The 111,467-nt window shown below is 66.0% G+C and carries 118 protein-coding genes, 1 tRNA gene and 1 pseudogene (2 of these 120 only partly in view); 61 read left to right on the top strand and 59 right to left on the bottom strand.

The genetic code is table 11. From position 1 onward, the window contains the following. Nucleotides 1-214, bottom strand: the 5' portion of a protein-coding gene (locus ACQG07_RS04550; protein ID WP_426737437.1) for a hypothetical protein. It extends 1,553 nt beyond the left edge of the window; 214 of the gene's 1,767 nt are visible here — the first part of the coding sequence; the start codon lies at nt 212-214; the stop codon falls past the left edge of the window. Between the two features lie 269 nt (nt 215-483). On the opposite strand from ACQG07_RS04550, the gene ACQG07_RS04555 reads away from it, so the two are divergent. Beyond that, nucleotides 484-556, top strand: a tRNA-Arg gene (locus tag ACQG07_RS04555). 143 nt (nt 557-699) lie between these two features. On the opposite strand, the gene ACQG07_RS04560 is transcribed toward ACQG07_RS04555, so the two are convergent. Then, the gene (locus ACQG07_RS04560; RefSeq protein WP_426737439.1) at nt 700-975 is read right to left on the bottom strand and encodes an HNH endonuclease family protein; all 276 of its coding nucleotides are present in this window, start codon (nt 973-975) and stop codon (nt 700-702) included. Nucleotides 976-1,035: 60 nt separating this feature from the next. Between ACQG07_RS04560 and ACQG07_RS04565 the strand changes: the two genes are divergently transcribed. Genes ACQG07_RS04565 through ACQG07_RS04575 form a run of 3 tightly spaced genes read left to right on the top strand, consistent with a single transcriptional unit; the run spans nt 1,036 to nt 4,657 of the window. After that, entirely contained in the window at nt 1,036-2,166 is a 1,131-nt protein-coding gene (locus ACQG07_RS04565; RefSeq protein ID WP_426737441.1) for a tyrosine-type recombinase/integrase, read from the top strand. Beyond that, a complete protein-coding gene (locus tag ACQG07_RS04570) occupies nt 2,159-4,276 on the top strand; it encodes a tyrosine-type recombinase/integrase (RefSeq protein WP_426737443.1) in 2,118 nt (705 codons plus the stop codon). Before ACQG07_RS04565 ends, ACQG07_RS04570 begins: the two co-directional genes overlap by 8 nt. Beyond that, a complete protein-coding gene (locus tag ACQG07_RS04575) occupies nt 4,277-4,657 on the top strand; it encodes a DUF6262 family protein (protein WP_426737445.1) in 381 nt (126 codons plus the stop codon). It abuts the gene before it with no gap. Between the two features lie 117 nt (nt 4,658-4,774). On the opposite strand, the gene ACQG07_RS04580 is transcribed toward ACQG07_RS04575, so the two are convergent. Continuing rightward, complete coding sequence (locus ACQG07_RS04580) at nt 4,775-5,059, bottom strand: helix-turn-helix transcriptional regulator (protein ID WP_426737447.1); 285 nt, start codon at nt 5,057-5,059, stop codon at nt 4,775-4,777. Nucleotides 5,060-5,791: 732 nt separating this feature from the next. Continuing rightward, on the bottom strand, nt 5,792-6,037 hold the full coding sequence (locus ACQG07_RS04585; protein WP_426737450.1) for a hypothetical protein: 246 nt from the start codon (nt 6,035-6,037) through the stop codon (nt 5,792-5,794). On the opposite strand from ACQG07_RS04585, the gene ACQG07_RS04590 reads away from it, so the two are divergent. Further along, nucleotides 6,036-6,356: a transcriptional regulator gene (locus tag ACQG07_RS04590; protein WP_426737453.1), complete on the top strand. Its 321-nt coding sequence runs from the start codon at nt 6,036-6,038 to the stop codon at nt 6,354-6,356. The two genes, ACQG07_RS04585 and ACQG07_RS04590, sit on opposite strands and share 2 nt — an antisense overlap. Continuing rightward, a complete protein-coding gene (locus ACQG07_RS04595) occupies nt 6,353-7,177 on the top strand; it encodes a nucleotidyl transferase AbiEii/AbiGii toxin family protein (RefSeq protein WP_426737455.1) in 825 nt (274 codons plus the stop codon). Before ACQG07_RS04590 ends, ACQG07_RS04595 begins: the two co-directional genes overlap by 4 nt. Nucleotides 7,178-7,185: 8 nt before the next feature. Here ACQG07_RS04595 and ACQG07_RS04600 read toward each other — a convergent pair whose 3' ends face one another. Further along, on the bottom strand, nt 7,186-7,383 hold the full coding sequence (locus ACQG07_RS04600; protein ID WP_426737457.1) for a hypothetical protein: 198 nt from the start codon (nt 7,381-7,383) through the stop codon (nt 7,186-7,188). A gap of 152 nt (nt 7,384-7,535) precedes the next feature. Between ACQG07_RS04600 and ACQG07_RS04605 the strand changes: the two genes are divergently transcribed. Next, nucleotides 7,536-7,751 (top strand): histone-like nucleoid-structuring protein Lsr2, encoded by a 216-nt coding sequence (locus tag ACQG07_RS04605; RefSeq protein ID WP_426737459.1) that lies wholly within the window; start codon nt 7,536-7,538, stop codon nt 7,749-7,751. A gap of 166 nt (nt 7,752-7,917) precedes the next feature. Here the strand turns inward: ACQG07_RS04605 and ACQG07_RS04610 are convergent, their stop codons facing one another. Then, complete coding sequence (locus tag ACQG07_RS04610; protein WP_426737461.1) at nt 7,918-8,160, bottom strand: hypothetical protein; 243 nt, start codon at nt 8,158-8,160, stop codon at nt 7,918-7,920. Nucleotides 8,161-8,972: 812 nt separating this feature from the next. Here ACQG07_RS04610 and ACQG07_RS04615 point away from each other — a divergent pair. After that, nucleotides 8,973-9,113: a hypothetical protein gene (locus tag ACQG07_RS04615; protein WP_426737463.1), complete on the top strand. Its 141-nt coding sequence runs from the start codon at nt 8,973-8,975 to the stop codon at nt 9,111-9,113. 89 nt (nt 9,114-9,202) lie between these two features. After that, nucleotides 9,203-9,529: a hypothetical protein gene (locus tag ACQG07_RS04620; RefSeq protein WP_426737465.1), complete on the top strand. Its 327-nt coding sequence runs from the start codon at nt 9,203-9,205 to the stop codon at nt 9,527-9,529. A 222-nt stretch (nt 9,530-9,751) separates the two neighbouring features. Here the strand turns inward: ACQG07_RS04620 and ACQG07_RS04625 are convergent, their stop codons facing one another. After that, nucleotides 9,752-10,168, bottom strand: coding sequence for a thioredoxin family protein (locus ACQG07_RS04625; RefSeq protein ID WP_426737467.1), 417 nt, complete (start codon nt 10,166-10,168; stop codon nt 9,752-9,754). Between the two features lie 160 nt (nt 10,169-10,328). On the opposite strand from ACQG07_RS04625, the gene ACQG07_RS04630 reads away from it, so the two are divergent. The 5 genes from ACQG07_RS04630 to ACQG07_RS04650 all read left to right on the top strand — a co-directional run bounded on the left by ACQG07_RS04630 (nt 10,329) and on the right by ACQG07_RS04650 (nt 15,697). Next, nucleotides 10,329-10,538 (top strand): heavy-metal-associated domain-containing protein, encoded by a 210-nt coding sequence (locus tag ACQG07_RS04630; protein ID WP_426737469.1) that lies wholly within the window; start codon nt 10,329-10,331, stop codon nt 10,536-10,538. A 23-nt stretch (nt 10,539-10,561) separates the two neighbouring features. Beyond that, entirely contained in the window at nt 10,562-12,865 is a 2,304-nt protein-coding gene (locus tag ACQG07_RS04635; protein ID WP_426737471.1) for a heavy metal translocating P-type ATPase, read from the top strand. Continuing rightward, nucleotides 12,862-13,113, top strand: coding sequence for a hypothetical protein (locus ACQG07_RS04640; RefSeq protein WP_426737473.1), 252 nt, complete (start codon nt 12,862-12,864; stop codon nt 13,111-13,113). Before ACQG07_RS04635 ends, ACQG07_RS04640 begins: the two co-directional genes overlap by 4 nt. A gap of 72 nt (nt 13,114-13,185) precedes the next feature. Then, nucleotides 13,186-15,336, top strand: coding sequence for a heavy metal translocating P-type ATPase (locus tag ACQG07_RS04645; protein WP_426737476.1), 2,151 nt, complete (start codon nt 13,186-13,188; stop codon nt 15,334-15,336). 16 nt (nt 15,337-15,352) lie between these two features. Beyond that, entirely contained in the window at nt 15,353-15,697 is a 345-nt protein-coding gene (locus ACQG07_RS04650) for a metal-sensitive transcriptional regulator (RefSeq protein ID WP_426737478.1), read from the top strand. 92 nt (nt 15,698-15,789) lie between these two features. Here ACQG07_RS04650 and ACQG07_RS04655 read toward each other — a convergent pair whose 3' ends face one another. The 11 genes and pseudogenes from ACQG07_RS04655 to ACQG07_RS04705 all read right to left on the bottom strand — a co-directional run. Continuing rightward, complete coding sequence (locus ACQG07_RS04655) at nt 15,790-16,533, bottom strand: cytochrome c biogenesis CcdA family protein (protein ID WP_426737480.1); 744 nt, start codon at nt 16,531-16,533, stop codon at nt 15,790-15,792. 24 nt (nt 16,534-16,557) lie between these two features. Next, nucleotides 16,558-17,160 (bottom strand): TlpA family protein disulfide reductase, encoded by a 603-nt coding sequence (locus tag ACQG07_RS04660; protein ID WP_426737482.1) that lies wholly within the window; start codon nt 17,158-17,160, stop codon nt 16,558-16,560. After that, a complete protein-coding gene (locus tag ACQG07_RS04665) occupies nt 17,157-18,104 on the bottom strand; it encodes a F510_1955 family glycosylhydrolase (protein ID WP_426737485.1) in 948 nt (315 codons plus the stop codon). The genes ACQG07_RS04660 and ACQG07_RS04665 overlap by 4 nt, the downstream gene beginning before the upstream one ends. After that, nucleotides 18,097-19,320 carry a M23 family metallopeptidase gene (locus ACQG07_RS04670; RefSeq protein WP_426737488.1) on the bottom strand — a complete coding sequence of 408 codons (1,224 nt, stop codon included), beginning with the start codon at nt 19,318-19,320 and terminating at the stop codon, nt 18,097-18,099. Before ACQG07_RS04670 ends, ACQG07_RS04665 begins: the two co-directional genes overlap by 8 nt. Beyond that, nucleotides 19,317-19,952 (bottom strand): M23 family metallopeptidase, encoded by a 636-nt coding sequence (locus ACQG07_RS04675; RefSeq protein ID WP_426737490.1) that lies wholly within the window; start codon nt 19,950-19,952, stop codon nt 19,317-19,319. Before ACQG07_RS04675 ends, ACQG07_RS04670 begins: the two co-directional genes overlap by 4 nt. Nucleotides 19,953-20,303: 351 nt before the next feature. Then, nucleotides 20,304-20,897, bottom strand: coding sequence for a DUF305 domain-containing protein (locus ACQG07_RS04680; protein ID WP_426737493.1), 594 nt, complete (start codon nt 20,895-20,897; stop codon nt 20,304-20,306). A gap of 806 nt (nt 20,898-21,703) precedes the next feature. Further along, nucleotides 21,704-22,243 carry a signal peptidase II gene (locus tag ACQG07_RS04685; protein ID WP_426737495.1) on the bottom strand — a complete coding sequence of 180 codons (540 nt, stop codon included), beginning with the start codon at nt 22,241-22,243 and terminating at the stop codon, nt 21,704-21,706. Continuing rightward, nucleotides 22,240-22,848 (bottom strand): cadmium resistance transporter, encoded by a 609-nt coding sequence (locus ACQG07_RS04690; RefSeq protein WP_426737497.1) that lies wholly within the window; start codon nt 22,846-22,848, stop codon nt 22,240-22,242. Before ACQG07_RS04690 ends, ACQG07_RS04685 begins: the two co-directional genes overlap by 4 nt. Next, the gene (locus ACQG07_RS04695; protein ID WP_426737500.1) at nt 22,848-24,764 is read right to left on the bottom strand and encodes a heavy metal translocating P-type ATPase; all 1,917 of its coding nucleotides are present in this window, start codon (nt 24,762-24,764) and stop codon (nt 22,848-22,850) included. The genes ACQG07_RS04690 and ACQG07_RS04695 overlap by 1 nt, the downstream gene beginning before the upstream one ends. Further along, nucleotides 24,761-25,120, bottom strand: coding sequence for a Cd(II)/Pb(II)-sensing metalloregulatory transcriptional regulator CmtR (cmtR, locus tag ACQG07_RS04700; RefSeq protein ID WP_426737502.1), 360 nt, complete (start codon nt 25,118-25,120; stop codon nt 24,761-24,763). The genes ACQG07_RS04695 and cmtR (ACQG07_RS04700) overlap by 4 nt, the downstream gene beginning before the upstream one ends. Nucleotides 25,121-25,330: 210 nt before the next feature. Beyond that, a pseudogene (locus ACQG07_RS04705) lies at nt 25,331-25,618 on the bottom strand (arsenic resistance protein); the annotation flags it as partial. Nucleotides 25,619-25,631: 13 nt separating this feature from the next. Here ACQG07_RS04705 and ACQG07_RS04710 point away from each other — a divergent pair. After that, complete coding sequence (locus ACQG07_RS04710; protein ID WP_426737505.1) at nt 25,632-25,835, top strand: MerR family DNA-binding protein; 204 nt, start codon at nt 25,632-25,634, stop codon at nt 25,833-25,835. Nucleotides 25,836-25,849: 14 nt separating this feature from the next. Here the strand turns inward: ACQG07_RS04710 and ACQG07_RS04715 are convergent, their stop codons facing one another. Next, complete coding sequence (locus tag ACQG07_RS04715; RefSeq protein WP_426737508.1) at nt 25,850-27,274, bottom strand: FAD-dependent oxidoreductase; 1,425 nt, start codon at nt 27,272-27,274, stop codon at nt 25,850-25,852. Between the two features lie 11 nt (nt 27,275-27,285). Beyond that, nucleotides 27,286-28,041, bottom strand: coding sequence for an aquaporin (locus ACQG07_RS04720; RefSeq protein ID WP_426737511.1), 756 nt, complete (start codon nt 28,039-28,041; stop codon nt 27,286-27,288). A 48-nt stretch (nt 28,042-28,089) separates the two neighbouring features. Between ACQG07_RS04720 and ACQG07_RS04725 the strand changes: the two genes are divergently transcribed. Together ACQG07_RS04725 and ACQG07_RS04730 are read left to right on the top strand one after the other, a co-directional pair. Further along, a complete protein-coding gene (locus tag ACQG07_RS04725) occupies nt 28,090-28,764 on the top strand; it encodes a helix-turn-helix domain-containing protein (RefSeq protein WP_426737513.1) in 675 nt (224 codons plus the stop codon). Between the two features lie 21 nt (nt 28,765-28,785). Continuing rightward, nucleotides 28,786-29,184, top strand: a complete 399-nt coding sequence (locus ACQG07_RS04730) for a low molecular weight phosphatase family protein (protein ID WP_426737515.1) — start codon at nt 28,786-28,788, stop codon at nt 29,182-29,184. A 16-nt stretch (nt 29,185-29,200) separates the two neighbouring features. Here ACQG07_RS04730 and ACQG07_RS04735 read toward each other — a convergent pair whose 3' ends face one another. Further along, nucleotides 29,201-30,520 (bottom strand): NAD(P)-binding domain-containing protein, encoded by a 1,320-nt coding sequence (locus tag ACQG07_RS04735; RefSeq protein WP_426737517.1) that lies wholly within the window; start codon nt 30,518-30,520, stop codon nt 29,201-29,203. 84 nt (nt 30,521-30,604) lie between these two features. Between ACQG07_RS04735 and ACQG07_RS04740 the strand changes: the two genes are divergently transcribed. Together ACQG07_RS04740 and ACQG07_RS04745 are read left to right on the top strand one after the other, a co-directional pair. Continuing rightward, entirely contained in the window at nt 30,605-30,952 is a 348-nt protein-coding gene (locus ACQG07_RS04740; RefSeq protein ID WP_426737519.1) for an ArsR/SmtB family transcription factor, read from the top strand. Then, nucleotides 30,949-31,467 (top strand): N-acetyltransferase family protein, encoded by a 519-nt coding sequence (locus ACQG07_RS04745; RefSeq protein ID WP_426737521.1) that lies wholly within the window; start codon nt 30,949-30,951, stop codon nt 31,465-31,467. Before ACQG07_RS04740 ends, ACQG07_RS04745 begins: the two co-directional genes overlap by 4 nt. 6 nt (nt 31,468-31,473) lie before the next feature. Here the strand turns inward: ACQG07_RS04745 and ACQG07_RS04750 are convergent, their stop codons facing one another. Next, nucleotides 31,474-32,472 carry an arsenic resistance protein gene (locus tag ACQG07_RS04750; RefSeq protein WP_426737523.1) on the bottom strand — a complete coding sequence of 333 codons (999 nt, stop codon included), beginning with the start codon at nt 32,470-32,472 and terminating at the stop codon, nt 31,474-31,476. Between the two features lie 67 nt (nt 32,473-32,539). Between ACQG07_RS04750 and ACQG07_RS04755 the strand changes: the two genes are divergently transcribed. Continuing rightward, complete coding sequence (locus ACQG07_RS04755) at nt 32,540-32,962, top strand: MerR family transcriptional regulator (protein ID WP_426737525.1); 423 nt, start codon at nt 32,540-32,542, stop codon at nt 32,960-32,962. Here ACQG07_RS04755 and ACQG07_RS04760 read toward each other — a convergent pair. Then, entirely contained in the window at nt 32,959-33,324 is a 366-nt protein-coding gene (locus ACQG07_RS04760) for a hypothetical protein (protein ID WP_426737527.1), read from the bottom strand. The genes ACQG07_RS04755 and ACQG07_RS04760 overlap by 4 nt on opposite strands. A gap of 73 nt (nt 33,325-33,397) precedes the next feature. Here ACQG07_RS04760 and ACQG07_RS04765 point away from each other — a divergent pair, with 73 nt between their 5' ends. The 10 genes from ACQG07_RS04765 (at nt 33,398) to ACQG07_RS04810 (ending at nt 43,012) form a co-directional block, all read left to right on the top strand. Next, nucleotides 33,398-33,793: a hypothetical protein gene (locus ACQG07_RS04765; protein ID WP_426737529.1), complete on the top strand. Its 396-nt coding sequence runs from the start codon at nt 33,398-33,400 to the stop codon at nt 33,791-33,793. A gap of 303 nt (nt 33,794-34,096) precedes the next feature. After that, a complete protein-coding gene (gene lnt, locus ACQG07_RS04770) occupies nt 34,097-35,614 on the top strand; it encodes an apolipoprotein N-acyltransferase (protein ID WP_426737531.1) in 1,518 nt (505 codons plus the stop codon). A gap of 4 nt (nt 35,615-35,618) precedes the next feature. Then, on the top strand, nt 35,619-37,370 hold the full coding sequence (gene resB / locus ACQG07_RS04775; RefSeq protein ID WP_426737533.1) for a cytochrome c biogenesis protein ResB: 1,752 nt from the start codon (nt 35,619-35,621) through the stop codon (nt 37,368-37,370). Further along, nucleotides 37,367-38,023: a DsbA family protein gene (locus ACQG07_RS04780; protein WP_426737535.1), complete on the top strand. Its 657-nt coding sequence runs from the start codon at nt 37,367-37,369 to the stop codon at nt 38,021-38,023. The genes resB and ACQG07_RS04780 overlap by 4 nt, the downstream gene beginning before the upstream one ends. After that, nucleotides 38,020-38,637: a TlpA family protein disulfide reductase gene (locus ACQG07_RS04785; RefSeq protein ID WP_426737537.1), complete on the top strand. Its 618-nt coding sequence runs from the start codon at nt 38,020-38,022 to the stop codon at nt 38,635-38,637. Before ACQG07_RS04780 ends, ACQG07_RS04785 begins: the two co-directional genes overlap by 4 nt. After that, nucleotides 38,634-39,365 (top strand): cytochrome c biogenesis CcdA family protein, encoded by a 732-nt coding sequence (locus tag ACQG07_RS04790; protein ID WP_426737539.1) that lies wholly within the window; start codon nt 38,634-38,636, stop codon nt 39,363-39,365. Before ACQG07_RS04785 ends, ACQG07_RS04790 begins: the two co-directional genes overlap by 4 nt. Before the next feature lie 34 nt (nt 39,366-39,399). Beyond that, nucleotides 39,400-40,020: a signal peptidase II gene (locus ACQG07_RS04795; protein WP_426737541.1), complete on the top strand. Its 621-nt coding sequence runs from the start codon at nt 39,400-39,402 to the stop codon at nt 40,018-40,020. A gap of 159 nt (nt 40,021-40,179) precedes the next feature. Next, entirely contained in the window at nt 40,180-40,542 is a 363-nt protein-coding gene (gene cmtR, locus ACQG07_RS04800; protein ID WP_426737543.1) for a Cd(II)/Pb(II)-sensing metalloregulatory transcriptional regulator CmtR, read from the top strand. Then, entirely contained in the window at nt 40,539-42,545 is a 2,007-nt protein-coding gene (locus tag ACQG07_RS04805; protein WP_426737545.1) for a heavy metal translocating P-type ATPase, read from the top strand. The genes cmtR (ACQG07_RS04800) and ACQG07_RS04805 overlap by 4 nt, the downstream gene beginning before the upstream one ends. Then, nucleotides 42,542-43,012 carry a hypothetical protein gene (locus ACQG07_RS04810; RefSeq protein ID WP_426737547.1) on the top strand — a complete coding sequence of 157 codons (471 nt, stop codon included), beginning with the start codon at nt 42,542-42,544 and terminating at the stop codon, nt 43,010-43,012. The genes ACQG07_RS04805 and ACQG07_RS04810 overlap by 4 nt, the downstream gene beginning before the upstream one ends. 105 nt (nt 43,013-43,117) lie before the next feature. On the opposite strand, the gene ACQG07_RS04815 is transcribed toward ACQG07_RS04810, so the two are convergent. The 5 genes from ACQG07_RS04815 to ACQG07_RS04835 form a co-directional block, all read right to left on the bottom strand. Then, nucleotides 43,118-44,365 (bottom strand): peptidoglycan DD-metalloendopeptidase family protein, encoded by a 1,248-nt coding sequence (locus ACQG07_RS04815; protein WP_426737549.1) that lies wholly within the window; start codon nt 44,363-44,365, stop codon nt 43,118-43,120. Beyond that, a complete protein-coding gene (locus tag ACQG07_RS04820) occupies nt 44,362-44,871 on the bottom strand; it encodes a copper chaperone PCu(A)C (RefSeq protein WP_426737551.1) in 510 nt (169 codons plus the stop codon). Before ACQG07_RS04820 ends, ACQG07_RS04815 begins: the two co-directional genes overlap by 4 nt. Before the next feature lie 98 nt (nt 44,872-44,969). Further along, entirely contained in the window at nt 44,970-45,515 is a 546-nt protein-coding gene (locus ACQG07_RS04825; protein WP_426737553.1) for a hypothetical protein, read from the bottom strand. A gap of 35 nt (nt 45,516-45,550) precedes the next feature. Beyond that, nucleotides 45,551-45,973 carry an ArsR/SmtB family transcription factor gene (locus tag ACQG07_RS04830; protein WP_426737555.1) on the bottom strand — a complete coding sequence of 141 codons (423 nt, stop codon included), beginning with the start codon at nt 45,971-45,973 and terminating at the stop codon, nt 45,551-45,553. A gap of 52 nt (nt 45,974-46,025) precedes the next feature. Then, entirely contained in the window at nt 46,026-46,928 is a 903-nt protein-coding gene (locus ACQG07_RS04835) for a cation diffusion facilitator family transporter (protein WP_426737557.1), read from the bottom strand. An 898-nt stretch (nt 46,929-47,826) separates the two neighbouring features. On the opposite strand from ACQG07_RS04835, the gene ACQG07_RS04840 reads away from it, so the two are divergent. The 3 genes from ACQG07_RS04840 (at nt 47,827) to ACQG07_RS04850 (ending at nt 51,388) form a co-directional block, all read left to right on the top strand. Continuing rightward, nucleotides 47,827-48,480, top strand: a complete 654-nt coding sequence (locus ACQG07_RS04840) for a M23 family metallopeptidase (protein WP_426737559.1) — start codon at nt 47,827-47,829, stop codon at nt 48,478-48,480. Nucleotides 48,481-48,839: 359 nt separating this feature from the next. Next, nucleotides 48,840-50,399 (top strand): cytochrome c oxidase assembly protein, encoded by a 1,560-nt coding sequence (locus ACQG07_RS04845; RefSeq protein ID WP_426737561.1) that lies wholly within the window; start codon nt 48,840-48,842, stop codon nt 50,397-50,399. A gap of 107 nt (nt 50,400-50,506) precedes the next feature. Continuing rightward, the gene (locus ACQG07_RS04850; protein ID WP_426737563.1) at nt 50,507-51,388 is read left to right on the top strand and encodes a cytochrome c oxidase assembly protein; all 882 of its coding nucleotides are present in this window, start codon (nt 50,507-50,509) and stop codon (nt 51,386-51,388) included. An 11-nt stretch (nt 51,389-51,399) separates the two neighbouring features. Here the strand turns inward: ACQG07_RS04850 and ACQG07_RS04855 are convergent, their stop codons facing one another. The 8 genes from ACQG07_RS04855 to ACQG07_RS04890 all read right to left on the bottom strand — a co-directional run bounded on the left by ACQG07_RS04855 (nt 51,400) and on the right by ACQG07_RS04890 (nt 57,809). Further along, nucleotides 51,400-51,768, bottom strand: a complete 369-nt coding sequence (locus ACQG07_RS04855; protein WP_426737565.1) for a DUF6804 family protein — start codon at nt 51,766-51,768, stop codon at nt 51,400-51,402. Between the two features lie 131 nt (nt 51,769-51,899). After that, the gene (locus tag ACQG07_RS04860; RefSeq protein ID WP_426737567.1) at nt 51,900-53,357 is read right to left on the bottom strand and encodes a PepSY-associated TM helix domain-containing protein; all 1,458 of its coding nucleotides are present in this window, start codon (nt 53,355-53,357) and stop codon (nt 51,900-51,902) included. Between the two features lie 46 nt (nt 53,358-53,403). Beyond that, a complete protein-coding gene (locus ACQG07_RS04865) occupies nt 53,404-54,642 on the bottom strand; it encodes a Dyp-type peroxidase (protein WP_426737569.1) in 1,239 nt (412 codons plus the stop codon). Further along, complete coding sequence (locus tag ACQG07_RS04870) at nt 54,639-55,169, bottom strand: copper chaperone PCu(A)C (RefSeq protein WP_426737571.1); 531 nt, start codon at nt 55,167-55,169, stop codon at nt 54,639-54,641. The genes ACQG07_RS04865 and ACQG07_RS04870 overlap by 4 nt, the downstream gene beginning before the upstream one ends. Before the next feature lie 62 nt (nt 55,170-55,231). Next, nucleotides 55,232-55,840 carry a copper resistance CopC family protein gene (locus ACQG07_RS04875; protein WP_426737573.1) on the bottom strand — a complete coding sequence of 203 codons (609 nt, stop codon included), beginning with the start codon at nt 55,838-55,840 and terminating at the stop codon, nt 55,232-55,234. Nucleotides 55,841-56,277: 437 nt separating this feature from the next. Continuing rightward, nucleotides 56,278-56,895: a hypothetical protein gene (locus tag ACQG07_RS04880; protein WP_426737575.1), complete on the bottom strand. Its 618-nt coding sequence runs from the start codon at nt 56,893-56,895 to the stop codon at nt 56,278-56,280. A gap of 89 nt (nt 56,896-56,984) precedes the next feature. Beyond that, entirely contained in the window at nt 56,985-57,128 is a 144-nt protein-coding gene (locus tag ACQG07_RS04885) for a hypothetical protein (protein ID WP_426737577.1), read from the bottom strand. An 81-nt stretch (nt 57,129-57,209) separates the two neighbouring features. Next, entirely contained in the window at nt 57,210-57,809 is a 600-nt protein-coding gene (locus ACQG07_RS04890; protein WP_426737579.1) for a recombinase family protein, read from the bottom strand. A 339-nt stretch (nt 57,810-58,148) separates the two neighbouring features. Here ACQG07_RS04890 and ACQG07_RS04895 point away from each other — a divergent pair, with 339 nt between their 5' ends. The 5 genes from ACQG07_RS04895 (at nt 58,149) to ACQG07_RS04915 (ending at nt 64,299) form a co-directional block, all read left to right on the top strand. Beyond that, the gene (locus tag ACQG07_RS04895) at nt 58,149-58,610 is read left to right on the top strand and encodes a hypothetical protein (RefSeq protein ID WP_426737581.1); all 462 of its coding nucleotides are present in this window, start codon (nt 58,149-58,151) and stop codon (nt 58,608-58,610) included. Nucleotides 58,611-58,708: 98 nt separating this feature from the next. Beyond that, a complete protein-coding gene (locus ACQG07_RS04900; RefSeq protein ID WP_426737583.1) occupies nt 58,709-59,689 on the top strand; it encodes a hypothetical protein in 981 nt (326 codons plus the stop codon). Between the two features lie 522 nt (nt 59,690-60,211). Beyond that, nucleotides 60,212-61,855, top strand: coding sequence for an ATP-dependent nuclease (locus tag ACQG07_RS04905; protein ID WP_426737584.1), 1,644 nt, complete (start codon nt 60,212-60,214; stop codon nt 61,853-61,855). Continuing rightward, nucleotides 61,852-63,522, top strand: coding sequence for a UvrD-helicase domain-containing protein (locus ACQG07_RS04910; RefSeq protein WP_426737586.1), 1,671 nt, complete (start codon nt 61,852-61,854; stop codon nt 63,520-63,522). The genes ACQG07_RS04905 and ACQG07_RS04910 overlap by 4 nt, the downstream gene beginning before the upstream one ends. A 189-nt stretch (nt 63,523-63,711) precedes the next feature. Continuing rightward, nucleotides 63,712-64,299: a DUF1016 N-terminal domain-containing protein gene (locus ACQG07_RS04915; protein WP_426737588.1), complete on the top strand. Its 588-nt coding sequence runs from the start codon at nt 63,712-63,714 to the stop codon at nt 64,297-64,299. A gap of 348 nt (nt 64,300-64,647) precedes the next feature. Here ACQG07_RS04915 and ACQG07_RS04920 read toward each other — a convergent pair whose 3' ends face one another. Beyond that, entirely contained in the window at nt 64,648-65,163 is a 516-nt protein-coding gene (locus ACQG07_RS04920) for a hypothetical protein (RefSeq protein WP_426737590.1), read from the bottom strand. A gap of 327 nt (nt 65,164-65,490) precedes the next feature. On the opposite strand from ACQG07_RS04920, the gene fdhA reads away from it, so the two are divergent. From fdhA to ACQG07_RS04965, 9 genes are all read left to right on the top strand, one after another. Further along, a complete protein-coding gene (gene fdhA / locus ACQG07_RS04925; protein WP_079706515.1) occupies nt 65,491-66,711 on the top strand; it encodes a formaldehyde dehydrogenase, glutathione-independent in 1,221 nt (406 codons plus the stop codon). A gap of 323 nt (nt 66,712-67,034) precedes the next feature. Continuing rightward, on the top strand, nt 67,035-68,069 hold the full coding sequence (locus ACQG07_RS04930) for a helix-turn-helix transcriptional regulator (protein WP_426737592.1): 1,035 nt from the start codon (nt 67,035-67,037) through the stop codon (nt 68,067-68,069). A gap of 168 nt (nt 68,070-68,237) precedes the next feature. Then, on the top strand, nt 68,238-68,657 hold the full coding sequence (locus ACQG07_RS04935; RefSeq protein WP_079706516.1) for an Asp23/Gls24 family envelope stress response protein: 420 nt from the start codon (nt 68,238-68,240) through the stop codon (nt 68,655-68,657). After that, on the top strand, nt 68,654-68,842 hold the full coding sequence (locus ACQG07_RS04940) for a DUF2273 domain-containing protein (protein ID WP_064296821.1): 189 nt from the start codon (nt 68,654-68,656) through the stop codon (nt 68,840-68,842). Before ACQG07_RS04935 ends, ACQG07_RS04940 begins: the two co-directional genes overlap by 4 nt. Then, the gene (locus tag ACQG07_RS04945) at nt 68,839-69,192 is read left to right on the top strand and encodes a hypothetical protein (RefSeq protein ID WP_426737595.1); all 354 of its coding nucleotides are present in this window, start codon (nt 68,839-68,841) and stop codon (nt 69,190-69,192) included. Before ACQG07_RS04940 ends, ACQG07_RS04945 begins: the two co-directional genes overlap by 4 nt. After that, on the top strand, nt 69,189-69,764 hold the full coding sequence (locus tag ACQG07_RS04950) for a hypothetical protein (RefSeq protein ID WP_426737597.1): 576 nt from the start codon (nt 69,189-69,191) through the stop codon (nt 69,762-69,764). The genes ACQG07_RS04945 and ACQG07_RS04950 overlap by 4 nt, the downstream gene beginning before the upstream one ends. Beyond that, complete coding sequence (locus ACQG07_RS04955; protein ID WP_426737599.1) at nt 69,764-70,366, top strand: hypothetical protein; 603 nt, start codon at nt 69,764-69,766, stop codon at nt 70,364-70,366. The genes ACQG07_RS04950 and ACQG07_RS04955 overlap by 1 nt, the downstream gene beginning before the upstream one ends. Nucleotides 70,367-70,450: 84 nt before the next feature. Continuing rightward, complete coding sequence (locus ACQG07_RS04960; protein WP_426737601.1) at nt 70,451-71,797, top strand: Asp23/Gls24 family envelope stress response protein; 1,347 nt, start codon at nt 70,451-70,453, stop codon at nt 71,795-71,797. Nucleotide 71,798: 1 nt separating this feature from the next. Continuing rightward, entirely contained in the window at nt 71,799-72,212 is a 414-nt protein-coding gene (locus tag ACQG07_RS04965) for a hypothetical protein (protein ID WP_124767521.1), read from the top strand. A 71-nt stretch (nt 72,213-72,283) separates the two neighbouring features. Here the strand turns inward: ACQG07_RS04965 and ACQG07_RS04970 are convergent, their stop codons facing one another. The 3 genes from ACQG07_RS04970 to ACQG07_RS04980 form a co-directional block, all read right to left on the bottom strand. Next, complete coding sequence (locus tag ACQG07_RS04970; protein ID WP_426737603.1) at nt 72,284-72,574, bottom strand: DUF1905 domain-containing protein; 291 nt, start codon at nt 72,572-72,574, stop codon at nt 72,284-72,286. Nucleotides 72,575-72,759: 185 nt separating this feature from the next. After that, nucleotides 72,760-74,295, bottom strand: coding sequence for a CoA-acylating methylmalonate-semialdehyde dehydrogenase (locus ACQG07_RS04975; protein WP_426737605.1), 1,536 nt, complete (start codon nt 74,293-74,295; stop codon nt 72,760-72,762). A gap of 109 nt (nt 74,296-74,404) precedes the next feature. Next, nucleotides 74,405-75,727, bottom strand: coding sequence for an aspartate aminotransferase family protein (locus ACQG07_RS04980; protein WP_426737607.1), 1,323 nt, complete (start codon nt 75,725-75,727; stop codon nt 74,405-74,407). 62 nt (nt 75,728-75,789) lie between these two features. Here ACQG07_RS04980 and ACQG07_RS04985 point away from each other — a divergent pair, with 62 nt between their 5' ends. Then, entirely contained in the window at nt 75,790-77,352 is a 1,563-nt protein-coding gene (locus ACQG07_RS04985; protein ID WP_426737609.1) for a PucR family transcriptional regulator, read from the top strand. A 402-nt stretch (nt 77,353-77,754) separates the two neighbouring features. Here the strand turns inward: ACQG07_RS04985 and ACQG07_RS04990 are convergent, their stop codons facing one another. From ACQG07_RS04990 to ACQG07_RS05000, 3 genes are all read right to left on the bottom strand, one after another. Beyond that, nucleotides 77,755-79,134 carry an NAD-dependent succinate-semialdehyde dehydrogenase gene (locus tag ACQG07_RS04990; RefSeq protein ID WP_426737611.1) on the bottom strand — a complete coding sequence of 460 codons (1,380 nt, stop codon included), beginning with the start codon at nt 79,132-79,134 and terminating at the stop codon, nt 77,755-77,757. 163 nt (nt 79,135-79,297) lie between these two features. Further along, nucleotides 79,298-80,731 (bottom strand): NAD(P)/FAD-dependent oxidoreductase, encoded by a 1,434-nt coding sequence (locus ACQG07_RS04995; protein WP_426737613.1) that lies wholly within the window; start codon nt 80,729-80,731, stop codon nt 79,298-79,300. 48 nt (nt 80,732-80,779) lie between these two features. After that, the gene (locus ACQG07_RS05000) at nt 80,780-82,255 is read right to left on the bottom strand and encodes an APC family permease (RefSeq protein WP_192006134.1); all 1,476 of its coding nucleotides are present in this window, start codon (nt 82,253-82,255) and stop codon (nt 80,780-80,782) included. Nucleotides 82,256-82,498: 243 nt separating this feature from the next. On the opposite strand from ACQG07_RS05000, the gene ACQG07_RS05005 reads away from it, so the two are divergent. The 4 genes from ACQG07_RS05005 to ACQG07_RS05020 all read left to right on the top strand — a co-directional run bounded on the left by ACQG07_RS05005 (nt 82,499) and on the right by ACQG07_RS05020 (nt 86,389). Next, a complete protein-coding gene (locus ACQG07_RS05005) occupies nt 82,499-83,956 on the top strand; it encodes an aldehyde dehydrogenase family protein (RefSeq protein ID WP_426737615.1) in 1,458 nt (485 codons plus the stop codon). A gap of 191 nt (nt 83,957-84,147) precedes the next feature. Next, nucleotides 84,148-84,600 carry an Lrp/AsnC family transcriptional regulator gene (locus tag ACQG07_RS05010; protein ID WP_056013555.1) on the top strand — a complete coding sequence of 151 codons (453 nt, stop codon included), beginning with the start codon at nt 84,148-84,150 and terminating at the stop codon, nt 84,598-84,600. Nucleotides 84,601-84,654: 54 nt separating this feature from the next. Beyond that, complete coding sequence (locus ACQG07_RS05015; RefSeq protein WP_426737617.1) at nt 84,655-85,005, top strand: cupin domain-containing protein; 351 nt, start codon at nt 84,655-84,657, stop codon at nt 85,003-85,005. A gap of 118 nt (nt 85,006-85,123) precedes the next feature. After that, the gene (locus tag ACQG07_RS05020; protein ID WP_426737619.1) at nt 85,124-86,389 is read left to right on the top strand and encodes a GNAT family N-acetyltransferase; all 1,266 of its coding nucleotides are present in this window, start codon (nt 85,124-85,126) and stop codon (nt 86,387-86,389) included. Between the two features lie 37 nt (nt 86,390-86,426). Here the strand turns inward: ACQG07_RS05020 and ACQG07_RS05025 are convergent, their stop codons facing one another. Further along, entirely contained in the window at nt 86,427-86,672 is a 246-nt protein-coding gene (locus tag ACQG07_RS05025; protein WP_426737621.1) for a hypothetical protein, read from the bottom strand. Nucleotides 86,673-86,982: 310 nt separating this feature from the next. Here ACQG07_RS05025 and ACQG07_RS05030 point away from each other — a divergent pair, with 310 nt between their 5' ends. Further along, nucleotides 86,983-87,627, top strand: coding sequence for a hypothetical protein (locus ACQG07_RS05030; RefSeq protein ID WP_426737623.1), 645 nt, complete (start codon nt 86,983-86,985; stop codon nt 87,625-87,627). Between the two features lie 27 nt (nt 87,628-87,654). Next, nucleotides 87,655-88,407: an SDR family oxidoreductase gene (locus tag ACQG07_RS05035; protein ID WP_426737625.1), complete on the top strand. Its 753-nt coding sequence runs from the start codon at nt 87,655-87,657 to the stop codon at nt 88,405-88,407. Nucleotides 88,408-88,410: 3 nt separating this feature from the next. Here the strand turns inward: ACQG07_RS05035 and ACQG07_RS05040 are convergent, their stop codons facing one another. Further along, nucleotides 88,411-88,911: a hypothetical protein gene (locus tag ACQG07_RS05040; protein ID WP_426737627.1), complete on the bottom strand. Its 501-nt coding sequence runs from the start codon at nt 88,909-88,911 to the stop codon at nt 88,411-88,413. Nucleotides 88,912-88,972: 61 nt separating this feature from the next. Then, nucleotides 88,973-89,749 carry a type I methionyl aminopeptidase gene (gene map, locus ACQG07_RS05045; RefSeq protein ID WP_274500254.1) on the bottom strand — a complete coding sequence of 259 codons (777 nt, stop codon included), beginning with the start codon at nt 89,747-89,749 and terminating at the stop codon, nt 88,973-88,975. Between the two features lie 111 nt (nt 89,750-89,860). Between map and ACQG07_RS05050 the strand changes: the two genes are divergently transcribed. Then, the gene (locus ACQG07_RS05050) at nt 89,861-90,154 is read left to right on the top strand and encodes a helix-turn-helix domain-containing protein (RefSeq protein ID WP_426737630.1); all 294 of its coding nucleotides are present in this window, start codon (nt 89,861-89,863) and stop codon (nt 90,152-90,154) included. Nucleotides 90,155-90,346: 192 nt separating this feature from the next. Here the strand turns inward: ACQG07_RS05050 and ACQG07_RS05055 are convergent, their stop codons facing one another. After that, complete coding sequence (locus tag ACQG07_RS05055; protein WP_426737632.1) at nt 90,347-90,829, bottom strand: hypothetical protein; 483 nt, start codon at nt 90,827-90,829, stop codon at nt 90,347-90,349. Between the two features lie 114 nt (nt 90,830-90,943). On the opposite strand from ACQG07_RS05055, the gene ACQG07_RS05060 reads away from it, so the two are divergent. Together ACQG07_RS05060 and ACQG07_RS05065 are read left to right on the top strand one after the other, a co-directional pair. Continuing rightward, a complete protein-coding gene (locus ACQG07_RS05060) occupies nt 90,944-91,912 on the top strand; it encodes an alpha/beta fold hydrolase (RefSeq protein WP_426737634.1) in 969 nt (322 codons plus the stop codon). A 345-nt stretch (nt 91,913-92,257) separates the two neighbouring features. Further along, on the top strand, nt 92,258-92,734 hold the full coding sequence (locus tag ACQG07_RS05065) for an N-acetyltransferase family protein (protein ID WP_426737636.1): 477 nt from the start codon (nt 92,258-92,260) through the stop codon (nt 92,732-92,734). A 75-nt stretch (nt 92,735-92,809) separates the two neighbouring features. Here ACQG07_RS05065 and ACQG07_RS05070 read toward each other — a convergent pair whose 3' ends face one another. The 4 genes from ACQG07_RS05070 to ACQG07_RS05085 form a co-directional block, all read right to left on the bottom strand. After that, nucleotides 92,810-93,457 (bottom strand): NADPH-dependent F420 reductase, encoded by a 648-nt coding sequence (locus ACQG07_RS05070; RefSeq protein ID WP_426737638.1) that lies wholly within the window; start codon nt 93,455-93,457, stop codon nt 92,810-92,812. Between the two features lie 95 nt (nt 93,458-93,552). Further along, nucleotides 93,553-94,140, bottom strand: a complete 588-nt coding sequence (locus tag ACQG07_RS05075; protein ID WP_426737639.1) for a TetR/AcrR family transcriptional regulator — start codon at nt 94,138-94,140, stop codon at nt 93,553-93,555. Between the two features lie 4 nt (nt 94,141-94,144). After that, on the bottom strand, nt 94,145-94,960 hold the full coding sequence (locus tag ACQG07_RS05080; RefSeq protein ID WP_426737640.1) for a CPBP family intramembrane glutamic endopeptidase: 816 nt from the start codon (nt 94,958-94,960) through the stop codon (nt 94,145-94,147). Nucleotides 94,961-95,123: 163 nt separating this feature from the next. Then, nucleotides 95,124-96,233 carry a DNA alkylation repair protein gene (locus ACQG07_RS05085; protein WP_426737642.1) on the bottom strand — a complete coding sequence of 370 codons (1,110 nt, stop codon included), beginning with the start codon at nt 96,231-96,233 and terminating at the stop codon, nt 95,124-95,126. A gap of 278 nt (nt 96,234-96,511) precedes the next feature. Here ACQG07_RS05085 and ACQG07_RS05090 point away from each other — a divergent pair, with 278 nt between their 5' ends. After that, complete coding sequence (locus ACQG07_RS05090; RefSeq protein WP_426737644.1) at nt 96,512-97,336, top strand: class I SAM-dependent methyltransferase; 825 nt, start codon at nt 96,512-96,514, stop codon at nt 97,334-97,336. A 55-nt stretch (nt 97,337-97,391) separates the two neighbouring features. Next, a complete protein-coding gene (locus ACQG07_RS05095; protein ID WP_426737645.1) occupies nt 97,392-97,919 on the top strand; it encodes a cytochrome C5 in 528 nt (175 codons plus the stop codon). 37 nt (nt 97,920-97,956) lie between these two features. Here the strand turns inward: ACQG07_RS05095 and ACQG07_RS05100 are convergent, their stop codons facing one another. The 4 genes from ACQG07_RS05100 to ACQG07_RS05115 form a co-directional block, all read right to left on the bottom strand. After that, nucleotides 97,957-99,066 (bottom strand): DUF3800 domain-containing protein, encoded by a 1,110-nt coding sequence (locus ACQG07_RS05100; protein ID WP_426737646.1) that lies wholly within the window; start codon nt 99,064-99,066, stop codon nt 97,957-97,959. 42 nt (nt 99,067-99,108) lie between these two features. Then, nucleotides 99,109-99,816, bottom strand: a complete 708-nt coding sequence (locus ACQG07_RS05105; RefSeq protein WP_426737647.1) for an MmpS family transport accessory protein — start codon at nt 99,814-99,816, stop codon at nt 99,109-99,111. A gap of 143 nt (nt 99,817-99,959) precedes the next feature. Then, nucleotides 99,960-100,382 (bottom strand): nuclear transport factor 2 family protein, encoded by a 423-nt coding sequence (locus ACQG07_RS05110; RefSeq protein WP_426737648.1) that lies wholly within the window; start codon nt 100,380-100,382, stop codon nt 99,960-99,962. Then, entirely contained in the window at nt 100,373-101,179 is an 807-nt protein-coding gene (locus ACQG07_RS05115; protein ID WP_426737649.1) for an MBL fold metallo-hydrolase, read from the bottom strand. Before ACQG07_RS05115 ends, ACQG07_RS05110 begins: the two co-directional genes overlap by 10 nt. 164 nt (nt 101,180-101,343) lie before the next feature. On the opposite strand from ACQG07_RS05115, the gene ACQG07_RS05120 reads away from it, so the two are divergent. Both ACQG07_RS05120 and ACQG07_RS05125 read left to right on the top strand, forming a co-directional pair. Continuing rightward, on the top strand, nt 101,344-101,838 hold the full coding sequence (locus tag ACQG07_RS05120; protein ID WP_086474768.1) for a MarR family winged helix-turn-helix transcriptional regulator: 495 nt from the start codon (nt 101,344-101,346) through the stop codon (nt 101,836-101,838). 82 nt (nt 101,839-101,920) lie between these two features. Next, complete coding sequence (locus ACQG07_RS05125; protein WP_426737650.1) at nt 101,921-102,487, top strand: suppressor of fused domain protein; 567 nt, start codon at nt 101,921-101,923, stop codon at nt 102,485-102,487. 123 nt (nt 102,488-102,610) lie between these two features. Here the strand turns inward: ACQG07_RS05125 and ACQG07_RS05130 are convergent, their stop codons facing one another. The 4 genes from ACQG07_RS05130 to pglX form a co-directional block, all read right to left on the bottom strand. Further along, the gene (locus tag ACQG07_RS05130) at nt 102,611-103,423 is read right to left on the bottom strand and encodes a hypothetical protein (RefSeq protein ID WP_426737651.1); all 813 of its coding nucleotides are present in this window, start codon (nt 103,421-103,423) and stop codon (nt 102,611-102,613) included. Nucleotides 103,424-103,580: 157 nt separating this feature from the next. Beyond that, on the bottom strand, nt 103,581-105,710 hold the full coding sequence (gene brxL, locus ACQG07_RS05135; protein WP_426737652.1) for a BREX system Lon protease-like protein BrxL: 2,130 nt from the start codon (nt 105,708-105,710) through the stop codon (nt 103,581-103,583). After that, entirely contained in the window at nt 105,710-108,214 is a 2,505-nt protein-coding gene (pglZ, locus tag ACQG07_RS05140; protein WP_426737653.1) for a BREX-1 system phosphatase PglZ type A, read from the bottom strand. The genes brxL and pglZ overlap by 1 nt, the downstream gene beginning before the upstream one ends. An 81-nt stretch (nt 108,215-108,295) precedes the next feature. Continuing rightward, nucleotides 108,296-111,467, bottom strand: partial view of a BREX-1 system adenine-specific DNA-methyltransferase PglX gene (pglX, locus tag ACQG07_RS05145; protein ID WP_426737654.1) — the 3' portion only. It continues 317 nt past the right edge of the window; only the last 3,172 of its 3,489 coding nucleotides appear in the window; the start codon falls outside the window, past its right edge; it ends in the stop codon at nt 108,296-108,298.

The raw sequence follows: 111,467 nt of genomic DNA on the forward strand, positions 1-111,467 counted from the left end.
GGCAGATGCCGGCGGTGAGGATGAAGATGACCGGAATGACGATGAGCGCCGTGGGTGCGATGTCGAAGATGCCGTCGATGACGCTTCCGGTGATCCAGCCGAGGACGGTGGCGAGGATGCCCGACAGAATCAGGATGAGGACGAGGTTCGCCCTGACGGGAGGGCGGCCGATCATCGTGAAGCCGTCGTTCGTCGGTCCTGGTGCTGCGCTCACGTCGTCCTCTCGGCAGGTGGTCGCATCGACTGTTCCATGTCGGCGCCCGTCGTGTCGATGGGGAGCCCTGCCGCGGTCCCCGGGCCGCACCCGTTCTCTGATCCACCTCCTCCGCTCCCTGAGCCGCCTTCCCCGGTCCCTGAGCTTGTCGAAGGGCGCTCCACCTCCGTCCCCCGAACCTGCCGAGGCACGATTCGCGTCTTCGGCTTCCGTGTTGTAGGCTCTACTTCGGCCTGCCGAGCCGAAGTTCTCTTCTCTCAGCAGGCAATGCGCCCGTAGCTCAACGGATAGAGCATCTGACTACGGATCAGAAGGTTGGGGGTTCGAATCCCTTCGGGCGCACATTCTGAAAAGCGGTCCACTTCGGTGGGCCGCTTTTTTCCTCCCGCCTGACAGCAGGATATCGGCGCGAGAACCGGATGGAATCGCGGGAAATGTCCGGTCCTCGGGCGTTTGTCCTGTTCTCGTGCGGTTGCCACGCGCCGCTACGCCCGGCAGCTGTCCAGCGTGCCCGTGAGCGCCTGGCGGTCGGCGTCGTCGACCGTGAGGTCGTACGCCATCAGCACGAGCACGAACCGAGCCGCGTACTCGCAGTGCGAGGCGGCCGAGGGCGGCATCCAATCGCCGGGGCCGGAGTCCGACTTCGAGGAGTTCGTCGCGCCGTCGACGGCCTGCAGGTTGATCGGGTCGTTCGCGAACTGCTCCCGCTGCTGCTCCGTCCACGTGTTCCCGCCGTGACGCCAACCCCACGCGAGCGGCACGACGTGGAATCTGTAGTTGTCTACTCGTGTGGTTGATGTGGCTTACACGAGGAGGCTGGAATGGCGCAGGTGCAACGAGTGCAGATACCGGGCGGCGAATTATCGTGGACGGTGGTGGGCGGCGATCACTCCGTGATCGTCCCGGCGGAGGAATATCTGGAGTACGCCCGTCAAACCGGTCTGCGGCGCAACACGGTACGGTCATATGCGCAAGGGCTAGCGGAGTGGTGGTCGTTCCTTGAAAACGTGGAGCGTGGATGGGATCGCGTGAGTATCGCGGATGTCGTCGAATTCATCGGGCGGCTTCGTGCTCCGGACCGCCGGCGCGGCAGCCTCTCGGATGGCAGTGTGCAGGTACGGGTGCGAGCCGTAACGAGCTGCTACAGGTACCACGCGGCGCTCGGGAGGCCGACGTTGGTTGTTGAGACTTCAACCTCTCGCGGCGGCTACGTGCCATTCCTCGGCCATTTGCGTAGGCAGCCACAGTTCTTAGCGGCGGTCGTCGTGCGGCGTCGACGCACCATAGCGCCGGTCCTCACTCCGGCGCAGATCCAGGAGCTCCTCGAGGCTGAGGCTGTGACGATCGATGGCGACTGGACCGGGGACGTGCGCTACCGGCTGCTTTGGGCGCTGTTGGCAGACACAGGGATGCGGATCGGCGAGGCTCTTGGGCTGCAGCATCGTGACTGGGCGGCCGGACGCGGCGGCACCGCTGCAGTAACAATTGCCGACAGATCGAATCCGCATGGGGTCGCGGCGAAGTCCGGCCCGCGAGTCGTGCATGTGGGGAGCCGACTGGATCGCCTGTACTCCGATTACGTGTGGTGGTTGTGCGACCGCGGCGCGGATCAAGAAATCGAAGACTGGAACAGCTCATACGTGTTCTGCAACATCAGCCGTGGGCAGCGCTGGGCGCCGCTACGGCCGGAGTCCATCTACGCGCATCTCGCGGTTGTAAAGAGGCGTGCGCCGCTTGTGCCGTCGGAGATGACTCCACACTGGTTCCGTCACACCCACGCGACCGCTCTACTGCTGACAGGCACGCCGGTCCACGTGGTCTCGCGCAGACTCGGCCACAAAGACGTGCAGACCACGCTGAACACCTACGGACACGTAACGGAGGACGCAGAGCTTGCCGCGCTGGCAAATTGGGCCGAGTTCTCCGAGGGGTGGTGGGGCGCCGATGATTGAGCCGAAGCGGCTCGAGCGCCGCGACATGGGGCTGCAGCTCGCGGCCATGTTCGACCCCGCTATCGCTCGTGGCCTGTGGGAATCGCTGCCCGAAGAGTGCCGCTTGACGAGGCTGACCAAACGGAACATTCCCGAGCGGTACCGGGCGGCGGTGAAGGCGAAGGGGGTCGCCTACGGCGAGGCGTGGGCCACGGTCGGCATCAACTTCCGGGACCTGCCGGAGTCGATGCAGCATGAGCTGGCTTGGCTGCTGTTCCGCGAGATCGAGCTTGGCCGATTCATCCACCCCGCCCCGTGGAGTGAGGCCACCCGAGTGCTTCGGGCTGCGACCGCGGCCGGCACGACGGCAGGTCGCTCCGCGCGCTCGCTCTTGGACCTTAACGCTCAGGAATGGCTTCGGGAGGCGCGGGCCGCAGCCATGCGCGACTATCCCATCAGTGTCAACGCGGGGAGACTCGAGGACGCTGGGCATCGGATCAACCAGATGCTCGACCTGCTGGTGTATTCGTATCACCGCGGCGGGTGGTGGCAGCTGGACGTGTGGAACCCAACCCTCGATGCGCGCATTCCCCGCCGATCCCACGAGCCGAGCCTGCGCAGCGCATGTTACTTCACCCGCATTAACAGCATCTGGATGCGGGAGGCCGCCAAGCTCTGGTTGAGCAGCGGCCTATCCACCGGTCGTTACACCTGGTCGACCGTCAAGTCCCGATTGGACGCGCTGAAGTGGCTACAGAGCCACATCAACGATGAGGGAGACGTCGGCCCTTGCCTTGTAGAGGACCCGGCCGCGCTGCGCGGCTTCATCGTACGGTTCTGCGGACGCCTGGCCGCTCACCGTGTGCAACAAGGCCAGAGCAAGGGGCAGCCGCTGGGCAAGAACCCACGCCGCCAGACGATCACGGCAATCGAGCAGTTCTACCAGTGGTGCTTCGACAACCGCAGCGACCCCTCACTGCGTGCCATCGACGAGCGCTGGGGCGAGCTGCGCGGCGAGCATGCCGTGCTCTTCCGTCCCGAAGACAAGCCTCGCCTGACGAATAACCCCAACCACAGCCTGGCCTTGGAGGACGAAGTCATGACTCAGCTGGCCGCGGGCTGCGAGTGGATCGCCAAGCCCAAACCGGACGGCGGCGGTGACCTCCAAGCCTTCCACGCTCTTCTGCTGCTCATGCGCACGGGGCGGCGCGTGAACGAGATCCTCATGATGGACTTCGACCCTCTCGAGCCGCTACTCGGTAGCCACGTCGGCGAGGCAGCCGGGTTTGTGGCTCGGCTGCGCTACCAACAGACGAAGATCGAGCAGACCGGCAACCCGACGATCCCTGTAGATGAGGAGGTCGTGTCGATCATCCGCGCCCAGCAGAAACACGCAAGAGAACTCATGGCCAGCTTCGGCGAGCCTGACCGAACCCCCAAGTACCTGTTCCTGGCCGCGCTGAAGAACAGGCACGGCGAACGCCCCTACCCGATGGGAAGCTTCCACCCCCGCATGCGCCAGCTCTCCGACGTGCTGGACCTGAAAGACACAGCCGGCAACCCCGTTTCGCTTGCGCAGACCCACCGGTTCCGGCACACCAAAGCGACCAACTTGATCAACGGCGGCGTGCCACTGCACGTGGTCATGCGCTACCTCGGCCACGTTACGCCGACGATGACGATGCACTATGCAATCACGCGCGACGCCACGATGGAGTCGGAGTTCCTCAAGTACAAGAAGGTCACGAGCGACGGTCGAGAATCCGAGGTCGACCCGAGCGACCTCTACGACCTTCTCCAGCTCGACAAGCGAGCCGACCGCATCCTCCCCAACGGCTGGTGCACCTTGCCGCCGAAGCAGACTTGTGACAAAGGCAACGCGTGTCTGAGTTGCTCCAAGTTCGTTACTGATGCCTCCCATGCGGACGTCCTGCGCCGTCAACGCGAAGACACTTCACAATTGCTCGCGAGCAGGCAAGCGGCGTTCCAAGAGCGGTATGGCGCCCCGATGCCAGACAACAATGTGTGGGTCGAAGGACGCGCGCGTGAGATGCGTGCACTCGACGGCATTCTCCTGAAGATAACTACGATCACGAACGGCGGCGTTCGCGCTGCAGGGACCGAGGATTGAATGCCGCACGATCATCTCCGCAAGGCGGCTCAGGATCGCCATGTGTCAGCCGAGCGACGCGCTCAGGCCGCGGTGAAGCGGATGACGGCCGCGGCCAAGAAGATCACATTCGCCGCCGTCGCTCGGGAAGCGGGCGTGTCCACCGACTTCTTGTACGACACTCCGGAGCTGCGGGAACTCATCCTCCAGCTCCGCGAGCACAGACCCGAAACGCAAGTTGGTTCGACGACGAACGCCAATGGCGCGGTGCGCGCACTCACAGCTCGCATCGCTCATGAACGTGGCGTACACCGCCACGAGATTGAACGTCTGCGCCTCGCGCTCGAGCAAGCCCACGGCGAGAACCTCGAGCTCCGACGCCGGCTGGCTCGCTACGAATAGCAGCGGTTCGAGCGGCCACGTAGCCGATAGTGGTGTCTCACCAATCCAGTCCTCTGTGACGACGCTTTTGATGTTTGGGCTGGCCAATGGAGTACCACGAGGCCGCTCCGCCTTGTCTCAGTAGAGCTGCAGATTGGGTGTGCTCGATGGGAGCACTTCCGACAGAGGTGTGTCGAGCGTTTGAGCGATCGCCAGAAGGGTGCGGAGCGTGGGATTCGCTGGATGCCCTGGAGCAGACTCGCCCTTCTCGTACTTCTGGTATGTGTACCGGGTTAACCGGGATCGGTACGCGACGTCCTCTTGCGTGAGACCAGCCGCGAGACGCAATCGACGGAGATTCGTAGCCAGCTCCGCGACGTACGCGCGCCAGGCTGCGTCTTCATCTGCAGAGCGGTTTGCCACGCATCCAGGCTGTCGACCGCCGCAGCCCGGTATGGCCTAATCTATGTGGCATAATCTAAGAGGCCATACGAAACAATCACTACCGCCGTCGGAGTCTGCGCTCCGGCTCACCTTGCACGTGTGCTGCCTTGATCCGAAGCTGACGGCGACGCTCGGGACAGCGGCTTGTGCAAGTCGACCGTGATTGTTGAGGTGGCAGTGGCTCAGAGTGACAGGCCTATCTGGTGGCGAGCCCAAGAAGGACCGCCACCGGCTTCATGGGATGTAGTGTTCCGCGACTTCACAGATCCTGACACCGCAGACGAATGGGGACTGGCGGCGGCGATATTCATCGCTCGAACCCGCCGGCGACTTGATCGTGGCCCTACCTTCGTCGAACTGTTCAACGAGCTACTCCCTGACAGCGGGGGGCTTCCGGCACCGATTCCGGTCCGCCTGAACTACAGCCAACGGGCGCGGCTTGCGCAGGACTTCCGCATCTACGCAGCGATCGAGTGGAAGCGCCGCGGTTGGGTCAGCTGGGACGTATCCATCGCTAGAAGCCTTCGGGTGGGGAGGGTCTTCCGTGAACTCTCCCGCGCACGACAGCGGCGTCGTGATGAGGCACCGGAGATGGGAGCGCCCCGCGCTGCTACATCCGAGCGACCATCGCGGCAGGCCGGTTCCGCTTATAGACCGGCGGGTCAGGCCGACGAGGCGCACGAGCCGGCGGCTCGACCCTCGGTAGCCAGTTCAGATGTAGCGGAAGATTCGCACGCGCATGTGCGTGACGATGTCGAGGGGACTGCGTATGCGGAACTTGCGCTCAAGGCGGAGCGGGGCCAGGTTCGCGTGATCGGCAGAGTCCTGCACGGAGCCGAGGCTGCGGCCTTTGGGCGACGACTGGTGGACGATGCGGACGCCAACCCGCGCGCGCAGTCCCTTGCTGAGTCCGAAGACGACCGTCGGTAGAATCGCGGCACGAGAGGTGGTGACCATGGCGGAGAAGCGAGTGCGGTTCCAGGACGTGAAGCCCTACGACGCTCCCGAGCGCCTGGACGAGCTGCGCGGCCCGGCCCACGGGACCGTCCAGTTGCCACCGTGGGTCTACTGGGGCCCCAGCCCGGTTGCGAACCTCGACAGCGTGGGTGACGCGATCCGCGCCTACCAAGCCACCATCCAGGAAGGGCGCACCGTCGACCAGGTGCAGATCCTCAACCGGGACCGCCTCATCGAACTCTGGCCAGAACTGCACATGCCGCCCCGCGTCCGAGAGCTGTGGGAAGGCCGCTTCCTCGAGCTCGCGGAGTCCGCATGAGCACCGACGAAGAGCTGCAGCGGGACATAACCCGCCTCGCCCTTCGGGCGCTGCACGGCACCCCCTTCGCCCTCGCGGGCTCAGGAGCGATCCGAGAGCACGGCATCATCGACCGTCCCACCCAGGACATCGACTTGTTCACCTCCGACCTCGACGCCGGCCGGTTCGACACGGCCGTCAGCTCCGTCGTCAACGGGATCCGAGATGCCGGCCACGCCGTCGACGAGCTGCGCCGAGTGGAGCAGTTCGCGCGCCTGCACATCACCACCGACGAGGGCCGGTTCGTTGAGATGGACATGGGTGTGGACTACCGCGAAGGCGAACCCGTCACCCTTTCGGTCGGTCCCGTGCTCAGCCTGGACGACGCCGTCGCCAACAAGGTCAGCGCCCTCTACAGCCGGGCTGAGGCCCGCGACTACCTCGACGTCGACGCGATCCGCACCTCCGGCAAGTTCACCGACACCGAACTCATCGACGCAGCACGGGAACGAGATCTCGGATTCGAAGTCCCCATGTTCGCCGCGCAGCTCGAAGCGGTGCAGCGGCTCCGCCCGGATCAGACGATCGTGTACAACGTCGACGCCGCGGAGCTCGACGCGATCAAGACCCGACTGACCAGCTGGGCTGCTGAGCTGCGGGCGCCCGAACGCCGGCCCGGGGGTGCGTCACTCGACCCCGAGTTGCAACGCCTGGCCGAGCTCCGTCGGCTGGGCTTCCCGACCGCGCCCGGCGCCCAGCGAACGGCCGGCCCCACCCCGCCAACCGCTACCCCCGACGGCCGATCCCCGGAGCAGAACCGCGATCACGGCCGCGCTAGATAGCCGATCGACTACCTCAGCGCGTGTTCCGCATAGAAACGAACCTCACCCGTGTCAAGCAAGACGGGCGTTACATTTACGACGTCGCCTGTGACAAGTTCGTAACCACTAACACCGATACGCTCACGGAACTGCTTTGAAGCACCGACCGGCCACTCAAGCTGGACGCCGGGGCCGTCGGGAGTGCTGACCCTCTTCGCATCGCTCATGCATTGAGCGTAGGGACGACAACCGACATCCCTATTCGCTGACACAGCTACGCTGAGCGCGACAGGCCCCCCCGCCTGTCGCTGGTTCCTGGCCGCACGCTCCCCGCGTGTTGGCCAGGAACCGTTCTAAGCGCTGCTGGCACACTGCTGCTATGGCTCAGCGCACGATCACCACGCTCGTCGACGACCTCGACGGAACAGGCCTCGAGCGAGGATCTGGCGAGACGATCCGGTTCGGCGTCGACGGCCGTACCTATGAGATTGACCTCAGCGACGACAACGCCGCCGCGCTCCGCGACGTCCTGCAGCCCTACACGGAGGCCGGTCGACGGATCGCGCCGACCCGACCGCGTCGACGTCGCCGGTAAGGGTGCACAGCACCCTTGCGTCCTATCTGCGGCAGGCCTAGCATCGCTCCCGACTGGGGCAGCGTTGCCAGTACGGATTCGGGTTCCGCGTGTGCCGCTGCTCTGGTTTTCTGGGCGCACGTTCGGGCGTGCCGCCCAGCCATCGCTTGGCCCGAGCGCCACGGCGCTAGGAGAGGGTGCCGGGTTCGACTGCCGGCTCTCGGGTCAGTGCGGTAATCCACTCCGTGATCGCGGCGGGGAAGTAGTACCCATCGGGCCAGGACGTGACCCAGGAGGAACCGGCTTGGAGCCGCCCGCCGACGCTGACGATCTCCGCTCGGGCGTCCGCGGGCACGAGGAGCCCGTTGTGCTCGATCAGGTACTGCCGGGTGGTGGGTTTGAGTTTCGGCCACCACCGTTCGATGTTCATCACTGCTCCGCTCGTGCTGCTCGGATTCACCGTCGCTGGTGAAAGCAGATGACCCGCCGCTCACCGTTGAAGGGCGGGTCACTTAGGTCAGGATCGGAGACGCCACCCGCTGTCTCTCCGGTCCCTGACCATCCGAGGCAGGCTCTCGTCGGGTGATGATCTGTGCGGAGCATAACCCCGCCGAACACGGCGTGTCCCATCAGATTTGGGCGGCAACCACGCAAACAGGCTCTTCGCCCTCGGTAGAGTGCGAGGACGGGCCGGGGGACGGCCCAAGAACCAGGGGGAACTTTGAAAAAGTCGCTACTCGTTGTCAGTGCGATTCTCCTGTTGACGGCCACCGCTTGCAGCTCTCCGCAGCCTGCGCCCGTTCAGTCCGCGGCGGCGAGTGGACCTGACCTCTGCGATACGTCCACTGCGGAATCGATCGACCTCCTGAACGCCGCACTGGACCGGATAGACAGGGCCTCGTCATCGGCAGAGATTGAGGAGGCGTCAACCTCCCTACCAGACCTGTTCACACAAGCCGGTGCCAACGTGGGTCAGCATTGCGAGGGTGAGAGGGCGGGTGCCTCGGTCTCAGAACTCATCGTTTGGGCGTCTTCGGCGGCAACGACTCGGCCGTCAGCGAGCGCAGGCTTCGCGGAGGGCTTCCTCAAGTCCGTCTGTGGGATCGACGACGAACTCGGTATCGAGTTCACTCCAGCCGCCCAGGTTGCATGCGCATGATGACTGCGACGGTTCAGCGACGCCGCCGGTAATACCCTGAGTTGAGCTACCTCGATTCGCGCGCTGCGTGAGAGCATCGACAGATGAGCGAACCGACGATCACCAACGGATACAGCCAGGAAAGCGGCGAGGGTTTCGACCCGATCGAGGCCGAGAAATTCGTCAAGCTCGACGCGGCCGAGGCCGACGAAATGTTCCGCGCGCGCCAGGCTACAGGCGAGTAGTTATCCACAGGGGAAACACCCAGACTGTCACAATTACCGTTATCGGTCATATTCCCGGGGAGTTATCCACAGGCAAAGGAGCCTCAATCATGGCCCTCGAATTCGCGATCTGCGCCCAGTGCGACGAGTCTCACGCGCGCCAAGCCAATGGGCGCATGTCGATCCACACCACCGCGACAGGTGAGCGCTGCGCGCCACTCGCACAGCCACCGAAACGGTCGACGCCGCGCCGCGCACCAACGCCGGCTCGTCGGGACGATGATGACGAGCTGCAGGCGGCATTTGAGGTCAGTCGCACCCAACCGCGCAGGCGCGGCACCGACGCACCCGACCGGCTCGATCGGCGCATCTATGCGACCGAGCGCGCCGAAGTTCTCCGCGGTGGGCTCCCAATACTCAGCCGCCGCGCCCATTGATACCGAACGGCTGCTGCGGCAACGACTTGGTAATCAGCGTGTCGCTCCCTCGGATCGAAGCAGTTGGCCACCTGCCGTCTACCGGTGTTCTAGGTGGTCGGAGTTGGGACGCAATGCGACCCACAGTCCGCATCGTCGGCAGATGAACACGGTGTCGCTGAGGGCGTGGAGGCGTCGGCGTGAATAGTGACGACCCAACAAGAACAGGCAAATTCTGCTGCGTCATCCATGAGCGATGAGTGCTTGTTCGATTTGCTCCTGGGTCGGAGACCCAGCCATGCCGGTTGGGGTGAAATAGATCCGGCACGCGAGATCGTTGGTGCGTTCCTCAGTAGGGAAGAGATCGACTCCGTCGATGAGGATCGTTGGGGAACCGGCGAACGGCCTCGCTTCGGCTTTCTCCGTGGAGTCGATGAGGATGGCATCAATTGACGTACCCGGAGAAAGTGATTTCGCAACCGCGGCTACTAGCTTGCGAAAGGTATTTTCCCAGTTTGGGCAGTCCGCGATGTGGAGCAGCTCTATCGTCATTGGCGCGCCTCTCTTGCGATGATCTGTTTCGATTGTGACCCAAGCGGCGGACAATCGCACCGCAAAAGGTTCAGAGTGAGCACTGCTCGTCGAACGCGTGTGCTGCATCCGCGTTGCCCCTACCGCAGGAAGCGGCAGCTAGCGGTTCAGTACACCTCATGCCTGCGTCGCTACCTGGACTGCGTGTCTTGACGGAATACCGGCGGGGGGTATAACGTTCCCCTGATTGTACCCCTATAGGGTATCTGCTTAGGTGAAGGAGATAGCTATGAGCACGACTGAATATGCGGTGACCGGGATGACCTGCAGCCACTGTGAGCAGTCCGTCACCGAAGAGGTTTCGCAGATCCCCGGGGTCAGCGTCGTTGATGTTTCTGCCGCTTCCGGGCGTCTGGTGATCACGAGCGAGGCCCCGGTGGAGGATGCAGCGGTGCTGGCTGCGGTGGATGAGGCCGGCTACGCCGCGACTCGCGCCTAGCCACCTTGACGTTTGGAGACCTGATGCCTCACCCGGATGCGACCGCTGACCGTGGCGTGGAACTCGATATCGGCGGCATGACGTGCGCGTCGTGCGCGATGCGAATCGAGAAGAAGCTGAACCGGCTCGATGGGGTGACAGCGACGGTGAACTATGCGACCGAGAAAGCACGCGTGACCGTCCCGGCCGGGTACGACGAGCAGCTGCTCATCAGCGAGATCGAGAAGACCGGGTACACCGCAGCCCAGCCATCTGCGCCGGTCGAGCAGGTCGGCGCTGACGCGCCTGATGCGGAGTTGACGAGTTTGCGGAACCGCTTCATCGGTAGCGTGATCCTCACGGTGCCGGTGATCGTGCTCGCGATGATCCCGGTTCTGCAGTTCACGTATTGGCAGTGGCTGTCGTTGACGTTCGCGGCTCCGGTGATCGTGTGGGCGGGCTGGCCTTTCCACAAGGCCGCGTTCACGAACCTGCGTCATGGTGCTGCGACGATGGACACGCTGGTGTCGGTTGGCACGTTGGCGGCGTTCGCCTGGTCGCTGTACGCATTGTTCTTCGGCATGGCAGGCATGCCCGGCATGACGCACGGATTCGAGTTCACCGCTGACCCGCTGGGGGGATCGAGCAACATCTACCTTGAGGTCGCTGCCGGGGTGACCATGTTCGTGCTCGCCGGGCGCTACTTCGAGAAGCGGTCCAAACGACAAGCCGGTGCGGCGTTGCGTGCGCTGCTGCAGCTTGGCGCGAAGGAGGTCGCTGTCCTCCGTCAGGGGCGTGAGCTGCTGATCCCGATTGATGAGTTGTCGGTCGGTGATGAGTTCGTGGTGCGGCCGGGTGAGAAGATCGCGACCGACGGCGTCGTGGTCGACGGGCGCAGTGCGGTGGACGCGTCGATGTTGACGGGCGAGTCGGTGCCGGTCGAGGTCTCCGAAGGGGACGTGGTTGCTGGAGCGACGGTGAACGTAGGGGGCAGGCTGGTTGTGCGTGTAACGAAGGTCGGCGCGCAGACCCAGTTGGCGCGGATGGCGCAGCTGGTCGAGGACGCCCAATCGGGCAAGGCTGACGTGCAGCGGCTCGCCGACCGACTGTCAGGAATTTTCGTCCCGATCGTGTTCGCGCTGGCGGTCATCACCTTCGCCGGCTGGCTGCTCGCCGGGTGGCCGCTCGAGGCGGCCTTCACCTCGGCGGTCGCGGTGTTGATCATCGCCTGCCCGTGCGCGCTCGGACTCGCGACACCGACGGCGCTGCTGGTTGGCACCGGCCGTGGAGCTCAGCTCGGCATCCTCATCAAGGGTCCTGAAGTACTCGAGTCCACTCGCCGTATCGACACCATTGTGCTGGACAAGACTGGAACGGTCACCACTGGGCGGATGAGTGTCCGCCAGGTGCTCCCGGCCGCCGGCACGTCGACCGAGGAGCTGCTGAGGATCGCGGGCGCTGTAGAGCACGCTTCCGAGCACCCCATCGCTCGTGCCATCGCCACTGAGGCCGCCACTCATGGCGAACTCCCACCGGTTGGGTCGTTCCAGAACCGGGAAGGACTGGGCGTCGAGGCGATCGTCGAGCAGCACTCGGTGATCGTCGGACGCGAAAGCCTGCTGGCCGATTGGTCACTGGAGCTGCCCGCTGAGCTCGCCGAGCAGAAAGCAGCTGCCGAAGCTGACGGGGCGACCGCCGTGGCCGTCGCCTGGGACGGACTGGTGCGTGGCATCATCACCGTCGCGGACGCGGTCAAGCCCAGCAGCGCCGAAGCCATCGCCGAACTGCGCCGACTCGGTCTCGATCCGATCCTGCTCACCGGCGACAACCGGTCCGTCGCCGACCGGATTGCCAGTGAGGTCGGCATCAGCACGGTCATCGGGGAGGTCCTACCCGAGGGAAAGGTTGACGTGATCCGCCGCCTGCAGGCAGAGGGTCGAAGCGTGGCGATGGTCGGCGACGGTGTGAACGACGCCGCAGCCCTTGCCACCGCTGACCTGGGTTTGGCGATGGGCACGGGAACGGACGCCGCTATCGAAGCAGCCGATCTGACCCTCGTGCGCGGAGATCTGCGCGTCGCGGGTGACGCCATCCGTCTGGCCAGGCGTACCCTCGGCACCATCAAAGGCAACCTGTTTTGGGCGTTCGCGTACAACGTCGCAGCAATCCCGCTGGCAGCGTTCGGGCTGCTGAACCCGATGATCGCCGGCGCGGCGATGGCCTTCTCCAGCGTCTTCGTCGTCGGCAACAGCCTCCGACTGCGCAGCTTCTCCAGCCGCATCAAAACCTCATCCTCACCGACGGCACTCAGAGACACCTCGTCCGCAACCGAAAGGATCGCCGCATGAGCGACAACTGCTGCACCCCGACCCACCAGCACACTGCCGTATCTGCCCCAGCAGGCCGTGATCTGCTCGCCGGAACCCCCACCGTGGACGTCGCGGAATGTCCCGTGATGACGGGCCGAACGGTGGTGAAAGCCACCGCCGAAGCGGCTGGCCTTGTCCGCGACTACGACGGCAACCGGTACTGGCTGTGCTGCGCCGGCTGCGGGCCGGCGTTCGACGCCAACCCAGCCCGCTACGCCACGGCGTAACCAGGCCAGCCTCACCCACTGACGCACCCCCACGGAGCACGCTCCCGAACATCCACCGGCAAGGGAACCACCATGACTGACCACACCGGGCACCACACCCCGACACCACCGCAGGCGCCCACCGAGCACGCACCAGCACCGCACAGAGAGCACACGGGACACGCCGGCCACGGCGACCACCCTGACAACGCTCACGCCGGGCACGGGGACCACGTCGGTCAGTTCCGGCGCCTGTTCTGGATCATGCTCGTGCTCGCGGTCCCCGTCGTCGGGTTCTCGCCGATGTTCGCGATGATCCTCGGCTATCCGCTGCCCGACGCGGCATGGGTGGTGTGGATCTCCCCAGTGCTAGGCACTGTCATGTATGTGTGGGGAGGGCGGCCATTCCTCACCGGGGCGGTCGGCGAACTGCGCACCCTGAAGCCCGGGATGATGCTGCTGATCGCGTTAGCGATCACGGTCGCGTTCCTCGCCTCCTGGGGTGCATCGCTCGGGCTACTGGATCATGAACTCGACTTCTGGTGGGAACTCGCCCTGCTGATCGTGATCATGCTGCTCGGACACTGGATCGAGATGCGCTCCCTCGCCCAGACAAGCTCCGCGCTCGACTCCCTGGCGGCACTGCTGCCGGATGAAGCGGAGCGGGTCGACGGCGACACCACGGTCAGCATCGCGCCCGCTGATCTGCGCCTTGACGATGTGGTCGTCGTGCGGCCGGGTGGGCGTGTGCCGTCGGATGGGCAGATCGTGTCCGGCTCGGCGAGCATGGACGAGTCGATGATCACCGGCGAGTCCAAAACCGTGCGTCGCGGCGAGGGCGACCAGGTCGTCGCCGGCACCGTGGCCACCGACTCCGGCCTGCGGGTGCGGATCACCGCAGTCGGTGAGGACACAACCCTGGCTGGCATCCAGCGCCTCGTCACCGAAGCGCAGAACTCCACCTCCCGGGCACAGCGCATCGCCGATGTCGCGGCACGGTGGCTGTTCTGGTTCGCGTTGTGCGCCGGCATCATCACGATGATCGTCTGGAACCTGATCGGGCTGCCCGATGAAGCCGTCGTTCGCACGATCACCGTCCTCGTGATCGCCTGCCCGCATGCGCTCGGGCTGGCCATTCCGCTGGTTGTCTCGATCGCCACCGAGCGGGCAGCACGCGGCGGTGTCCTGATCAAGGACCGGCTGGCGTTGGAGAGCATGCGCACCGTCGACACGGTGCTGTTCGACAAGACCGGCACACTCACCAAGGGCGAACCCACCGTCACCGCGATCGAACCGGTCGGCGACCTTACGGCAGACGACGTCCTCGCCCTGGCTGCCGCAGCTGAGACGGACTCGGAGCACCCGTTAGCGCGCGCCATCGTGACCGCAGCAGCCCACCGAAGTCTGACAGTGCCTCCAGCCACCGAATTCTCCTCCTCACCCGCGGTCGGCGTGTCCGCGACCATCGACCGAGCTCGCGTGCAGGTGGGCGGGCCGAACCTGCTCGAACAAGCGCACCGCGCCGAGCTGCAGGTCGCCGACGAGTGGCGGCAGGACGGCGCGATCATCCTGCACGTGCTCCGCGATGGTGACGTTGTCGGTGCGCTGAAACTCGCCGACGAGATCCGCGAGGAGTCCCGGCAGGCCGTCGACGCACTCCACGCCAGCAACGTGCAGGTCGTGATGATCACGGGCGACGCGGAAGCCGTCGCGAGGTCCGTCGCCACCGAACTCGGCATCGACCGTTACTTCGCAGGCGTTCGGCCCGAGGACAAGGCCGACAAGGTGAAGGAGCTGCAGAGCGAGCACCGCCGGGTGGCGATGGTCGGCGACGGCGTCAACGACGCTCCGGCTCTGGCACAAGCTGATGTCGGCATCGCGATCGGAGCCGGCACCGACGTCGCTATCGCATCCGCAGGCGTCATCCTCGCCTCATCCGACCCGCGTTCCGTGTTGAGTGTCATCGAACTCTCCCGGGCCAGCTACCGGAAGATGCGGCAGAACCTGTGGTGGGCTGCCGGCTACAACCTCATCTCCGTGCCGCTCGCCGCTGGTGTGCTGGCACCGATCGGGTTCGTGCTCCCCATGTCTGTCGGTGCGATCCTGATGTCACTGTCTACGATTGTCGTAGCGTTGAACGCGCAACTGCTGCGTCGGCTGCAGCTCGACCCCAAGACGAGTGCCCGCACGGCTCTGGCCCAGAGCACCCACGCCGCTCGAACACCCGCCACTGCCACCAGGTGATCGAAGGAAGACCAACATGACCGACACCGCCCCAGTCCAGGACGCTGCACCCGCTGTGGATGCTTCGTCCGAGAAGCCGCATCACGGGTACATCACCGACAAAGACCGCTACCTCACCCGGTTGAAGCGCATCGAGGGACAGGCCCGTGGCATCTACAGGATGGTCGATCAGGAGCAGTACTGCATCGACATTCTCACGCAGGTCTCCGCGCTCACATCCGCGTTGGAGAGCGTCGCGCTCGGACTGCTGGACGACCACCTCAAACACTGTGTCGTTGACGCCGTCAAGCTTGGCGGCGACGAGGGGGAAGCGAAGATCAAGGAAGCCTCGGATGCCATCGCTCGCCTGGTCCGCGCCTGACGCACGCCGGGCTCCTCCTATCGGCGGAGCACGGCCGACGTAGCAGACCCGCCACGAGAGGGTCGGCGTGGGTGGCGCAAGTGGTGGTGTCGTCAGATGGGGAGCACGAACCCTCCGATGAGGGCTTGCAGGGAGTAGATCCACGCCGTCCATAGGCCGGTGATCATCAGCACGCCGATCACGATCAGCATCACCCCGCCGGTGATGTTGATGGCTCGGATGTGGCGTCGGAGAAACGTCACGGCAGCGGTCATCCAATTTAGCCCGAGCGCGATGAGGAGGAACGGGATGCCTAGACCGGCGCAGTAGATCAGTCCCAGGAGCGCTCCGCGCAGCACCGAGCCGCTGTTCAGGCTGAGGAGCGAGATCGCGGTGAGTGTGGGGCCGAGGCAGGGTGTCCAGCCCAGCCCGAAGACGATACCGAGTAGCGGTGCTCCGGCCAGGCCGACGGTTGGACTGGTGGGGAGTTTGAGCGTGCGCTGCAGGAAGGGGACCCCGCCGATGAACGCGAGACCCATCAGCACGACAAGGATGCCGAGCAGGCGGGTGACCAGGTCCTGCCAGCGGATCAGCCAAGAACCAGCGGCCCCGAACAGTGCACCATAGGTGACGAAGATGATGGCGAACCCGAGGATGAACAGTCCCACGCCGAGGACCAACCGGGTTCGTGGTCTGGCACTGTTCTGGCGGGTCATGCCGCTGATGTAGCCGAGATATCCGGGGACCAATGGCAGCACGCACGGGGATGCGAACGAGACGATACCGGCCGCGAGAGCGATCGGGGCGGCGAGGATGAGTTGCCCGTTCAGGACGATGCTGATGAACGTTTCACCCACGGTGTTCCTCCCGGCGGTACCCGTTCATTCGGGCTCGCTCAGGACGGTAGCGACGATGGCGTCGAGGATACTGTCGTCGCTGATCTCGCCCAAGATGCGCGCAGCAACCCGCCCCTGCCGGTCGAGGACGAGCGTGGTGGGAACGGCGTTGGCGGCGACCTCGCCGGTGAACGCGATCTTGAAGTTGCCGTCGTTCACATCGATCGCCGAGGGGTAGGTGATCCCGTAGCTTCTAGCGAAGGTGAGTGCGGTGTCGACCTGGTCGCGGACGTTGACGCCCAGGAACGCGACACCCTCGCCCTGATACTTCTCCCAAACTGCCTGTAAATCGTCCGCTTCCGCCCGGCACGGATCGCAGCCGGCGTACCAGAAGTTCACGACCAGGACGTTGCCCAGGTAGTCGGTTGAGGCTGTCGATACTCCGGTTTCCAGCTCGCCCGCGAAGCTGATCGGGTTGCCACGGTTCTTCGCGGCGATCTCGGTGATGGTGCCGTCTCCGCCGATGTAATTCTTGCCGCTACCCGCTCGATACTGCGCCGCCAGCGGGTCGTTGGCACAGCCAGCGAGCAGCACGGCGAGGAGCACGGTGGCGACGCCGATGCGGGTCCGAGGGGTGGGGATGCTCATTCTTGTGCTCCATTGCTGCTGGGGACTATGGTCACGGTGGTGATGCCGAGGTCGTTGCTCGCGGTGATGCCGCGATCGTCGGCGACAAGCAACCATCCGGGTTCGCCAGGCACCCAGGCAATGGCTTCTGGTATACCGGCGGTGCGCCCGGAGCCGGTCCAGATGCCGTCTACCGCCGCCGCAGTCCAGATCTGCCCACTCGTATCAACGCCAAGCAGCCCGCCTTGTCCGGTTGCTGTGACCAGCAGCAGTGCCGGGGCGTTGCTGACCGCCTCGAAGCTGTCCCCGCCATCTCGGCTCTCCATCAGACCGGCAGCTGTGGTGGCATAAATCCGCTGAGGGTCGCTGGTGTCGGTGGCGAGATCGCGCAGCTCGAGCTGGGCGCCAGGGATCCAGCTGCCCCCGTTATCGATGCTGCGGCGAATGGTGCTGGTGGTGGCGTCGTATCCGTAGATGATCGGGGTGCCGTCGGCCTGTGTGGCGACGTCGAGGTCGTGGAAGTCGGTTTCACCGCGCAAGGAGACCGTCTGCCAGGTTTCGGCACCGTCGTCGCTTGCGATGAGGCCGAGGTTAGGCGGGTTCAGCTCCGGTTGCTCTGCCGGGTCTGGGTGTCCTGATGCGTAGAGCAGCCCGGGGCTGGCGAGAGTGAATCCCATCGTGTCTTGTGCCCTGTCGGCCACCTGGATTGGGCTCGTGATGTCGCTGCGGTACACGCCCGGGAGGTAGGTGTCAGGGAGCGCTCCAGTGGGGAGCAGCCAGACGCCGTTGTGGGTTGCCGCATACGTTTGGCCGGTGCTCGGATCGGCGGCCAGCCCGTGGACGTGCCCGAAGTCGGCGGCCGATTCGGGTGCAGAGCTCGCTGCGGTGCAGCCGGTCAGGCTGGCGAGCAGCAGCACCCCGGCGATGGAGGCGAGAGTGATTCGCTGTGTTGGTGGCTTAGCCAAGCTGGACTCCTTGGGCGCTCATGAACGGTTGGGCGATGCGGGCTCCGTCAACGCGGACCTCGGAATGCAGGTGGCAGCCGCTGGAGGCCCCGGTGGTGCCGACGAGGCTGATGTTCGCGCCAGCTGCCACGGTTTGGCCTTCGCTGACGAGGACGGTGCTGTTGTGGGCATACCCGGTCTGGACATTGTTGCCGTGGTCGATGAGCACCCAGTTGCCGTAGCTTCCCAACCAGCCCGCGTATATGACAGTTCCGCCCGTGGCGGCATAGACGGCGCGGCCGCAGTTTGCGGCGAGGTCCGTGCCAGAGTGGAAGGCACTGACGCCGGCGACGGGTTTCTCGGGGCGCGGTCCGTACCGGTCGCTGATCCAACCGGCGACCGGCAAGGCCCACCCCTGGTTGCTGAGCTGGCCGGAGTCGAGTGACGGGCCGGCGGTTCCTGCAGCGGCAGCGGCGACTTCCGCAGCTCGGCGTGCTGCCTCGCCCTTGGCGTAGTCCGCTTCGGTTGCCGCTCGGTTCTCCGTCAGGACGGTGAGCTGGGCGGCAAGGGTGGCAGCGTTCTGCTGCTGTTGCGCGAGCGAGGCGGTCAGCGCAGCTGCAGCAGCTGTCGCCTCCGTGAGGGCGGTCTCTGCTTGCACGGCGAGAGCGCTGAGGGCATCACGTGCGATGGCCGCTTGCGCGGCGACAGCGGTGGAAGCGTTGCGATCTCGGGTCGCGTTGTCGTAGATCTGGCTGGTACGTTCGATGAGCTTGCTCATGCTGCTGAGCTTCCCGAGCAGGTCGGCGGAGTTGTCGCCTTCCAGAATGAGTGATAGCGAGAGGTCGGATGCGCCGGTACGGCTGAGGCTCACGGCGAGACGGCCGGCCTGTGTTGCTGAAGCTGCGGCCCGCTGCGCTGCGGCATCGGCTTGCGCCTGCAGGCTCGCGGCCCGGTACGTGCCCTCATCGAACGCAGTCTGCGCCGTCTCGTACTCCGCCGCCCGGAGCGTTGAGAGCTCTTGCGCGGCATCGACCTCGGCCGCGAGCCCGTCAATGAGTGATTGGATCTGCACGATCTTCGCCTGCGCGGCAGCTTCATCCCCTCGCGCGCTTTCCACATCTGACCAGCTCGGATACTCCTCAGCGGCTGCGGTCTGCGCCGTTCCGAGGATCAGAGCGAGAGCGAGTACCGCGACACTGGCGGAGAACGTTCGGGCATGCGACGTTCGACCGGTCATGATGCTCTGACCCGTTCAGTGAGCCAGGCGAACGGGTCAGTGGGGGTGGTGCCGTCGAGGAGGATCTCAAAGTGCAGGTGCGGGCCGGTGCTCTGCCCGGTGTTACCGACGTTGCCGACGAGCTGGCCGACTTTCACCGGCTGCCCGACCTCCACCGCAGCAGACCCCTCGAGCATGTGGGCGTAGACGCTGCTGACGAGCTGCCCATCGATGGTGTGATCGATGACGACGTACACGCCCAGCCCGCCGTTGTCGGTCGGTGAGACCTCCCGAACGACGCCGTCGGCGACCGCTTGGATCGGGGACCCAATGCCGGGGTTCATGTCGATGCCCTTATGGAACGTCGAGCAACCCGAACACGGGGCCACCCGGGGACCGTAGTCAGTGCTGATGGGCACGCCGACGAGGAAGGGCCACTGGATCGCGCCCGGGTAGTTCGTGTAGGTGCTGGCCGTTTGCGCGTACGAGGCTGTCGTCGGTCCGAGCTCGACTGTGTAGCCGTCACGCAGCAGCTCGGTGGCATTGACATGCCCGACCGCGAGGCTCTGCGGGTCCGCGGTCGGTGCGGCCAGGGCGTTGGTGCCGGATTCTCCCGGCGCGGCGAACGCGGGGAGCGAGATGGATGCCGTCATCAACACGACGAATGTCATCGCCGCCGCACCGGCGCCGCGCCGTCCGCTGGTGCGGGCACGCGCGGTCGGCGCCTGGGGGGCCGGTTGAGCGTGGATGCTTCGACCTTGCCGCCGAGAGTGCGGGAGGTGCTGTGGGGGCGGTGGTGGTGTGTCTCTGTGGCCGGCATTGCGTTCGGCTCTGAGAGATCGTCGGGTGGGAAACGGTTCACGGGTGAGGTCGTCGATGATGCGTCCTTCGAAATAGCTTCATCCAGGCGCGCTTGGACAGCGTGCAGCCGCACTGCGGGGTGCCGGCGGGCGCGCGAACATGGCTGCGCGCCCACCGGCAGATCGGCGTGCCTGGAGGGGCGATTAGAGAGTGGCGAGCAGATCCTGCATCGTCATGATCTCGTCGGTCTGGGTGGAAACGATGGTCTCAGCCATCGCCTTCGCATCGGCGTTCTTCCCGTCAGCGATCTCGGTCTGTGCCATATCGATCGCTCCAGTGTGGTGCTTGACCATCTGTTCCAGGAACAGCTTGCTTGCCTCGGCACCGGTGGCGGCCTCGAGGGCCTGCATATCGTCGTCTGACATCATGCCGTCCATGTTGTGGTCCATATCCGACGCGCTCTCCTCGGCGCCCCACTCGCCCAACCACTCCTTCAGCTGAGTGATTTCGGGCTCCTGCGCGTCCTTGATCTGCGTAGCGAGCGCGACGACTCGATCATCGATGCCGTCCTTCGCGAGAATGACGTCGCTCATCTCCACCGCCTGCTCGTGGTGAGGGATCATCATCTGCGCGAACATGACGTCCGCATCGTTTGACGTTGCGGAAGCGTCAGAGGTGTCAGACGAGCTCGAGGAGCCCATGTCCATGCCGCCCATACCGCCGCCGGAACAGCCGGCGAGGACGAGAGCGGTGGTGAGTGCTGCGGTTGCGAGAAGGTAGGAACGTGCTTTGAACATCGTGTTATCCGTTCGTGTGAGCTGGGAAGAAGAAATCAGTGCCCGGAGGGCAGGAGACCACGAAACCGTGGGTCAGCGATTTCAGCTCAGGTTCGACTGATGGACAACACGACCAGGTTCGGCCGTAACGCAGGGATCGCAGTGTCTGCGAGGAACATCCGGGACCGCCGACCAGACTCGAGCAGCCGACTGAAGGTCGCCGGAGACGTGGCAAGCAGCAGCAGGCTCGCGAGCGTCAGCAGGAGGACGCACATCATCGCCATGAACGCGCAATCCAGTGCGCAACCCTGACCGCAATCCGTCCAACTTGTGTGCGCCTGATCCACTACCACCGAAGCAGAGACAGGAGTGTCGTCGTGTGTGGAGTGAGCCGATGCAGTCATCGGAGCAGCACTCGCACTCGGGCTCCCAGCGTGCATGACAAATACGCCGATGAAGAGCGCTGCAAGCGCGACGAGAGAGAACAGCATCAACCTCAGACGCGGGGAAGGCGTCTGACGAACAGACGTTCGCGAAGTCGGGACCATTTCACCTCCAGTCATGCAGTCGCGCATATACCCCCACAGAGTACTCGATAAGGTGCCGTTCCTCACGGAGAGTGTTCTATCTTTTGACCTCACGCGCACCTGATCGCGGACGGGGCGGCCTGGTCAGCGCGACTACAGCAGACCGTCCTTGCCTGCTATCGAAGGTCTTGATGTGCTCGACCACAAACTCGGTTCGGTGGGACTGGCAGGAGCGCTCGGGGCCGACCAGAAAGTTCCTGGACAACGCCTCGCCGGGGGGGGATTGCTCAGCTGTGAGGTCTACGTGTTGTTCTCTCGTTCGCGGTCGTTGCGGATCGCCAGAAGGACTCCGGCGATCACCGCGACGACGATCACGATGTCGGCGATGTTCCCGATGAACCAGTTCCCGTAGGCGATGAAGTCCACGACGTGTCCGCGGGCGAATCCAGGGTCCCGGAAGAGGCGGTCACCGGCGTGTGAGGCTGCGGCTCCACCGAGCGCGCCGATGACGATCGCCCATCCGGGGCGTCGAACTCGGAACGCGAACACGATCGCTGTGACGGCCGCGGCGACAGCGACCAGCGCGAACACCCAGGTAAACCCCTCCCCGAAGGAGAACGCCGCACCGGGGTTGTAGGCGAGCTGCAGGCCCAGCAGCTCACCCACCAGCGGGATGCGCTCGCGCCCTGTGAGACTCGCTTCGGCCCACGCTTTCGACCCCTGGTCGATCACCACGACGACCAGCGAGATCAGGAGCGCTCCAGCAGTGAGACGCCGGCGCCGTTCCGACGTCAGCTTTCGCGAAGCGGAGGGGCGAGGTTCCGCCTCGGATGGAGTCATGCGAGGACCTCAATTAGGCGGACGATGACACCGGATTCGATCAGGATGAACAGACCCAGACCGATGAACACAGCCGGGACGAGCCAATGCTCGACGCGTTCCAATCCCTTCGTGACAGCCTTGTTGGTGCCGATCAATCGTCCGGCCGCGCACCAGACGGCGACAAGGATGAGGAACACGACGATCATGACGGCGACGTCGCCGGGCGTGCTGGTGCGGAAGATCGGGGTGTACAGGGAGACGTTGTCGGCCCCGTTGGCGATCGTGATTCCCGCAACCCCCCACAGCCCGACCGCGGTGATCTTGGCGTCATCGTCATCGTCCTCACCGCTGCGGCGCAGACCACGGATCAGCGTCCAAATGCCGATGCCGAGCGGGATCAGGCCGAGAAAGCCGACCCATTTGTTCGGGACGATCGTGAGGCCGAGTGCGGCGATCACGCTGATCACGACGAGGGTGATGAACCCGAGATACTGCCCTGCGACGATCTGCCACGGTCGGGGCTTGCCTCGGCTGGAGGCGAGGAACAGCACGGTGAGCACGACAATGTCGTCAATGTTGGTCGCAGCGAACAGGCCGATTGCTGATCCAATGAGTGCGAGCATCAGCGTTCCATCCGTGGTGTGCGGGTGCGGGCGGCGCGCAGGCCGTTGAGGATCACGATGACCTCCGCAACCTCGTGGACCAGGACGACGGCCGCGAGCCCCAGCACCCCGAAGAGCGCGAGCGGGAGTAGCGCGGTGATGATCAGCAGCGACAGGATGATGTTCTGGTTGATGATCCGTCGGCCACGGCGAGCGTGATTGAACGCCCGCGGGATGAGGCGCAGATCATGACCGGTGAAGGCCACGTCCGCGGATTCGATCGCCGCATCGGACCCCGTCGCCCCCATGGCGATACCGATATCCGCCCCCGCGAGGGCTGGAGCATCATTGATGCCGTCACCGATCATCGCGACCGGCCCCGCCTTGGACAGCTCCCCGATCGCGGCCGCCTTCTCCTCAGGGCGCAGCTCAGCTCGCACGTCGCTGATCCCGGCCTGCGCAGCGAGTGCGCGAGCGGTGCGCGTGTTATCGCCGGTGAGCATCGTGACACCGACACCCTGGTTGGTGAGGACACGGATGACTTCGGGGACTTCAGGGCGCAGCTCGTCACGAACACCGATCGCGGCCACCGGTGACCCGTCGCGATGCACGATCACGACGGTCATTCCCTGTTCCTCCAACCCCGCGACCCGGTTGGCGAGGTCGCCGGCGTTCAACCAGCGGGGACTGCCGACAGTGATTCTCGATCCGGCGACGGTGCCGTCGATGCCATGCCCGGCCTGCTCGGTCACCTCCGCAGCCGCCGGAGTGCCCGGGGCGGCAGCAGTGATCGCGGCCGCGAGTGGATGCGTACTGTGCTGCTCCAGCGCGGCCGCCCAGGCCAGAACCTGAGCCTCGGTGACACCGCTCGCGGTGAGGACGGCTGTGACCGCGGGCTCGTTGCGGGTGAGTGTGCCGGTCTTGTCGACGGCGACGTGCCGGACTGTGCCGAAGCGCTCGAAAACGGCACCGGACTTGATAATCACCCCGAACTTGCTCGCAGCACCGATCGCAGCGACGACCGTCAGCGGTACCGAGATCGCCAGAGCACACGGAGAGGCCGCGACCAGCACGACAAGCGCGCGGGTAATCCACACCTCTGGATCGCCCAGTAACGAACCAACGATCGCGACGAGCGCCGCGAGAATGAGCACGCCAGGGACGAGCGGGCGGGCGATCCTGTCGGCGAGACGAGCGCGCTCGCCCTTCTCTGTATGCGCTTTCTCGACCAGCGTGACGATCGTGGTGAGCGAGTTGTCGGTGCCAGCGGCGGTTGTCTCGACCTCGAGCGCACCGGCTCTGTTGATCGCACCGGCCGACACCACATCGCCAGGCTCCACTTCGACTGGGATCGACTCCCCAGTGATCGCCGAGGTATCCAGGCTAGAACGACCGGATCGGACGATCCCATCGGTCGCGATCCGCTCACCCGGGCGGACCACCATAACCTGGCCAACCGTCAACTCTCTCGCCTGCATCTGCACAGCGGTGTCGCCCTGCAGCACGATCGCTGTTTCCGGCACGAGCTTCAACAACGCCCGCAGGCCCCCGCGGGCGCGGTCCATCGCCTTGTCCTCAAGAGCCTCAGCAATCGAGTACAAGAACGCCAGAGCCGCGGCCTCCTCTACATAGCCGAGGATGACTGCACCGACAGCACTGATGGTCATCAGCAGCCCGATGCCGAGCTTGCCCTTGAGTAGCTTCCGGATCGCGCCGGGCGTGAACGTCGACGCCCCCAGGAGTAGACCACCCCAGAACAGCACCAGCGCCGGGATATCCAGGCCGGACCAATCGAGGATCAGGCCGACGAGGAACGCAATGCCCGAGAACACTGGCACCATGACCCCGCGGTCTTTCCACCAGGTCCGCTCCGCCTCTTCGTGCCCTTCATCCACCGAGGCGACAGGCTCGTGCTCGCAGCCGCACGCCGCGCTCACGAGCCAGCCCCTGCTCCGCAGCACCCCGGCACCGTGCAGGTCGAGTCGACGCACCGTGCGTGTTCGTCGACAGCCAGCGTCACGTCCACCAGCGCGACGAGCGCAGCAGCAAGATGCGGATCGGCGATCTCATACCGAGTCTGTCGACCCTCAGGCTCAGCTACCACAATCCCGCAATCACGTAAGCATGTCAGATGGTTCGACACGTTAGACCGGGTCAGCTCGAGCTCCCGGGAGAGCACAGCCGGATAGCTCGGTCCGCCGAGCAGCGTCATCAAGATCCGGGAACGACTCGGATCCGCCATCGCCCGGCCGAGCCGGTTCATGACGTCGAGGCGTGAAGCAATAGTCAGCATGTGCTGAACTATACAGTGATTGCTGACGTTAAGTTTATTTGGACAGCACGTTGCAATAGGGCTTGCGAACGGTCCAGGCCGAGTGCCTGTTTCACCGTTCGAAGCGCTTGAACTCGGGCAAATACTCCCCGTGTGTTCCTGAGCCTGATTGATCTTGACCAGATCGTAACCATCAGCGCTCCTCGCGTCTAAGTTATCCCCAGGTGACGGTCAGGCCCGCAGACCGGTTTTCCGATCCCGAATCAGCCGCGGGCCGAGCCGCACGAACACAACCATGCCGACCAGCTCAACGAGGGTCTGCGTGACGACCACCACGGGCGCGAGCGATGCGGGCAGCGCGAGCGCGAGCGGGAGGACGACGAGGCTGTTGCGGGTGGCACCGCTGAACACCAGGGCACGGGTGGCCGGGACGTCGAGGCGGAACAGTCGCCCGGCACCCGTGCCGATGAGCGCCATGATGATGAGGAACGCCGCATACAGCGGCACGAGCACAAGCAACTGCAGGGCCGCGGTGATCGGGCGGCTCGACCTGATCGAAGCGAGCAAAGAACTCGGCCTGCCACTCAGCGAAATCGGCCAGCACCTCCGGGCGATGGAAGATGACTCCTGCACCGACGTCCGGGACCAACTCCGCCCGCTCTTGGCGGAACGGGTTCGCCAGATCGACGAGAAGCGCGCTCGCCTCGACCAGCCCGACCACGAGCTCGCCGCGTGACCAGACCGCGACGATCACTGCTCAATCAAATGCCTGTTCCGCACCCGCACGACACCTGCCGTCGACGTCAGCGACCGAGCATCCCGCGTCCAGGCCTGCGTGGCCACCTGCACGGCGTCCCACGGGGAGCCGAGTGGTGGCGTGTAGGAGAGGTCGAGGTCGCTCATCGCGTCAACCGTCATGCCGTGGTGCAGGGCGGTGGCGTAGGTGTCGACGCGTTTCGCGATTTCCGCCCCGCGGGTGCCGACGAGCTGCGCACCGAGCAGCAGCCCGTTGTCGGTTGCGCCGGTGATGCGGATGCTGATCGGTGTTGCGCCCGGGTAGTAGGCCTTGTGGTCGTCTGCGATCGCCGTGGAGCTGTGCGGCGTGAACCCGGCCGCGACGGCTTCGTGGTCGCGGAGCCCGGTGCGGGCGGCGACCAGGTCGAAGACCTTCACCACCTGGGTGCCGAGCGACCCGGCGAATCGGGCGTTGCCGCCGATCGCGTTTTCGCCCGCGACCCGGCCCTGCTTGTGTGACGTCGTGCCGAGCGGCAGATACGTGACGCCCAGCAGACGGTGGTGGGTGACGATGCCGTCGCCGGCCGCCCAGACGTGCGGCAGGCCGGTGCGCATCTGCTCGTCGACAACCACCGCACCACCCGGCCCAGTCGACGCGCCGGCCTCCGTCAGCAGGCTCGTGTTCGGCCGCACACCGACGACGACGAGCACGAGCTCGGCGCTGCGCTCGAACGGCTGGCCGGCCTGCTGGCCGGTCACGGTGAGGCCGTCACTCGTCTTGCTGATGTGTTCCACGCGGGTGTCGGTGATGACGTTCACGCCGTGTCGGGTGAGTTCGTCGTGGACGAGGGAACCCAGTTCCGGGTCGAGGGTGGAGAGGACTTCGGGGCCGCGCTGCAGTTGGGTGACCTGGAGGCCGCGGATGGTGAGCGCTTCGGCCATTTCCAGGCCGACGTACCCGGCGCCGACGATGATCGCGGTCTCCGGCTGGTGGGTCTCGAGGTAGTGCTCGAGCGCGAAGGTGTCGCCCATCGAGTGCAGCAGGTGTACGCCGTCGGCTGGGCCGAGCTGGTCGAGACCCGTGATGCCGGCCGTGGAGGGTGAGGCTCCGGTGCCGACCATGAGTTCGTCGTAGGCGATCGTCGACTCCGTGCCGTGCTCGTCACGGACGGTGAGGCGCTGCCCGTCGACGTCGATCCCGGTCGCGAGGGTGTTCAGGCGCAGGGTCATGCCGGTGGCTTCGAGGTCGGCGTGGGTGCGGTGCGCGAGGGACTGCCAGGGCTGGACCTCGCGGGAGAAGTAGTAGGGGATGCCGCAGATGGAGAAGTTCGGGTAGGCGTCAGCGACGATCACCGTCACGTCCACGGAGGGGTCGAGTTCCCGGGCGCGGAGGGCGGTGGAGATACCGGCGTCACTGCCACCGATGACTGCGAGATGCATGAGGGTGCCTTTCAGAGCTGAGCTGCAGGTTGTGGAGCCACGGCCGCAGCGGTGCCGCGCGCGGAAGACGGATAGAGCACGAGCACCAGGCCGAGCCCAAGGGTCGCGCCGATGAGTTGCGCGAGGATGAACGGGCCGACCGAGGCCGGCGCGATACCGGCGAAGGTGTCGGTGAACATGCGGGCGATCGTCACGGCCGGGTTCGCGAACGACGTCGAGCTGGTGAACCAGTACGCCGCCCCGATGTAGCCACCGACCGCGGCCGCCGTCACCGCGCCCTTCCCGGAACGCGCGAGGGCGAAGATCACCAGGATGAGCCCGGTGGTCGCGACGACCTCACCGAGCAACGTCCCAGCGCTCGCCCGGTCCGTCCTGGAGAGCACTGGTGCGGTGTCGAACATCGCCCCGGCCAGGACGGTGCCAGCGATTCCGCCAACGATCTGCGCGGCCACATACGGCGCGACGTCGCGCACCGGCAGACCGTGCAGGGTGCCGCGGCTCACCCACCAGTCCACGAATGACACCACCGGGTTAAAGTGGGCCCCGGACACGGGCCCGAGCGCCAGGATCAGCACGGCGAGCCCGAGCGCGGTCGTCAGGCTGTTCTGCAGCAGCTGCAGCCCGACGTCATCCGGGGAGAGCCGTTGCGCCATGATCCCGGAGCCGACGACGATCGCCACCAGGAGTCCGGTGCCGACGAACTCGGCAAGCATCCGACGCAGCAGAGGCGGTCGGACCGGGATGGGCGCGGGATTCGATGGGTTCATGGCGGCATCATCTTGACTCACAAAGTTACTTCAGTCAATATTGAACCAATGAACATCGAACGAACTGAAGCGGTCGAAGCGCGGGCGGCGAAGCACGCCGCGCTGAGTGACCCCACGCGCCTGCAGATGATCGACCTCCTGACGCTGGGTGACCTGTCCCCGACCGAGATCCGGGTCGCGCTCGGCACCCCGGGCAACCTGCTCACCCACCACCTGAACGTGCTGGAGCAGGTCGGCATGGTCACCCGCACGACGTCCGAGGGTGACAAGCGCCGTAGCTACGTGCACCTGAGCAGCGGCGCGTTCGACGGTCTCGTGCCGAGCGTTGCAGGCGCGGCCAGCCGGGTCGTGTTCGTGTGCTCCGCGAACTCTGCCCGCTCCCAGCTCGCTGCCGCCCTCTGGGCGCGGCAGAGCAGCATCCCCGTCGCCTCCGGTGGCACCCACCCGGCCGAACAGATCGCGCCCGGCGCCATCGCCGCCGCCGAACGGCACCAGCTCGCCCTCCCGTCGAGCGCGCCAAGCACACTGGACGCGGTGCTGAGCGATGGGGACTTCGTCATCACGGTCTGCGACAACGCGCACGAGGAAATCGGCGTCACAGGCGATCTGCACTGGTCGATCCCCGACCCGGTGCGCGTCGGCACCGACGCCGCGTTCGACGCCGCCTACACCGAACTGGAGCGCCGCATCGCGGGCCTCGCTTCCCGCCTGCTCGCCTCCTGACTAGAAAGCACCAGCACCCTCATGACCACGACCAAGCCCGTCGTCCTGTTCATCTGCCAGCACAACGCCGGCCGCTCCCAACTCGGCGCAGCCCTCCTCGAACACCTCGCCGGAGACCGCTTCACCGCCACCTCAGCAGGCCTTGCCCCATCGGATGCTGTGAACCCTGCGGTCGCCGCGACCGTCGCTGAGCTCGGCCTCGACATCACCGACCGAGTGCCACGGGCGGTCACTGCCGCAGACCTGGATCAGGCCGACGTCGTGGTGCTGATGAAGCCCGGCCTGATCTTGCCTGCCACCCCGCGCGGCGAGGTCTTAGCCTGGTCGTTCCCGAACCCCGAGGCCTGGGACGTCGAAGCCGTGCACCCGCTGCGGGAAGCCGTGGCCGAGCAGATCCGCACCGAGCTGCTCGCCCGGTAGCTCCCGCAGCGAGCGGTCAGACGCTTGCTGGTGCGCGACCGATCTGCAGCACCTGTTCCGGCACCGCGCAGCACGAACCACCCAGCGACGCACCAGCGGCATCGAACAGGCCGGCCCCACCGCACACGCCCGTGTCCGGGAGAACGAGTTCCACCCGCTCGGCCGCAGCCTGGTCGCCGGCGAGAGCGGCGACGACGGAGCGGACCTGCTCGTAGCCGGTCATCGCGAGGAACGTCGGCGCCCGCCCGTAGGACTTCGCGCCGACGATGTAGAAATCCGGTTCCGGCTGCGCGAGATCCCGCGCACCGGTCGCTGCGACTGATCCGCAGGAGTGCAGGTTCGGGTCGACCTCGGCCGCGATCAGCATCGGAGCCTGCAGCGTCGCATCCAGCTCGATCCGCAGCTCCGACAGGAACGACAGATCAGGCCGGAATCCGGTCAGCACGATCACCCGATCAGCGCCGGGCAGCTCGCGGCCGTCCTCCGACACCAACACGGTCTGATCACCGTCGCGCGTCACGCGCTCGACACGGAAGCCCGTGACGAGGCGGATGAGGCCACCGTCGACGAGTTCCTTCGCCTTCACACCCAGCGCGCCGCGGGCGGGCAGCTCGTCAGCGTCGCCGCCACCGAAGGTGTTCCCGACCGTGCCGCGGCGCAGCACCCAGGTGACCGTGGCATCCGGGTTGCGGCGGACGATCCGCGCGAGCGCGATGACCGCGGTGACCGCGGAGTGCCCGGACCCCACGACGACGGTGTGCTTGCCCTCGAACCCGGCCCGATCCCGGAAGTCCGGGATCCGGTAGCTGAGCCTCTCGGACGCGGCCCGCTCCCCGAGTGCCGGCAGACCGTCCGCCCCAGCCGGGTTGGGCGTCGACCAGGTGCCCGAGGCGTCGATGACCGCCCGAGCGTCAAGGCGGTACTCGCCGTCCGCGGACTCCACGTGCACCGTGAACGGCTGCTCTGCCCGGCCGGCATCGACCAGGCGATCGCGGCCACGGCGCGACACGCCGACGACGCGGGAACCGAACCGCACCCGCTCTCCGAGAGCATCCGCGAGGGGTGCGAGGTAGGAGCTGATCCACTGAGCGCCAGTCGGGTACCCCGTCGTCAGCGCCGTCCAGCCGGTCGGTGCGAGCAGTCGAGCGGATGCCGCGTCGACCAGCTCGGACCAGTCGGAGAACAACCGCACGTGACCCCACTCCGACACCGCCGCAGCAGCCGAGGAACCGGCCTCGAGGACCAGCACCGGAACGTCGCGCTCCACCAGGTGCGCTGCAGCAGCCAGCCCCTGCGGCCCTGCACCGATCACGACCACGGGCAGCTCGTTCACCATCATCAGCTCCAATCGACAACCATCAATGCATCGAGACTGATCGATACATCGACAGATGTCAATACGACGTGTCAGAATGTGTCCATGCTGATCGAACTGCCCCTCCTGGAAGCCGACGCCACAGCGTGCTGCACCCCCGTGACCGGTGGGGTGCTCGCGCTCGACGAAGCCGAGCGGATCGCGCACACCTTCAAAGCGCTCGGTGACCCGACTCGCGTCCGGCTGCTGTCGCTGATCGCTGCGAGCGAGGGCGGTGAGGCGTGCATCTGCGACCTCACCGAACCCGTCGGGCTGTCGCAGCCCACCGTGTCGCACCACATGAAGATCCTCGTCGACGCCGGGCTTGCGACCCGCGAGCAGCGCGGCCGCTGGGCGTACTTCCGCGTCGTCACTGACGGGCTCGAACGCGCTTCCCAGGCGATCCGCCCGTGACCGGCGCAGTGACCGTCCGTCCGCTCGACGCCGCCGACTGGGCCGCCGTCGAGACCATCTACCGCGAGGGCATCGCCACCGGCAACGCCACCTTCGAGGCCGAACCACCGAGCTGGGAACAGTTCGATACAGGCAAGCTGACCATCGGCCGGCTCGTCGCCGTCGACGAGCATGGGACCGTCCTCGGGTGGGTCGCCGCATCGCCGGTCTCTGCGCGCGAGGCGTATCGCGGCGTGGTCGAGCACTCTGTGTACGTCGCAGCCGCAGCAGCCGGACATGGCGTCGGAACACGACTGCTCTCGGCATTCATTACCGCCGCAGACGAGGCGGGCGTCTGGACGATCCAGTCGAGCATCTTCCCCGAGAACATCCCCAGCCTGTTGCTGCACGACAGGGCCGGCTTCCGCACCGTCGGGCGACGCGAGCGCATCGCCCGCATGAGCTACGGACCCCATGCCGGACGCTGGCGTGACACCATTCTCCTTGAGCGACGGACGTCCTTAGAGCCGGAGTGACGAGGTTCAGCGGGCCGCTTTTCGCTCCCGAACCAGCCGCGGGACGAGCCGCACGAACACGACCATGCCGATGAGCTCGACGAGCGTCTGCGTGACGATCACCACGGGCGCGAGCGCGAGCGACGCGGGCAGCGCGAGCGCGAGCGGCAGGACCACGAGACTGTTGCGGGTGGCACCGCTGAACACCAGGGCACGGGTGGCCGGGACGTCGAGGCGGAACAGCCGCCCTGCACCCGTGCCGATGAACGCCATGATGACGAGGAACGCCGCATACAGCGGCACGAGCACAAGCAACTGCAGGGCCGCGGTGCTCACCGCCCCCGCCTGCGAGGCCACGACCGTGAACAGGGTCGCGACCATCAGCGGCACCATCAGCGCCAGCATGGTGCGTTCGATCCCACGTCCGATCCGGTGCCGCTTGGCAAGCCGCTGCGTCACAGCGGCCGCGGTCAGCGGCAGCACGATGAGCAGCAGGAACGCGCGCACGAACGGGCCGAGCTCGACGGCCGCGACACCGCTGGGCCCGATGAACAGCAGCAGGTAGACGGGTAGCAGGAGGATCTGCGCGAGCATCAACAGCGGAGCCGCCGCGAGCAGGCGCTCCGAGGCTCCTCCGGCGAGGCCGGCGAACACGATCACGTAGTCAATGCACGGCGTCAGCAGCACCAGGAGCACCCCGAACAGCAGTGCCGGTTGATCCGCGACGAACCGCGACAGCCCATAGGCGACCAACGGGACGATGACGAAGTTCACCACCCCGACCGCGCCGAGGAACCGGACGTCGCGAAGGGAACGCCCGATCGCGGCGAACGGCACCCCGAGGAACGTCGCGAACAGCAGCAGCGCAAGCACCGGCTCGATCGCCACTTCCAGATGATGCGCGCCAGGCAGCAGCAGACCGAAGACGCCGCCCACAGCGATCGCCGCGAGGTAGAGGACGATCTGGTGACGTTCCAGCCACGGCACGATCGCCGTCACGAGCCGGGACCGAGGGTTGAGGGGCACGAGGCTCAACCGTAAACGTTCGAGCCGCTGGAAGGTCAAGTCGGGCTCCCGGCCGTAGGATCGGCGCATGCGCATCTCGGAGGTCAGCCAACGCAGCGGCGTCGCCCCGACCGCGCTGCGCTACTACGAGAGCATCGGGCTCATCACCCCCGGCCGCACCCGCAACGGCTACCGCGACTATGACACCGCAGTGCTCGGACGCCTCGACCTGATCGAAGCGAGCAAAGAACTCGGCCTGCCACTCGCTGACATCGGGCAGCACCTCCGGTCGCTAGAGGACGACTCCTGCACCGACGTCCGCGACCAGCTCCGCCCGCTCCTCGCGGAACGGGTGCGACAGATCGACGAGAAACGCGCCCGCCTCGACGAACTCCGAGCCCGCCTCGACCAGGCCGACCACGGGCTCGCAACGTGCCCAGACCGCGACGACCACTGCTCAACCGAATGTGTGTTCCGCACCCGCACCACACCTGCCGTCGAGGTCAGTTAGTGCGTCAGCGACCGAACATCCCGCGTCCACGCCTGCGCGGCGTCCAATGGGGAGCCGAGCGGTGGTGTGTAGGAGAGGTCGAGGTCGCTCATGGCGTCGACGGTCATGCCGTGGTGCAGTTCGGTGGCGGAGGTGTCGACGCGTTTCGCGATTTCGGCCCCGCGGGTGCCGACGAGCTGCGCACCGAGTAGCAGCCCGCTGTCGGTTGCGCCGGTGAAGCGGATGCTGATCGGTGTCGCGCCCGGGTAGTAGGCCTTGTGGTCGTCTGCGATCGCCGTGGAACTGTGCGGCGTGAAACCGGCCGCGACGGCTTCGTGGTCGCGGAGCCCGGTGCGGGCGGCGACCAGGTCGAAGATCTTCACCACCTGGGTGCTAACCCGAGGCGCTCCGGATTCTCCCAGCTAGGCCGCTGGCAATCAACCGTACGATTGCATCATGCTCCTGTCCTCGATGCCGCCGCGCGCGTCATCGCCCGACGGTTTGCGCCTGTTGGTGTTCATCGTTTTGGCCGTGTCGATGGCGGTCGGATTTCTCACCCTGCAAGCAGGAGCTCAATCAGCACCGGGAGCCGCGCAGGCAAGCACAAGCGTTATGCAGGCCGGCGGCGACACCCTCTTCGGTGGCTGCTCGTTCGCCGGGCAGGGCCAGCACGCGAACGAGGCCGCCGACTGCATCGTCGCGGTGCCGGCAACCGCTCAGGACCTCGGTGATCGCCCCTTTCCGCAGACGACCCCCCGCGCGACGCCTGCACCCGTAATCGCCGGAGGCGACGCGGATCAGCGAGACACACCGCCTGTCTCGTTGCACGCAATCTCGATCAGTAGGACTTGAGGCCGCGGCACCTCGAGTACCCTGACGCGCCGCCGCCTGTAGATCCTTTGGGCCGATAGCGGGCTGTGTTGCCAGCGTCTCGAGGTGTCTTCCCCCCATGGCCGCTGGGTACACACTTCGTCGTGCGCACCAGCATGTTCATTCCGTCCCGGGGATTCCATGCCCACTTCACCAACATCGACTCCCTCTGAGCTTGCTCACACGGTCGCTGGCCCAGTTCAGCGTCGCTCAGCGCTTGAGGCAGCCGCTCTACGACCGATGCCGGTCTGGATTCGCGCTGGCCTAGCCGCCGCGGGAGGCGTGATGCTCGACGTGGGTTTTCCTGACATCGACCTGTGGATCATGACCTTCGCCGGTATCGCCGCAATTTTGATTGCGATCTGGGGACGCGGTCCGATCCTCGCGGGCGGACTCGGATTTCTGGCCGGGATGGTGTTCTATGTCACCCATCTCAGCTGGTCCGGCCTCTACCTCGGGCCGCTCCCCTGGATCGCCCTAGCCACCCTGCAGGCGATCATCTTCGCCGCTGGATGCGTCGCCATCAGCCTCCTGACGAATTGGCTTCCCCGACTCCTCCGTTCAAAGGCAGCGCTCCTCGTGCTCATGCCACTGCTCGTTGCTGGGCTCTGGACCGGACGTGAGGAGTTCGCCGGGCGCTGGCCCTACGGCGGCTTTGCATGGGGGCGAGTCGCCTTGGCGCAATCTCAGAGCCCGTTCGCAGAAGCGGTCTCCTGGATCGGCGTCAGCGGGCTGTCGTTCATCATGGTGTGGATCGTCGCGACGTGCATCGTGCTCGCGGCGGAGGCACGCCTGCGAAACCTGCCGGGAGTCGTGGTGCTCGTCGCAATCACGGTGCTCGCCGCAACAGTTCCCACCTGGCCGACGACCTCGCGCCAACCCGTGACGATCGCTGCAGTTCAGGGAAACGGGCCGGCGGGTTATTTCGCCACCCATGAAATCGGCGACGTCCTTACCGCTCAGCTGGAAGAGACCCGCTCGGCACTTGGGAACGCTGCAGAGTCCGGGCGTACCGTTGATCTCATTGTCTGGCCTGAAGACGGCGCTGACCTGGACCCGCTTCAGAATCCCACTTCCCGTGCTCGGATCGATCAGGTTATCGAACAGACCGGAGGAACCCCCCTGGTCTTTGGAACGATCACCGAGCGCGACGGCCGGTACTTCAATTCTTCCATCCTGTGGGAGCGCGGAATCGGACCGACCGACCTGTACGACAAGAAACGCCCAGTGCCCTTCGGCGAGTTCGTGCCCGATCGCGCATTCTGGTCGCAGCTGGCACCGGACCTCATCGGCCTCGTCGGGCGCGACTACACTCCAGGCACGCGCGACGGAATCCTCAACACGGGAGGAGTCGCGTACGGCAGCGCAATCTGCTTCGACATCGCCGACGACACGGTGATGCGAACGCTCGTCGAAGACGGCGCCCAGGTCATCCTCGCGCAGTCCAACAACGCCGATTTCGGTCGCACCGACGAGAGCCTGCAACAGCTGGCCATTGCACGCCTTCGCGCCATCGAATCCGGCCGGGATCTCGTCAACATCTCGACCGTCGGCACGAGTGCCATCATCACGGCGACGGGCGAGACCCGCAACGAACTCACTGCGTTTGAGCCGGGAACCATGATCACCCAGGTGACACCCCGCGATGGAACCACCGCCGGAATCGTGCTCGGCCCGGTTGTGTCTGCCGTGACGCTCATCGTCGCGCCCTCCGTGACCCTCGCCATCGGACTGCTTCTGTTGATCCGATCCCGTCGGGCCCCAATCACCGCCGAACGAGACCTGTTGACAGGTCAGGAATGACGTCATGAATCAGCAGATGAGCAACCACGAGCGCGGACCAGCAGACCGTCTCGGTGGTGACCCGGGTCGCAACGACACCGAGGACCAGGGCCCATCCGAGAACGCCGTCACTCTGCCGCGGCTCAGCATTACCGGCTACGCGCGCTTCTTCTGGCGACAGCTCACCAGCATGCGCACCGCCCTCCTGCTGCTGCTGCTCGTCGCCATCGCCGCCATCCCCGGCTCACTCGTCCCCCAACGCCTGAGCGACCCAAACGGCGTCACGCAGTACTTCACGAACAACCCCGACCTCGCACCGGTGCTCGATCAGCTGCAACTCTTCGACGTCTACAGCTCAGCCTGGTTCTCCGCGATCTACATCCTCCTGTTCATCTCGCTCATCGGATGCGTGATCCCGCGGACAAAGCACCACTTCGACGCCGTTCGCGCACGACCGCCGCGCACCCCCGCTCGGCTGTCACGCCTGCCCAGTCACCAGCTGCACGACTACCCGCAGTGCGACGTCCCTCTCGTGCTCGACACAGCCCGGGCCGTCCTTAAGCGGGCGGGGTACCGAGTTGAACCCTACGAACAGAGCGGCCTCCGATCACTGTCCGCAGAACGGGGCTACCTCAGGGAGACCGGCAACCTCGTCTTCCATACCGGACTATTGGCAGTCATCGTCGCAGTCGGGGTGGGAGGGGCGCTCGGCTATCAAGGGCAACGGGTGATCGTCGAAGGCCAGTCGTTCGTGAACGCGCTCATCGAGTTCGACTCCTACAACCCGGGCCAGTTGTTTGACCCCCAGTCCGTCGCTCCGTACCGGCTCACCCTCGACCAGTTCTCCGTGACCTACGAGACCGCCAATCTCGACGCCTACGGACAGCCGACGGACTTCACAGCCAACGTCACCGTCACCGCACCCAACGAGGCACCCGAGGCGCGAACAATCAAAGTCAACGACCCCATGCGATTCGCCGACACCGACGTCTTCCTTATGGGCAATGGCTACGCACCGAAGATCACGATTCGAAACGCCGACGGGGAGATCGTCTTCGAGGAATCGACCCCGTTCCTGCCACAGGACAGCAACATGACGTCTCTGGGCATCCTGAAGGTACCGGACGGCATGCCCGAGCAGCTCGGGCTCGTCGGCTTCTTCTACCCCACCGCGAGCGAGCTCGAGTCCGGGGCATTCACCTCGACCTTCCCGGACCTGATCTACCCCATGGTCTCGTTCAACGTCTTCAGAGGGGACCTGGGAATCGACGGCGGGGCACCGAAATCGGTGTACACCCTGAACACCGACGATATGACGCAACTCACCGGCGGCTCGTCCGGCCTGGAGTCCATCCAGCTCATGCCCGGCGAAACTGCAGACCTCCCCGATGGGCTCGGCACTATCACCTTCGACAACATCGCGCCGCAAGCATCCCTCGACGGTACGGAGAGCTACGCCGGCTCGGTCGCACGCTTCGCGTCCTTCGACATTGCCAGCGATCCCGGCCAGTTCTGGGTACTCATCGCCTCGATCATCGTGCTCGGCGGACTGATCGTCTCCCTCATGGTGCCTCGACGGCGCCTCTGGGTACGCGCTGTCCAGGATGGTGCCGACGTGCGGGTCGAGTACGGCGGCCTGGCGCGCGGGGAAGACCCTCGGCTTGACGCTGCGGTCGAGTCTCTGGCACTAGCTCACCGGGCAGCAATCGAAAAGCTCCACAACCGTGAACCAGACCACCCAAATCATCCCACCCCGAAGACTAGGAACCACTCGTGAAAACCAGCACCAAATGGACCATCGGATCGCTCATCGCCGTCGCCCTCCTCATCGCCGCGGTGGCGATCTACGCCGTGGTGAAACCGACCGCCCAACCAGAAGCCAGTGGCGGGAACGGGGCGAGCTCCACGGTCGCCGACAACAGCCACCGGCTGACAGAACCAGAGAACAGTACCGTCACCCTCGTTGAGTTCCTCGACTTCGAGTGCGAGGTCTGCGGCGCCGTGTACCCGGTGATCGAGCAGTTGCGGGCTGAGTACGGGGACCGCGTCTCCTTCGTCGTCCGATACTTCCCCATCCCCTCTCACCTCAACTCGATGAATGCCGCTGTGGCGGTCGAGGCCGCAGCCCAGCAAGGGCAGTTCGAAGCGATGTACAGCCGCATGTTCGAGACCCAGCCGGAGTGGGGCGAGCAGCAGGACTCCAAAGCAGCGCTCTTCCGGACGTTCGCAGAGGACCTCGGCCTCGACATGGCGAAGTACGACGCAGCGGTAGCCGACCCGGCGACGCAGGAACGTGTCGCGTCCGACTTCGACGCGGGCCGCCAGCTCGGAGTGGAAGGTACGCCCACGATCTTCGTGAACGACAAGAAGATCGAGCTGCGCTCCGAAGCAGATCTCCGCAACGCACTCGAAGCAGCCCTCGCGAAATGATCGCTTCGACACGGACAACCACCCCACGGCTTCTCGCGGGAGCGGTGGCTGCGCTCGCGCTGCTCCTCGGTGTCACAGCGTGTTCCAATGACTCGCTCGCGGAGCAGTACCGAGAGGGTTCCGGGAAGAATTTCGTCGCTGGCGACGGAACCATCACGGAGTGGCCCGTCGAGTCGCGCGGCGAGCCCGTCGTGTTCTCGGGGGAAACCGACGCCGGCGAGACCATCGGGTCGACCGATACGGAAGGCCAAGTCGTTGTCGTCAACTTCTGGTATGCCGCATGCGCCCCCTGCCGTGCTGAGGCGCCTGACCTGGAAGCGGTGAACGTCGAGTACGCCGCCGAGCCGGTGTCGTTCATCGGGGTGAACGTGCGAGATCAGCCAGCAACTGCAGCCGGATTCGCGAAGACCTACGGGGTCACATACCCGTCGATCATCGACCTCGACAAGGACGTCGCGCTTGCGTTCGCAGGCCAGTTCGCACCGAATGCCGTTCCGACAACCCTAGTCCTCGACCGGGAGGGCCGGGTGGCGGCACGGATCCTCGGGGAACTCAGTGCACCGTCGATCCTGTCGACGATCGTGGGAGATCTACTCGAGGAGAATCTCGAATGACCGAAGCCGTCCTCGGCGGTCAGCTGCTGCTCGCGCTACCGATCGCTCTCCTTGCTGGCCTCGTCTCGTTCGCCTCCCCCTGCGTCCTGCCCCTCGTACCCGGCTATCTCGCCTACGCAAGCGGCAGCATCAGCGTCGGTGAACCATCGAGCCGATCACGACTCATTGTCGGCACGCTGTTGTTCATCGCCGGCTTTGCAGTGGTCTTCGTCGCATACGGCGCGGTCTTCGGAACCCTGGGAGCCTGGTTGCTCAGCTGGCAGGACCTCATCATCCGAATACTTGGCGTCATCGTGATCCTGATGGGGGTAGTCTTCCTCGGACAGGTGAGGCTCCTGCAGCGGACGATTCGGTTCCGCTGGACACCAGCCACCGGACTCGCTGGAGCGCCGCTCCTCGGCATCGTCCTCGGACTCGGCTGGACTCCCTGTTTCGGCCCGACACTCGCCGCAATCTCGGCGCTCAGCATGGACTCGGGATCCGCCTGGCGCGGAGCCGTCCTCGGCCTCGCCTACTGCGTCGGTCTCGGCATCCCCTTCCTGCTCATCGCCTTCGGGTTCTCCTGGGTCACCCGCGCGATGCAGTTCCTTCGCCGCCACATCCGCACCATCAACATCGCCGGCGGGGTTCTCCTCATCGCCCTCGGGCTCGCGATGGTGACCGGGCTGTGGACCGTCTGGATCTACCAGCTCCAAGGCCTCATGTTCTCCTTCCGCGCCCCGCTCTGACACGACCCATGACACGACACCACAAAGGACTCCGATGAACTCCAGCTCACGGCTCGAACAATCTCAGCACGACGAGGAGTCGGCGCAGCAAGACACTTCACCCGCCCGGCGTCGTCGACTCCGCCTCGCGCTTCTGTCGGCCGTGATCATGGTCTCCGCGCTCCTCCTCGACCAGCTCACGAAGGAGTGGGCGATCAGAGAGCTAGCCGAGCGCTCCATCCCGATGCTGCCCACGACATCACTTGGCCTCGTCTACAACCCCGGTGTCGCGTTTGGGATCGGATCGGAACTCGGGCCAGCTCTCTCGATCGGCCTGTTCGCCGTCGTCCTCGCAATGATCGGTCTCCTCGCTGTGTGCGTCGCCCGGGGGCGCAGACTCGGGCTGATCCTTCCGCTCGCGCTCGTCATCGGCGGCGCCGCAGGCAACGTCTTCGACCGCGTCTTCCGCATTACGGCCAGCGGCGGGCCCTTCTCGGGCCACGTCGTGGACTTCCTCGCGATTGAATGGTTCGCCGTCTTCAACCTCGCCGACGTGTTCACCGTCGGCGGCGTCCTCCTCGGCGTCGCCCTCTACCTCGCGCATGAGCGCGCAGACGAGCGTGCATTCAACGACGCAACTGCCTCCTCGGCCAAACCGCCGCAGCCGACGGAGTGAACACCCACCGGGTCCGGCTCCGGCCCCGTGGGTGTCCGAGCGCACGGGACGCTCAACCGAGCAGGGTTTCTTCGACCTCCCCCACGCAGTGCAACCAGGTGCGCTCGAGACAGCATCGGCGTGATTGCGAAACGTCAGCAACCGCTGTATGGTCAGCACATGCTGACCATTGCGCCTCAAATCGATGTGATGAACCGGCTTGGACGAGCCCTGGCTGATTCGACCCGTTCGCGGATCCTCCTCAGCCTCCTCGACGAGCCCGGCTACCCGGGGCGACTCGCCCAGGAGCTCGGGCTGACCCGATCGAACGTCTCCAACCACCTGAGTTGCCTGCGCGGTTGTGGAATCGTCGTCGCCACGCCCGAGGGACGCAGTACCCGGTACGAGATCGCCGATCCACACCTCACTCGCGCCCTGACCGCGCTCGTCGACGTCGTCCTGGCGGTCGACGACGGCATTGCCTGCGCGGATGACGCCTGCGATGTGCCGCTCTGCTGCGGCACCGGCGAGGCCCAGGCGTGAGCCGCGAATGCTGCGGGCCTGACGCCCCAATTGACGGGCCGTCCCGTCCAACGGTCGACCTCATCACGGGCAGCCAGCTCGGCATCAGTTCGACTCCCGCCGACGACCACCACGGAATCGACGACGACCACGACCATTCCGACAGCGCTGAACTCGCATCCTGGTGGCGCGACCGCAGCGTACTCGTGCCGCTGGCAGCCGGCGTCCTCCTCCTCGTCGGCTACATCTGCATCTGGACCGGCTTCGAGATCGCCGGCACCCTGCTCCACGCAGTGAGCCTGCTCGCCGGAGCCTCCACGTTCGTGCCGATGGCAGTTCGACGACTGCTGCAGCGGCGCCTCGGCGTCGGGCTGCTCATGACCATCGCAGCCACCGGCGCGGTACTGCTCGGCCACGTCGGCGAAGCGGCCGCGCTCGCATTCCTCTTCTCAATCGCAGAAGCGCTCGAGGACCGCGCCATGGACAAAGCGCGCCACGGGCTCCGCGCGCTCCTCTCACTGATCCCGGAGACCGCAGTCGTGTCCCGCTTGACCGGCGACGCGATCATCCCGGCGGCCGACATCAGAGAACTCGACCTGCTCGTCGTCCGACCAGGCGACCGCGTCGCCACCGACGGCGTCATCACAAGCGGCCGGAGCAGTATCGACGCATCCGCGATCACCGGAGAGTCGATCCCTGTCGAGGTGGGGCCGGGCAATGCAGTGGCTGCAGGATCAATCAACGGCGGCGGAAGCCTCCTCATCGAAGCGACCGCCAGCGGTCGCGACAACTCGCTCACCACCATCGTCCGGCTCGTCGAACAAGCCCAGGCACGAAAGGGCACGCGGGCGAGGCTCGCTGACCGCATCGCGAAGCCGCTCGTCCCCATCGTGCTCGTCGTGGCAGCGCTCATTGTCCTGTTCGGTTTCCTCGTGGGCGATCCAGCCACCTGGACCGAACGGGCCCTCGTCGTCCTCGTCGCTGCGTCCCCGTGCGCCCTCGCGATCGCAGTGCCGGTGACGGTCATCTCGGCAATCGGAGCAGCGAGCCGCTTCGGGGTCGTCATCACATCCGGAGAAGCGTTCGAACAACTCGGCGCGGTCCGCAACATTGCATTCGACAAGACGGGCACCCTCACCCAGAACCGCCCCGAAGTGGTCCAGGTCGAAGCCGTGGACCCCGCTCGGGCGAATGACGTCGTCGACTTTGCGGCAGCGCTGGAGGCGCACAGCACACACCCGCTCGCGGCCGCCCTCTTGCGTGAGCGGCCGGAGCCTCCGCGAGCGTCTGACGTCACCGAGCACCCCGGCCAAGGCATCGCCGGGACCCTTGGCTCGATCACCGTGCGCGTCGGAAGCCCCCGCTGGGTCCCCGCCGAGCCGCTCGCCGCCGCCACCGCCGCGATGGAATCGGAAGGCATGACCGTCATCGTCGTCGAGGCTGATGGCGAACCGCTCGGAGTCATCGGAATCCGCGATGAACTGAAGCCCGAGGCGCGCGAGACCGTTGACACGCTTCGTCGGCAGCGGATGGAGATCACGATGCTGACAGGCGACAACGAGCGCACCGCGAACGCACTCGCAGAACGAGTGGGCATCGTCGATGTCCGCGCGGCTCAGCTACCGGCCGACAAAGCACGCGCCGTCGAGGGCCTGCGCACCCTCGGTACCACCGCGATGATCGGAGACGGCATCAACGACGCTCCTGCCCTCGCAGCCGCAGACGTCGGTATCGCCATGGGTGCCACCGGGTCGGCCGCAGCCGTCGAATCCGCAGATGTCGCCTTCACCGGAACCGACCTTCGCCTCATCCCTCAGGCGCTGGCGCATGCGCGGCGCGGCCGCCGCATCATGACAGCGAACATCGTCCTCGCTCTCGCAATCATCGTGGTGCTGTTCCCTCTCGCCCTATTCGGCGTCCTTGGCCTCGCGGGAGTCGTCCTCGTCCACGAACTCGCTGAGGTTGTGGTGATCGGAAACGGGATCCGCGCTGCCCGCGGACGCGCGATCCTCCCGCCAGCATGACGCTCTTCGCGCGCGGCTCTACTTCCATGGGTGCGGAGCGCCTCCGGCGATCACTCGTGCTCCTCATGAGCGTCAGTCTCTTCCTCGCCCTCGCCGCATGCGGCTCGCCAGCAGAGTGGGTCACGCCGCACTTCTCGAGGACCGTGCAGGATCGCGACCGTCCATCGGTCAGGGTCGAGCTGCCTGTCAAAAACATCTCGACCGACGATTTCAGACTCCTGGGTGAGGACCCGATGGGAAATCTGTTCTACGTCGCTCAGGCGCAAGCGGGCGGTGAGTTCTGCCTCATCGCCGTTGGGACGGACGGCGAGAGCAGCGCGTACGAATGCGGAGACACGCTGCCGCTCGAGCTGACTGACGATCTGGGCGGTGCCAGCGAGATCGTCGCGACACTGCGGAACCACGTGAACACTCGCGTCGGAGGACGAGATGTCTCCGAGTATCTGACCGTGGACGTCGCCGACTGAAAGTATGTAGCGGCTCCGACTCGATCGAGCGAGTCGGAGCCGCAAGCTGGCGGAACGCCGTCCGCAGCCGAGAAGATCGCTCATCCACCTCTGCCGCCGGCGAATTCAGCCGAGAGGCGCACCTCGTGCAGCCATGAACGATTGCCCGTCGACACGCGCACCGTCGATTCGTACCTCATAGTGCGAGTGGCATCCGGTGGATGCGCCGGTGGTTCCGACGAGTGCGATCGGGGTCCCCGCAGAGACGTACTGCCCCTGACCCACGAGCAGCGTGCTGTTATGGGCGTATCCCGTCTGCACACCGTTCCCATGGTCGATGAGTACCCAGTTGCCGTAAGTGCCCAGCCATCCGGAGTAGGACACCGTCCCACTGGTCGCGGCGACGACGGTTCGCCCACAGCCGGCAGCGATGTCGGTGCCGGAGTGGAAGGGGTTGGCGCCCGCGGGCCGATCCGGGCGAGGCCCGAAGGAATCGGTGATCCGACCCGAGATGGGCGAGATCCAGCCTTGATCGCTCAACTGACCGCCGTCCGCGCCTCCGCCACCCCCACTCGCGGCAGCTGCAGCTGCGGCAGCTGCAGCCGCCGCCCGCCTCGCGGCTTCGCCCTTCTCATAGTCGGCCTCCGTTGCAGCCCGGTCATCCTGGAGGACCACGAGCTGAGCTTCCAAGGTGACGATGGAGATTTCTTGCTCAGCGAGCATGGCGCGGACCGTCTCGCGAGCTTCGATCGCCTGCGTCAGCGCTGTCTCCGCTGCAATGCGTAATTCGTTGAGAGCCGCCTGCGCGACCGCCGCCTGCTCGGTCAGCTGCGAGGCGGTGTTCTGATCGGCTTTCGCGGTTTGATACGTCCCGTCCGTCCCCTCAGTCAGCTTGCTGATCAGACTGAGCTTCCCAAGCAGGTCGTCAGCAGCGCCGCCGTCGAACAGCAAGGTCGTCGACAAGTCCGTGCCCCCCGAACGCAGCCAAGCAGCGACGAGGGCGCCGGCCTTCCGCTGGGATGCCTTGGCTCGTTCCGCCGCAGCGGAAGCCTGCTGAGCGAGCGTTGTAGCTCGATAGGTCGCTTCGTCAAATGCGGACTGCGCAAGTTCGTACTCGGCACCCTTCGCCGTGGCGACCGCTTCAGCGGCAGCCACCTCCGTTGTGAGCTGTTGGATGAGGCGAGTGATCTCATCGACCTGAGCTTGTTTCGCCGATTCGCTCGCTCGAGCGCGCTCGACCTCCTCCCAGGACGGGTATTCGGCTGCTGAAGCGGGGCCCACCCCCACTGAACCGATAAGAAACATGAGCGCGAGAGTGGCCGCGCCAGCGATGTTGTGGCGCTTCTTGGTGCGCGAGGACTGCGTCGTCTTCACTGGTCCTCCTTCGTCGAATCGCCCGGTGCAGAGCCATCGAGAGGCTCTGCGAAGTACCGCGCATGAGCGGTGACCTGCGCGGTCGATCCGTCGCCGAAGGTGAGGTCCAGGAGGACGCCGTCGTCGTCGCTGATCGGCTCCAGAACGTCCTGCAAGGAGAGGAATTCGCCGCCGGGCTCAAGGACGGCACTCCCGCCTGCCGGCACGGATATCTCCTCGATGGGGAGCACTGTTGGCGTGGCATTCGCTTCGACAGGACCGAACGTTCTGAGTCCGACGGACTTCGCGACATGGGTAGAGACGGCGACGATGGAGATCGCTGCATCACTTGTGTTGGTGAACGTGCCGAATCCGGCACTGTCGCCCTCGTCGGCTGCAACGATCCAAAGGTCCTGAACACCCAGCGATCTGGCCTCAGGTGGGTCGGACGTCGGTGTGGCACAGGCGGAGAGCGAGAGGCCGAAGATCGCGAAGACGGCGAGCGTGGCTATGGTGCGGGAGCGCATGGAGGAATCCTCTTGGTCGTCGAAGGCGCGGAGCGCGCAGGATCAGCTGAAGCCCGCCTGCGGGTGGCAGCACGGCCGATCTCGACAGTGGCTCCGCGTCAGGACGTGGCGAACCCGATCGGCGGTCCTCGCCGTGAGATCACGTCAACGAGAATTCTCGCCATCGCCGCGCGAGCCGTGGCGCGCGGTCTCGGAGCGACGGGATAAGAGGGAACGGCTGTGGTCTCGAGTACCGTCGCGAGCCAGCCAAGGAGGAGCCCGGCGAGGACACGAACCTGCCCCATCGTGCGTCGTCCAGCAAGGATCACGACGATCGTTAGCGCGGCAGTCATGGCATGCCCCACGCTGAGCGGATGAGGCAGCGCGTGCTCCGCTGATGACGCTGCAGCGTCATGAGGGCCAACGAGCGACGAGACGTGGAAGATCAACTGACTGATCCCCGTCGCAGCGACGATCCGTGTGGTCGTGAGTCTCGCGCCCACGAGCGCCGCACACGCGAGGAACGAGAGGAGGAACGGGACGACGAGTTCGATCGGACCGGGCATCTCGGTACTGGTGATCGCGTGCGTGAGCACGGAGACGAGCGTTGCGCATCCGGCGATACCGACACTGCGCCCCAGGTGCAGTGACGCGATCGGGGCCATGGTGACAGTCTCCCAGCAGGTGCCGTCAAGGACAGCTAGAGTGCGGCGTGGCGGCTGTCTGTGTCCGCTGGGCGGCAGTTGGTTTGCGCTGTCGGGTGTTCCTCATCGACCTGGTGAACGAGGACCGTGTGGTTGACATGCGCAAGCCCGAGCTCGAGGAAGTCTCGCACGTGCCCGTCCGCGATCTGGTACAGCGCAGTTCGCCCGGACCGCTGCGCTTCGACCACGCGGTGAGCTCGAAGCAGGCGCAGCGCGTGGGATGTCGCCGATCGGCTGAGTCCGCTGGCAGATGACAGCTCAGAGACCATGAGGGGGCCCGGAATCAGGGAAAGGAGAATGCGCATCCGTCCTGGATCTCCGAGCAAGCCGAACACGTCGGCAAGATCGAGGATCTCAGATTCGCTCGGGAGCACCCGCTCCGGCACTGTCTCGGCTGTCGCGGGAGTCGGCTCGTTCATACGCCTCTACCCCCTTTCCGGTCTGACCACGACCAGTCAACCAGATGCCGCTTCACACCGGCGACTCTGCCTCAACGAATCGCTCCGGTTCGCACTGGACGGTTACGTGGTCGATGCCGTGACCTCGCTTGAGGACGCTGAGCACCTGCTCGAGGACCACGTCGTATTGGAAGTCCGCGGAAACGGTGATGTGTCCAGTGGCGCTGTCCATTCCGGAGGTGATGGTCCACACGTGCAGATCGTGCAGTGCGACAACCCCTGGAACAGCCAACACGTCCCGCTCGAGTGAGGCCATGTCGATGTGTGTGGGCGCCGATTCCATCAGGATGCGCAACGCCTGCCTCGTCAGGTTCCAGGTGCGCGGGAGGATGAAGAGCCCGATCGCGACACCGATGATCGGGTCCGCGTAGGTCCATCCAGTGGTGAAGATCACGATCGCCGCGAGGATCACGCCGACGGAACCCAGCAGATCTCCGAGGACCTCGAGCGAAGCTCCCTTCAGGTTGATGCTCTCCTTCGCTCCCGATCGGAGCAGACGGAAGCTGATGATGTTGATGGTCAGGCCGATGACCGCCGTGACGAGCAGCGGAACGCCTGGCACCTCGGGCGGCGAGCTGAATCGTTGGATCGCTTCGTAGAGCACGTATCCTGCAACACCGAACAGGAGCAGCCCGTTCGCGAGAGCCGCGAGCACTTCAAGGCGGTAGAACCCGTACGTCCGCTGGGTCGTTTTCGGCCTGGACGCAAGTGTGATCGCGGCCAATGCCATTCCGAGACCAAGGACGTCGGTACCCATGTGCGCCGCATCGGAGATGAGTGCGAGAGAGTTCACGCTGAAGCCGACAACGAACTCGATGACCATGTAGACCGCAGTGAGCCCGAAGGCGATGATGAGCGGTCTGCGGTGACGTCCAGCGGCCGACACTGCGGAGGTGTGCTCGTGATCAGATCCCATGCGTTGCACCATTCTCCGTTTGAGTGAACATGTGAACAGATTTGCACATGTCTGGGATTTCGGCAAGCTTCCAGTTCAGCCAGAGACGTTCACATCAACCCCATGTACCCTCATTTCGTATGCTTGCCCGGACGAGGAAGGAAGATCGGCTCATGTCCCACCTGCTGCCGCTCATCCGGCTCTCCCGCACTGGCGCCTTGTTTCTCCTGATCCTGACAACTGCGGCAGCGCTGCTCTTCGCACACGCGGCCGAAACTGTACATGAGTCGGCGTCGACGTCCGGCAGCGCGGTAGCGGCCGAGTCCGAAGCATCGAGCTCGGTCCCGTCAGCACTCGCGACTGCCCACTCTGGCACGACGAGCGATACCGGATTCTGGAACACAGTCGGAGCGTGCATGATCCTCGCTCTCCTTTGCCTGACAGCACTGTTGTTCGCCCGCGTGCTCTTCTCCCACCGTCGGTCAGCGGAGCTTGCAGCACCAAATGCCCCACCGCGGCTTGCCTCCTCCGCACTCCCCGTCTGGATAGATCCAGCCACACCCCTCGCCCTCGGTATCTCTCGAGTCTGATCAGCGTGCGCTCGAAGCGCCCGCATGAATCAGACCGTTCCTGCCAGCCCGGCAGCAGACAGAGAGCCCCTATGCCCACCCCCGAAGAACACGCTCTACCCACCCGACGGTCAGCTCGCGAACGCGAACGCCGCCAAGCCGCCGCCCACGCGATGACAGTGGATCATGCCCGTCCCGCGCCCCCGCAGCAGTCGAATGCACGATCTCGAACATCATCCCCGCTTCCCGCACCGACCCGAGCCTCCCAACCGGTCCGGACCCCCAAGGTCGCCCCTCGCCGCGGCGCCAGGCGCACCATCGCCGCTCTAGCCCTGACATTCGTCGGCGCGATGGTCGTCGCGACGTCACTGCCGGCTGCAGCATTGTTCCCAGACGCGCATGCCATCACCCAAGCGGCCTCCTTCGAACCGGAGAACCAGTCGCTCCTAGGAACAGCTGGCGAGTCCGAGGTCGTGGCCCGCGACGGTTACTCGGCCACCTCCATGGAAGAGATCGAACAACGCAGAGCCGCCGTCGCGCCCGCACGCACGGCGTCGACCTTTATCAACAACACCGCGTCACCGATTCAATGGCCGTTCGTCACGGGCGTGCCGCTCAGCGACGACTTCGGCCCCCGCGCCGCGCCCTGCAGTGGATGTTCGACCTTCCACAAGGGTCTCGACATGATTCCAGGCGAAGGCACACAGATCCAAGCGATCGCCGACGGTGTCGTCCGAGAGACCGGGTCGTCCGACTCTGGTCTCGGCGTCTACGCGATGATCGACCACGTCGTCGACGGGAAGCGATACACCAGCGTGTACGCCCACATGCAATTCGGCTCCCTGAAGCTCACAGAGGGCCAACCGGTGACGGTGGGGCAGCCCGTCGGCAACGTTGGCAACACTGGTCAAAGCACGGGGCCGCACTTGCATCTCGAACTCCTGCAGAACGGCACCGACCCGATCGACCCATTCGCATGGCTGCAAGCGAACGTCCAGCTGTGAGCGAGCTTTCGTCCCGGGCGGTCGTGGCTCCTCGGCTTGCCCGCGGAGCCACGATCGTGATCCTCGGAACGACGGCGATCTTGACCGCGGCGCTGCTCCTGGCAGCGATTGTCCCAGCCGAACCACTGCTCCTCTTCGACGCGGGTCCCGCCGTGTCCATCGGCCTCCCCGTCGTGAAGGTGCTGATGAACCTGTCATCGGCAGTCGCGATCGGTGGCGCGGTGATTGCCGCTGTCTGTCTCCCTCCAGGGAGCGCAGCTGCGAACCGAACCCTGGACCTCTCCTCTCTCGCGGCAGCGTGCTGGGCCGTCCTCACGAGCATCGGCGGGTACCTGACTTTCCTTAGCGTGGCTGGGCCGGTGTCGACGCAGATGTTCGTACCGGGACTGGTCCAGTTCTTCACGGAGATCGCACTCGGCCAATCCTGGGCTGCCACCTTCTTTGGGGCGGCAGTCATCTCTGTACTCTCTCTGGCGGTGCGCAGCGGCGTCGGTGTTGGGCTGCTGGCCGGGCTGGGGGTCGCCACGCTGGTTCCGCTCGCTCTGCAAGGACATGCGGCCGGAGCATCTGGCCACATCGCGGCCACCGCAGCACTGTGGTTGCACACGGCAGGCGCAGCCACCTGGATCGGCGGTCTGGTCATCGCGATCCGCTTGCTCCCAACCAGTGACGCCCCACCGCAGCTCCTCCGCCGGTATTCCACGATTGCCCTGGCATGTTTCGCGCTCGTCGCGTTCTCAGGTGTCGCCGGCGCGATTCCCCGCCTCACCTCCCCGACTGACCTGTTCAGCACGCTCTACGGCCGCCTGCTGACCGCGAAAGTGGTCGCACTCGTACTCCTCGCCGTGATCGGTGCCGTTTACCGCGCACGGGTGATCCGGCGGGTGGAGCATTCGCCGCAGTCCACGCGATCGCTGTTGGCCGGCCTCGTCGTCGGCGAGATCGCACTCATGGGATTCGCGAGTGGGCTCGCGGTCGTGCTCGCGCGTTCGACGCCGCCGGTGCCTGATGTGCTCGCCGTGAGCGCCGCAGAGCGCTTCACCGGCGATCCGCTTCCACCACAACTCGCCTTCGACACCCTGTTCACCACGTGGCGGCTCGAGCCGTTCGCAGCCGTCATCTGCCTCGCCGGACTCGCGCTGTACGGGGCCGGAGCGCTCGTGGCACGTCGTCAGTCGAGCGGCTGGTCGACGGGTCGGACGCTCAGTTGGTGCCTCGGTTCGATCGCACTCCTCTTCGCCACCAGCGGCGGACCCGACGTGTACGGCGTCTTCCGATTCGACGCGAACGTCGCAGCCTTCGTGCTCGTCGCGCTGGTCGCTGCACCCCTACTCGTCGCGGGCCGACCCATCGCCTTGCTCCACGCCGTCCGTTCGCCCCGGACCGACCAGAGCTGGGGCTCTATCACTTGGGCCGACAACGTCACGACGTCGCGCTACGGAATGGCACTCACCAACCCCATCGTCGCCAGTGCACTCCTCGCTGCAGTCGGCGTGTGGGCATTCGCCGACGCCGAAATACTCCGCTGGACGCTCGAGAACCCAGTGGGACGGCTACTCCGGTTCTGCCTGACGCTGGGCGCGGGCATCCTGTTCGCGGCGTCTCAGCTGCGCACCTCCCTCGCGCCGCGATCGCTTGTCCAGCAACGCGCCGCGAGCGTACTCGTGGCGGGCGTCGCAGTTGCCGGGGGCGTGCTCCTTATCGCCCGGCCAGATGTGGCACTATCTGAGTGGTTCGGCGTCGTGTCCGAAGGGTGGCCCTTCGAAGCGGCCCAGCAGCAGGTTGTGGCAGGGGTACTCCTGATCGTGGCAGGTCCACTTGCCGGCATCGGGCTGGCGATGGGCCGTGCGAAGCGGCGCCGCAGCGAGACCGATCCGGCTCCTGCAGCCGACGCGCCAGCCACTCGCGTTCCGCGCTGATGTCGCCGTTCGAGATCGTCGGGCCGATCTGGACTCCGACAGCACCGCCCTCAGTGGAGACCTTCGCGGCTCTCACGTTGCAGCCGATCCCGCTGCTTCCCGCAGTGATGCTTGCGATCGCGACCTGGTACCTCGCCTCGGCCATCCGTTTGTGGTCCACGGGTAGATCCTGGTCGATCACCAGGACGATTTCGTTCCTGAGTGGTTGCCTCCTCACGGCGTACGTCCTGGGCGCCGGTATCGAGGGCTACGGCTACGAAATGTTCTCCGTGTTCATGTTCCAGCAGCTCATGCTGACCATGGCGATCCCTGCGCTCCTCGTGTCTGGATCACCGGGCACGCTCCTGCTCCGTTCGACACCACATCACGGGCTCGGTCGAGCCGTGTTCGCAGTGGCGTTCGCTGGACTGCGCTCGAGGTTCGGCCGCCTGATCTTGCACCCGGCCTTCACGATCCCCCTGTTCCTCGCGATGTTCTACGGCGTCTATTTCACTGCGCTGGCAGATCGACTCCTCGCAAGCTGGGCCGGACATGTCGCGCTGGAGGCGGCTTTCCTCCTAGCCGGGATCCTGTTCACCGCACCACTCTTGTCGAGGGATCCGCTGCCTCGTCGCGAGACCAGCGCCGGTCGGCTGGTCGACATGTTCATCGAGATGCCGCTCCACGCGTTCTTCGGAGTCATCGTCATGACGGCGACCGCGCCCCTCCTTCGATCGTTCAGCTCCCCACCTTCATCCTGGAACCTCGACGTCCTCGCCGATCAAGGCGTCGCCGGCGGGCTCGCATGGTCGTTCGGTGAACTCCCGTCACTGATCATCATCATGGTCCTTATGGTCCGCTGGCATCGTGACGACACAAGGAAGGCTGCCGCGGCAGATCGTCAAGCCGATCGCGACGGTGACGCTGAACTTACCGAATACAACGCCTATCTCGACCGGATCAGAAGCGGGCGGCCGTCCACCGCCCCCGGCACCCGCACGACCCCATAGGCGACAAGAAGTCAGCGATCCTCATCTTCCTCGGTGGCGAGGGAACGCTCGGTAGCCTCCGGCACGCGCATGAAGATGCCGACCGCCAAAAGCACGGCAGCAGCGACAATGTGGAGCATCCGGAACGGCGTCTCCGGGATGTCCAAGGGCAAGACCGGATTCCAGACTGCGGCGACCGCGATGAGCGGTATTGCCCAGAAGATACGGCGCGCCTGCACCACCATCACGACCATGATCAGCGCGAGGATGCACACGACATACAGGACAGGGGTGGAGTAGTCGGTGCCGATCAGCGCCAATCCCGCGAGCAGCACGATCGCGCCGAGCACTCCAGGAATGAACGTGGGCCGCACGAGGCGTACGGATGATTTGTGAGTCATGTAGATCTCTCAGGCAGCAGTGGAGTGAAGAGGAGCATGTCGGAACGTGTGTCATGTCGAACTCGTTCGACCAAAACGGGAAGCTCAGGCGATGGGCCGAACGGCATGATGAAGAAGGGCTGCATTGCAGCTCAGCCCATTGTCTCAGCCGCCGCAGTGCGGTGCCGGAGTCCAAGTAGGACGTCGATGACAACGAACGCTGCGAGGCTGAGCCCCAGCAGTGGCAGGAGTGTGCCGATGCCGGCCGCGACGGCGAGGACCGCGACGATGCCCCACCAGGGTGCACGGCGGAGCGCTCCGCGTGCCGGGGCACGGCCGACGATGCGGTGGGGTTCGCGCGTGGGCCGTCGCTGCCACCACATGACGTAGCCCCAGACGACCATGGCGATGATCCCGGACGCGAGGGCGAAAAGGATGAGTTGGTTGGGGAGGCCGAACATGGAGCCCATGTGGGTGTCGATGCCCCAGCGGGTGAGTTTCGCTGCGAGGTTGAAGTCCTTAAAGTCGACCCGGTCGGTGACCTGCATCGTCTGCCCGTCGACGGCGACGGCGTCGACTTCGGTCGGGAAGCTGCGCTGGATCTCCTGCACCACCCACGCCGTTCCGGCTGTGGCCGGTGGCTTGATCTCGACGAGACCCGTGTTGACGTTGACCTCGCGGGCGATGGAGAGCACGGCGTCGAATGTCGCAGGGTTCGCTGTCAATGCTGGGATATCGGAGCTGGGTGCGACGCCACCGCTGTGCCCTGCGTGCTCATCGGTCGGCGCGGATTCGCCGCTGAGGTCGGTGGTGATGGATGGGGTGGACCAGTCGAAGGCGGCGCGGAGGGTGCCGACGTTGCCGCCTCCGTACTGGGACCAGGTGATGCCGGTGGCGGAGAGGAACAGTGCGCCGACGAGGAGCCAGATGCCGGTGGAGGTGTGCCAGGAGAGGATGCGCCGGTATCCCTTGGCTCGGTTGTTGGGGCGGATGAAGTCCTTGTTGGTGCGGGCTTTGCGGATGCGGGCGATCCAGAGGCCGAGGCCGGCCAGGGCGATGATGCCGAGCCAGGAGGCGGCGAGTTCGCTGTAGAGGCGTCCGACCTCGCCGAGGTGCAGGTTGCGGTGGAGCTGGTCGATCCAGGTGCGCAGCGGTAGGGCTCCGCTGGTGCCGTAGGCGGTGAGGTCGCCGCGGATCTGGGCGGTGGCCGGGTCGACGAACACGGCGCGGGTCTCGCTCTCGCCGAGTCCGGTTCCCGAGTACATGACTCGGGTGGTGTCGCCGGGGTTCGGCGCGGGGCGCACGGCGACGATGGTGTCCTGGTCCTTCGTGTACGTGTTCGCAGCTTCGATCTGGTCTGCGAGCGGCAGATACTCGTCGGCTTCCGGCGCGTGGAGCTGCTCGGCGTACACGAGCTGCTCGAGTTGCGGGGTCAGGGCGTAGAGCGCGCCGCTGGTCGCCGCGACGAGGATGAACGGTCCGACGAAGATCGCGGCGATGAAGTGGAGGCGGAGCAGGAGCTGTGGGAACCAGCCTCGGCTGCGGTCCGGTTTCTGGGGTGGTCCGTCGGCGTGTGGTTCGTCCACTGGTGGCCGGGTCATGGTGGTCATGCGGTGTCCTGTTCTGCGAATGGTGGGTCGGCGGGTGCGAGCTGGCTCAGCTCAGCAGGGTGTCGCCGATGTAGCCGCCTTCAGCGCATCCCGGTGGGATCGCGAAGACGGCGGAACCGATCGGGGTGGTCCACTCGTTGAGGAGGTCGAGTTCGTCGAGGCGTCGTTGGATGGGCACGAACTGCTTGGTGACGTCGGCTTGGTAGGAGACGAACAACAGTCCACTGTTGGAGATCTCGGCGCCGACTGGTGCGTGGTCGTAGTTGTAGCCGCGCCGGTAGATGCGCTCGGCGGTGTTCTCGGAACGGGCCCTGCGAATGTGGGAGAACTCGGGGATCACAGGGAAGCCGATGCTCGTCTTCGCGTCGAAATCCGGTTCATCGTGTTCCTGCGTTCCGGTGAGCGGTGCGCCGTTGGCGAGCGTTCGTCCGACCGACTGCTCGCGGCCGCCACGGTCGAGACGGTCCCATTTGTCGAGGTTCATGCGGGTGCGGCGGAGCACGAAGCTCGTGCCGCCGGCGAGCCAGCCTTCGGTGTTCCAGACGAGTCCGGCGAAGTCGTCACCGTCGGGCGCGGGGTTGGTGGTGCCGTCGACCTGTCCGAAGAGGTTCCGCATGGTCGTACCGGGTTTCTCGGAGCCGTGGGCGCGTCGGAACCCGGTCTGGGTCCAGCGGACGGTCGCGAAGCTGCGGGTGTCCTTCAGCAGCATCCTGGTCGCGTGGGCGACCGTGAAGGCGTCATCGGCGGCGATCTGCAGGAGCAGGTCACCGTCGTTCCAGGCCGGGTCGAGCTGGTCGATGGTGAACGCGGGGAGTGGGCCGAGCCAGGTGGGCCTCGCGGAGGTGTTCGCGGCGCGGGTGACGAACTCGGGTCCGAATCCGAAGGTGACCGTGAGACGGGCCGGGACGGTGCCGAGCTCCGGTTCGGAGTCGGCCAGAGCGGGCAGGCCCTGGGTGAGGCGGGCGGCGTCATCAGTGAGGATCTGCATCATGCGCCGCAGCGCATCGCGATCGGTCTCCGGGTGCAGGTCCAGCGCGATAAAGGTGGCGTGGGCCTGTGGGGTGGTCGCGATGCCGGCCTGGTGGGTGCCGTAGAACGCGACGGTCTCCTCGCCGTTCAACGCGGCTTCGGTCTCGGTGGTCGCGGGTGCATCGCCTCCACGGTTGAGCAGAGCGTCGGCACCGATGGCCGCTGCGGCGCCGAGGCCGGCGACGGTCCCTCCGAAGAGGAGCCCTCGCCGACTGACGCCAGACCGTCTAGGTTCGGGTGTCTGGGGTTCGGTCACTTGCTGTCACCGCCCATGTCCATGTCTTCGCCCTCGTAGTTCTCGTTCGCGCCGGAGTAGTCCTTCGCCGGGACGGTGAAGTCGTAGGTGGAGTCGTCGGAGAACGTGAGGGTGAAGGTGATCTCGTCGCCCGCCTTGATGGGGTTCACGAGGTCCATGAGCATGATGTGGTTGCCGCCGGGTTCGATCGTCAGGCTCTTGCCGGCGGGGATGGTGAAGCCGCCACTCTTCTTGCGCATGACCATTTCGCCGGACTCGTTCTCGACCGTTTCGTGCAGCTCGATCATGTTCGACGCCTTCGTGGTCGCTGAGACGACCGTGACGTCCTGGTCGCTGCTGTTCTCGAGCTCCCCGAACGCTGCGGACATGCCCTCGTCGGCGGCCTTGACCCAACCGTTCTCGATGGTGACGGATTCGCCGGCTGGCTTGGTTTCGGCGTTGCTGCCGGCGGCGGTGCTGCAGCCGGTGAGGGCAATGACCGCCGCTGCGGTGAGGGCGAGGAGCTTGCTGGTGGTGCGTGCGTGCATGGTGATGCCTTTCGTGGTGAGATGCCGCTGAATGGGATGCTGGAAGTGCGGTGGGCTTGTCGTCACTCTGATCTGGTTCCGGACGCGGCTGATGGGCGGCGTTTGCGCCAGGCGGTGAACGCCCAGAACGCGAGGACGGCGATCGCTGCGCCACCGATGCCGATCAGTACCGGCCGGAGAGGCGCGGTGTCGCCTGCGGGGCCTGCCGTATCGGATGTGGCTGCCGCGCTGGGTGAGGGTGTCGACGTCGCGGGTGCGCGATCGACGGGGGCTGCGTCACCGACGGTGAAGGGGATGAGCCCGCTGATGGGGTGGCCGTCTGTGGAGACGACGCGCCAGCGGACCTCGTAGGCGCCGGTCGGGAGGGTGCCGTCAATGCGGGCGGTGACGTCGGAGCCGTTGAGGATCGGTTCGCCGGTTATCCAGTTCTGTTCATCCTGATCGACGAGCAGCACGATCGCGCCGATCGTCAGCACGCTCTCCGAGTACTGCAGGGTCACCTCCGTTGGCGCAACGTCGAGCACCGCACCGTCGCCCGGTGTGCTCGCGAGGAGCTGGTCGTGCGCGAATGCCGGCGCAGCGCTGAACGCGAGTACCCCTGCGACGGCGAGGACACATGCGGCCAGGAGCAGCGCAAGGCGACTCAGATGGGTTGGTGCGTGGGTGGTCACGGGTGGTCCTTTCGAGGGGCCTGGTCATGGACGTTGATGCAGGGAGGAGGGCGGCGTCGTCGGTCATTTGCGCGTCATCGTCACCGTCCGGTCGTGGTCCGTTCGGCGGTCGGAGCGTCTCGTGGCGCATGCGTCATCGCGCACCCACTGGGCGACGAGGCGACGGGGACTGCTGGTATCCCGCCGACGCTCCACACGATGCCGCCGACCGCTTGATCGTTGAGTGGCCGACTGGCTCAAAATCCGCCGCTTACTTCACCCGGCGACCTTGCGGCAACCCATGAAGGGCTTGCCGCGGCAGGAACGGGCGGCAGACATGATGGCACTCTGCCGACACACCGGGCGACGATCAGTCGAGGACAGTCGTCGATGAGGTGTTCTGCGCGCACGCATCAATGTCGACCGAGCGCGTAGCTCAGCGAGGTCGTGCGGTGACTTCAGAGGAAGGACGGCGCCGGAGGTCCGCGCAATGCGGTTATCTCCGGATATACCCCGAGTGGCCGCAGGATCGGCACATCAGTGCGCAGCATCGCTCGTGCGGGAAGCTCCGGCAATGCCTGGGCCGCAAGGACCATGGGCACCAGCCGCGCGAGGACGAACTCCTTGATTGCTCCGGCCGTCACCAGCAGCGTCTCTGCTCGGTGAAGCGCGGCGATGGTCACCAGGCCGGCGACCATGTGGGCGAGCCACATACCGGTACCGGCCTGCCCGTCGTGCGTCATAGGCATCGATGACACATCGAGGGTGACCGACGCTCCGTGGGAAAGATGATTGCTCGGCATGGCCATCGATGTGCTGCCCTGGGCGGCACCGAGCACGAAGAGCGTGTGGAACAGAACCTGACTCGCCGCGACCGACAGCGACAGACGGACGATCGACAGCCGTCTGCCCGCGAGCAGAACGCAGACGAACGTCGAAAACATCAGCGGCACGACGATGCCGAGGATGCCGGGCATTGAACCCCCGCCGGCGATGTGCGACAACAGCGCGATAAACGTCGAAAACGCCGCCGCAACCACACCACGAAGGGTGCGGGTCGAGCGGGAAGACGACATGCGTCAATTGTCGCAGACGCGGCCACCTTGTGGATGTTCCGCGAGGGGGCCCGGTGAGCCCCGAACATCTCAGCCGGGTTGGAGCCGCCTCAGAGCTTGCGGTGCGTGACGTGCAGGCCACCAACTCGGCCGTGGGAATGGGCGACGTCGATGGTGCGCCGGTGGGCGACAAAGCGGGTGCCGGCATCGCCGCCGCGCGCGAAGCCGACGTTCATGCGTTCGACGACCAGCATGGCTGGTGTCGGAAACGCTCGTTTCTGAGCATCCGATAGTCAGTCCGGTTCTCAGAACTCATTGTCGAAACGCGAGCCGCTTCAAACCTCCGAGCGTGAAGTTTCGCTCGCGGAACCGGTCAGATGACGGTAGAGCGTTGCGCGGCTCCAGCCGACGAGCGCAGCGGCTTCCGCAGCTGTACGTCCACGACTGCGAGCATCGGCGACGACGACGAGCTTCTCCGCGACGAGGTCGGGGTTCACAGGCGGGCGCCCGAAGCGGGTGCCTGAGTCGCGTGCTGCGGCGATGCCGGCATTCACGCGTTCGACGATGAGCTCGCGTTCATATTCGGCCAGGGTGGCGAGCATGTGGAGCATCAGTCGGCCCGTCGACGTAGCAGGGTCGATCCCATCCGAGAGCGATCGCACGTGGATCCCGCGGCCGCGCAAGAGCTCAACGGTGTTCAGGACGTCGATGAGGGATCGGCCGAGCCGGTCGATACGCCACACGATCACAGTGTCGCCGGCCTCGGCATACTCGAGCAGCTTCGTCATTCCGGGCCGTTCGATTGCGGTCTTACTGCCGGAGGTCACGTCTGCGAACACGTCGCGCTTCTGGATGCCGGCGTCGAGTAGTGCGTCGAGCTGCAGCTGCGCGTCCTGGCTCGCGGTGCTGACTCTGGTGTATCCGATCTGCCTCATGGCGTAAGCATGTCTCAGAAACCCTCGCGAAGGTCGTTGAGACACGCAACGTCGTGAGACGACTTTTCGAGACAAGTGGCCGGCTGCGAGATCCGTGGATTTTCGTGCTCCAGCTTGCCGCGATTTTCAACGGGCCGAATGTCTCGCAAACCTGTACTTTTATGACACACATCGTCGGGAGTCAGATTCAACATCTCGATGGGCGCTGTCACGGTGCTGGGTCGACGGGATACGGAGTGTTGCTGGGAACGGCTCTCGCCGGCACTTTTCGTGCCCGTTATCGGATCGGCTTGCGGGCGCTGCGTAGTTCTGTCTGATGGCGACGGTATGGTCTCGATCATGACGATCGACGAAGCGAGTCTCTGGATTCAAGCGGGCACCGTCTTAGCTGCGACGGCCGCTGTCGTGGTCGCCATACTCGCAGCTCTGGCCACCGGGGTGGTGGCAATCGTGCTCGGAGCCATGGACAGGCGAAACACTGCGATGATCGCCGCCCGCGGCAATCAGTTTCAGCAGCTGTTCCGCGAGCAGGAGCTGCTCCAGCGACTTCTCGAGAATTACAACCGAGGAGGATCAAGCGACCGCGCGGAGTCCGCGCGCATGGGTACCGAAGCGCTCACCTTGATCGGTGCGATTGGCCCCGATCGGCTTCCCGAACTTTGGGCGAGCCATGTCAGCTCCGATGAGCAGTTGCGGGAGCTGCTGGCAGATCCGGAGATGCCTGACTACAAGAAGGAAGCGATCAAGGTGCAGCTCGCGCTCAACGCATCTCGCCGCGATCTCCTCCAACTCACTAGCTAAGTACCTACTGCCGCAGTCCGGGCCGGCACGGTAGGGCGAAGCCATCCAGGTGGAGAGGACGAGTCATCGCGTCGGTAGCTCCATCTAGCATTCGATGCATGCCCGCCGCAGAGTTCGACACAGCACATCTCAAAGTCTCGAGGGCCGCTGATCATTCGCAGGAGCTCGCACACATATGGAACGAGTATCTCGAGCCCCATCCGTTCGACCATGCCCTCCTATCCACCGGGTACGGCGAATGGACTCTGAGAGTCAGTCAGGCGAGTCCTGTCCCTCCTGAGCTGTCAATCGTCTTCGGCGAATGGCTCTTCGAGCTCCGCAGCGCTCTCGACTCGCTCCTCTGGGCGACTGCTGTCCACACGTCTCGACAGGACCCGCCGCCGGCAGAAAGCCAGCTCCAGTATCCGATTTACGACAGTCGCGAAGCGTGGGAGGCGAATCTGCGGCGGCTACGCCCGTTGGCTGACCACCAGCGATCCATGCTCTTGCAGATGCAGCCATTCAGCTCACCGAACCCTGATACGAACTTCCTGGGCTGGATCAACAGACTCGCCCGAATCGATCGGCATCGGCGAATGACGGTCGCTACTGCAAGAGTCGCCGTCATGGAACCCGTCGTCGAGGTCGATGGCGCCCACGAGGCCCACCTGGACTGGGGCGAGCGAGTCTTCCGCGATGGATACTGTGACCTGTTCCGGATCCGGGTCGACAATCCAGCAGCGTCGATTCGGGTCAACCCACGTATGGGCATCGATCCCGATATTGAGGAGTGGTCGGCATCACCCTTCTGGGCCGAGCAACGCTTCTCCGATCGAGTACGCATGCTGCAGACGTTCGTTCGGGCTGAGGTCGCCCTGTACGAATACGACTGCACAGGTGAATCAAGGGGCTGGGACGCAATCGCTGATGGATTTCGGGCAGAGTCCGATAGCCGGCGGGCGGAACTGGCTTTTGTGCCCATCGCCCGCCAGCCTCGACCTGAGATCGCGTGGGTCCCAGCCGGGTCACGTCGCCCGAGCACTCCTGAACGCCTCGCAGGACTGGATTTCCCTTCTCACGGATCCGGTCCAGCCATGTAGGAGTTCGTGCCCGCCAGCCCACGGGAAGACGTCTGAGGCTGCGGCGAAGGCGCGGATCTGGGCGTAGGGCAATCGTCTCTCTGTTGACAGGGCAATGACTAGCGATAGGTCCAGCAATTGTCGGTCCGCTGTCATGACGGAGACCATCAGCGCCTGTGTCACCCATGAGTTTCTGCTCAGTGTTCTAGATCCAGCGTGGTGTCTCGCTAGTAACGATGTGCGTCCGATCCTGGCCAGGCAGTTGCGCTACATGGTGATGAGAACCAGCCGTCCAAGGACGGACTGGCTGAGCGACGCGTTCGGACCAGAAGATGGCCGGTGCTGAGGGCGCGAACCATGGGACGACTCGAACCCTAGTCTTGCAAGACACAAACCTGAGGGCCTGTAAGAGATTCAGGGATACATGGACTATTGATCCTCTCGGTCGTCGGCGCTCTGTCATCATGTGTATGTGACCGAATCCATCGATCTCGTCATCACTGAACAGCGCTGTCTCGTCAGGCACCGCGGAGGAGAGTCGCCGTGCGCTTAACCAAAATTCGCGTAGAGAACTACGCTCGGTTGCGCGACTTGGACATTTCAGTTCGAGGCCACCTTGTCATCGTCGGTGCTAACGATGTGGGCAAGACCTCCCTCTTACGTCTCCTGAACCTCGTATTGGGCAGCACTGCACAGCTGTACCAGAATCTTTCCGTCGATGACTTGGAGGCGCCTGGTCGCCCACTCGTCGTGTCGGCGTCCTTCGGGTCTTTCTCGGACGCAGAGCGTGTTCTCTTTCATCGCGAGATCGACATCGACCCAGACGATAGTTCGGAATCACTCGATGTCCGACTGGAGGTCCTGATTGACCCGGAAGACGCCGAGTCTGTCCTAATTTCCAGATGGTGCCCGGGACGAGGTGAAGTGAGATCTCCAACGCGCGAGCAGATCGCTGCATTCGGATGGCGTTACCTTCCCGCCGTTCGGTCCTCTTCGGCCAATCACCTCGACGGCCGCGATGGTGCCGTCCAAGTCCTGCTGCGCGCGGTTGAGTCCGAACTAGGTGACGAAAAAGCCACCTTCAGCAGTTTGCTGGACTCATTCAACGACAAGCTCAGCGAAAGCCCGGCCCTCACCGAGCTAAGGAGGGGCATGGCGCAGCACCTCTCGAGCTCGATGCCAAAGGAGATAGAAGCAGAGCAGCTGTCGATCCGAACCTCAGCCGACCCCAGCAAGTCCGTCCTCGAGAACGTGTCCATGTACCTCGCACGAGAAGGGAACTTTGCGGCACTCTCGGAACAATCCGACGGCATTCGTCAGCTGATTTCGATGACGCTATTCGATCTCGCCGAAGGCGCAGCGAATGTCATCGCGATTGATGAGCCTGAGTTACACCTTCATCCGTCAAGCCAACGCACTGTGGCGGAGCTGCTCACTCAAAAAGTGAATCAAAAAATTCTTGTCACTCACTCGCCCTACATCGTTCAGAAGTTTGACCCGACACAAGTGGTCGCTGTAAGCCCGGATGGAGCGTGCTACCAAATCGATTCGACTAGGTTTTCGATCGAGGAACGCACACAGGCTCACTGGTGGTCACCACGCATGCTCGAAGCTCTCACTGCGCGCTTCGCGATTGTCGTCGAGGGCATAGCTGACCGCCTTATCGTCGAAGCGGCCGCCCGAGCACGCGGCCTATCACTGGACCGGATCGGAGCGATCGTTTTTGAACTAGGGGGCGCAGAGAACTTTCCGACGGTCTATAAGTTGCTCGGCCCTCATGGCTTCAACGTACACGTACTTGGGCTCGTCGACGAGGCCGAAAGCCCACGCTGGGTCGGGGCAGTCGGGGGCAAGCCGAAAAACGTCGTCGGTACTACCGTATTCATCTCGAAAGCCGACCTGGAAGACGAATACTGCCGCTCGCTTGGCGCCGCGCGGGTCGCTGAGATGCTCATCTCGGCACACGTTGCGGACCAGTCAGCGATTCTCTCCTCGTGCGCAGCGGTCCGCATTCTCGACGTCGGTGCTCCAGCCTTGGCAAAATTCTGTCGGTCAAGTACAAGATCAGGAAGCCGCAAGGTACCTGCTGCTCTGGCCGTATCAAAGGCTTTGACTGCCGATGAAGCATCGAAACTCGAAAGCGTCGCGGCACTGCTCGCCCGACTGGAAACACTCGTGGCCGAGTGACGACCGTAACTGGTGCCTACGACGAAGCGGTCGCACACACCGCGCAGAACCTTCTGGTCATTGCTCCGCCCGGTTGCGGTAAGACGGAGTTACTTGCTCGGCGAGCAGCGCTTCTGATCCCCATGCTCAGTCCGAACCAGAGAATTCTTGCACTCACATTCTCGAATAAAGCGAAGGCAAATCTCACAGGACGCCTCATCGAAATTCTCGGAGCTGAACGCACCCGCAAATATGTCAGCATTCATAACTTCCACGGGCATGCGGCGGAGATTGTCAGGGCGCACGGGCGGACGCTCGGGCTCGATCCGCACTTTGCGATGCCGGACAAGCGGTCACAGTCAGATGCAATTGCTCCTTTGCTCGATGGACTCTCCGAGAATGATGCCGGGGAGCTGAGTAGACGCATTGGAGAGGATCTTCGTGATGCAAAGCAGCGCCCGCGCGACGACAGTGATGTACTTGAGGCACTTGCACTACACGGGATTTCGCAATCCATCGAGATCGAGTCGGCCCGGCAAAAAGCCGCGAAGCTATACTACGATGACCTACTCAGACATGCGCAAAGACTGATTCGGGTGCCAGAGATCGCGTTTCTCTACCGTAAGCACTACGGCGCCATGCTGGTTGATGAGTTTCAAGATCTCTCGCCACAGCAACTCGATCTGGCGCTTCGCAGCTGCGAGCAAAGCCGCACGTTCGTGGGAGACCCGCTCCAGGGCATCTACAGCTGGACAGGAGCTCGACCAATCGACGTGGAGCGACGGCTTCGGAAGATCAGCGGTGAGCCCGTCGACCTCGGTGTCTCCTACCGATCTTCACCCAGAGTGCTCAAGCTGCTGAACCTAGTCTCGGTCGGGCTTGGCGGTCAAGCCCTTCAACCGGACAACCCCGCCGATTGGTTCGAAGAAGGTATATCGGCCGGTGCCAAGTTTTCCACCGGATCGGAAGAGGCCGCCTTCATCGAACAGGCGTCGGCGCTTATCCTAGATAAACGCCCGAGCGCCACAATCGGGGTAATCTGTCGATCAGCTTGGCGCCGCAAGCCTATCGATGCAGTGTTCGCGGTGTCCTCCTTGCCCACCACACGCTGGGACCTCGCTGTCGATGATGCGCGGGTCATCGAACTACTTAATGCCGCCACCACCCGACTTGGCGGGAACCCATCTATCGAGTCGCTCAAGACTGAGGTACTCGCCCGCATAGATGCCACTGACGTCGACACCACTGCAGACGTGGCTGATGCCTTGGACCATCTCGAAGATCTGGCCGCCGAAACCGGATCGGTCCGAGATGCCCTCAAGCAATTTCGTGTCCTTGACGAAGGAGATACCGCCATAGGACCTGGCGTTCATCTCCTCAACGCACACACCGGAAAGGGCCAGCAATTTGACTGGGTCTTCATTCCGGGGTTCGAACAGGGCAACATCCCTAGCTTCTTCGCGAAGAAGCAGTCCGAGATCGACGAGGAACACCGCGTACTTCTCGTGATGCTCTCCCGAGCTAGACACGGCGTAGTGCTCAGTCGAGCAGATTCACTGATCTCAAAGAAGGGTCGACCCTACCCGACGACAGTCAGTCCCTGGGTCAACGAGGTGAGAACCGGGCTCGTAACTGATCAAGTCGGATTGTTGGACCATGTCGCCAGGATGCCGGAACTGCCAAGCTGACAGGTTCGTGCCGTCCACCTCCTTGTGGCACTACCTATCAGCCGTGATACACAGCTCGCGGTTGTTGGAGGCCTGCTGTCCTTCGCGGGAGTCGTGCAACAGGTCGTTGCACGATCTCCCCGATTCGTGAGCACATGCCATTCGTAGATCGCGGGTTCGAGGAGCTGCTGGTTGGGCCAGACGGGAGCGATGTCCGGTTCACTTCCCGAGCCGTCTTCGTACGCCGCCACGTTGGTTGAGATCAAGCAGCAGGTTCATGCGGCGAGGTTCAAGGCTCAGCGGCGAGCGAACACCGAACTGGTGGAGTTGTATTGGCGCATTGGCCGTACGATCGCGGCTCGCCAGGCGACTGAAGGGTGGGGCGCGAGGGTCATCAGTCGACTCGCTGACGACCTTCGCGCGTCGTTCCCCGAGATGAAGGGGTTCTCGTCCCGGGATCTGTCATACATGCGCGCATTCGCGGTGGCGTGGTCGGATCACAGAATTGTGCAACAGGCTGTTGCGCAATTGCCGGGGGGACACATCACGGTTCTTCTGGATCGACTCGGGGATCCGGCGTTGCGCGCCTGGTACGCCGACAAGGCTGTAGCCCAGGGTCGGTCCAGGAACGTCCTTGAGTACCACATCAAGACGAGTGCTCACGAGCGTTTCGAAGCGGCACCATCCAAGTTCGGCCGGGTGCTGGTCGGTGGTCACGGATACTGTCGTCCTGAATCTGGCCCGCCTGGGCCGGCACGGACAAAGGAGTCTCAATCATGGTTTCAATCCCCACGCTGACCTGCCCATACTGCCGCCACACGTTTGTCGGAGTGAAAGTCACGCAGCACAGCCTCATGAAGTGCAGCAACTGCGGCAGAACCATTCGCGTATAGCCTTACCGGCCTCCTCTGCTCCCGCTCACGACGATCTGTGGCTGTTGGCGACGGGTTCGCGCTCGTGCCCCGACAGGGCAATAGCCTGCGTATCGCTGGTGTCATGACTCGGCTCATGACGCGGCGAGATCGCATTCGGCACGAGCGGTACGAACCGTATCTCGCAGCGTGCAACGAGCGGTGGTTCCAAGGCCCGAGTCGTCACCGGCATGCCGGTGACGCTCTGACCTGGCTTTCCGTGTGGAAAAGGCGTTCAAGTACTGGATTTCACATGGTCGATCTGCACGAGCTGACTCGACCGCTCACCGCGCTGGAAGTCGATCGTCGACCCCGTGTAGAGGTCGTGCAGCACGCCGGTCAGGACGACGCAGTCGCGGGTCCCCGGCTTGAAAGTGACGTCGATGAGATCGCGCGCCAGCACGTCGTTGCGGGTGTCGCAGCCGTTCCGGTCGATGTCGGCCCAGCGCTGACCGAACAGGTCCCGGTCGTACCCGGTGGCGACCTGGGTCGCGGTGTCGACGTCGGCCAGCGCGTCTTCGACGGCGTCGGCCGAGACGATCAACTGCCCGGACGCGTCCACGACAGCGAAGCCGGCGGCCTCGAGCGAAGCCCGCGCGCTCGGGCTGACCGCCGCGGGCATCGGCGCGACGGATGTCGGCGTCGATGATCCTGGTTCGCCGAACACGATCCCGCCGTCGACCTGCGTCGCGACGAGGACCACGACGGCTGCAAGGAGCGCGACGAGCAACGCCAAGGGAGTCTTCTTCATGCTGGGTGCTCTCCTCGGGGTCTGCTCCACCAGCGTAGGGGTGGGCGCTGACATGAAGGTTGCACAACCCCTTCGACAGGCTCAGGGACCGGTGGAGGTGCGCTCAGGGACCGGTGGAGGTGCGCTCAGGAGCCGGTGGAGGTGCGCTCAGGGACCGGCGGAGGTGTTCTCGGGGACTGACGGAGGTGCTGAGCGACAGGGGGCTCGGGGACCGCGGCCCTTCGACAAGCTCAGGGACCGGGGGACTGCCGCTCGCGGCAGGGGAGGGATAGGGTCGAGCAGACACAGGGTGCCCCACAACGGGCGCCCGCGATCAAGGAGGATCACGTGTCAGGTAACAGAGCTGTCGCCTACAAAGCAGCGGGTGTCGTCGAGGTCATCGACATCGACTACCCCACCTTCGAACTCAAGGACGGACCGGGGGTGAACCCGGCCAACGTCGGCCGGAAAGTCCCCCACGGCGCCATCCTCAAGACCGTCGCGACCAACATCTGCGGCTCCGACCAGCACATGGTCCGCGGCCGCACCACGGCACCGCCGAACCTCGTCCTCGGACACGAGATCACCGGTGAAGTCGTCGAGGTCGGACCGGACGTCGAGTTCATCAAGGTCGGCGACATCGTCTCGGTGCCCTTCAACATTGCCTGCGGTCGCTGTCGCAACTGCAAGGAGCGCAAGACCGGCATCTGCCTCAACGTGAACCCCGACCGCCCGGGCAGTGCCTACGGCTACGTCGACATGGGTGGCTGGGTTGGCGGCCAGGCCGAGTACGTGCTCGTGCCCTACGCCGACTGGAACCTCCTGAAGTTCCCGGACCGCGACCAGGCGCTCGAGAAGATCATGGACCTCACGATGCTCTCCGACATCTTCCCGACCGGCTTCCACGGTGCGGTGACGGCGGGCGTCGGCGTCGGCTCGACCGTCTACGTGGCAGGTGCGGGACCGGTCGGACTCGCCGCAGCGACCGGGGCCATGCTCCTCGGCGCCGCTGCGGTCATCGTCGGCGACATGAACGCCGACCGGTTGGCCCAGGCGCGGAGCTTCGGCTGCGAGACCGTCGACCTCACCAAGGGCGAGCCGGCGGAGCAGATCGAACAGATCCTCGGTGTCCCGGAGGTCGACTGCGCGGTCGACGCCGTCGGCTTCGAGGCTCGTGGCCACGGCGGTGACGCGGGTCATGAAGCCCCGGCGACCGTACTCAACTCGCTCATGGACATCACCGCGGCCGGCGGAGCGCTCGGCATCCCCGGGCTCTATGTGACGGGTGACCCGGGCGGCATCGACGAGGCCGCGAAGAAGGGCGCGCTGTCGCTGAGTCTCGGCACCGGTTGGGCGAAGTCACTGTCATTCACCACCGGTCAGTGCCCGGTCATGAAGTACAACCACGGCCTGATGATGGCGATCCTGCACGACAAGGTCCACATCGCGAAGAACGTCAACGCCACCGCGATCACCCTCGAGGACGCCCCGCGCGGGTACGCCGAGTTCGATGCGGGGGCTGCGCAGAAGTTCGTCCTCAACCCGAACGGGTATCTGGACGCAGCGTAGGCGGCACTGCGACATCACCGAGAGTGCCCGTTGCGTCGTCTGGAGAGCTTCAGGACGACGGAACGGGCGCTTTCGGCTGCCCGTCGACAGGCTCAGGGACCGGGCGCCGGGGACGGATTCATCTCCTCACCGGGAGGTCCCGACTACTGAGTTTTCAACGAAACGCGTGCTGCGAGGCATCCGGTACGGCGTTGTCTGACGAACTGCTGAGTGAACCGTGAGATTCCCTCCTTACGGTCCGTCTCTTCAATGACGCGGGAAACCGACGGGGCCATGGGGCCCGTCCCGCGACGAAGAGACCCCCCACTCGCACAAGGACGACCATGCAACACTCCTTCCTCGCATCCGAATCAGATCCGGAGAGTGACTCCGACACCGGCCCGCTGCTCGGCAGGGCGGGCAGTACGGCGTCGACGGTTCCGATCCGCAGGGTCACGGTCAGCGGCGACGACCCGGCGGTCGCCCGGCAGAACTACGAGCGCGCCTACGACGGCAGCCGCTTCACCGTCACCCGCGGTTCCGAGCCGTTCTCGTTCCAGTGGGTGTCGATCGGCGACGACCGTGTCTCGCTCCGCACCGCGACGATGACCGGGCACGTCACCGGTGAGACCCCCGGCCTCACCGACTACGTGGTCTCGTGGGTCACGACCGGCGGCGGGTGGATCGTGCGTCGCGACGGCCAACGGATGGAGATCCCGCGACACCCGTTCGTCCTCCCGTTCCACCGGCCGTACACGGTGCACCTCACCCCGCATCGGCAGAACTCCGTGCTGTTCTCCGCACCGTACCTCGAGGACATCGCGACCGAGATCCACGCCGGCCCGAGTCAAGCGGTGTCCTTCGACCTCGAGGCGACGCCGACACCCGAGGCGATCGAGCGCTGGCGCGTGGCGCTGAACGCCTCCACCCCGGTGCTCACCGACGAGACGGCCCCTCCGCTGCTCCGCATGAACGCCCAGCGACCGCTCGCCCTCGCGCTGCTGCAGCTCGCACCGTGGGCGGTGGTCGACCTGCCGGAGCCGCTCCGCGAGCCCTCGATGGCGCGCACCCGCCTCGCGGTCGAATACCTGCACCACCACGCGGCGGAGCCCATCACGCCCGCCGACGCGGCGAAGGCGGCCGGGCTGCACACGAGGACGCTGCAGCTCCACTGCCGTCGCGAGCTCGGCATGTCGCCCACCGCCTACCTGCGCGACATCCGCCTCGACCGCACCCGGCGCGAGCTCGCCGACAGCTCGCCGCAGGAGACGACGGTCGGCGAGGTCGCGAAGCGGTGGGGGTTCGTCCACCTCGGCCGCTTCGCCTCCGCCTACCGGAACCGCTTCGGCGAGGGCCCGAGCCAGACCCTCCGCGCCTGATCGACGAGTCGCGAATATCCAGAAACTGAGTGCTTCGCGACGAAAACGAGATCGACCGTGAGGATCGGGCGTGACGCGCAGTCTCATAGATGTCGCCCGGAACACGGGCACCGCGACCGGACACCCGGACCGCGAAACCGCAGTACCAGCCACCGAAGGAGCAACACCATGTCGAACACCACCGACACCGCGAACCACGCCGCCACCACCTCCACGGGCAAGAACGTCATCGCCGATGGCGTCGTCCAGAAGGTCGCCGGCATCGCAGCCCGCGAGGTCCCCGGCGTGCACGACCTCGGCGGCGGAGCAGCTCGCGCCATCGGCGCCATCCGCAACGCCATCAACGCCCAGGACCGCGGTCAGGGCGTCTCGGTCGAGGTCGGCGAGAAGCAGGTCGCCGCTGACATCGTGATCGTCGCCGAGTACCCCGTCGACCTCCAGCGCGTCGCGGACGACGTCCGTCGCAGCGTCACCGACGCGATCTCGAACGTCGTGGGTATGGACGTCACCGAGGTCAACGTCACCGTCTCCGACGTCCACATCCCGTCGGACGACGACAACGACGCTGACGAGAGCCGCGTCCAGTGACCACGACCGATCGCGGCATCCTCGTCGGTGCCGTCCTGGCACTGGCTGCCGTCGCATTCGGGTTCTGGAGCATGATCCTCGTCGCGCTGTTCATGCTGATCGGATTCGGCATCGGACGCGTTCTCGAGGGCAAGCTCGACCTGCGCGGTGTCGCCGACGCGCTCCGCGGGCGGCGGTCGTCGTGACCGCGGCGGTGACGGCCGAACAGGCCGTGCATGGTCGCAACACGATCAGCTCCCGCGCCGTGCGTCGCGTCGTGTCTGCCGTCACCGCGGAGGAACTCGGTGTGCGGGCGTCGGAGGTCTCCGTCGAGCTCTCCGACGCCCAGGGGGCCCTCACGGTCACCGCGAGCACGCCCATCCACGTGTCACCGCTCGGCGCCGGATCCCGGACCTCGGGAACCGTCCTCGAACGCCTGGCACGCGCACAGACCAGCATCCGTGAGCGGTGCCTGGACCTGACCGGGTCGACGATCGGACGCGTCGACCTCCACATCATGGGCGCGAAGCTCGAAGAACGAAGGAGGGTGTTGTGAGCACCCCAGCCCTGTACCGCCGCGCGGTGCGTCGCGAGACCCACTCGCCGCGGTCGACGCTCGCGATCACGATCGCGATCATCCTCGCGCTCGTGCTCGCCTGGCTCGGCACCGAATCGGTCCTGGCCGCGATCGGGCAACCGGCGCTCCTCATCGCACCGAAGGACATCGTCACCGCGGTGCTCACCGCGGCGACCGCTCCGGCCCCGCTGCTCGTCGCCATCGGCGCGGTCGCGGCGATCATCGGCCTCGTGCTGATCGTCCTGTCGCTGGCCCCCGCCCGCCAAGGGCGTCGCGGGTCGATCGCCGATCGCACCGCGGCCGTCGTGGACGACCGCGTGATCGCGCAGTCGCTCGCCCGCGTCGCCTCGTACGCCGGTGACATCGACCCCTCGCAGGTGAGCGTCAGCGTCGGCGCCAGGAGCGCCCGCGTCGACGTCACGCCGACGAGCGGCCGACGCGTCGACCAGCGCGAGATCCAGCAGGCCGTGGACGCGGAGGTCGCGTCCTACGACTACCGGCCGGCGCTCCGCGCCAGGGTCCGCGTGAGCAGCAAGGGAACGGTGGCCTGATGAACTCCACGAATCGATTCCTCAACCGGTTCTTCATCTTCGTCGTGGGACTCGTCGTCCTCGCGGCCGGTGCGGCCCTGTCCGCGGGCGCGCTCCTGCCGGACGTGCAGCGGACGATCAGCGAGAACGCCGAGCGAGCCGTCGGACCGACGAACGACACGATCGACGCCCAGCCGTGGATCCTGTGGGTCGCGGCGGTCGTCGCGCTGCTGCTCATCCTGGTCATCCTCTGGTTCGTGTTCCGGCAGGGCCGCGGGCACACCGGAACGCTGCTGCAGGTCGACGAGCAGCGGACGAAGGACACCCCGACCGGAGGTCGCGTCGTGCTCGACGTGAAGGTCGCCGAGCAGGTCCTCGAGGAGGCGATCGGGCGCAACCCCGACGTGGTCTCCGTCGACGTCACCGGCTTCCGGATCCGCAAGCAGTCCACGCTGCGCCTCACCGCACACGCCCGTCGCGGCGCCTCGCCCGTTCAGCTGCGGCGCGACATCGAGGCGGCCATCCACGAGTGGGACGGCGTCCTCGGGACGTCCACCCCGGTGGTCATCCAGATCGTCAGCGGACTGCGCACGCGGCTCGCCAGCACGAACCGGGTCGTCTGACCCGACACCCCGCGGTGCCGCCTCGGCACCCGAATCGACAGCAGTAGGACCGATGCACCGCCGACGCGGTGCGAGGAGGATCGCATGAGCGACGACACGAAGCACCCGGACCAGCACCACATCCCCACCCCGGCCGAGGTCCGGGCTGAGCACCCGACGGTGCTCGTGCCCGCGCATCCGGATGACGAGGTCCGCCGCATCGAATCGCACGACGGCGAGCACGTGGGCGAGACCGCTCCCGCACCTGTGGCGGTCGCTCCGGCTGACACGGCGGTCGCTGGACCGGAGACCGCTGAACCGGCCGTGTCCGACTCGGTCTCCGCCGAGACGCCGGCGGTGTCGGTGTCGGAGCCGGTGGCCTCGCCGGAACCGGCGGACGCACCGGTGGTCGAGCTCGACGCCGGCCGGCGACGTGAGCAGGAGGCCGACGAGCTCGCCAAGGTCATCGCCACGACGGCCGAGACGGTCCCCGGTGTGCACGCCCTCGGTTCCCCGACGGCCCGCGCCATCGACAGCGCCCGCACCCGCCTGCTCGGCCGCACCGCCGTCCCCGGCGTCAACGTCCTGGCCGACGACGACGTGCTGAGCGTCGAGGTCTCACTGGTGGCCGAGTACCCGGCCGGCATCGACGAGGTCGCGGACACGGTCCGGGCCGACGTCGCGGCCGTGCTGGAGGCCCGCCACCCCGGACCGGTCGACATCGACATCACGGTCACCGACATCCACGGGCCGTTCGACCCGATCGAGCCCGATCCGGGCGAGGCGATCGACGACGCCACGGCGGCCATCGGTGACGCCACGTCCGCGGCGGGTGCCGCGATCGGCGATGCGGCGGAGGCCGCCGGAGACGCGTTGGATCACGCCAAGGGCGCTGCGTCGGACGCGGTGGACTCGGCGCGAGCTGGAGCAGCCGACCTGGCCGACGCGGCCAGTGACGCGGTGGAGCAGCGGACCGGCCGGTCCGAGGGTGCCGACGGCCGGTCGCTGAGGAACGAGCAGCCGGTCGTGGTCGCGGGCGCCGACGACGAGCTCACGGCCGACGGCGACGTCGCCGGTGAACCGATCGATGAGGTGGTGTCGGAATCCTCCGACGACGTGTCGGAGGAACTCGCCGAGGCCGCCCGCCAGCTGGCCACCGCGGCCGACTCGCTCGCGACCGTCGCTGACGAGGTGACGCACGGCGACTCGAACCTCGCCGGCGCCGAGCCCGTCGGGGCGGCTGACGCAGGCCCGACTTCCGACCTGGCTTCGGATCCCGAGCAGAACGGCGGCACCGCAGAGACCGTCGACGGAACCCCGAGCGCCCTCGAGTCCGCCGACGAGGACACGCACGACCAGCCTGCACCGAAGGTCGCTGACGTCGACGAGGTGACGGACGCTCCCGCCGAGGCCACGGCCGTCCAAGCTGCGGCGCCGACGAAGGAGCAGTGACATGCCGCTCTTCAGCCGGACCACGTCGTACGGCGCCCGCCCACGTCCGCGTGCAGTGTGGGCGGCCGCGATCACGGGAGTCGTCCTCCTCGTCCTGATCGTCGTCGGGGTGCTGATCCCGATCCTCGGGCTCATCGGTGCGGCCGACGGCGCGACGGTCGGTGCGCTCAACGTCCCGGTCGGTGGCATCGTGGTCGCGCTCCTCATCGGGTACGTCCTCGCGCTGCTGTTCCTGCTCGGGTGCGTCCGCAGCCGCAACGGCGCACTCTCTTGGGTGCTGGCCGTCGCGGCGGTGATCTCGGCACTCCTCGTGTCGCTGTGGCCGCTGCTGGCGGTCGCCTTCGCGGGCGTCGACCAGGCGTCGGACGTCGTCCCGTTCATCCAGGACCTCATCCGCCGGGTCACGGGCGGCTGAGCACAGGGGATCCGCCCGACAGCAGGAGGTCCTCCCTCACGATCTCCTGCTGTCGCGCGGATCTCCTGTGCTCAGCTCAGGCGGCGGGTGAGGTGGACGTCGACGGTGTCGCCGATGTCCTTGCCGAGACGCTTCCGCAGCTTCGCGCTGATGGACAGCATGTGACCACCGGAGCCGGTCGGCATGAGCCCGACGTTCGGGAGGTCGACACCGTCGACGGTCGCATCGACGCGGACGGACTTGCCGGTGCCGAAGAACTCGGCCGAGCCGGGCATCTCGACGCAGGACCAGACGTCGCCCTTCACGTCGACGCCGATCGGCGCGGTGAAGCGGTGATCGAGCTCGGTCGGTTCGATGGCCATCGGTGGCGCCCCTCATCGGTCGTGGTCGGCGGGGCCATTGTCGCGGCTGAGTCCGACCCGTGGCAAGGGCGGGACCGTCCCTGGTCCCGCCCTTCGACAGGCTCAGGAACCGTTTGTCGAAGGGCCCCGGAAGCACTCGGCCCCTCGGCAGGCTCGCGGGGAGCGCCGCCGAGGGGCCGGGAACCTCAGTTCTGGGGGAAGCCGAGGTTGATGCCGCCGTGGGAGGGGTCGAGCCAGCGGGAGGTGATGGCCTTCTGCTGGGTGAAGAACCGGACGCCCTCGGCGCCGTGGGCCTTGGTGTCGCCGAACAGGGAGTCCTTCCACCCGCCGAAGGAGAACGTCGCGACCGGCACGGGGATCGGCACGTTGATGCCGATCATCCCGACCTGGATCTCGTTCTGGAACCGTCGGGCGGCACCGCCGTCGTTGGTGAAGATCGCCGTCCCGTTCCCGAACGCACCACCGTTGATCAGCGCGACACCCTCCTCATACGAGGCGACGCGGACGACGGCGAGGACGGGGCCGAAGATCTCCTCCGTGTAGACCTTCGACGTCGTCGGGACGTTGTCGATGAGGGTCGGGCCGAGCCAGAACCCGTTCGGGTCGCCGTCGATGGGCGTGTTGCGGCCGTCGACGACGATCGTGGCGCCGTCCTGTTCGGCGATGTCGAGGTAGGACGCGACCTTGTCGCGGTGCACCTTCGTCACCAGCGGGCCCATGTCGCAGTTCCGGCGTCCGTCACCGATCCGCAGCGTCGCCGCGCGTTCGGCGATCTTGGCGATGAGCTCGTCCGCGACGGGCTCCACCGCGACGACCACGCTGATCGCCATGCACCGCTCGCCCGCGGAGCCGAAGCCGGCGTTGATGGCGGAGTCGGCGACGAGGTCGAGGTCGGCGTCGGGCAGTACGAGCATGTGGTTCTTCGCCCCGCCGAGCGCCTGGACGCGCTTGCCGTGTGCGGTGCCGGTCTCGTACACGTACTTCGCGATCGGGGTGGAACCCACGAAGGAGATCGCGCGGACGTCGGGGTGGGTGAGGAGCCCGTCGACGGCCTCCTTGTCACCGTTCAGCACCGTGAACACGCCGTCGGGGAGGCCGGCTTCCTTCCACAGCTTCGCGAGCCAGATCGCCGCGGACGGGTCCTTCTCGCTCGGCTTCAGCACGACCGTGTTCCCGGCGGCGATCGCGATCGGGAAGAACCACATCGGCACCATCGCGGGGAAGTTGAACGGCGAGATGATCCCAACGACCCCGAGCGGCTGCTTCGTGGAGTACACGTCGACACCGGTGGAGACCTGCTCGGAGAACTCACCCTTCAGGTGGTGCGCGAGACCGGTCGCGAACTCCACGACCTCCTGCCCCCGGGTGATCTCGCCCAGCGCGTCGGAGACGACCTTGCCGTGCTCCGCGGTGATGATCTCCGCCAGCTCGCCCTTCTTCGACTCGAGCAGCTCACGGAACTTGAACACGATCTGCTGACGCTTCGCGAGCGGCAGGTCGCGCCAGGCGGGGAAGGCCGCGGCGGCGGATGCGACGGCGCGGTCGATCTCCGACTGGTTCGCGAGCGCGACGTGCTTCGTCGCGACACCGAGTGCCGGGTCGTAGACCGGGGCGGTGCGACCGGAACTGGAGGGGGCTTCGGCTCCGTCGATCCAGTGGGGGACGACCGGCAGCGAACCGGCGTCGGTGGTGGGGGTGGTGCTCGTGGCGGTGGTGGTCATGCGGAGGGCTCCTGGGCGTCGTGGGGTGCAGGGGTGCTGGGTGCTGGTCGTGCCGGAACGGGTGCCGGGAGTCCCGACACCGAGTCCCAGAACGAGTCCGGGTCGCCGCTCATGGGCGCAGCTCGCCGAGGGCGGCATCGATGATCGCGATGCCCGAGGCGACCTCGTCGGCGGTCACGACGGCGGGCGGGACGACGTGAATGCGGTTCTCGCTGATGAACGGCAGGAGGCCGGCCTCGAGCAGGGACGACTTGAACCGACCCATCGACGCCGCATCGAGCGGTGCGCGGGTCTCGCGGTCCTCGACGAGCTCGACCGCCCAGAACACGCCGCTGCCGCGGACCTCGCCGATGAGCTCGTGACGCTCGGCGAGGGAGCGGAGCGCGGGCCCGATGTGGTCGGCGCCGATCGCCTTCGCGTGTTCGACGACACCCTCCTCGGCCATCGCGGTGAGCGTCGCGACGACACTCGCGGCGGCGAGCGGGTGGCCGGAGTACGTGAGCCCACCGGGGAACACCTGCTCGTCGAAGACGCGGGCGATGTGCTCGGAGACGATGACACCACCGAGCGGCACGTAACCGGAGTTGACGCCCTTCGCGAAGGTGATGAGGTCGGGGCGCACGTCGAACGCGTCGAACGCGAACCACTCGCCGGTGCGGGCGAAGCCGGCCATGACCTCGTCGAGGATGAGCATGATGCCGTAGCGGTCGGCGATCGCGCGGACACCCGCGAGGTAGCCGGGCGGCGGGGTCAGGATGCCGGCGGTGCCTGGCACGGTCTCGAGAAGGATCGCGGCGATCGAGCCGGGGCCTTCCGCCTGGACGGTGCGCTCGAGGTGGCGGAGGGCGCGCTCCGACTCCTCCTCCGGCGTCGTCGCCCAGAACTCGGTGCGGTAGAGGTACGGGCCGAACACGTGCACGTGGCCGCGGGCGTACTCGTTGGGGATGCGGCGCCAGTCGCCCGTCGCGACGATGGCCGCGCCCGTGTTGCCGTGGTACGAGCGGTAGGTCGAGATGACCTTGTCGCGGCCGGTGGCGATGCGCGCCATGCGGATCGCGTTCTCGTTCGCGTCGGCGCCGCCGTTGGTGAAGAAGACCTTCTCGAAGCCCTCGGGGGCGCGGTCCAGGATGAGACGAGCCGCCTCGGCACGGGTCGCGTTCGCCGCAGCGGGCGCGATCGTGGTGAGCTGCGCCGCCTGCTCCTGGATCGCCGCGACCACCTTCGGGTGCTGGTACCCGAGGTTCACGTTGACGAGCTGGCTGGAGAAGTCGAGGTAGTGGCGTCCGTCGTGGTCCCACACGGTACTGCCGAGCCCACCCGCGATGGGGAGGGGCTTGAGCGTGCTCTGGGCGGACCAGGAGTGCAGGACGCGCTGGGTGTCGGCGTCGCGGACGCCGGCGTTGTCGAGGCCGGAGAGGAAGTCATTGATCACTCCTGCAGCCTGGCAATCGACGCGTCTGATGTACATGGCGGGATCAGTGATAGCTTCGGCACATGTCCACCACTTCAGTGATCGCTGGCGAGGTCGGCCGTGCGTCCTCGAACCTGTCCTTGCGCACGCTCATGGCCGAGCCGGTCTTCAAGCTCGGCCTCGTCGTCGCGGGTGACGCCGACGTCCTCGATCGCGACATCGCCTGGGTGCACAGCTCGGACCTCGGCGACCCGACGCCCTGGCTGGAACCGGGCCAGCTGCTCCTCACCGACGGCATGCAGTTCACCGGCGAGATGAGCGACGAGCTCGCCGACCGCCGCGCCGACGAGTACGTCCGCCGCCTCTCCGCCCGGGGCGTGCTCGCGCTCGGGTTCGCCACCGGGATCATCCACGCCGACATCCCGCAGCGGCTCGTCGAGGCGTGCGAGCGTCACGGGTTCACCCTGCTCGAGGTTGGCGAGCGGACCCCGTTCATCGGCATCATCCGGTTCGTCGCCGACGCGGTCGCAGCCGCGCGCGTGGCGTCGCTCGAGTGGTCGCTCGCCGCGCAGCGTGCGGTCGCGAGGGCGGCGCTCCGACCCGACGGCCTGACGGCGATCCTCGCGGAGCTGGGGCAGCAGCTCGGCTGCTGGGTCGCGCTGTACGACGCCCTCGGCAACCGGGTCACGACGAGGACGCGCGAGCCGGTGCCGGAGGGTGTGGAGACTGCCGTCGCCGAGGTGCTGCGCCGCGGGTCGCGGGCCGGCCTGCACCTCGCGGACGGAGCCGAGGGCGCGACGCTGCTGACGCTCGGTCGCCGGGGCGAGCTGCGGGGCATCCTCGCGGTCGGCTCCAGCGTGCCGCTCGACCATGCCGAGCACGACCTCGTCTCGAGCGTGATCGGCCTCGCGAGCATCGCCCTCGAGCAGCACAGCGCCCTCGACCTCGCACGCCGGCAGCTGCGCTCGGGGCTCCTCGAGCTGCTGCTCTCCGGGGACCGTGCGGTCGCCGAGCGCACCGCCCAGCGGCTCTGGGGGCCGCTGCCGCCCGACCCGATCCGCGTCGCCGTGGTCGACATCCCCGTGGGTGAGCTGGGCTTCCTCTCGGAGCTCGACGTGCAGGCCGCGGCGCACGGCGGCAAGCTGTTCTTCGCCGAGCAGGACGAGCGGATCGTCATCGTGTCGAGCGACGCGGACACCGGACTCTGGGACGTCGTCGTCGGCCGCCACGGGCTGTCGGGTGGGGTGTCGGCGAGGACGAGCTGGGAGGGGTTGCGGGATGGCTTGGCTGAGGCCGAGCGGGCGCGCGCGTCGGCCGGGGAGACGCCGCGACTGGTGCGATACGAGGCGCTCGCCGAGCAGGGGTTGCTCGGGTTGCTGAGCGCGTCGGGCGGGTCGGTGCTGGCGAACCGGTTGCTGGAGCCGCTTGGTGGGCTCGGCGCCGAGGCTCGGGCGGTCCACGTGGAGACGGCCCGGGCGTGGTTGGAGGCGAACTGCGTCACCGATCAGGCGGCTGGCCGCCTCAGGATCCACCGGCAGACCCTCCGCGCGCGCATCACCACGCTCGAGTCGCTGCTCGACCTCGACCTCTCGCGCTTCGGCGACCGCGCCGAGCTGTGGAGCGCCCTCCAGCTCACCGACGGCTGAAGATCCTTCGGGCCCCGGTCGCTGAGCGCACCCCGGTCACCGAGCCCACCCCGGTCACCGAGCCTGTCGAGGTGCCACCGTGGGCCCTTCGACAGGCTCAGGGAGCGGAGAAGGTGCTCGGCTCGGGGTGACCGCCGCTTGCCGACGAACCCCAGCGGGGGTTCCGGTCCCCAAGCCACACCCAGCCATCCCGGTCCCTGAGCTGAACCATCCCGGTCCGGTCCCTGAGTCGCACCCCTCTCGGTCCCTGAGCTTGTCGAAGGGCGGTCGACGCGGGGCGGGGCCGCACTTCGACAGGCTCAGTGACCGGATGGGGGCGTCAGCGACCGGTGGTGCGAGCTCAGAGACTGGATGGGGCGTCAGCGACCGGTGGCGCGAGCTCGGCGACCGGGGCCGAAGCGCCTACGCGATGCGGATGAGCTTCTTGTTGACGAACTCGTCCATCGCGGGCTTGCCCATCTCACGGCCGGTGCCGGAGCGCTTCACGCCGCCGAAGGGCAGCTCCGCCGCGTCGCCGAGGACGAGGTTGATCCACACCATGCCGGCGTCGATCCCGTCCGCGACCCGCAGCGCCTGCTCCTGGTCGGTCGTGTACACGTAGGAGCCGAGGCCGAACGGGGTGTCGTTCGCGAGGCGCACGGCCTCCTCCTCGGACGCGACCCGGTACAGCGACGCGACGGGTCCGAAGAACTCCTCGTGGAACGCGTCCATCTCGGGCGTCACGTCGGTGAGCACGGCCGGCGGGAAGAAGTTGCCCGACGGCTCGCCCGATGCCAGGATCGTCGCGCCCTGTGCCTTCGCGCGGCCGAGCTGCTCGCCGAGTCGCTCGGTCGCTGCGGCCGACGACAGCGGGCCGAGCTGCGTGCTCTCCGCCATCGGATCGGCCGGAGCGTTCGCGGTGAAGACCTCGGTGAACTTCGCGGCGAAGTCGTCGAACAGCTCGTCGATGATGATGAACCGCTTGGCGGCGTTGCACGACTGCCCGTTGTTATCGATGCGGGCGTTGACGGCGTCCTGGACGGCGGCGTCGAGGTCGTCGGTCGACAGCAGGATGAACGGGTCGGACCCACCGAGCTCGAGCACGACCTTCTTGAGGTGCTTGCCGGCCAGCTCGGCGACGGCGGAACCGGCGCGCTCCGAACCGGTGACCGAGACGCCCTGCACGCGCGGGTCGGCGATGACCGTCGCGATCTGGTCGTTCGTGGCGAAGATGTTCACGTACACGGAATCGTGGGCGCCCAGCTCGGCTTCGGCGTCGTCGAAGATCTGCGCGATCGCCAGCGCCGACTCGGGGCACTGCGGTGCGTGCTTGAGGAGGATCGTGTTGCCGTTGACGACGTTCGGGCCGACGAACCGCGCCACCTGGTAGTACGGGAAGTTCCACGGCATGATGCCGAGCAGCACGCCGAGCGACGCACGACGGATGAACGCGGAGCCGGTGCCGTCGGACAACTCGATCGGTTCATCGGCGGAGAAGGCCTCGCCGTTGTCGGCGTAGTACTGGTAGATCGCTGCGGCGAAGTCGACCTCACCGAGCGCCTGCTCGTACGTCTTGCCCATCTCGCGGACGGCGATCTCGGCCAGCTGCTCGCGGCGCTCCGTGTGGAGGGCGGCGACGCGGGCGATGAGCGCAGCGCGGTCGGCGACTGGAGCGCGACGCGACCACTCCTCGTGGGCGGCGGCCGCGGCGGTGATCGCCTGCTGCAGCTCCTCATCCGTGATCGTCGGGTAGTCGCGGAGAGTCTCTCCGGTCGCGGGGTTGACGACGGCGTAGTCGCTCACTGGTGTGCTCCTTTGTCTGAGGTGCTGCTGGTGCGGTGCGGTGTCCGTTGCCGGCCGATGCGAGCTGTGCGGGTTCGACGTGAGCGGGACCACCACCTGCACCGTATCGAACCAGGCTCCGCCTGTCATGGGTTGGACTGCGGCTCCTGCCTCGAAACCCGGCTCAGGAGTCGAAGCCCAGCCCGACGGCGTCCATCGTGCGGAGCCAGAGCCCGCGTTTGCCCTCGTTGCGGTCGGCCCGGGCCATCTCCGACAGCGAGATGCGCGCGCCGATGAACGCGAGCGGGTCGGGCGGGAACGGCGTCGGCTTCTTCTGGACGAAGTCCATCGTCGTGCGCTCGGTCGGCGTGCCGGCGAGGAGGTCGAGCATGACGTTCGCGCCGTACCGCGTCGCCCCGACGCCGAGGCCGGTGAACCCGGCGGCGTGCGCGACCTTGCCGCCGTGCGCGGTCTCGAAGAAGGAGAAGAACCGCCCGCAGGTGTCGATCGCGCCGCCCCACTTGTGGGAGAAGCCGAGGTCGGCGAGCTGCGGGTAGGTGTGGGCGAAGTGGGCGGCGAGCTTGAGGAAGGACTCCTCGCGCTGGTCGAACCGCGGCTCGACGCGCCCGCCGTAGTTGTACACCGCGTCGTAGCCGCCGTAGAGGATGCGGGTCGACCCGTTCGCGTCGGTCGTGAGTCGCGAGTAGTGGAAGCGGTTGTCGAGGTCGGAGATGCCCTGCCGGCCCTTCCAACCCAGGCTCTCGAGCTGTTCTGCGGAGAGCGGGTTCGTCATCAGCGCGTAGTCGTAGACCGGCACCGTGTACTTCCGGGCACTCGGGATGAGTGCCTTGAAGACGTTGGTGCCGAGGGCGACGTGCTTCGCGACGACCGAACCGTGCGTCGTCGTCAGGGTGACCGACGTCGCGTTCGACCGGATCGAGCGGACGTGCGTGTACTCGTGGATCTCCACACCCAGGTCGAGGCAGACGCGTCGCAGCTCCCACGCCAGCTTGGCCGGGTTGACGAGCGCCGCTCCGGTGGGCTCGAACAGGCCGGCCTGGAAGATCGGCGAGTGCACCTCCGCCTGCATCGCCTCGCGGTCGAGGAAGCGTGCCCCGTGCTCCTCGGCACTCTCCCGTAGCCACTCGACGTGGTGTGGTGCGGTCGCCGCCTGCAGCAGCCCCGTCTCCTCCCAGTCGCAGTCCATGTCGTACCGGGCGATGGTCTCGCCGATCTCACGCAGGTTCTCGCGTCCCAGCTCCTCCAGGCGGTCGAACTCGTGCGGCAGGCGGCTCTTGCCGTTCGACGATCCGTGGGTGAGGCTCGGCTCGCAGAACCCGCCGTTGCGACCGGACGCGGCCCACGCGATGCGCCGGCCCTCGAGGAGCACGACCCGGCGGTCCGGGTCGCGCTCCTTCGCGAGCAGGGCGGTCCACAGGCCCGAGTAACCACCACCGACGATCGCCAGGTCCGTCTCGACGTCCGCCTCGAGGCGGGGGAGCGGAGCGGGCCGTGCCGGGTCGTCGAGCCAGTACGGCTCCGGTTCGGCCGAGGCCAGCTGGTCCCGCAGGCGTGCGGTGTCGGCGAGCTCTTCGGCCAGTTCGTAGGTGGTTCTCATGGTGGGTCCCCTGTGGTGCGTGGTTCGGTGCGGTCGCGTGGTGCGCGGTCAGTCGGTGCGGGCGGCGTCGGTGCGTTCGGTCTCGGCACGTGGGGTTCCGGCGGATGCCCCGCCGCTCCCGAGTCCCGAGTCGCGCTCGGTGCTCCGTTGGACGAACAGCCAGATGACGACACCGAGCGCGAGCAGGCCGAGCGCGATGCCGAGCTCCAGGAACCCGCCGTAGCCCGTGGTGGAGAACCCGGTGGCACCGACGATGAGGATGATCGCGAGGAGCACCGACAGCACGACCGACAGCGGCACGAAGAAGCGCGGCAGGCGGATCGGGCGGACGGCGTCGGGGCGGTCCTTGCGCAGCAGGAAGAAGCCGGAGACCGCGAAGAAGTGCGTGAGGATGTAGCCGAGGTTGCCGGTCACGATGATCGCGAGCGGGTTCTGCAGCACCACCAGGATCACGACGTTCATGACGAGCATCACGTTGAGCGAGCGGAACGGCACCCCGCGACGGTTGAGCACGCCGAGGGACGGGACGGTGACGCGCTCCTTGCCCATGTTGAACAGCACGCGCGAGGCGTCGGCCACCGAGGTGGTCATGATGAGCAGCAGCGAGGCGATGAGGCAGAGCACCATGACGTCCGCAGCGCCACCGACGAGCGAGGCGAAGCTCGCGACGAAGAAGGTCGCCGGGTTGTCGGCGATCGCCGCTTCACCCGCGTAGCCGCCGAGGGTCAGCGGGATGACGAAGAAGACGCCGAGGCAGAAGAGGACGGAGGCCTTGATCGCCTTGGTCGTGTCCTTCACCGAGTCGCGGTACTCCGGGGCGAAGGTCGCGCAGACCTCGATGCCGAAGGTGGTCCACGCCATGATGTACAGCCAGACGATCGCGGTGTGCAGGCCCTCGATGCCCTCGAGCTTCCAGGTGAGGTCGAGCGGTGCCCAGTCGGCGCTGAAGAGCGGGAAGACGATGAACACGAACAGGGGGATGAGCAGGATGCCCGCCGTGATGTAGACGAACGCCATCGTGACGCGGACGCCGATGACGTTGATGAGGTACATCACCCCGATGACGCCGAGGCCGATGAGGATCGGGAAGGTGATGGAGATCGGGCCGAGCTGGATCACCCAGTCCTCGTTCGGGAACCACTGCGCCTGGATGAGTGCCCCGGTGACCGCGCCGTAGGTGGCGAGGTTGGTGCCCCAGGGGAGCCAGTAGCCGACGCCCGTGATCGGTGCGACCCAGGGTGCACGCGACTTCCACGCTTCGGCCGCGTAGTGCGCGATGCCGCCGGAGGAGTTCGGGAACATGGTGGCGAGCTCGGTGTAGATCCAGTTGACGCCCATGGCGAGGATCATGGAGATCGCCCACAGGACGGCGGCCCCCCAGCCGCCGAGGCCGGTGATGGAGGCGCCGAGGGTGGCGATGAGCGCGGCGGGCATGGTCATCGCCATGGCGAAGCCGTCGAACCAGCGCATCCGTTTCGGCAGGTGCGTGGTCTCGTCGGTGCTGGTGACGTGTTCGGTCGACATGGGCTCTTCTCGATTCGTGGGGGACGAGACGTCGCTGTCTCGCTGCTGGTGCACTCAATGTGCCGAAGGATTGTCGGAACGACAAGATCAGGATGCTTCAGTTGTTGTAATCGTAACTTTGACGAAACAATACTGCTTGTTCGAGGAATCGCAAGGTCCTAGGCTGATCCCACATTCTCCCGACGACATCCGCACGACGCTGTTCGGCGTCGTCGGCCCAGCCACGACACAAGGAGGTCCGGAATGACCACGTTGCCGACACCCACTCGCACCCAGCTCTTCATCGCCGGCGAGTTCACCGACGGAACCAGCTCGGAGCGCTCGGAGGTGATCAGCCCCGTCACCGGTGACGTCATCGCGTCGATCCCCGTGGCCGGCACCGCCGAACTCGACGAGGCGGTGCGACGTGCGCACGAGGCGCAGCGGGAGTGGCGGAAGCTCGGCGTGTTCAAGCGCGCGGAGATCTGTCACCGGGTCGGCGACGCGATGAACGCCCGGGTGGAAGAGCTCGCCCGGCTGCAGACGCTCGAGCAGGGCAAGCCGCTCGCCGAGTCGATCGCCGACATCGCCGAGGCCGCGCAGCTCTTCCACCTCCACGCCGAGGACGCCCTCCGCCTCTACGGCGAGACGCTGCCGTCGAGCGACATCGACAAGCGCATGTTCACCTGGCGCGCGCCGGTCGGTGTCTGGGGCATCATCACGCCCTGGAACTTCCCGCTCCTCATGTTCAGCGAGTTCGTCGCCCCGGGCCTCGCGACCGGCAACGCCTGCATCGTCAAGCCGCCGAGCAACACGCCCCTCGCGGTCCTCGCGGCGATGGACTGCCTCGTCGAGGCGGGCGTCCCGGCCGGGCTCGTCAGTGTCCTCCCCGGCGACGGCGCGTTCGGTTCCGAGCTCGTCTCCCACGACGGCATCGACGCGATCGGCTTCATCGGCTCGTCCGCCACCGGGGCGAAGATCGTCCGCACCGCCGGCCTCAAGCGCTCGCTCATGGAGTGCTCCGGCAACGGTCCGATCGTCGTCCTCGAGGACGCGAACATCGAACGCGCCGCGAAGGCCGCCGTCGACTCCGCGTTCTACAGCGGCGGGCAGGTCTGCTGCGCAACCGAGCGGCTCATCGTCCACCACACCGTCCACGACGCCTTCGTCGAGGCCGCCCTCGCCTACGCGAAAGCCACCGTGCGACTCGGCAACCCCTTCGACGAGGGGATCAACCTCGGCCCGCTCAACAACGAGGGCGTCGCCGCGAAGATGGACCGCCACCTCGACGAGGCCCGCTCGCTCGGCTTCGACATCCTGCTCGGCGGCGGTCGTGCCACCGGCCACCCGACGGACCTCTACTACGACTTCACGATCGTCGACGGCGTCTCCGAGGACAGCCTGCTGTCGCGCGAGGAGTCGTTCGGCCCGGTCCTCCCCATCCTCACGGCGAAGGACGACGACGACATCCTCCGCATCGCCAATGCCGACGCGCTCGGCCTGCAGTCCGCGGTGTTCACCGAGAGCCTGTCGAAGGCCTACCGCTTCATGGAGGAGCTCGAGACCGGTCAGGTCATCGTCAACGACTCCAACGGCTGGTGGGACATCAACATGCCGTTCGGTGGTGCGGGTGGCAAGGGCACCGGCTGGGGTCGGATCGGTGGCATGTACACGCTGCACGACATGACCGACCTCCGCACCGGCGCGATCCACGTCCGCTAGTCGGACCGATCCGCCGATCGGCGACCTCCCTCGGTCCGCACGATCGGCGTCGCCCCGGTCGACCGCCCGCGTTCGGGTCGGTCGGTCGGCCGGGGCTCGTGGCTCGGGTGGGGCGGACACCGCACCCGGGTCGCACGGCTTCCCTCGCTACGCTTGCCAGATGACCATCCGCCCGCTGCCGGAGGAGCCACATGAACGACCTTGACGACATCGACCGTCGGCTGATCGCGATCCTGCAGCAGGACGGACGGAAGGCGTTCTCCGAGATCGCCACCGAGACCGGGCTGCCGGCCTCGTCCGTCCGCTACCGGATCCAGCGACTCGAGGACACCGGGATCCTGCAGATCGTCGGCATCGCGAACCCGCTGTCGATCGGCTTCGACCACCTGGCGCTCATCGGCATCCGCTGCGAGCCGGGGATGGCGCGCGGGGTGTGCCAGGAGCTGTCGAAGCACGCGGAGACGAGCTACGTGGTGCTCACGAGCGGCGGCTTCGACGTGATGGTCGAGGCCGTGTGCCGCGACATGGACCACTACAAGACGTTCCTCCTCGACACCCTGCAGCCGACGCCCGGGGTGCGGTCGACCGAGACCTTCTTCGTGCTCGAAGCCCACAAGCTCGCCTACGGCTGGGGCGTCGGGTAGGTCGTCGGGCCGCGCCGACCCCGCTCGTCTCCGTCTTGCTCAGAGAGGTACCTCATGACCGACCACCTGCTCGTCCCGAACGCGGTACTTCAGGGCGCCGACGTGGCGCTCGCCGACAACCCGCTCGCGCCCGAGGACGTCGTCTCGGGGTCGCCGCGGAGCGGGATCGTGTCCCTCACGGCCGTCGGTGACACCGAGGTGGGCGTCTGGGAGCTGGGTGTCGGCGTCGTGCAGGACACCGAGATCGACGAGGTGTTCGTGGTCCTCTCCGGCGAGGCGACCGTCGACTTCGCCGACGGCACCCCGTCGCTGGAGCTCCGAGCCGGCTCCATCGGCCGACTCGCCGCCGGCGCCCGCACCACCTGGACCGTCCGCGAGACCCTCCGCAAGGTCTACGTCGCCTGAGCCGCGCGCCTCGCGGCGCGGCAGCAGGACATCCGCCCGACAGCAGGACGCTTCGCGCCCGCCCGTCCTGCTCTCGCGCCGATCTCCTGCGTTCCGACCACCCCAATAGGCTTGTCGCATGAACCTGCGCACCGTCGAGCTCGACCACACGGACCACGCCGCCCTCGACCTCTGGTGGGGTGCAGCGTCGCGCGGCTTCCTCTCGAAGCCCGACACCGACGTGGCGGTGCGTGCCGAGCGGCGTCAGCTCCTCGTCGGCAGCTCGATCCTCGGGGTCTACGACGACACCGCGGCCGAACCACTCGTCCCCGTCGGCACGCTCGGTTCCTTCCCGACCGCACTGTCGATCCCCGGCGGCACCGTCCGCGCCCTGGCCATCACCGAGGTGACCGTCTCGACCTCCCACGAACGTCGAGGGATCGCCCGGTCACTGATGGAGAACCGACTCCACCACGCGAAGGCCACCGGTGCCGCAGTCGTCGCGCTCACCGCGAGCGAGGCGACCATCTACGGACGCTACGGCTTCGCCCCGGCGACCTGGGAGTTCACGCACGAGGTCGAACCCAAGCGCGTCGCTTGGCGGGGTGCGCCGCCCGCCGGCCGCGTCCACACGCTCGACCCGCGCTCGCTCGCCACCGTCGCGCCCGGGCTGTTCGAGCGCTCCCGCGGCACCGGCGACATCGACCGCGGGGTCGCCTGGTGGAAGCAGGCCCTCCGTGAGGTGACCATCCGCCACTTCAGCCACGGTGAGGGTGACACGCTCGCCCTCCGCTACGACGACGCCGACGGCGAACCGCAGGGCTACGCGCTCTACCGCGTCGGCGAGGAGTGGGGGACGATCGTCGTCGACGACCTCGTCGCCACCACCCCGGAGGCCCGCTACGCGCTCTGGCGGCACCTGACCGGGATCAGCCTCACCACGAAGGTCACCTTCCACCAGGCTCCGACGGTCGAAGCCATCCAGTGGCGACTCGTCGACCGTCGCGCCGTCAAGACCACCGCGCGAGCCGACTCGCTCTGGCTCCGGATCGTCGACGTGCCGACCGTGCTCGGCGCGCGCCGGTTCACCGTCCCTGCGGCGTCCGATCCTTGCGAGCACCTGCTCGATGTCGAGGACGCCCTCGGACTCGCCGGCGGTCGGTTCGCGTTCCGCATCGACGAGCACGGTGCCGCGGTCGCGGAACGCATCGGCGACGTGCCGGAATCGACCGACGACGACGCTGTGCGCCTCACCATCAACGAGCTGTCGGCCGTCCTCCTCGGCGGCCCGCGCGTGTCGGCGCTCGCCGAAGCAGGGCTCATCACCGGGTCATCGGAGGCGGTACGAGCGCTCGACCTCGCCTTCGCGACGGAGCAGGCGCCCTTCCTGCGGACGCACTTCTAAGGGCTACCCGCCAAGGTGAGATAGCTCGGCCGATCGATCAGGGAGCGGTTGCGCCGAGGAGGATCGCCGCGGCGGGGAGTGCGAGCAGCATCATCCAGCCGGTGATGAGCGCACCGACGAGGCCTGCCAGGAGGGTGAATCCTCCGATGGTGGCGGCAAGGGTGCGGAACAGCTGGCGTTGCTCGGCCGGGACGCTGCGGCGCAGGGTGCGGGGAAGTGCCGCGAGCTGCGGGCGTGGGGTGCGGATGGAGCCGGTGGTGGCGGGGTGCTGCAGGGTCGTCATCGGGGTCGGGTGGTTCCTGGTCGGGTTCGGATGGGAGGCGCGCTTCGGGAACGGCTGATCGGTCGGATCCGGATCTATATCTCGAAGTGCAGATTTGTTATACACCGTGGTAGACGTGTCTGCAACTCGTCGGCGGCGCACACGCTTGACGCCGCTCCACAGGCGCCCGATCCGCGCTCGCCGCGTCATGCCCACCAACTGTCGAGCCGTCGACCGGCTCCCGATCGATACCGTCGCTGCAGCATCACGACGGCCTTCGTCGCGACTCACGGCCAGACAGGAGTATGCGTGGACACGATCCCGGAACGCAATGACCACCGAAGCGCGCGCGGAGCCGCCGCCAGGGCGCCGTTCCAGGTCGCTCGGGCGGCGCTCGATCATGGCGATCGTCGTCGCAGTGGTCGCCCAGCTGAGTGTGTTCGCGCTGGTGATCGTCGCCTGCACGGGTCAGGCCGGGGAGTCGCGGGGTGATCGTGCTTCGACGGTGCCCGAGGCGCCGGCGATCGACCCGAGCGCTCCTCAGCGTGACGACGAGCTTCCCACCCGAGACGAGGTGTTCGCCGTGGCTGCAGACCTCCTCGGGCAGATGGTCAATACGGCGACGGGTGGGCAGCCGTTCGCGTTCTCGCCCCAGGCCTCGGAGGCGCCCTGCAGTAGTCTGGCGCCGTCCGGTCGGGCCACGAAGCTGGCGCGCATGGCCGTCGAGGTCGAGCTGCCGGTCGGAACGAGTCGCGCCGTGCTCGTCGATCTCATCAACGGGTACGCGCCGCCCCTCGAACTCGCGGCCGACTCGGACGAGTTCCGGTCGGAGCTGATCGTGCCCTCGTACGGCGAGCTGGAGCTGTCGACGCAGCTCCGCGACGACGCCATCATCTTCGAACGGGAGCTCCGACCCGATGCCGACGTGCTGCGGATCACGGTCGAGAACGGCTGCTTCCTCCCGCCGATAGAGTGACATCCGTCGAGCAGAGGGGAGTGTCGCATGAAGATCGTCGTCGCAGGAGGCAGCGGGATGGTCGGGCGACACGTCGTCGCGGTGGCCCAGGAGCGCGGACACCGGGTGGTCGCGCTGTCGCGTGCCGCCGGCGTCGACCTCGCAACTGGAGCCGGGCTCGCGCAGCAGCTGGAGGCCGCGGACGTCGTCATCGATGTGACGTCGACGGCCACGCAGTCCGCCCAGCAGTCGCGCCAGTTCTTCGGGGCGGTCACCCGCAACCTGTTCGAGGCGGAGGGCGCCGCAGGCGTGCCCCATCACGTCGCGCTGTCGATCGTCGGAAGCGACAAGGCGCCCTTCGGCTACTACGCGGGCAAGGCGCTGCAGGAGGAGATCGTGAGCACCGGACGCATCCCGTGGACGATCCTGCGCGCGACGCAGTTCCACGAGTTCGCGCAGCAGATGGTCGAGCGGTTCCGCTTCGGGCCGGTGACGATGGTGCCCACGATGATCTCGCAGCCGGTCGCCGCGCGCGAAGTCGCCGAGCGCCTGGTGGAGCTGGCCGAGGGCGAGCCGCAGGGGCGCCCGGCCGATCTCGCTGGCCCCGAGGAACTGCGGATGACCGCGATGGTCAAGGCCTACACTGCGGCCACGGGCATCCGTGGCCCGGTTCTGCAGATCCCGCTGCCCGGCGGCTTCGGCAAGGCGATGCGCGACGGCACGACCCTGGCCGGCCCGGGCGCGCAGCGCGGTGTGCAGACCTTCGCGCAGTGGATCGAGGGGCTCAGCGCCGCTCGCTGAGCGTCAGCTCCGCTGAGCCGCCCGGACGTCCTGCATGAGTCGAGGCGTACGCCACTCGCCGATCCGCTTGAACCACACGGACGGTGGGTAGGCGAGCCGGACGACGAAGTAGTTCACGTACTCGATGACACCCAGGAGCCAAACGAACGGGATGCCGATGGCCGCGAAGGGGTGGGCGGGGAACCAGACGATGATCCCGACGAGTCCGGCGAGCAGCAGGGCCGCGTCGAGCACGCGGAACCCGCGGTAGGTGGCGGCCAGTCCAGGAGGCATGGTGCCCTGCTTGACCCACCGCCGGGCGGCCAGCCAGTAGATGCCGGCCTGCACGAGGATCACCAGCAGCGGTAGGAGGGCCGACCAGAACGCGAGCGCATCGGTCGGCTGTTCGAGCAACGGGAGCGCCGAGACGAACGCGACCCAGATGAACACGACGGCGGCGAACAGCTCGCCCAGTCCGAGGCTCAGGTACCGGCCCCGGAGGACCGTGCGGCGATCGTCGGTCATGTCACCAGCCTAAACACGGTGTGCCGGGCCGGTCGATTCCGCTCGGCGGACCCTCAGGTGCTCAGAACGTGACGGTCGGCAGCGTCATGATCTCGGCGCCGTCCTCGGTGATCGCGATGGTGTGCTCGCTGTGGGCCGTGCGGCTGCCGGTCACGCTGCGGAGGGTCCAGCCGTCGGCGTCGGTGACGAGCTTGTCGGTGTCGGCCATGACCCACGGCTCGATCGCGAGGAGGAGGCCCGGGCGCAGCTTGTAGCCGCGGCCGGCGCGACCGTCGTTCGAGACGTGCGGGTCCTGGTGCATCGTCGTGCCGATGCCGTGGCCGCCGAACTCCATGTTGACCGGGTAGCCGGCGCCACGCAGCACGGTGCCGATCGCGAAGGAGATGTCGCCGATCTTCGCACCCGGCTTGGCGGCTGCGATGCCGGCGGCGAGGGCCTCCTGGGTGGTCTCGATGAGCGCGATGTCTTCGGGGGTCGCCGTGCCGACGACGAAGCTGATGGCCGAGTCTGCGGCGATGCCGTCGAGGAGGACGGCGAGGTCGAGGGTGAGGAGGTCGCCGTCGGCCAGCGTGTAGTCGCGGGGGAGGCCGTGGAGGACGGCGTCGTTGACGGCGGTGCAGATGTAGTGGCCGAAGGGGCCGCGACCGAAGGAGGGTGCGTAGTCGACGTAGCAGGAGACGGCGCCGGCCTCGAGGATCATCGCTTTGGCCCAGCGGTCGATCTCGAGGAGGTTGGTGCCGACCGTCACGCGGTGCTTGAGCGTGTGGAGGATGTTCGCGACGAGCTCGCCGGTGCGACGTGCCTTCGCGACCTCGGTGGGGGTGAAGATCTCGATCATGCGGGGCCCTTCCATCGGCGTGCTGCGTTCGTGGTGCGGTGGTGTTCGTGCCGCGAACGGCGCTCGACCAATAACTATACCGGTCAAACTATCCCGTACTACACTGGGCGCATGGTCCGCCTCCCGCTCACCCCCTCCGATGTCGAACGCGGTCAGCGCCTCGGTGCGCTCCTGCGCGAGGCCCGTGGTGAGCGTTCGATGCTCGACATCGCCCTGGATGCCGGCCTCTCGCCGGAGACGCTGCGGAAGATCGAGTCGGGCCGGGTCGCGACGCCGGCGTTCTCGACGATCGCCGCCATCGCCGAGGTGCTCGGCCTCTCCCTCGATGATGTCTGGGCGACGATCAGCCCGACCCGGCGGGACGTCGCGCCCACGGACCGCTTGCGCGAGCGACTCGTCTCCTAGCTCCCCGGTCGCTCCCGTTCCCTGAGCTTGTCGAAGGGCCCACGCAGTTCCGCGGCCGTATCCGCCCGACGTGCCGCGCCGGTCCCTGAGCCTGTCGAAGGGCGCGGGAACCGGACGTCCGCGCGGCAGCAGGACGCTCGCGTCCCATCTGTCCTGCTGCAGGGCGGTACTCCTGCTGCCAGGTTCCGCCCGCTACTGCGTGTCGCTCGTCGTCGGCTCGACAGGCCGGGTGAAGACGTTCTGGCTGATCTTCGTCCACCCGTCTGCCGGGTCGAGCTCGGTGTCGACGACGGTGTCGGCGAGCACGGTGTACTCGTTCGTGCTGTCGCTTACGCCCACGCGGTAGCCGCCGCCACAGGCGCGGAAGGGCTGCGTCGAGGCGAACACGATGATGCAGATCCGCGGCTGACCGGATTCGGTGGCGGAGGCGAGGAAGACCTCTGAGTCCCCCTGGACGGCGACGAGCCTCGTCGAGCCGGGGTCGATGGTGACCGGGTCGCCGCTGTCGGCGCCGACCGAGTTCTCCGACAATCGGTCCTTCGCCTCCTGGTCGCGTTGCAGGTCCGCGTACGTCGTCTCCGTGCCGGCGCAGGCGCTCAGCCCGAGTGCCAGCGCCAGTGCTGTCAGCGTCGTTGCGATGCGTCGATGCATGTCGAGTCCCCCGAGGTCGATCACCGACAGCCTACGACCCCTGCCCCCGGAGCGCGGCTGCAGCACCGGAGGCTCCTCAGCCCCTGAGCTCGTCGAAGGGCCAGCGCACACGGACCCGAGCTGTGTAGCGTGGCACGGATGACCGAGGAGCAAGCCGACCCGCACACCACCGGTTTCGTCGACGTGGATGGCGGTGCGTCGATCTTCGTCGAGGAGTCCGGTACCCCCGACGGCGTCCCCGCGCTCTGGCTGCACGGCGGCCCCGGCGGTTCGCTCGGCTCCGGCTGGTATCGCTCGCACTTCGACCTGTCGCGGTACCGCCTCATCGGCATCGACCAGCGCGGAAGTGGCCGCAGCATCCCGAACATCGTGGACGCGCTCGAGCAGCTCGACGAGCACACGACCCAGCGCCTGATCGCCGACATCGAGGCGGTGCGAGTCGCCTCGGGTGTGGAGCGCTGGGTGGTCGCCGGGGTCTCATGGGGCACGACCCTCGCGCTCGCCTACGCGCAGGAGCATCCCGATCGGGTGATCGCACTAGCGCTCGTCGCGGTGACGACTACGAGCCGCGACGAGGTCGACTGGATCACCGAGGGCGTCGGCCGGATCTTCCCCGAGGAGTGGGCACGGTTCGAAGCTGACAGCGACCGGCGGGACGGCGAGCGGGTCGTCGAGGCCTACGCGCGTCGTCTCCGCGAGGGCGACGCGACGGACCGCACACACGCCGCGACCGCCTGGGACCGCTGGGAGAGTGCGCATGTGTCGCTCGACCACCCGGAACGCGTCGGCCAGCTGTTCGCCGACGCGACCGTGCGCGAGGCGTTCGCGACGCTCGTCACCCACTACTGGAGTCACGACGGCTTCCTCACCGGCGACCGGGCGGTGCTGTCGCGGATGGACCGTATCGCGCACATCCCCGGCGCGCTGGTGCACGGCCGACGTGACATCAGCGGACCGGCCGCCACCGCCTGGCGCCTCCATCAGCTGTGGCCGGCGAGCGAGCTGACGATCGTCGAAACCGAGGGCCACGGCGGCGCCGAGGAGAGCGCCGTGCTCCGTGCGGCCCTGGACCGCTTCGCGGCGCTCGGAGCGCAAGACCCCTCCTGAGCGCGGACGATTGTCGCTGGATGCGGTGGTACTTCGACAGGCTGCCGAAGTACCACCACGCGGCTACATGTCAGCGCAACGCTCGCACAGGCGGTATCCGTTGGTCCCGGATCGCCGGTTCTCCGCCGGAATCCGTGCTCCGGCCGGACAGTCGCTGTGGACGTGGTGCACGTCCGGGTCCGACGGGTTGATCGAGTAGTACGGGTCTGTCTTCATAGCTCCTCCTTGAGCTCAGTTGTCCTCCAAAATGAGGACTCCCCTGGAGAGTAGGTCGTGCGACCGCACAATGAACATGGGGGCTGCACTACTCCCTCCCATGACAGCAGCCCATGCGACACTCGACCCATGGAACCCGAGGTCGTGATCCGCGTCGCCACGCCGGCCGACGCCGCCGGGCTCGCCGAGCTGAAGCTGCTGATGTCGCCGCCCACCGGCCCGCTCGCCGACTGGGAACGGGCGCTGTTCGCACATGACCTCGTCTCGTGGATCGCCGTCGACCCCGACTCCCGGGTGTGCCTGGTCGCCGAGGTCGACGATCGGCTCGTCGGCATGGCATGGCTCATCGTGTTCTCCCGCGCACCCAACATCGGGGCACTCCGCCGGCTGACGGGCGACGTGCAGAGCGTCTTCGTGCGCCCGGAGTTCCGTGGTCGGGGCATCGCCGGTCGCCTCGTCGACGGACTCCTCGACGCCGCACGCGCTCGCGACATCGGCCGGGTCTCCGTCAGCTCGAACGACGCGGGTGCGCCGGTCTACCGCCGCGCCGGGTTCGAGGAAGCGCCGCTCCTCCTCGAGTGGCGGGCCGACCCACCGGGCCGCTGAACGACGAATCGCCCCGAATGGTCGCACCAGGAGCTCCTGGACGACCACTCGAGGCGATTCGCGATGCAGCGTGACTTACATGTCGCGGTAGCGCTTGGCCTCGGCGACGAGTTCGCGCAGCTTGTCGGCGTCGACGTCCGGGCCGTAGCCGGGGGTGTCGCGCTGGATGCGCCATCCTTCGGAGAGCGCGCCGATGTCGAGCGGCTCGAAGCCGAAGGAGTCGATGAGTGCGGCGACCGTGGCCTTCGCGTCGGCGTCGTCACCGGCGATGACGAGGGCGCGGCGGTTCGGGGTGCCGGACGGTTTGCCCTTGGTGGTGAGGTCGGCGGCGTAGATGTGGTTGAACGCCTTCACGACCTTCGACTCCGGCAGGTGCGCCTGCAGCATCTCGGCCGTGGTGGTGGTCTCCTCGTCGAGCTCGGCGATGTGTCCGTCGCGCTCGGGGTAGTAGTTGTTCGTGTCGATGACGACCTTGCCCGCGAGCGGTGCGACGGGGACAGTGTCGATCGCGTGCAGCGGGATGGTGACGATGACGATGTCGCCACGCTCGGCCGCGTAGAGGGCGGTGCCGGCCGTGGCGTGCTCGCCGAGCTCCGAGACGAGGTCGGTGAGCGTCTCCGGTCCGCGCGAGTTGGACACGATGACGTCGTGACCCTGCGCCACCGTGAGGCGTGCGAGCTGAGAGCCGATGTTTCCTGAACCGATGATTCCGATGGTTGTCATGTTCAGGGGAACGGTTCCGGCGGGGTGAGGCATTCCTCCGCTCGGCGATTCTCAGCGGACGTTCATCCGCGTTGGTTCGTCGTATCGGCCGGTCGTCAATCGGTGGCTGCGACGCCCAGGAGCGCGCCGATCGCCGCATCGAGTCTGCTCCGGACGTCGCTCTCGGGTTCCGGGTCGTAGGTGAGCTGGGAGGCGACGCCGCCCGCGAGCGCCCAGACCGCCCAGGCGGTGGTGTCCGGTTCGACCCAGGCCGGGATCTCGCCCTCCGCGCGTCCGCGGGCGATGAGCCACGCGATGAGGCCGCGGAGTCGGGTGTCGCTCTCGGCGATGGCGGCGCCGATGTCCGGATCGACGAGCGCGACCTGCGCGAACACCTCGCCCTGGCGGTGTGCGGCACGGCGTGGTTCGTCGAGCGGGAGGACGCCGATGAACAGGTCGACGAGCCACTGCCGCAGGTTCGGACGGCCCGGTTCGCCGGGTGGCAGGGGCGCCGAGGTGTCGCGGAGTCGGGTGAACGCTGCCGCCACCATCCGCTGCTTGCTCGGGAACGCCTTCTGCACGGAACCGAGCGAGCAGTCGTCCTCACTCGCGACGGCGCGGAACGACAGGGCGCCCAGGCCGGACCGCGCGACGATCCGCAGCGCCGCGTCGGCGAGTTGGGTTTGGCGCTCGGTCAGGTCCACGTTCTCAGGGTAGGGCTGGGGCGTCGGTCGTCGCTGCGCCGTCCGACCGCGAGGACGTTCGTCGCCCGAGGAGCACCGCGTAGCCGAGCATGACGACGCAGGCCGCGCCGAGTCCGATGAGTGACCGGCTGTCGGTCGCGTCGCCGCCGATGAAGCTGACGAAGTTCCAAGCGGCGTGCCAGGCGATCGCGGGCCAGAGGCTGCCGGTGAGCACGAGGAGTTGGGCGGCGACGAGGCCGAACAGGGCTGCGAACGCCACCTGCAGGATGGAGGATCCGACGTCCGCGCCGCCCGCGAGGTTCGCCAGGTGCAGGACACCGAAGAGGACGGAACTGCCGACGACAGCAGAGCGGGTGCTGCGTGCGCGGAGGATCGCGAACACGATGCCGCGGAACCAGGTCTCCTCGTTCAGTGCGACGGCGGCGACGAGGACTCCATACGCCGCGATGGTCGGTGCGTCGACCCGGATGCCTTGGGCGCCGAGGATGATCAGGACGGTGGCTGCCGCCGGGACGAACCAGAGTGCGGCGCGCGCTCGCCGCGGACGCCGGAAGCCGTAGTCGCGGACTCGAGGCGGCGACAGGCGCATGACGACCAGGCCGAGGATCGCGGAGACGGCGGCCCCGGCGGCGAGCGTGAGGGCTGCTCCGGCCTCGCTCGCCCCGGAGAGTTGCGCTGCTGCTGAAGCGCCGGCCGTGAACACCACGGGGACGAGCGCGAAGGCGATGGCGGCGAGCCATGGTGCGCGCACGCGCCAGCTCGCGGCGGGGTGGTTGCTGAGCAGATCGGGCGTTGAAGTGGGCGATGAGAGAGAGGACACGCGGAAAGAATACATGTGTATTCCGATTGGCGTGATTGCCGGATGCGGTCGGGTGCGGAGCGGCCCGCCGAGGCCGTCACCGAGCTCCCTCCGGTCACTGAGCTTGTCGAAGTGCGCCCTTCGACCGGCTCAGTAAGCGGGCTCGGCCGTGGGGACGGCCGCCTCACTCCACCGGCGGCAGCAGTTCGAACGCCAGTGGCTCGGTCGCGATCCCGTTCACCTGCAGCGCGATCCCGTGCGCACCCGGGTGGTAGCGACGGGTGGTGATCGCGCGGAACGAGTGCTCACGGGAGAGGTGGATGTGCTCGCCGGGAGCCAGTTCGGTCGTCGTCAGCTTGAACGTCTTCGTCGTCTGCGAGCCGTTCGCCTTCTGGTGGTGCACGACGTAGTCGATCGCCAAGCGGGCCGTCTCGGCACCGGTGTTGCGGACGGTCGCGACGAATCGGACGGTGCCGCCGAACGGGATGTGGGCGCTGTCGAGACCGAACCCCTCGACGTCGGTGGTCGCCGCTCCAAAACCGAGCGCGGCCAGCGCGCCAGGGTTGCCGCGCTTCACAAGGGTGCGCAGTGCATGGCGGACGAGCGCCGGGGTGTTGGCGTCGGGGTCGGCGAGCCAGCGGTCGGCAGTCGCGACGACGAGGTCGGGGTCGTCGCGGCTGAGGTCGTTGAGGTGGTTGGCGACGGAGCGGCGCACGTACTCGCTCGGGTCGCGGTAGAGGGCGTCGAGGATCGGGACGGTGACGCCCGGGTTCGCGACGATCTCCCGCACGCGCACGGCCCACGGCAGGTAGGGGCGGGTGCCCTCGCTGGCGAGGCGGCGGATGTGCTCGTTGTCGGAGATGGTCCAGTCGAGGACGATGGCGAGCGCGCGGTCGAGATCGTGGCGCAGGAGGGTGCGGATGGCGAACTCGGCGCTGAGGCGCTCGGTGAGTTCGGCGAGGAGTCGCATGGCGTCGTCGAAGGCGTCGGGAGTGCCCTCCTCGACCGCGCGGGCTGCGACGGCGCTCGTCACCGGCCAGATGAGCCAGCCGGTGAACGCGGGGTTCGTGGCCTGGGCGGTGCGGATGATGCCGGCGAGCGTCGCGTAGTCGCCCGGGACGTCCTCGAGCAGGGCGTCGCGCAGGAGGTCGGCGCGCTCGCGGAGGGCGAGACCATCGAGTCGCTCGGCTGCCTGAGCCGTGGCGTCGAACGGGTTGCCTGGCGCGGCCTCCTGGAGCGAGCGGGTGAGGGTGCGGGCGACGGCGGTGCCGAGGAGCTCGTCTGCGAAGGGCATACGGCGATCATGGCGTGTGCCGCTGACAGGTGTGCTGCTGGGCCTGGGCTGAGTCGCCTGAAAATACTCCGATTCCGCGCAATACGTGACAGATCCAGGCGACTCAAGGTGCGTGCGGGTCGCCGCCTGTGCTGAGTCGCCCGAATGTGTTCCAACGTCGCCCGATTCGCAACACATTCGGGAAACTCAGCATGGTTGGGCCTTGCTGGGCTCGGCACTGCCGCGGAGATCACCGAGGTCGGGTCGACACCCAACCGGTCCAGTGTCAGACTCGGAACGTGACGATCGGCGACCGACAACAGCACTCCCAGCAGCTCAGCGGCGGGCTCCACGGAGCCGATCACGACCTCCTCGAACGCCTCAACGCGGCACATGCCGAAGCGCAGATGGTCGGATGGGACTTCTCTCGGCTGGATGGCACACTCATCTCCGACAGTCCGTGGTGGGACTTCGAAACCGACTGCCTGCAGGCGCTGCGCGACTCTCGCATTGGAGCCCTGGATCTGGGAACGGGCGGTGGGGAGCGGTTGTCCGCGCTCCTGGAATCGCTCTCCCAAGAGTCCGCACAGCCGCCCGTGGTCGTCGCTACTGAAGGATGGCCACCCAACGTCCCCGTAGCGAGAGCGCAGCTCGCACCCCGCCACGTCGCGGTGCTGCAGTACGACTCGGATGCTGACGACGTCCTCGGCCTCCCTGATCAGTGCCAGGATCTGGTGATGTCTCGGCACGAGTCCTACGACGCGGCCGAGGTCGCCCGCGTCTTGGCCCCCGGCGGCAGGTTCCTGACCCAACAGGTTGACGGCTTCGACGCGCCCCAGATCCATGAATGGTTCGGGAGCGAGTACACCCACCCCGATGTCACCGTGGATGCCCACGCGGAGGCTCTGCGGGAAGTGGGGATGCGGATCGACCAGGTCGACCACTGGGAGGGATCGATGCAGTTCAAGGATGCTGTCGCCCTCGTCACCTACATCGGCCTCGTCCCGTGGGACGCTCCCGACTTCACCGTGCAAGCGCACGCTCAGCGACTCTCTGACTTGAACACTGCAGCCCCCATCACCGTGACGCAGCGCCGGTTCCGGATCTACGCCACAAAGGAGTAGCGGCGGCCGACCAATGTTCCGCCTCCGTTCACCCGGTCGCGATAGCCTGGCGCGCATGACTGCATCGCTGACTGCCCTGGCCGAAGAACTCACGCGTCGGGGCCTCGTCGCCTCACCGGAGATCGAGGACACCTTCGTCTACGGGCTCGCCCGCTTCGACGCGATCGACGCCGAGGTCATGCTCAACGTCGACCCCGAGCCCGAGGAGCAGGAGGGCGAGCCGGAGCCGGCGGCGCTCGCCGACTTGGCGCAGCGGGTCCTCTCGAAGCCCAGGGCAGAGTGGAAGGTGCTGCTCGACCGGGTGGCGTCGGAGATCGAGGAGGCCGTCGAGTCGGACGAGGTCATCGAGACCGCCGATCTCCGTGACGATCTCGTGCTGCGCTCGGTGATCGTCTTCATCGACGCCGTGCTGCTCTCGTTCGACGCGCCGAAGCAGTTCCCCGACAGCTCGGTGCTCGTGCAGCTCGACGCCGACCTCGCGTTCGAGGCCGTCGAGGTCGAGCCCGACGAGGACGACGAAGAGGGTGTCGAGTCGATCAAGTTCTCGACCGTCGAGGAGCTCGTGCGCCGCCTCTCGATGTGAGGCCCGAGCTTGCCATCTGGTTGGATAGCCGAGATTCCTACAACGAGGAAACGGTGCCGGTCAATTTGGACCACGTCGAGCTGTCGCCCCAAACACCTGACGGATCGAGAAATGGCTGCAGCTCCTGCGTCAAGGGATGCGTGTCCCCATCAAGAGCTTTGCTCGCAATTGCCCGCCCAGCACCAGCCAGAAGATCCGCAACTTGAACTCGCGCATCGAGCTTCGAATCGACCAGTCTCACAGAGTGAAGGAAGACGGGTTCCAACCCCAGCTCGGCTACGGCAGGGTCTGCTAGCCCGTTCTTCATCGTCTCGATTCGCTGAGATGTGAGAAGCGATGTTTGATCGTGCACAACATTTACAGGGAGTCCGGTTCGTTCGTACCACGTACGGACGCTCGTTGCGAGTGCGGCGAAGGTAGGGTCAAGGGCAAGGTAATCGAGCGATGTTACTTTTGCATCTGCCACAAGTTTTGCTGCCTCAGATCGACCCGCATGCACTATGCGGAGAACATGAGACAACTTCCCCGTTGCTCTCGGGCGCAGCTCCTCTATCGTCGCGTAGAAGTCTTCGATCGTTGCTTTTGAGCCATTTCGAACAACGGCTCGCAGCATCGTATTGAACTGGTCCGCCGCAACTTGCCAATCCTCCCCAAGTTGGCTGGGCGCTTCTCTAAAGAGCATGCGAGCAAGCTCGCGAGCTTTGTTGTTTCGATATATTTTATGGCCGCGCGAATAGAGAATAGGTTCGACGATCAAATCGATTATCTTGCCGACAATGAAGAAGTGCTTGTCTGTGAGGTGGATGCTGACGCTGTCGATCAGCTCAGGTGTCTCAAGGAACCATTTCAGTTCGAGTTCATTGGATTGCTTGAGAAGCACGTTGCTCTTCAACTCACCCGCTGCGGACCCTGTACGTTCGCGCAGCTCATTCATCAGATCTTCCGCTGTCGCGAGGGAGATCGTTACACTGGCATGCGAAAACACGCGGCTCCCGGCGCGGGTGAGGTTTTCGCCCTCGTTTCCTGACTCGTCGCAGGCGAGCTCTATGGCTGAGTATGACAAGAATTTTTCCCAATCTAACCTAAACTCGTCTGAACTAGGTCGCTGCTGTGAGTCTGTGCCAGGACCGGCTGAATGGAGTCGCACCTATTGAAGAAGTGCAATGGGGGCACACCCGAGACTTCGAAGCTACTTGTTCTCCGTCACCCCGTCGGCACCCGACGCGGAGCACGACACCGTCGCGTACGCGCCCGTCGAGGTCTGCTCGGCGACCACGTCGCCGTCGACGGTGATCTTGCAGCTGACGGACCCGGTGTCCTCCGCGCCGTTCTGCGCCTGGAGGGAGTAGGAGGCGAAGTCGTACTGCTGACCGGCCTTGACGGTCAGTTCTTTGATGAAGGGGAGCGCCTGACCGGAGGACTGCTCGGTGCTGCTGCTGCCGGCCGAGTACGTGGAGTAAGTGATGGACGCGTCGGTGGCTGTGCCGTTGACCTCGTAGACGACGGAGATCTCCTTGTTGGCGGCCTCGGAGGACTTCGCCTCGGCGGTCTTGACCGCGTCGCCGATGAGTCCGGCGAACCCGGCCGTGTACGTGATCGCGAGGATGATGCTCAGGACGATCGCGATGGCCGAGACGATCGTGCCGGCGACGGCGAAGCCCTTCTTCCGATTCTTGAGGCACAGCGCGATGATGCCGAGCACGAGGCCGACGAGTCCGACGAACCCGGCGACGTAGTTCAGGATCGGGATGAACGCCCCGATGAGCGCGAACCCGCCGACGATGAGGGCGGCGATGCCGAGCCCGTTGCCACGCTTGCCGGTCTTCACCGGAGCCGGGCCGGGCACCGGCAGCGGGTAGGGCCGGTTCTGGGCGGGCGGCTGGTTCGAAGTGGACATGCGCGTGGTGCCTCTCTGCTGCGTTGCTTCCACCGTACCGAGGTCGACGCTCTGGATCACTGCCGTCTTCGGTTCGCGGTCCATGTCGACAGCGAAGGGGCGGGGCGTGTCAGCCCCGCCCCTTCGCTTGCCGGCGCCCGTCGCTACCGGCTCGCGTCGCTAACGAGGGCCGTGTCGACAAACTGCTCGAAGCGCACGATGAGTCCACCTCGGACGACGAAGTGGTGGGCCACCCGGGCGTCCAGCTCCTTGCCCGTGCCGCGGTGCGTCGCCGTGTACCGGGCGAGCACCACGACGTTTTCGCCGTCGACCACGTAGGTGTCGTCGTGCGCGGTCCAGTCGGCCCAGTCCGCGCCGAGTCGTTCCATCACGTTGCTCGTGACGCCCTCCGGCGTCCGGTACGTTCCGGCGAGCGGGAAGCCGGCCATCTCGGTCCACTCGACATCGGGGGCGAGGGTCGCGCGCAGTGCGTCGAGGTCACCGGCGGCGGAGGCGAGGTACTGCCTCCGCACGACGTCCCGAGGTGCCGAGGACGGCTCGGTCGTCGTGGTCTCGTTCAGCCCCATGTCATCTCACCCTTCGCGACCTTCGGCCCGATCTGGGCGGCGATGAGCATGCCCGAGGACGGGTACTGCTCGACGAGCGCCTGCGTCGCGGCAGCGCCATCGGCGGACGCCGCGACGATCGTCTCGAACGCCTGCAGGTACGAGCGCGTGTAGTCGATGGCGGTCGCGTCGTTCGCGGTGTTGGGGAGGCGGTGCCCGGCGATCACGAGCTGCGGGTCGAGGGCCTGCATCTCGTTGAGGAGTTCGATCCACGCTGCACGGAGTTCCGGCGTCGCCGTGTCTGCGGTCCACACATGCTCCTGCTGGAAGAGGAGGACGCCACCGAGGATGGCGCGGTGCTCCGCGTTCCAGAGGTACTGGCGGTCCGGGAGGGCGGCTGAGGTGCCCTTGAGCTCGAGGCGCTGGCCGTCGACGACGAGTGCGTCGCCGCTGAGCGGGGTGAGGGGGACGAGCCGGGTGGGCAGGTTCGCGCCGAGGGAGGCCCAGGCGGTCAGTTTGCCTTCGAACGACGCGTTGATGTGCTCGATGACGATGGGGGCGGCGACGAGCGCCGCGTCGGGGAAGGCGTCCGCGACGACCTCGAGGCCGAAGTAAAAGTCGGGGTCGGCGTGGCTGACGAACACCGTGGTGAGTGTCTTGCCGGAGTCGAGGATGGCCGCGACGAGGCGGTGGCCGTCGGCGCGGGTGAAGCCGGCGTCGACGAGGAGTGCCTCGGTTTCGCCGGTCACGAGGACGGCGGACTTGTTCTTCGAACCTGCGGGGAAGTCGAGGTCGAAGACGTCGAAGTTGAGCGTCATGGTGGTAGATCCTTCGGTTGGACGAGGCTCGGTGCGCCCGAGTCGATGCCGCGGTGCGGCGTACATGACGGTACAACAAAAGCTGACTCGTCAGCTATTCCCGATCCCTGGACAAAGATCTCCCGGCCGGTCGGCGACCTGTCCCCGGCGTCTACTGTGGAGACGTGACGACTGAGAACGAGTTCGCTTCGGCGAAGGACGCGGCGAGTGATGCGCGCATCCTGGTGTTCGGTCGTCTGTTGGGTGCGGCGAACGGTCTCGAGTACCTGCTGGGCAAGGAGCTCGAGGAGCAGACCGGTCTCAGCCATTCGCTGTTCGAGCTGTTGCTGATCGTCGGTCGGGCCGGTGTCGGCGGGCTGTCGGTGCGGGACATCGCACAGGCGAAGGTCGTGACGTCCGGTGGGGCGACGCGGCTCGTGCATCGCGCCGTCGAGCAGGGGCTGGTGAGTCGCCGGGCCTCGGCCGAGGACGGCCGGGTGCAGCTCATCGAGTTGACGGCGGAGGGCGAGCGGGCGGTCGTCGAGGCCGCCGGTCTGCATGCTCGGAACATCGAGCGCCTGATGCTGTCCGTCCTGCCGGCGGAGAACCGCGCGGTCTTCGAGGAGTCGGTCAAGACGTTGAGCAAGCACGCCTCGGGGGCACTGCCGGTGATGCCGTAGGGCGCGTTGGCTCGTGTTCGACCCGTCGATTTCGGTGCCTGCCCTCTGGCTCGCCGAGCACCCGCTTGGCTAGGCTCGCCGCATGAGTAGCGATGTCCCTCTCGTCCCGGGCGAAGACGCCTTCCCGCTCCACATCTTCGACGCCCTCGGCCTCGACCCGGTGGTGTTCAAGGACCGCATCGGTGGGTCGGTGATGGTGATCGAGAAGCGTCCCGAGAACGGGCCGGTGACGATCCTCACCTCCGGGGTGTCACGGCTCGCGACCGACTCCGGCGAGCGGATCGAGCTCGCGGTCGAGGTCGTCGATGGCCAGCAGGGTGCCGCGATGGTCGCGCTGCGCATCGTCATCAACGAGATCGCGACGAACCGCCGGGTGCCACCGGTGCTCGCGCCGTGGCGCAACGGGACGCCGTTCCTCAACGGGACGGCGATCTCCGCGCTGTTGGTGACGCCGTCGCGCTGGGGGGCGTCGTTCGACGAGATCCGGAACGCGGCCGGCCAGGTGGTCGGGCACGTACGGACGCTGCGGCTGCTCACGGACGGCGAGGCCGCGGTCGCGGGAGAGCGTGGGTGGGATGCGCTCGTTGCCGAGGTGGGGTCTGTGGATGCGTTGTTGGATGTGGAGCGAGGGGAACTCGGCCGTTACTGAGGTGAGCCGGGCAGGCATCTAATAGCTGCGATCTCGATGGTTTCAGTCCTCAGTTGCCCCGCGCCATATCTGGAACGCGACGTTTGGACGTGGTTGTAAATGCACGGCCTGCGCATGACGTCACTATCCAGACGGCGTGGCGGAGTCTTGGTCAGCGTCGTTCCGGACAGGCTCGGAAAAGGAGGATGTGGCGGACAGACCCGACTGCGATGGAGGTGCGATGAGCTCGAGCCGACTCGTCCCCGTTCCGTTGAGTGATAGGTCGGTAGGAACAGCATCGAGCTCGCGCAACAACTCGCTCGCCTTGAGTTCGAACTGCCGTCGGCGAACCTTTGACTCGAGGTGGGCGACGCGCGCGTCGTGTACCTTTCCCCACTGATCCCACCAGCCAGCGATCGCGCGAGGGATGGCCTCGGAGACCTTGCTCGGGTGCTTGAGAACAAATGTAAACACCGTGGCGATTCCGCCAGCGCCAAGCAGCCCCGTCCAGTTCTGGCTCACCCAGGCGAGAATGTCCAGGGGTGATCCAGCGGAGATTCTTCGCACGTTGAGAGGAGCGGCGCCGGCGGTCCCGTCCGTATCCAACATCTCCACGCATGCGTTCCATAAGGAGTTCAGTGCACCAAACTTTTGCGCGAGTTCTTCGAGCGTCCACATCTCCTGGTCGAAACGTAGAGCAAACTGGACGGCCTCCGTGGAATCTAGTTCCGATTCCATCCCAGGTAGACGCTGCAAATTGATCTGCTCGTTGGCGAGTATGAGCCACTCGAGCGAGTAGACACGTTCGATCCTTGAGCCGAGAGACATCCATTGCGGCTCCGGCAGAAGGCCGATTTCTATCTGAGCGCGCAAGTGGTCCGGAGTCAGACCCAAAGCCGCCGAAACGACTCCTGTCGATAGGAACGACGGGCGGTGAGATGACGGGCGTGTCTCCATGTTCGAACGCTACTGCAAAATAGACGATTGCCCGACTTTTGACTCACGTACTCCATCGCCGTGAGTCTCCTAGGGTGTTGCGTCGCCGTGGCGCCTCAGCATGGGGCAGCGGGTCTGGGCCGGCCTTGGGCCTATATTGATCGGAATAGGTGCAGTTTCAGACGGATTCTCGAATGTAAGTCACACCGAAAGCCTTGACTTGGCGAAACTCCTGGCGCGTCGTCCCGAAGTCGAACCAACCGCCGTCCGACTTTTGGAAGATGTCGAGTCCTCGGCCAAGATTGATCCGCCAACCTGTATCAGTACGGATCCATCGATCGTGACCGCCGGGGTCCTTGCCGACGTCGACCTTGATGCCCTGCTGCGCCGCGCCGTTCACGATCTGACTGAGCATCTGAAGCTGACGCTGCTGGTATTCCGTGTCATCTTCAAGCAGGGTGAAGAGCTTGAACGCGACTTCGTCCGCGGGGTCCTTGGCCGCAGCAATCAGAGCCAGCAGTTCCACGAGGTTGCGACCTTGGTGAGGCTGACGGATGTACGGATCGTGGAACTCGATCCCGGTCGCGCCTTGCAGGTAAGGCAACAGCAGGTTCTCATAGGAGACGCCTCGCTGGTTCTCCACGAAGTCGCGCTGCCCTTGGAACAGCTCTGCCGGCACCGGCGCAGGTGAAATCGGACGGTCGGTAGCGGTCGCAGGAATTTCTGCTGCGGGCTCGGCACCAGTGGCAACTGCCCGGCCGCGATAGTAGTGCGACGGGTACTCGTCCTCTTCCAGGGTCGTGACGGCGGTCCAGCCCGCGGTGAGCGAGTTGTACCCGAACTTCACGTCGACCATCGTGTCGTCGATCCGCAGGATCTGATCCTTGACCCGCTTACGGCCCTCGATCGCGAATCGCAGGATCTCTTCGATCTCTTTATGCGTCGCCTGCTCATGTGGGTAGAGCAACTTCATCAGACCCGAGAAGGTCTTGTGGATGCCGTCGCGATCACGAGTCGAGATGTCGGATCCAAGGGTGAAGTACCGCTGGTACCGGTCGGAGTAGTCCAAGTTCCTCATCGACTTAAGCACCTCGGCGATGTAGTCGACGACGAACCCGTAGCCGTCCGAGAACATCTCGCTGCGAATCGTGTCGACCTCCCATCCCGGGATATAGAAGTGCAGCCGATCGAGGAACGCCGAGTCGTGGTAGCTCTCTGGCAGCTCGTCGAACAGGTCTGAGTGCTTGAGCATGTACGGCACCGTGTGCGATGTGTTGCCGACGAACACCATGGACGCCTCGGCACCGAGTGTCTCGACGCCGCGAGAGAACGACTTGTTCGCCATGTAGTTCTTCATGATGTCGACGAGCGCCTTATCGGTGCGCTTCTTCTTGCCCGCGAACTCGTCGAAAGCCACAACGTCCCAGTACCCGACAAGGCCGATGCGACCATTGGCGTTGTTGACGAATAGCTTGGGCACAGTGACCTCGCCGCCGGAGATCAGCATGCCGTGTGGCGAGAACTCCGAGTAGATGTGCGACTTGCCGGTGCCCTTCGGACCGAGCTCAACGAGGTTGTAGTTTCGCTCGACGAAAGGGATTAGACGGATGAGCTGCAGCAGCTTAGCGCGTCGCCCGAACATCTCGGGATTGAAGCCGATCGATTGGATGAGTAGGTCGATCCACTCGTCGGTGGTGAACTTCGCACGGGACTCGAGGTAACCCTGGTAGTCGAAGTTCGACATCTGGATCGGCTTCAGGCTCCCCAGAATCCACGGCACGACACGGGCATCTTCGTTGTGGAAGTACTCGATGTCGCAGAGGCACCAAACCCCACCAACCAAGAGCTTCTGATTCGCGTTGACGGTACTCGCCTCGACGATCACACCGCTGATGCCGAGGTTCGCGAACGACGCCTGGTAGACGTCGTCCTTCTCGTTCAGCGTGACGCTGACCTTGTCGATGATTCGGAAGCGGCCCTTCTCTCGGATCTTCGACTTGACCAGTTCTGACTCGTTGCGGTGCACGTAGTGCTGAGCGAGGATCCCGCGAACCTTGTCGATGCCCGCCTGGATCGTCGCCTCGTCGTCGGATGCCGCGTACTGGCCGAGCAGGAACTCCAGGACGTAGGACGGCACGATCGCGTTGCCCTTGACAGCCTTGACGAGATCCTTGCGAACAACGGCGCCAGCGAAGTGCTCGTTGATCTTCCGGTCCAGTTCGCTCTCCGGGGCGGTCTCCTGCGTGGCCTCGCCATCGACAGCCTGCGCGAGGGGTAGGGCTGCAGTGAGGTCGATCTCGTCGCTCATCAGAAATCCCATCCGTCGTCACTCGCGAAGGCGCGCTTTACCGTGTACGGCACACCTCGATACTTCTTCCATTGGTCGGTGCCTTCGATCGGTTCCGACAGCCGGAACTCAACGCTCTGGTTGTTCGCGCTGTCGGCGTCCTTACTCAGCAGCAGGGTCACACTTTGGAACCGATCGCGTCCTTCAGCGCTGTCCGAGTCGAAGGTCATATCCTGCTCGTTCGAGATCAGTTGATCCCCGAAGTAGAGTCCAGCGCGCAGCCGCCGCGCAGGCCGGTTCGGCTCCACCTTGGTCGACTGATACAGCTTCACCACGACCTGCCCGGTGGTGATCTTGTCGGACTCCGGATGGATCTCAACGTTGACGGACTCGACTGTGTCGCTGCGACCCTTGTTGATCGAGATGACGGGCACGACAATCTCCTGTAGCGACGCTCCGCCATGCACAAACTGGAACCCGGCACCGGGCTGCACGATGCGCTGAATCGAGTTCGGGATCTGCACCTCGAGGTCGCTCGAAAGCCCAATCTGTTCCGGCTGGAATGTGCGGAATGCCGGATCCTGCTTCAGGCCCCGGCCGAGCACGTAGCGACGCTTCTCAGCCACGATACTCTCGCCCTGCGGCTTCACGGTGAGGTTGAACTGCGGCGCCAGCGTCGACCTTTGGTAGAGGAAGCCGTGGTCTGCCGTCACGAAGATGTTCGTCGCGTTCGCGCTCGCGAGCTTCTTGATGATGTCAAGTAGCTCGCGGATCGCGTCCGCTGCGGCTGTGAAAGTGCGGTGCTCTGACACTGCCTTGTCGCCAGTGGCGTCGATCGTGTCGTGGTAGACGTACAGCACCTGGTTGGATGCGTACAGATCTCGGCGATCGCCCGGCTTCATCTCGATGAAGGCCTTCGCTTGGATCGCTGCTCCACCCACAGAGCCAAGAATCTTCCCCCGGTTCGCAGTGCCGTCCGACTTCTGTCCGTCGACGAGCACGGGATCGCCGTTGGGCGAATGCGCCAGCGTCTGGTTCGGCAACAGAGATGCCATCCCCAATTGGGTGTAGCTCGGAAGCACGCCCAACATGGCTTCGATCTTGGCGTCGAACTTGTTCTCGCCGCGGATGCTCGAGGTGAGCTCTTCAGCGACCTCGTAGCGCAGAGCATCCGAGATGACGACGACTGCCTTCTTACGGCCCTTGAGGATCTTGGCCACGTAGTGCTCGTAGAACGATGATTGCGATGGGACGTTCAGGGTGCGCCAGCGCTCTACCCCGTCAACCTGTGCCTGCCAGCTCACACCGAGTTTCGCCAGGAAGTCGGTCACGTAGGCGTTCTCCACGAGGTCACCCAACGCTTCGAGCGGTTGTTTGAACTCCGCGGTCAGGTACGCATGGGTAAATAGGCGGTAGAGCTGATCAATGCGGAACCATTCGTCGCGATACCGCGTCAGCCCGTCGTCGAAGGATGCGATCTCGAGTTTCGCAGTTCGGATCGCAGGGATCAGTTCTGCCGCGGCGCTCAGTCCGTCGTAGAGCGTCGCGTAATCGTCGGACCAGAAACTCTCGCGGCGTCGAGCGCTGATCGTGTCAAGGACGTCTCGCGTCGACATCCTCTGCGACACGATGCTCCCGACGAGGCGGTGGATGATTTCACGCTCACATGCCTCGAAGACATCGGCCTCTTGGATCGTGTCCCAGGACAGCTGTTTAGCGACCTCCTTATAGCTGAGGTCATCTTCAATCTTCCGCGCAAGTAGCTTCATCGCGGGTGCGCTCCGCTTGGAATCGCGGAAGCTGCGGAAGTCGATGGCAAGATTTCGTGCCTTGTTCGAGGAAACGGTATCGAAGCCCTCGGCAGCGCGCTGAAACATCCATAGCGCGAAGCCCGCGACGGTCGGAGCGTCCGTTGCATAGCCATAAATGCGCTCGGCGCCGCCCCAATGGAAGTCAGCAAGCTCGTGCTTACGAAGGGCATCGATCCCGGCAGGGTTGCCGTCTGCGTACTGGATGAGCAGCGTGCGGGTGAGCTCAGAGAAGCTGTGCTCCCTCTGGCCCAGCAACGCCGCGCAGATTTTGGCACGCACAACCGTCAGGTCGTCACCAGGCGAGAGCAGTGCTCGGAACTTGGAAACCAACCTGCTGTCCCCGAAGAACCTGGAATGCCGCGCGACGAGTTCGGCGGCACCCGGGCCGGTCAAGCCGAGGGCCGCCCCCACAAGCGCGCCGCGGTCCGCGGTGAAGACCGGGCCGTTCGCGAGCTCAATGTCCAGCAGCCAGTTCCCCACACCCTCAGGCACCTTGCCGGCGCGATAGACCAAGAACCTCGACACCTTGTCCTCGCGCAGGAGCCGATGTTTGAGGGCGAACTCGTTGTCGGCAACGCGCAGCACCGTGACGCCGATGGGCACCTGACCGTCAAGCTCGTCGGCGTAGCTGCCTTCAGCGTCGTGCCACACGACGACACGCGCGCCCTCGAATCGGGCCGCGAGATGATCCGCAATGGTTGGCGGCTTGCTCATTCGTTGTCCTCGTCGTCGGGGCCGAGATCGAGTCGGCGGCGCGAGACGATCTCCTGCCGCATCTTCCGGGCGCGGCTGTGATCACTCATCGCTCGCCTCCAGACCGAAGATCTTCTTCACCGCTGGGTAGAACTTCGGGTAGTTCACTTTCACGCCGTCGTCGAGGTCGATCGAGATCTGTTGGGTTGCGAGCGGGTAGAGCACGTCGTGTTCGTAATCCCGCAGCTCCGCAAGCACCCTGCGGAGCCTATCTGCCTCCTTCTGGTCCTTTGCTGAGCCAGTGACAGCGGACGATTCAGCCTGTTGGAGAGCGACGGTGAGCTTGGCCTCGTATTCGCGCAGATACTCGTTGAGGACCGTTGAGACAGTCGACGCCGTGTAGCGGTGCAGGTAAATCAGCGCGTTGAATGATCCCTTTGGACTGGAGAACATCCAGTAGATCGGCCGCTTCTTATAGCGCTGCACGTGATCGTCATAGAACTTCGACTTGCCTGACTTTGTGACGAAGTAGTCTCGCAGCGTCTCTACTCCCAGCGAATCTTCCACGAAGCGCCGGTTCTCCTCGAAGTGTTCGCCGCCAAACGCCGTCCGCAGGAACTGGCGGAACCGTTCGACAATGTCGTCTTCGAACCAACCGTCGTCCACGAACGGAATGACGTTGTCGACGTCTGGAGCGAACGTCGGCGCCGGTACTCTCGTGAGGTAGTGCCGGAGCGTTGCGCCCTGGTCGGCGAGGATTAAGCCCGGCACATCGAGGCTGTAGCGACCGAACATACATCCAACTCCGTACGAGATCAGTTCCTTTACAAGATCCGCCCGCTCCAGCTCCGCATACTCCGTGGCCGATCTTCCGGCCCCGTACTGATATTCGACATTGCGTGAAAGTGAGACCGACTGAAGGTCTACCCCGTTTGATACGACGCCCTGCAAGCCATACGCATCTGCCACTACACGATTATTCTCCACTTCAAGATCTCGGAGTCGACTCGACGAGCCGGCGGCGACGGCTGAGAAGCGACGCACCTCCTCATGCAGCAACACCGATCTGCGCCCATCGTTCCTGATCAACGGGTTTCGCTGATAGTCCCATGAAATCTCAATCGAGTCCCAGTCGTCTTTGGAGATACGCTCCGCCATATCTACCCGGCTTAGGAGAGAATCATCCGACTTCATCGCCCACGGAATCTGGCCAATCTCGTTGCTTGTGAACGTCAGTCCCGGCGACATCAGATCAAGAAAATGTTGCGCAGTCGACGAGTTGAGGAGCGAGGCCAGAAGCTGCTGCCGGGTCCCTGGCGAGGGAAATATCATTCGCCCGGTGTCGTCAAATACGTGCCCCGGCGGCAGTGAACGCACGGCAAACCGCGCGCCTCCAATCTTCGAGTAGGTCAGTCCAGCTCGTCCCATGTATGCCGAATTCCGAACAGCGGATCCCTTGTGTGCCCGGATCCGAGCCCCGCCGTCCTGCCAGTCCATAAGGACCTCATTGTTTCCGTACCAACGGCGAAAGCGACCACCGCTGCTACACGGTGTCCATCTTCCGTTACCGACGGAGGTATCAGCTCCGAGCTCGGAGATGTGAGACTTTGAAACCTCGAACCATAACCGCTCAAATTGAGAGTTATCTCCTGTTGATATACCAGCCCTCAGGTCTGCCACGCCACTAATCGCGGGGTAGGAACGAAAAGCAGCTAGTGCGTCCGAAGAAACCCAATACGCTATGGGGCTTCCGGGAATATCGGCGAAGCTCGACATGAGCACAGAGCGAGTCAGGCCAACCCCGGAAACCTTCGAACGAAGTGCCGCACTCTTTGCGGCCTCTGAACTAGGCCGAGTGATGTCGATGAACAAGCCCTGACGCTCAGATCGGGTAGCGACGGCCTCGAGGGTGAAGGCCGTTGTAGACACAACTTCGCCGCTGATGGTGTCGAATGCACCGGTACCAAGGTGAACCATCGTTCGAATGGCACTGTTCCTCAGCATGTTGTCGCGAAGGCCGCCGAAGGACGAACCGAACATCCAGGACTGCATCGTGATCATTGCCGTGGCGCCGTGCAACGTAGTCAGAGCTAGGCACCGCTGAATGAACATGGCGAAGAGGTCGGACTTCGACTCTTTAAACTCAGCCCTAGCGAACGCCGTCAGACGCGCATCCATGTTCTTGCTACCCATGTACGGCGGGTTTGCCGTTACCACGGAGTACTTGCGTTGGAGTGCGGTCGCCTGCCGTACAGCCTGGCGTGCACGGTCCAGGGTCCCGCTCTGGAAGAGCCCATCTTCAAGATTGGGCAAGAGCGCGGCCGCGTCCGCTGTCAAATCGGCGTCCGGGCGGATCAGTGAGCCGAGAACATCTGCGTCCCTGAACTGGTTCCAGAAGTTCTCTTGGGCGACGCGAGCACTGGACTTCGTGACGAGGAAGTCGAGCTCATCGGGCGCAAACGAGATCGGTTCAATCACGCAAATGTTCGGCTTTACATCGCGGGCAAAGAAGCGGCGATCCTTCGTCCGAGCCTTCATAGCGAGTGCGAACGCGGCGAGTGCACCGGCGCGCGGGTCAATCTCGGTGCCGTGGACGTTGTGCGTGAGGATCGAGCTTGGGATCTCAGCGGGCGCATAACCTTCTTCCTCATAGATCGCGTAGAGCAAGTCGAAAGCGTAGGTGAGCATGTGGCCAGAGCCGCAGGCTGGGTCGATCACAGTCAGCTCCTCCGGCCCGGAGAGCTTCAAGAAGTCCGTTTCCTCGTCGACCGGTGCGATGTAATAGTTCATACGGTCGACGAGTCGGGAGGCTGGTCGGTTGAGCATCCACAGCCTGCCGACCGAGTTCTCGATGAGGTAGCGGACGATCCAGTCCGGGGTGAAGAGCTGCGTAGCCGCAGGGATCTCGTCGGCCCCAGCCTTCTTATTCTTCTTGAACCCGGCGAACACCTCGCTCTTCCGTTCAGAGATATAGAACTGGTAGAGCCAGCCAATGACCTCGACGTCGTCGCAGGCCTCTTCGGTGAGCACGTTGCGTGCGCGGGCCACGATGCCGCCATCGGCGAGCAGGCCCGCGGGGACAAGTAGTTCGGTGTAGTCGCCTTCTCGTTCGAACATGAACGGCATCGATTTGTGCCAAAAGCGGCAGTACTCGGTGAGTAGCAGCGCGTACGCTTCGCCCTCCGCATCAGTGCTGCGGCGAGCGCCATCGAGCAGGCCGAGAATGGCCCCCCTCGTGGAGGAGCTCGTGACTACATCGGGGTCGATGTCTCCG

It is taken from the genome of Plantibacter sp. 2H11-2 (assembly GCF_050031945.1).
Lineage (GTDB): Bacteria > Actinomycetota > Actinomycetes > Actinomycetales > Microbacteriaceae > Plantibacter > Plantibacter auratus.

Bases quoted from the DNA above. Each gene is read 5' to 3' on its own strand.
- ACQG07_RS04565 (WP_426737441.1), top strand. From the start codon at position 1,036: ATGGCGCAGGTGCAACGAGTGCAGATACCGGGCGGCGAATTATCGTGG.
- ACQG07_RS04570 (WP_426737443.1), top strand. From the start codon at position 2,159: ATGATTGAGCCGAAGCGGCTCGAGCGCCGCGACATGGGGCTGCAGCTC.
- ACQG07_RS04575 (WP_426737445.1), top strand. From the start codon at position 4,277: ATGCCGCACGATCATCTCCGCAAGGCGGCTCAGGATCGCCATGTGTCA.
- ACQG07_RS04590 (WP_426737453.1), top strand. From the start codon at position 6,036: ATGGCGGAGAAGCGAGTGCGGTTCCAGGACGTGAAGCCCTACGACGCT.
- ACQG07_RS04585 (WP_426737450.1), bottom strand. From the start codon at position 6,037: ATGGTCACCACCTCTCGTGCCGCGATTCTACCGACGGTCGTCTTCGGA.
- ACQG07_RS04595 (WP_426737455.1), top strand. From the start codon at position 6,353: ATGAGCACCGACGAAGAGCTGCAGCGGGACATAACCCGCCTCGCCCTT.
- ACQG07_RS04600 (WP_426737457.1), bottom strand. From the start codon at position 7,383: ATGAGCGATGCGAAGAGGGTCAGCACTCCCGACGGCCCCGGCGTCCAG.
- ACQG07_RS04605 (WP_426737459.1), top strand. From the start codon at position 7,536: ATGGCTCAGCGCACGATCACCACGCTCGTCGACGACCTCGACGGAACA.
- ACQG07_RS04610 (WP_426737461.1), bottom strand. From the start codon at position 8,160: ATGAACATCGAACGGTGGTGGCCGAAACTCAAACCCACCACCCGGCAG.
- ACQG07_RS04615 (WP_426737463.1), top strand. From the start codon at position 8,973: ATGAGCGAACCGACGATCACCAACGGATACAGCCAGGAAAGCGGCGAG.
- ACQG07_RS04620 (WP_426737465.1), top strand. From the start codon at position 9,203: ATGGCCCTCGAATTCGCGATCTGCGCCCAGTGCGACGAGTCTCACGCG.
- ACQG07_RS04625 (WP_426737467.1), bottom strand. From the start codon at position 10,168: ATGCAGCACACGCGTTCGACGAGCAGTGCTCACTCTGAACCTTTTGCG.
- ACQG07_RS04630 (WP_426737469.1), top strand. From the start codon at position 10,329: ATGAGCACGACTGAATATGCGGTGACCGGGATGACCTGCAGCCACTGT.
- ACQG07_RS04635 (WP_426737471.1), top strand. From the start codon at position 10,562: ATGCCTCACCCGGATGCGACCGCTGACCGTGGCGTGGAACTCGATATC.
- ACQG07_RS04640 (WP_426737473.1), top strand. From the start codon at position 12,862: ATGAGCGACAACTGCTGCACCCCGACCCACCAGCACACTGCCGTATCT.
- ACQG07_RS04645 (WP_426737476.1), top strand. From the start codon at position 13,186: ATGACTGACCACACCGGGCACCACACCCCGACACCACCGCAGGCGCCC.
- ACQG07_RS04650 (WP_426737478.1), top strand. From the start codon at position 15,353: ATGACCGACACCGCCCCAGTCCAGGACGCTGCACCCGCTGTGGATGCT.
- ACQG07_RS04660 (WP_426737482.1), bottom strand. From the start codon at position 17,160: ATGAGCATCCCCACCCCTCGGACCCGCATCGGCGTCGCCACCGTGCTC.
- ACQG07_RS04670 (WP_426737488.1), bottom strand. From the start codon at position 19,320: ATGACCGGTCGAACGTCGCATGCCCGAACGTTCTCCGCCAGTGTCGCG.
- ACQG07_RS04675 (WP_426737490.1), bottom strand. From the start codon at position 19,952: ATGACGGCATCCATCTCGCTCCCCGCGTTCGCCGCGCCGGGAGAATCC.
- ACQG07_RS04680 (WP_426737493.1), bottom strand. From the start codon at position 20,897: ATGTTCAAAGCACGTTCCTACCTTCTCGCAACCGCAGCACTCACCACC.
- ACQG07_RS04685 (WP_426737495.1), bottom strand. From the start codon at position 22,243: ATGACTCCATCCGAGGCGGAACCTCGCCCCTCCGCTTCGCGAAAGCTG.
- ACQG07_RS04690 (WP_426737497.1), bottom strand. From the start codon at position 22,848: ATGCTCGCACTCATTGGATCAGCAATCGGCCTGTTCGCTGCGACCAAC.
- cmtR (WP_426737502.1), bottom strand. From the start codon at position 25,120: ATGCTGACTATTGCTTCACGCCTCGACGTCATGAACCGGCTCGGCCGG.
- ACQG07_RS04715 (WP_426737508.1), bottom strand. From the start codon at position 27,274: ATGCATCTCGCAGTCATCGGTGGCAGTGACGCCGGTATCTCCACCGCC.
- ACQG07_RS04720 (WP_426737511.1), bottom strand. From the start codon at position 28,041: ATGAACCCATCGAATCCCGCGCCCATCCCGGTCCGACCGCCTCTGCTG.
- ACQG07_RS04725 (WP_426737513.1), top strand. From the start codon at position 28,090: ATGAACATCGAACGAACTGAAGCGGTCGAAGCGCGGGCGGCGAAGCAC.
- ACQG07_RS04730 (WP_426737515.1), top strand. From the start codon at position 28,786: ATGACCACGACCAAGCCCGTCGTCCTGTTCATCTGCCAGCACAACGCC.
- ACQG07_RS04735 (WP_426737517.1), bottom strand. From the start codon at position 30,520: ATGGTGAACGAGCTGCCCGTGGTCGTGATCGGTGCAGGGCCGCAGGGG.
- ACQG07_RS04740 (WP_426737519.1), top strand. From the start codon at position 30,605: ATGCTGATCGAACTGCCCCTCCTGGAAGCCGACGCCACAGCGTGCTGC.
- ACQG07_RS04755 (WP_426737525.1), top strand. From the start codon at position 32,540: ATGCGCATCTCGGAGGTCAGCCAACGCAGCGGCGTCGCCCCGACCGCG.
- ACQG07_RS04765 (WP_426737529.1), top strand. From the start codon at position 33,398: ATGCTCCTGTCCTCGATGCCGCCGCGCGCGTCATCGCCCGACGGTTTG.
- lnt (WP_426737531.1), top strand. From the start codon at position 34,097: ATGCTCGACGTGGGTTTTCCTGACATCGACCTGTGGATCATGACCTTC.
- resB (WP_426737533.1), top strand. From the start codon at position 35,619: ATGAATCAGCAGATGAGCAACCACGAGCGCGGACCAGCAGACCGTCTC.
- ACQG07_RS04785 (WP_426737537.1), top strand. From the start codon at position 38,020: ATGATCGCTTCGACACGGACAACCACCCCACGGCTTCTCGCGGGAGCG.
- ACQG07_RS04790 (WP_426737539.1), top strand. From the start codon at position 38,634: ATGACCGAAGCCGTCCTCGGCGGTCAGCTGCTGCTCGCGCTACCGATC.
- ACQG07_RS04795 (WP_426737541.1), top strand. From the start codon at position 39,400: ATGAACTCCAGCTCACGGCTCGAACAATCTCAGCACGACGAGGAGTCG.
- cmtR (WP_426737543.1), top strand. From the start codon at position 40,180: ATGCTGACCATTGCGCCTCAAATCGATGTGATGAACCGGCTTGGACGA.
- ACQG07_RS04810 (WP_426737547.1), top strand. From the start codon at position 42,542: ATGACGCTCTTCGCGCGCGGCTCTACTTCCATGGGTGCGGAGCGCCTC.
- ACQG07_RS04820 (WP_426737551.1), bottom strand. From the start codon at position 44,871: ATGCGCTCCCGCACCATAGCCACGCTCGCCGTCTTCGCGATCTTCGGC.
- ACQG07_RS04825 (WP_426737553.1), bottom strand. From the start codon at position 45,515: ATGGCCCCGATCGCGTCACTGCACCTGGGGCGCAGTGTCGGTATCGCC.
- ACQG07_RS04830 (WP_426737555.1), bottom strand. From the start codon at position 45,973: ATGAACGAGCCGACTCCCGCGACAGCCGAGACAGTGCCGGAGCGGGTG.
- ACQG07_RS04835 (WP_426737557.1), bottom strand. From the start codon at position 46,928: ATGGGATCTGATCACGAGCACACCTCCGCAGTGTCGGCCGCTGGACGT.
- ACQG07_RS04840 (WP_426737559.1), top strand. From the start codon at position 47,827: ATGGTCGTCGCGACGTCACTGCCGGCTGCAGCATTGTTCCCAGACGCG.
- ACQG07_RS04850 (WP_426737563.1), top strand. From the start codon at position 50,507: ATGCTTGCGATCGCGACCTGGTACCTCGCCTCGGCCATCCGTTTGTGG.
- ACQG07_RS04855 (WP_426737565.1), bottom strand. From the start codon at position 51,768: ATGACTCACAAATCATCCGTACGCCTCGTGCGGCCCACGTTCATTCCT.
- ACQG07_RS04860 (WP_426737567.1), bottom strand. From the start codon at position 53,357: ATGACCACCATGACCCGGCCACCAGTGGACGAACCACACGCCGACGGA.
- ACQG07_RS04870 (WP_426737571.1), bottom strand. From the start codon at position 55,169: ATGCACGCACGCACCACCAGCAAGCTCCTCGCCCTCACCGCAGCGGCG.
- ACQG07_RS04880 (WP_426737575.1), bottom strand. From the start codon at position 56,895: ATGTCGTCTTCCCGCTCGACCCGCACCCTTCGTGGTGTGGTTGCGGCG.
- ACQG07_RS04885 (WP_426737577.1), bottom strand. From the start codon at position 57,128: ATGCTGGTCGTCGAACGCATGAACGTCGGCTTCGCGCGCGGCGGCGAT.
- ACQG07_RS04890 (WP_426737579.1), bottom strand. From the start codon at position 57,809: ATGAGGCAGATCGGATACACCAGAGTCAGCACCGCGAGCCAGGACGCG.
- ACQG07_RS04895 (WP_426737581.1), top strand. From the start codon at position 58,149: ATGACGATCGACGAAGCGAGTCTCTGGATTCAAGCGGGCACCGTCTTA.
- ACQG07_RS04900 (WP_426737583.1), top strand. From the start codon at position 58,709: ATGCCCGCCGCAGAGTTCGACACAGCACATCTCAAAGTCTCGAGGGCC.
- ACQG07_RS04915 (WP_426737588.1), top strand. From the start codon at position 63,712: ATGTCCGGTTCACTTCCCGAGCCGTCTTCGTACGCCGCCACGTTGGTT.
- ACQG07_RS04920 (WP_426737590.1), bottom strand. From the start codon at position 65,163: ATGAAGAAGACTCCCTTGGCGTTGCTCGTCGCGCTCCTTGCAGCCGTC.
- ACQG07_RS04930 (WP_426737592.1), top strand. From the start codon at position 67,035: ATGCAACACTCCTTCCTCGCATCCGAATCAGATCCGGAGAGTGACTCC.
- ACQG07_RS04935 (WP_079706516.1), top strand. From the start codon at position 68,238: ATGTCGAACACCACCGACACCGCGAACCACGCCGCCACCACCTCCACG.
- ACQG07_RS04955 (WP_426737599.1), top strand. From the start codon at position 69,764: ATGAACTCCACGAATCGATTCCTCAACCGGTTCTTCATCTTCGTCGTG.
- ACQG07_RS04960 (WP_426737601.1), top strand. From the start codon at position 70,451: ATGAGCGACGACACGAAGCACCCGGACCAGCACCACATCCCCACCCCG.
- ACQG07_RS04965 (WP_124767521.1), top strand. From the start codon at position 71,799: ATGCCGCTCTTCAGCCGGACCACGTCGTACGGCGCCCGCCCACGTCCG.
- ACQG07_RS04970 (WP_426737603.1), bottom strand. From the start codon at position 72,574: ATGGCCATCGAACCGACCGAGCTCGATCACCGCTTCACCGCGCCGATC.
- ACQG07_RS04975 (WP_426737605.1), bottom strand. From the start codon at position 74,295: ATGACCACCACCGCCACGAGCACCACCCCCACCACCGACGCCGGTTCG.
- ACQG07_RS04985 (WP_426737609.1), top strand. From the start codon at position 75,790: ATGTCCACCACTTCAGTGATCGCTGGCGAGGTCGGCCGTGCGTCCTCG.
- ACQG07_RS04995 (WP_426737613.1), bottom strand. From the start codon at position 80,731: ATGAGAACCACCTACGAACTGGCCGAAGAGCTCGCCGACACCGCACGC.
- ACQG07_RS05000 (WP_192006134.1), bottom strand. From the start codon at position 82,255: ATGTCGACCGAACACGTCACCAGCACCGACGAGACCACGCACCTGCCG.
- ACQG07_RS05005 (WP_426737615.1), top strand. From the start codon at position 82,499: ATGACCACGTTGCCGACACCCACTCGCACCCAGCTCTTCATCGCCGGC.
- ACQG07_RS05010 (WP_056013555.1), top strand. From the start codon at position 84,148: ATGAACGACCTTGACGACATCGACCGTCGGCTGATCGCGATCCTGCAG.
- ACQG07_RS05015 (WP_426737617.1), top strand. From the start codon at position 84,655: ATGACCGACCACCTGCTCGTCCCGAACGCGGTACTTCAGGGCGCCGAC.
- ACQG07_RS05020 (WP_426737619.1), top strand. From the start codon at position 85,124: ATGAACCTGCGCACCGTCGAGCTCGACCACACGGACCACGCCGCCCTC.
- ACQG07_RS05025 (WP_426737621.1), bottom strand. From the start codon at position 86,672: ATGACGACCCTGCAGCACCCCGCCACCACCGGCTCCATCCGCACCCCA.
- ACQG07_RS05030 (WP_426737623.1), top strand. From the start codon at position 86,983: ATGACCACCGAAGCGCGCGCGGAGCCGCCGCCAGGGCGCCGTTCCAGG.
- ACQG07_RS05035 (WP_426737625.1), top strand. From the start codon at position 87,655: ATGAAGATCGTCGTCGCAGGAGGCAGCGGGATGGTCGGGCGACACGTC.
- ACQG07_RS05040 (WP_426737627.1), bottom strand. From the start codon at position 88,911: ATGACCGACGATCGCCGCACGGTCCTCCGGGGCCGGTACCTGAGCCTC.
- map (WP_274500254.1), bottom strand. From the start codon at position 89,749: ATGATCGAGATCTTCACCCCCACCGAGGTCGCGAAGGCACGTCGCACC.
- ACQG07_RS05050 (WP_426737630.1), top strand. From the start codon at position 89,861: ATGGTCCGCCTCCCGCTCACCCCCTCCGATGTCGAACGCGGTCAGCGC.
- ACQG07_RS05060 (WP_426737634.1), top strand. From the start codon at position 90,944: ATGACCGAGGAGCAAGCCGACCCGCACACCACCGGTTTCGTCGACGTG.
- ACQG07_RS05065 (WP_426737636.1), top strand. From the start codon at position 92,258: ATGGAACCCGAGGTCGTGATCCGCGTCGCCACGCCGGCCGACGCCGCC.
- ACQG07_RS05070 (WP_426737638.1), bottom strand. From the start codon at position 93,457: ATGACAACCATCGGAATCATCGGTTCAGGAAACATCGGCTCTCAGCTC.
- ACQG07_RS05085 (WP_426737642.1), bottom strand. From the start codon at position 96,233: ATGCCCTTCGCAGACGAGCTCCTCGGCACCGCCGTCGCCCGCACCCTC.
- ACQG07_RS05095 (WP_426737645.1), top strand. From the start codon at position 97,392: ATGACTGCATCGCTGACTGCCCTGGCCGAAGAACTCACGCGTCGGGGC.
- ACQG07_RS05105 (WP_426737647.1), bottom strand. From the start codon at position 99,816: ATGTCCACTTCGAACCAGCCGCCCGCCCAGAACCGGCCCTACCCGCTG.
- ACQG07_RS05110 (WP_426737648.1), bottom strand. From the start codon at position 100,382: ATGGGGCTGAACGAGACCACGACGACCGAGCCGTCCTCGGCACCTCGG.
- ACQG07_RS05115 (WP_426737649.1), bottom strand. From the start codon at position 101,179: ATGACGCTCAACTTCGACGTCTTCGACCTCGACTTCCCCGCAGGTTCG.
- ACQG07_RS05125 (WP_426737650.1), top strand. From the start codon at position 101,921: ATGAGTAGCGATGTCCCTCTCGTCCCGGGCGAAGACGCCTTCCCGCTC.
- ACQG07_RS05130 (WP_426737651.1), bottom strand. From the start codon at position 103,423: ATGGAGACACGCCCGTCATCTCACCGCCCGTCGTTCCTATCGACAGGA.
- brxL (WP_426737652.1), bottom strand. From the start codon at position 105,710: ATGAGCGACGAGATCGACCTCACTGCAGCCCTACCCCTCGCGCAGGCT.
- pglZ (WP_426737653.1), bottom strand. From the start codon at position 108,214: ATGAGCAAGCCGCCAACCATTGCGGATCATCTCGCGGCCCGATTCGAG.